This is a genomic window from Paenibacillus sp. J22FR21, from assembly GCF_056269135.1.
In genome coordinates this window covers 115,343-199,277 of sequence record NZ_JBWDNJ010000010.1, presented here as the reverse complement: position 1 = coordinate 199,277, position 83,935 = coordinate 115,343, and the positions used below count along the sequence as shown (strand labels likewise).

Genomic DNA, 83,935 nt, shown 5'->3' with positions numbered 1-83,935 from the left:
CGCTCGACTTGCATGTATTAGGCACGCCGCCAGCGTTCGTCCTGAGCCAGGATCAAACTCTCCATAAAAGTGGTAAGCCCGAAGGCTTGGCCATTTTTAAGAATTCGCTTGGTAGCTCATTCAAAAAACTAGCTTTGCGAAACGTTAATTTCGCGATTTATGACCATTTGACTGGTCGCTCATTGTTCAGTTTTCAAAGAACAAATACTTCGTTTTTCGTGCGCCCATGTCTCAGCGGCGACTTGATTAATATATCACATCCGGTCATTCAATTGCAAGCTTTTTTTTATTTCTTTTTTCTTACTCGCTTGCCAGCATGACGCTGTTTCTTGTTTGCCTCGGAGGCGGTAATAAAGAATTTATCACATGCCCGCATGGTACGTCAAGCATTAGTTAATAAAAAAATCGCGGGCACGCTGCCCGCGATTAATCCTTCTAAGAAACACTGTGATATCGCAGTTCCAACGCTTCTGTATCCCCAAGAAGCGGCATGTAAGCAACCTCTCGGATATACCCGCGCATGACCAGCTTCTGCAGAAGCAGCGACAAATCCATATGCAAGTCCTTTAGGTACGGATGAGTTTGCAGCTCCATCACGCTCCACGGCTCCTCGCGGCTGCCAAGAATGGAGAAGAGCAGTCCGCAGGACGATTTCATTTTGCTCATAACCGAGAACTCGCAAGCCAGCAACACCAGCTGCACCCGCTTCTCAAGCGATTCCGGCGAAATGGTCAGCTCTTCATATAGTTTATAAATGCCTGGGTTGAACCGCCTCATCTGACGCCAAACCGTAAGCTCCGGGTGAACGCCTTCTTCAATAAACGCAATATGCGCCCAATGATGAAGAGCAGTTAGTACGTTGGAGTAAGCATCAAGCAAATTGTTATCCTGCAAATCCTGTTTCGCCTGCAGATAAGAACGAATGAAATGTGAGAACTCCACCAATTCCTTCTGTCCGCGTAAGGATGCCGGGAAAGAAAGCAAGCTTTCCCGGAGGTTAAACAAGTAATTGTCTCGATCCACCAGGATCTCCCCCCGAACAAGCCATTGTATGATGCTGCGGTTCTCGCCGCCCGTTGTCCATTGCTCCAGCATTATAGGTGATACGGTTCGAATTTGCACTCGATCTTCGCCGATGCGTACATGTTCGATACCCCGGTTTGGGTCGTTCTGCGTAGAAACAACCAGTATTAGTAGATCCAATCCGTCAATCATGGGATTGTACGGAACCGGGTTCTCGATAGCTGCCAAACTGATCAGCGCCTCATTATGTTCAAAAATTGTTTTAAAATGTGCCTTTATATGTTCCACGGTCTATCCTCCATATAGCTTCATGCTGTTGTTTAAGCTATAATGATTTCGCAGTTGTTTATACTCTTGTTCGACAATGTACGCAGGTTTTCCTGCCTATGGTCTTAGAAAACCGTACGTAAATGTCAGAAAGGATTTGTGATATGTTCGGTAAATCGAGTAAAATCAATGAATTTCGGCTCTGGGGCCTTATGTTCACGCTGTTTGGAATGGGACTAATGATACTGGGTACTGCCGGGATTGTTTTCTGGGGACAAGCCGGTAAAATATTTGCGGGCATCTTTATGGTCATTGGTATGATCGCTATGCTGGCGAGTGTAGGTGTTTACTTCTGGGCAGGCATGCTGTCGACAAGCGCAGTTATCCTGAATTGCCCGGAATGCGGCAGACATACGAAGATGCTTGGCAAAACAGATCGTTGTATGTATTGCAAGACGAAGCTGACACTGGATCCCAACCAAGCAACTGATTTGGATGATACGGAAGAGAAAGAAGAAATCACGCAGCCCCAAGCCTAGAATACGCGATAATAGAAACGCCCTTCGACTGGTTTTAGCCGGTGAAGGGCGTTTTTGCATTGGCTTTATGGGAGTTTATTTAAGGATTGATGAATAATTGCCCAAATATCATCGGACTGGAACTGGCGCTGCCAAGTCGCAACACCTGCTATTCCATATTTCTTAGCTAGTGCGGTTCTTGCCTTCAAAGAAACTCCATCTTCGATCCATATGCGCTGCAATGCGCCATCAGCCTCGTACTCCACGTAATTCTGTCCGGAATCGGCGTCAAAAGTCGGCTTAAGCTTGCGTTCATTAATAATCGACTTTACGGTTTCCATTCCGAGCGCCTTCGAGCTTACTTTGACCTTACCGGAATCATCTTTCTTCTCCGTCCATAACCGAGCATACAGCGGCATGCCTAACACCACTTTGTCAGCCGGTACCCCGTCTTCTTCGATGATCCGCGAAAGCGACTGCTCTGTCCATGGCAGAGAAGCAACCGAGCCTGATGTAGGGCTGGATGCCCAATGCTCATCGTAGGCCATGATCATCATATAATCGACTACCTTGCCCAGTGCCCCACGATCAAGGAATAAGGACCACATTTCACTGTTCGACTTAGGCGTTACGTCTATGGATACAACGACGTTCTGCTCATGCATGAGCGGTGTCAGCTCCCGAACAAATTGAACCAGGTTTGCTTTGTCTGACGTATTTACGTTTTCAAAATCAAGATTGATCCCTTTAAGCTTGTACATCTGTGCAAAAGCAGCAAGCTGATGAATCATCTGCAGGCGAGTATCGGCCTTCGCTAAGGCAGCCGATGTTCGCTCCGGTTCGAAACCGTTACTGAACACCGCCCAAACTTGCATGCCTCTGTTCTGAGCCCATTTGACATAATGCATATCCGCTTTACTTCTAATGTTACCTTCGCCGTCAAGAAGCTCGAACCACGTCGGTGAAACGACATTTACACCGGGCATCTCGCTGATTTGATCGGAGTCCGGTGCTTTCTCGTAGACAGCTTCCCATGTTAGATTGATTTTGCTGCCGACGGCTTTCCATGCTGTGAAAGGAGCCGGTTCAACATGCTGTTTAATTTGTTCCGTTTCCGTAAGTTTAATATCTTGTTTCTTGGCGTATCCCAGGATACCATCTGTACTCTGGACCGTATACCAGCCTTCCTTCTCTCCCCAAATGCGCACGATATCGGTATTCGCCAGGCGATCTACAATCGGTTCCTTAATGGTTGGTCCGCGTCTAATGACCGCATCGTCTTGTACAACTCCGCGCTGAACCGCATCTCCTGCCCGCATAATCGTAATAATATCGTCCTGCTCATTATATTCAGCATGAAGTCCATAAAGCTCTTCAAGCGGTGTGATCGGCAAGTAGACGGCATCGTCCTTCACCTGCGCGGCGATGCGCAGCGGGTAAGGTTTCTTATTGATCGTGGCGGTTAATGCATTTGTTTTCATCCGCAGCACTTTATTCGCATTGGTTAGAACGATCGATCCGGTCTTGGCTTCATAATAAACTTCTTCCTTAAGTCCCAACTGATCATGAATGAAGTTCAAGGGAAGACTAATGATATCTTGATTAACCAGTGCACCGCCTTCGGCGACTTGTCCATGAAACAGAATCGGGTGCGCTGCACCATATTCCGGTTTAACTTCTGTATTATTAGGCGCCAGACGCTGCCATCCCAACCACATGCCTGCTGCCGCAGCCACTATCCCGCTTGCAAGTACTACCCATTTCAACCAGCCGCCGCCACTTTGTCGTCTAGGCCGCATACGTACGGTTTCCACTTGTGAAGCGCTCCTCTCCAAATTAAGCTAGTCCACTGATGTGCGAACTCTTCAAATAAAAAACGCGCATGATGGTGAGCTGCCTCTCCCCCTGCGCGTTTATTAGTCTTTCAATCATCGCTTGTTAATTGGTGTGCCGCGCGGAGCAATCAGCGCAATACCCATAAATCTCCATTCGATGCCCCTCTACTTTAAAGCCCGTTTCTTTGGAAGCCGCTGCTTCTACATCCGTTAGAGGCGGATAGTCAAAATCAACGATTGTTCCGCATGAACGGCATATGGCGTGATAATGATCGGTTAAGTCGGCATCAAATCTGCTTGAATCATCGCCATAAGTCAATTCGCGAAGCAAGCCCGCATCGACAAACAGCCGGAGATTATTATAAATGGTCGCCACACTCATACTAGGGAAAGATGGCGAAAGTGATTTATAAATTTCATCTGCAGTGGGGTGAGTCATGGAGTGCATGAGAAAGCTTAGGATTGCATGACGCTGCGGGGTCATTCGTACGCCGGTACTTTTTAATTGTTCAAGCGCCTGCTCAACGGTCGCACCCATGCCCAACACGTCCTTTCTGCTTTTGTTAGAACCATTGTACGTGGATACTTTTCATTTTGTCAATGAAAGCGGGAATCATTTTATCATTTGTAACGATTTACCTGAATGCTGCTGTTCGCGTCTATATTGATCCTGTAATTCGCCGTTCCAATGCTGCCACGGATCGTTTTCTTACTGATTGTGAGCGGTAAATCGCTTGTTACTTCGCCAAATGTAGCCGAGCCATTAACCGAATAATTACCATACAGAGGAAGCGATACCTTGATTTCGCCGATTGAACTGTCGATGTCCCAGTCGCCGCCGACTTGAGAGCTCGCAATCTGAATATCACCATTGAGGGTATCCGCTTTAATCGCACCGGTTCCTTCTTTAATGATGATCTCGCCGTTCTTCGTATCCGTATCGATGTCGCCGGTAACTTGCTGCAGGTTGATACTTCCGCTAAGTGTAGAAGCTTCGATTGCGCCGGTTATATAACCTGCTTTGACATCGCCGTTGTATGTGCTGAGCTTCGCATCACCTGTTACCGATGAGGCATCAATGCTGCCATTCTTGGTATCAGCCTTCACCGAACCTGTGAGGCCATGCATTGTAATCGAACCGGTTGTCGCTTTGATGCTTAGTCCTCCGGGTAAGGATAACCCAGTTACATCGACAGAACCGTTCACAATTTGGATGGCGAGTTCGGATTGGATGTAATTGATCTGCGGACTGGTCGAATCTTCCGAATCGGGCTGACCTGCGCCTGTAGATTCGTCGTCTGCTGTCGGGGGCTGGTCAGAAACCTCGGAAGTGTTTGTTTGAGAATCTGTCGACTCAGTGGGTTCTGTTGGGATAAGCTTCCCAAACGCCGACTCGGTGGGCACAGTCACTACTATATTCATACGCGGCACACGATCTCCGTTAGCACCATACGGATGACCTTTTGCTTCGATTTTGAGCTCATCCTCGCCGCTGACCGTGATTTCCGACTTGCCGGCAGTATCATCCGCTTCTGTTTGTTCAGTTGCATCTACCCACATGACAGATTCAACCGTCAGCTCGCTCACATTCCCCTTCTTGACGGTAACTTTGCCATTCGGGTTCACGATTTCGATCCCCCTAGTCTCAGACGTTACCGGGGCATGAATGGTTTCCTTGGCATAACGGAATCCTTTCTCTTCTCCGTAGGCGCTCGTTCCGGTCAAATTCACCTTAAATTCATCCAACCAGCGAAATGGCATCGAAGCGAACTGCGTCACAACAAAAGCGGTAACCGCTATAAGTGCAGCGAGGAAAGTCCCTCCGATATCAAAGGACGGTCGTTTGGAAGCTGTTCGATGCACAATGCTCATGATGACGACTTCAATGCCTAACAGGACAAACGCCGCCGGCCACCATTGTCCGATCAGCTCCATATCATTGCGATCGCGAATTTGGTCCCAGAGCAACAATGCGCCTACCGTAATCATCACCGCCGCAGCAGTGAATCTCCCCAATTTAAACATGACTCTATTCCTCCTCGAGGCAAAACCGATCGCCAGTACAATAAAAGCAATTCCCGGTGCATAGGTGCCTATCGTATCTACAATCGTTTGAAAGACGACAGGCGCTTGGACTAACACCAGCAAGAGAAAGGCCAGTCCAATAACAGCAACACCTTGAATAAACGTACCTATTCCTAAACGAGGCGACTCTTCCATAGCCGGACTCGCAGCTGCTTCACGCTGTTTCGCCGCCTGCTGGAGCGTATCGAATACGCTGTAGAACCAAAAGAAAGGCAGCGCCAATCCTAGAAAGATGATGAGCAGTGCGTATTTCCCTCCGCCTTCATCGGCAAAGCGAATCATTGCAGCGATATCGGTCAGCGTGCCAAGCAGCAGCAGCATGCCTGTTAAATGCCTGCCCAGCGCAAGATGTCCACCGCCCGGTATGAGAAAAGCGAGCAACGACGCAAGCAGTGTACTTCGAGATGATTCCCTCATGAGATGGATGGCACCTCCTGACTGTTGATGATTACAAATATTGTATCATAATTTCCCACAGCAAAAGAGGCATGTCCGCATGATGACGCCGGACATGCCTCTTTTATTGTAGTTATTGATTCAAGCGCGCAAGCAGCAGCTTGTTAACAAGCGCCGGATTCGCTTTGCCCTTCGTTTCTTTCATCACCTGACCGACTAAGAAGCCAATGGCTTTCTCTTTGCCGGCTTTGAAATCTTCGACGGATTGGGGATTGCCGCTGACGATGCGGTCAACCACTTCTGCGATTGCACCTTCGTCGCTAATTTGAACAAGGCCTTGCTCTTCAACGATTTGCTGAGGACGTTTGCCTGTTTCGAGCATTTCTTTGAAGACCGTCTTAGCGATCTTGCTGCTGATCGTGCCTTTCTCCATCAGACCGATCATCTCGCCGAGTCCTTGACCTGTCAGCTTGATATCTTCCAGCTCAAGGCCGCCTGCATTCAAGTAGCCGAGCAAATCACCCATGATCCAGTTGGATACCGCTTTGGCATCCTTCGTAAATTGAAGGCTCTCCTCGAAGAAATCAGCCAGCTTCTTGGAAGCCGTAATGACACCTGCATCGTAGGAAGGGAGACCGAATTCAGTTGTGTAACGAGCTTGGCGTGCATCCGGCAGCTCCGGAATGGATGCCAAGACACGCGCCTTCCACTCTTCGTCGATATGGATCTGCACAAGGTCAGGATCCGGGAAGTAGCGGTAGTCATGTGCTTCTTCTTTGCTGCGCATCGAGAACGTCTTGCCTTGCGCTTCGTCCCAGCGGCGTGTTTCCTGAACAACTTTGCCGCCGCTGTCGAGAATATCCGCTTGGCGCATTTGCTCATACTCAAGACCGCGTTGTACACCACGGAAGGAGTTCATGTTCTTAAGTTCGGCACGTGTGCCAAACTGCTCCTGATCGTAAGGACGCAGACTGACATTGGCATCGCAGCGAAGCGAGCCTTCCTCCATCTTCACATCGGATACATCACAATAGAGCATGATTGCTTTCAATTTCTCGAGGTAAGCTTTCGCTTCTTCCGGCGACCGAAGGTCCGGCTCGGAAACGATCTCGACAAGCGGCGTACCGACACGGTTAAAATCGACCAGCGATCCAAAACCGCCTTCGACGTGCGTCAGCTTGCCTGCATCTTCCTCCAAGTGAAGGCGCGTAATGCCGATGCGTTTGGTTTTGCCGTTCACTTCAATGTCGATCCAGCCATGCTCGCCGACAGGCTTGTCAAATTGCGAGATTTGGTACGCTTTCGGAGAATCCGGGTAGAAATAGTTTTTACGGTCAAATTTGCTGATGTCGGCAATTTGGCAGTTGAGTGCCATCGCTGCTTTCATCGCGAATTCCAGTGCCTGACGGTTCAGTACCGGCAGCACACCAGGGTGTCCGAGACAGATCGGACATGTATGAGTATTCGGCGGGGCGCCGAAGGAGGTGGAGCAGCCGCAGAAGATTTTACTCTTCGTATGGAGCTCAACATGCACTTCCAGCCCGACTACCGTTTCGTAAGTGTTCGGTTCAAACATCGTTTAGCCCTCCTGCTTTATTGGCATCCGAGAATTATAGCTGCGGACGCTGTTTATGATGCTCAGTATGCTGCTCGAAAGCGTGCGCGGCGCGAAGCACCGTGCGCTCATCGAACGCTTTGCCGATAATTTGCAAACCAACAGGCAGGCCATCTGCGAAACCGCAAGGTACGCTGATTGCCGGAATACCAGCAAGACTGACCGGAATGGTGCAAATATCGTTCAAGTACATGGTGAGCGGGTCGCCCACTTGCTCGCCGATACGGAAAGCAGGAGTAGGCGCAGTCGGCCCGATGATCAGGTCAAAGTTCTGGAACACGTTGTCAAAATCTTGTTTGATCAGCGTGCGGACTTTCTGTGCCTTCAAATAATACGCATCATAATAGCCGGAGCTGAGTGCATAGGTCCCGAGCATAATACGGCGCTTCACTTCCGGCCCGAAGCCTTGGCTGCGGGATTTGCGATACAGCTCAATCAAATTATCCGGATTCTCTGCGCGCACGCCATAACGAACGCCGTCAAAGCGTGCCAAGTTCGAGGAAGCTTCCGACGAAGCGAGCAGATAGTAAGTCGCTACTGCGTATTCCGTGTGCGGCAAGGACACTTCTTCCCATGTCGCGCCTAGGCTCTCGAATTGTTTCAGCGCAGCCAGAACCGCTTCTTTGACCTTCGGATCGATACCTTGTCCGAGGTATTCCTTCGGAACGCCAATACGAAGTCCTTTGACATCGCCGTTTAGCGCACCGACATAGTCGGGAATTTCCACGTTAGCTGATGTGGAATCGCCTGCATCGTAGCCTGCAATTGCTTGCAGCACATAGGCTGAATCTTCAACATTCTTCGTAAGTGGACCGATCTGATCGAGTGAAGAAGCGAAGGCCACAAGACCGAAACGTGAAACCAGGCCGTAAGTCGGCTTCAAACCGACAATACCGCAGTACGCCGCCGGTTGACGGATCGAACCGCCGGTATCAGAGCCAAGTGCGAAATAAACTTGTCCTGCCGCAACGGAAGCCGCAGAGCCGCCGCTTGAACCGCCCGGTACATACTCCGTATTCCACGGATTACGTGTCGGATGGAAGCTCGAATTCTCGTTGGACCCGCCCATTGCGAACTCGTCCATATTCAGCTTACCGATCGTAACCGATTGGGCCGCGTTCAGTTTCTTCATTACTGTCGCGTTATAAATCGGATCGTAGTTGCGCAGAAACTGGCTCGCACAAGTCGTTAGCAAGCCTTCCGTCACGATGTTATCCTTAATGCCAGCCGGCAATCCGAACAGCAATCCCTGCTCTCCCCCAGCCGCCAAAGCACCGTCAAGCTCAGCTGCCGCAGCGCGCGCGCCTTCTTCATTCAGCGTCAAGAACGCTTGTATGGAAGCATCGGTAGCTGCAATTCGTGAATACGACGCATCCACCAAATCGCCAACCGACAGCTCTTTCTTCTTTAATTGGTTATGTACTTCCTGTAGGCGTAAGTCAAAGAGTGCCAACAGCCGTTCCTCCCTTCGGTATAAACCCTCACACTATTATTCAAGAACAGCCGGCACTTTGAACTGGCCGTCTTCATCATCCGGCGCATTACGCAGTGCAGTCTCGTTCGTAACCGACTCGCGAATCACGTCGTCACGCATGACATTGTGAACCGGCAGCACATGGCTGGTTGGTTCCACGCCGTCTGTTTGCAGCTCGTCCAGCTTCTCAGCGTATTTAAGAATCGCATTCAGCTGACCGGTAAACTGCTCCTTCTCTTGCTCAGAAAGCTCCAGTCGGGCCAAATTGGCCACATGCTCGACATCTTTGATGGTTATGCTCATTGTCTATGGTCCCGTCCTTTCCATCCATTTTGCACACATTCTACCTATTATAACGTAAGCCTGCATTTAAACTCAATGAGAATGCGAATGCGGATGTGCCTAAGCCGGTGTGGAGCTGCGGTACATTTCCCGAATCATATCTTCGATGTCTGGCTCCTTGACGCTGAGATCGACAACCGAAAGCTTGGCCGATAAACCGCTGATCAGCTCGGACGCGGAGATATCGCTTTTGTGGAACCGATACGTCAGCTTAAGACCCTCTTGTTTGATCAACTCCGCACCTGGATGCTGCAAGGCCGAAGGCTCAGGAAGCTGGCTAAGATCGAGTACGAGCAGCCGATATGGCGCCATACGCAGAATCAGCTCCGACAACGGACCGTCTTCGACTACTTTTCCGTGATTGATGACAATCAGACGCTTGCATAGCTGTTCTACATCGTCCAAATCATGTGTCGTCAAAATAATCGTCGTGCCGCGTTTCATATTCATCTCTTTGATAAACGTTCTGATGTTCTGCTTCGCTTCGACATCGAGCCCAATGGTCGGTTCGTCGAGAAACAGAACGGATGGCGAATGCAGCATCGCCGCCGCCAAGTCGCCTTTCATGCGCTGTCCGAGCGACAGCTGCCTTACAGGTGTATTAATCAATTGATCGATGCCGAGTACATCATGCATCATCGCCAAATTCGTCTTATAGGTATCTTCATCTATGCGGTAAATGCGTTTAAGCAGCTCGAAGGTCTCGCCAAGCCGCAAATCCCAGTAAAGCTGCGTACGCTGCCCGAAGACGACGCCCAGTTGTTTGACGACGGACTTCCGGCTTTCCTGCGGCGAAATGCCGCCTATTCTCACCGAGCCTGAGGTAGGATGAAGAATGCCTGTCAGCATCTTAATGGTCGTCGACTTGCCCGCTCCGTTCGGCCCCAAATAACCAACCATCTCACCTGGCTCAATTCGGAAGCTGATGCCATCCACGCCGCGCACGATCGTTTTCTCCGGCCGGAACAAGCTCTGAATGGAGCCGCTTAGACCGCTTTTCTTCTTAATGACGGTGTATTCTTTGACGACATTCGTAAGTTCAATCATGCGCACGCATCCTCTCTCTCTCTCTGCTGCTGCGACCCGCTACGAGCCGGCACTTTCATATCTCTTCAATCCACTTTGGAAAACGAAATGGCTTAACGTAAAAATAAGAAGTCCGACAACCGGCGTCCAAATCGCCAGTCCGACAGGGAGTGTGAACCCGTCTTCTTGGCCGATGAAATCCGCTGCAGGATAGAAGCTGATAAACCCGATCGGCAAAATGAAGGTCAGAGCCAGCTGAATCAGTCTCGGATATAAGGAAAGCGGGTACATGGTCGTCCGTTCCATCGTAGCCAAGGTCAGTGAAACGAGCGATCCGCTGCGCTTGGTCCAGAACGCCGCCGAACCCATGATCGTACAAATCGAGGCACGGATGAACATCCCGCCGATGACGACGCCAAGCAGCTTGAGCACGTTGATGACATTCCAGTCGAAGCCGATCTGAGCACAGCCGTAGAAGAAAATAAGGAAGCCGGGAATGAGATCGATGAGTCCGATAAAATTCACGTAGTTGATGACAAATTGAAAAAAGACGTTCATTGGGCGAAGCAGCATCCGGTCGAAATCACCCCGGATCACCATATTATCGATATGCCAGGTTTGAATGAAGAAAATAACGGACAAGCCGTGGCTCAGCAGTCCTAATCCGTACAGAAATGCGAGCTGCGGGAAGGTCCAACCTGCCAGCGCTTGAAACTGCTCCACCATCAGCTTCAGCACCCATACTCCGCTGATGTACTGTAAGGGGATCATAAGAAACCAGCTGACCAAAAACAGCGGATATTCCAATTGACGTTGAACGGCTAATTTTGCAAAGAAATAAGCTACGGATGCATGATAACGAATCGCGGTAACCATGACGGATTAACCTCCTTGAATGAGCGTGACACGCTGGGCACGCTGCCACACGGCGTACGCGATAAAAGCGAGCACCGCAATCCAAACCGCTTGAATAACAAGCGCTGTTCCTGCCTGTGCGTATGAGATTTTGCCAATATAAATGGAAAGCGGGGTTTGGTACATGTACTGGAACGGAAGATAACTCGACACGGTCGCCATCCAGCCGGGGAAGAACCAAATCGGAATCAGGCTGCCTGACAGAATACGCACGATTGCATCCTTCACGTTGCCGAGGTTACCTAGCTCCATGACCCAGAAGGAGATCATGCCGACGATAGCACCCATGAGCCAAAGCAGCAGAAAGCTCAGCATAAGGCTTGGGATAAAGAGTAGAAATGCTGTCATGCTTACCGGCAGCGGCGGGGTAAACAGAATCGAAGCCAGCAGAATAAGCGGGATGGCTTGGTTGACGAGCGCGCTTACCGTGGTGCCGAGATCCTCGGCCAGGAACATGCCAAGCAGATGAATGGGCTTAATGAAATCGGTCGCGATATGCCCTTCCCGGACCCGATAGTACATGTCGTTCTGAACATTAACGGATAGAACCGCCCCCATCACAACGGCTAAGATGGCATAGACGATCATTTGATCCTGACTCACGTCTTGTATGGAACCCAAGCCCCGATATGCCGCCTTCCAAAGGAATACGGATGCAAGCAGCATGACAGCATTAGAGGCCATACCGGTGAACACTTCGAATCGATAGGCGATCGTCGTTAAAATTCTCATTTTGAAAAAGTAGTAATAAGCAGACATGCAAGCCCCCCTTTCCAACCCCGTCCAATAATTGGATGTTTTTGTTATATGATAACGTTGCCATTGCGATTTGGGCAATAAGTAAATTATGAAGAGAGATTATCGAGAGGAAATATGGAGAGAAAATATGGAGACTAAATATGAAGACTAAATATGAAGAGAAACTTCATCCTGGGCTAAGGGAGCTTTTACGTTGCCTTCAGCTTTCTTTAAGGTTAGCTGTCCATACTGGGGAATGTAACCAAGTACAACTACATTCAAGGAGGAAGAAATAATGAACAAAACAATGAAAGCTCTCGGTTTAACGGCCGCTATTGCGGTGATGATTCCGCTTAGTGCCTATGCCGCAACAAGCGCTACGACTACAACTACTGACAGTGCAAAGTCGACTACAACGGCTACCAGTACGGCAGTCGTCGGACAAGGGCCGTTTGGTCTTAAAGGCGAAGGAATTAAGGTTCGTCCAGGCGGCTTCTACAGCCAAGAGGTTTTGGATTTGCTCAAGCTGGATATGAAGGCGTTGAAAGAGAAAATCGAAGCCGGTAAAACATTGGCTCAAATTGCAGAGGAACAAGGAGTAACGCGGGATCAGTTGAAGGCAACAATGACAACGGCATACGAGAAACAGCAAGCTGAAGAGAAAAAGGCGTTCACCGACAATCTCGATAAATCGCTTGATTCCACGATGAAAGATAACATCGGCTTCGGAAGAGGCGGTGAACGAGGCGGTAACTTCAAGATGGAGTTCAATAAAGGCATTCGCGCCGAGATAGCTGACTTCAGTGCATCTGCCAAGGTGCTTGGTCTCAGTGATGAGGAATTGAAGACTGCACTGAGCGGCGGTAAGTCCCTTGCTGATCTGGCCCAAGAGAAAGGCATCGACGTTCAGAAGCTGATTGATGCGCAGAAGCAAGTCATTGTGGACAATTTGAATGCCGCTGTGAAAGCCGGCAAACTTACACAGGCTGAGGCTGATAAAGAAATTGCCAATGCGGCAGATATTGCAACACGGATCGTGAATGGAAAAATGGACAGAAAACCACATACCATCAAAATCGACCGTAATGGTGTGAAGCAGGATGCTGGCACCAAGGCAAATACGGGTACATCGGCGGCTGCGTCAGCTGCTGATACGGACGCTTAGGGGTAATATGGTGGTATTGGGATGGCACAGGGTTTACCCCTGTGCCATTTTGTTTGTTTTGGCGCAGGTGGCGCGGGACGCTAGGCGCGGGTGGCGCGAGACGCGTGATGAAGAGATAGAGCTGAAAGTTCCGTAATCGAACGCTCAGTGACTAAACTAGCTGAATATCCCTCTCGCTGTATCGGGAGAGTCGCATAATTGAACTCTCAACCTCGAAATAGGTGAGGTCGAAACTGAGAGGTCCAAAATCGAACGCTCAACTCAAAAACCAAGAAAGTTCGTTACCACATAAGCGGATATACCGCTTATAGAGTAGGAATTAGCTAGTTTGGAGCCTCGATAGCGGATATACCGCTATCAGCATAGAAATTAGTTAGTTCGGCGGTTGAATAGCGGTGGCAGCAGTCTCCCAAACAGGTGTCCGTGAAAATTTGAAAAAGCCTCCTTCCGATGACTCGGATGGAGGCTTTCTCTGATGAATAGCTTGGTTCGCGTTAGATCCAAGCCTTCAGATGGACTTGACGAATAAACTCTTCGCGAGTTTGCGGTTCGCCTTCGACATCTTCTTCTTGCAGTGGTTCTTCCTCGCCGTTCATGATGCGATGAAACAGATCCGCATTATGAGTCGCCAGCGCAAAGTCGATCAGCGCTTCGCGCTCCAAACGGTCGACCTCTTGCTTAATCAGCACTTCCTCCAGCTCGATGTCTGCGGCAGGCACGTAGAAATTCCGGTTCGCTTTGGGAACTCGGATCACATAATCGAACGCGTTATCCGCATTGCGATCATAGGCGATTATATAACCATACTCCCCGACCGGGAGGGTCTGTTCAAATAAGTCCGATATAATAATGATACGTTGGCCAAGCTTATACATTAGCGTCTCACTCCTGTCACCAATAACCATACTCTATGACTCTACTCTATCCTACTAAAATTCAGAAAGGAAGTCCAATAGATGAGAATGGTTATTGATTATTACATTTCCAGTGATGGACGACGACGCAGTGACCAAGCTGCGATTGCCATTATGGCAACCATGACGCCAATCGCGATGCAGACAGCCGACCATAGGCTTCCCTGCCCGCTTGGCGAAGCCGTGAACTGCGCGTAGGCAAGCTTCGGCAGCATGCCCGGGCTTGCCGCGAGCGCGTGCGGGAACACTGAGGCTGTCAGCGCGAGTACGGCCGCAGTGCCGAGCGCGCACGCGGCCGCAGCTGCCCCGCTGCGCAGCAATGCGCTAAACAGCAGCGTGAGCGAGCCTGCGAAGCTTAGCCACAGCAAGAACAGCAGATAGGCATAGAGGCTGCTCCGCCAATCTACGGGTTCGAACAGGGCCGCTGTGTAATACGAGGCGGCGCCGAAGCCGCCTGCGAATGCGAGTGAGACGAGCACCAGCATGGCAGCCCATTTGGCCGAGACGAACGATAGATACGAGATCGGCTTTACTAGAATCATCGCGGTCAAACCGCTCGTGCGTTCCGCGGAAATACTGCCCATAACCGATAAGGCAAGCACCAGCAGTCCCATCGTGTTGAACTGCTGCAGTGTCGCGGCCATTACTTCATTCGCCGAAGGCTGCGGTATTGAAATGACCGCTCCTTCCGGCAGGTTACCGGCGTGCGCAAGTATGTCCGGTAGGAAATAGGTGGAGAGGGGCTGCATCGCACCAAATAAGATATAGACAAGCGGTACCCAAACAAGCTTGTAGCTGCGGATCAGCTCTGTCCATTCTTTAACGAAAAGCACCAGCCAACATTTCATACGTGCTGCACCGCCTTCATAAATAAATCCTCCAGTGTCGTCGATCCGAATTCCAGCTTGGTCACGGGTATTCCTCGATCCAGCAACTGCTGTAGAACGATCCTTCTGGCTTCGTCGATTTGATTTTGTTGTACATGCAGCTTAGCAGCGTTTCCGCCAGGTTGAAGCCCCACAGAATGATAAAGCTGCGACGACGATACCTCCGAAACCAACTGCGACAATGCCGTCCGCGCTTCCTCCGTATTTTCGACTTCAACCAGCATAACCGGCTCTCGATACGCAGCGCGTATATCATCGATTGCCCCGCTGATAACAATGCGCCCGCTCTTCATAATAAGCACGTCGTCACACAGCTCTTCGGCGTCATGGAGCACATGCGTGGAGAACAGAATCGTCGTCTCATGCTTTAACTCCGCAAGCAGCTCCATCACCTCACGGCGCCCAATCGGGTCAAGCGCAGATACCGGCTCGTCCAGAATAAGCAGCTTCGGCCGGTGAATGAGCGCCTGCGCTAAGCCAAGGCGCTGCTTCATCCCGCCGGAATAGCCGGCGATTCGCCGCTTGCCGGCATCGGCAATGCCAACCCGCTCCAGCAATTCCGCGCTGCGGGCAGCTGCTTCCCGTTTCGTCAGGCCGCACAAGCCCGCAGCGTAGCGAAGAAATTCGTCGCCGGTCATCCAGCCGTGAAACGCCGGTGTTTGCGGCAAGTAGCCAATAAGCAGGCGATGATCATCGCCCGGCTTAAGATCTCGGAAGCGGATGCTTCCAGAAGATGGCTGCAGCAGCCCGCTGAGAATGCGGATCGTGGTTGTTTTGCCCGCTCCGTTAGGACCAAGCAGTGCCGTGCAGCGACCTTCCCCAAGCGTGAAACGAATGTCCAGCAGCGCGGATGTTGCTCCGCTGAATGTCTTGCTTAGTCCTTCGACCGTAACAAGCCCCATCATGACGATTGCTTCCTTCCGAAGAGGAAGAACAACACTGCTCCTATGATATTAATGAAAATAATAATGAGCACCCACATCCACTTCGGCCCTCTCGTCTCGTCAGCGCGAGCGCAAACAACAAGTGCCGTTATCATCAAGATTAGCTGCACAATGATTAGCGGCAATATAAGGGAAAGCATCATCGAATTCGAAAAATGATCCATGTTTGTACCTCCTCTTCCTTAAGTATTTCTTCGCTTCGACCAGTTCACCCTAACGATCAGCAGATAGAATATCAGCGGCATCGGACACTGAATCAGCCCCCATATCCCCCAAAACCAAGGATAACGACTCCGTTTCTTCGCATCCTTAAACAGCCAGGACGATTGGCATAGTAAAATAACGACGGCGCCAATTATGACAGCTATTTTCCATCCGACCATTTAGGACGCCGCCCTTCTCTGCCTTTGACCATGAACAGCAACACGAATATGGCCGCAGCCGTAAACGCCAAGATTTGCACAGCTACGAATATCACGATGCTGCTCACCCATAGCAGCAGCAAACCGCTTAGTACACAAGCGCTGACCAGCCAGAATAAGAGCAGCTCCCGCATATAACGACGACCCAGCTCTTTCTTATGCTCACGAACCAGCACCGCTATCGAGTCGACAGATGGAATGTCCGGCTGCATGGAGCGGTCCCATTCTTCCAGATGACCCCCGAGCAGCTGTTGAAAATGCTGCTCATCTTGAAGATCATGGTTGTCACTTTGCTTGCCGCGTTTACTGTCTTTATTCATTCTCGTCAAGCTCCTTCCTTAGCTGTTTGAGTCCGTTATGCAGCCTCGACTTCACCGTACCGACAGGAATGTCGAGCCATGAAGCGATTTCCTCGTAGGCATAGCCGTAATAATATTTGAGCAATATCGGCACCCGGATCTCGTAAGATAACGCGCCAAGCGCATCGAGCGCATGCGGCCATTCCTGCTGCTGCATCGCGGCATGAAACCGGATGGATTGCAGCGCCTGCTCCTGCGTTTGCCACTTCTGTTCTCTCTGCTGCTTGCGCATCTCGTCGATATAACGCCGGGTTGCAATGGAAATCAGCCATGTTGAAAATTTACTTTGCTTCCGAAACGTGCCGATCTTCTCAATCGCCTTCAGCATCGTATCCTGTACCAAATCCTCGGCCATCGCCTTGTTCATCGTTACCTTCAACATGTATCGATACAACAAGGTGTAATGGCTGCGCAGCAGGGTCGACAGCGCAAGGTCATCGCCGCGAACTGCACGTTTCACTAGCTGCGCTTCATCCCCGAGCTGTTCCATCCCGATCATCGTGTTCTCCCCACCCGCTGCTTGAAATAAGCCTCTTTCCTTCATTCTCGCCAATATGACGATCAAGGTTGCTCGATTGTTCACTTGCCTTGCAAAAAAACTTCCGGTTTCCTTCCGCTACATATGGATATGGTATCACGACGCAGGAAAGGCCACCCGCTTGGATGGCCTTTCCTGTATTGTGATACCCTGATTAATTCACTTTAGCCGCAGCAGTATACCGATTCACCGGCACTGGCAAACCGAGATTACCGCGTAAGGTATCTGACTCATATTCCGTCCGATAGATGCCGCGTTCCTGTAGAAGCGGCACGACCGACTCCACGAAATCGCGCAGAGCGTCCGGTGTAGGTGCATATAGGATAAAGCCGTCCGCCGCTTCCTCCTCATGCCAGCGTTGAAGCAAATTCGCGACTTTCTCAGGCGTCCCGATAAACTCACTGCGAGGCGTCGCCGTACGAATCGCCACTTCGCGCAGCGTCAATTTCTGCTCTCGGGCCAATTGCTTGATTTTATCCGTTCCGCTGCGGAAACTGTTCTTACCGAGTTCCCCTAGCTCAGGGAACTGCTCGTCGAGCGGATATTGGGAGAAGTCATGGTGCTCGAAGAACCTTCCAAGATATTCAAGCGCCTTATCAATCGTCACCAAGTTCGCGTATTCCAAATACTTGCGCTCGGCTTCTTCTTCCGTCGCTCCGATGATCGGTCCGACGCCAGGCAGAATCACGATATCATCACGCGAACGGCCCAGCGCAACTGCGCGATCTTTTACATCCTTATAGAACGCCTTCGCTTCGTCAATGTTCTCATGTCCGGTGAATACGGCATCAGCGCTGCTCGCAGCCAATTTCCTGCCGCTCTCGGACGAACCCGCTTGGAAGATCACCGGATGTCCCTGCTTGGAACGCGCGATATTAAGCGGTCCTTGCACGGAGAAATAATCGCCTTTATGATCGAGACGATGCATTTTGGACGGGTCGAAAAACACTCCGGATGCCTTATCCCGGACGAACGCATCGTCTTCCCATGAATCCCACAAGCCGCGTGACACCTGCAAAAATTCTTCGGCAATCTTATACCGTTCATCATGCGTCGGATGCTCGGGTTTCCCGTAGTTTTTGGCCGACCCTTCAAGCGGGGAAGTGACCACGTTCCAGCCCGCGCGGCCTGCACTCAGATGATCGAGGGATCCGAACTGACGGGAAACGGTAAATGGTTCACTGTATGAGGTTGATAATGTACCGACAAGGCCTATCTTGGAAGTGACCGCTGCAAGCGCAGATAGTATCGTAATCGGCTCGAATCGGTTTAGGAAGTGGGGGATCGACTTCTCGTTAATATAGAGACCATCGGCGATGAAGACAAGATCGAATTTCCCCTCTTCGGCTGTTTGAGCTTGTTTTCGGTAAAATTCAAAGTTCACGCTTGCGTCCACGGGTACCTCCGGATGCCGCCAAGCGGATACATTGCCGCCAACTCCGTGAATGATTGCGCCTAGCTTCAACTTTTTATGATTAGCCATAACGGATTCCTCCCTAAGTTTAGGATTGCAATAAAGCTGATTCCTTCAGCCGAAGCCGGTAGCTTTTGACTAAGATATCTCCGTTCCGAAACTCTTTATCGAATGCTCGCTCGAATCCCAACCGTTCGTACAACCGAACCGCGGAATCCATAATGTCTGATGTATGCAGGTAGAGTGTGTCAGCGCCCCAATCCAGAGAAAGCTTAGCGCTTTCGCGGATGAGCTCCGTTGCGATACCGCGTTTGCGAGCTTGCCGCGATACGCCTAACAACCGAATGATCGGACTATGAATTTCTAATCCCGGCGCTCCATATGCGGTCTCCGACGACTCATAAATGAACACACTTCCCATGATTTGTCCATCCAACTCCGCAACAAGCCGCGACTTCGTCGTCGGCGCATCGATTGCCTGCAAAATATTTTCTTTATATTGCTCCCAGCGTGCGCTATCAAGCGTAATTTCATATTGCTGATAGGCATCCAGCAGCACTTGAACTACCGCATCGCGATCGGAAGACCTCGCCTGTCGAATGATAACTTTATTTTGCGCGTCTATTTCTTCCTGTTTAATTCTTGCAATCTGCTTCAGATGGCCCTGTACATGAGTAATGAAAGACTGAACAATGGCAGCAAGCGTTACGCTTTCTCCTTTGAAATTAACCCCCGTCTTGTTCCAATCTTCGATCGTCAAACGGTCAAACAACAATCGGTTGTAGTTCAGAAGGTGGTTATAGAACGTCAAGATATCCGCGGCATTCCCCTCGTTCGTCTTCTGCCCAGCTACCCAGCGGTCCTGACTGAACGCTGGCAATTGCACCGACGAATCGGACAAAATTTCGCGAACACGAAACGAAACCACGATATTGTGGTCAGCCAGATGGCCAAGAACTTCGGTAATGCTCCATTTAGCTTCTGCCGCCTTCCAGCGCAATTGCTCATCGGACAGCCCTTCGATCGCTTGCTGCAGTTGTTCGTACGTATGCAGGTAGTGGTCAATTTGAATGAGATCTTGCAGTTTACTTTGACTCATCGTAGCTCTCCTCCTTTAAGTACACCTATTGAGCTAAGGGCTTTTACCGCTAACGCCTCGAAAAACAAAGCTCCGATTGACAGTGCCCTTTCATCCACATCAAAAGCCGGATGATGCCACTCTTGCGGGCCTGATGTGCCTAAGAAGAAGAAAATACCCGGCACCTCCCGCAAGTAAAAAGCAAAGTCTTCCCCGGCCGGCGACGGCGCAGGCTCCACGACCGTCAAACCAAGCGATTCGGCAATCTCGGCGGCACGTTCAGCCCATATGGAATCGTTCACGACAGCAGGCGGGCCGGTAATCCATTTGACCGTCGCTTTCGTATCGAATGCTGCTCCAACTCCGACGACGACTTGCTCGAATCGCTCTCGCACGCGATCCCGCACTCGCTCATCGAACGTGCGCAGCGTTCCGTCGAACACGGCTTTGTCCGCGATAACGTTCCAAGCCGTTCCGCTGTTCAGACGAGTCACGCTGATAACTGCGCTATCAAGCGCACTTACGTTTCGGCTGACAATAGACTGCAGCGCCGTAATAATATGGGCGGAGGCTACGATGGGATCGAGTCCCGCTTCCGGTACGGCGGCATGGGATCCGCGACCTTCAACCTCGACGACGAACCCGTCCGCCGCTGCCATGATCGGTCCGGCTTTAATGCCGATTGTGCCTACCGGTAAATTCGGCTTGTTGTGCAAGCCAAACACCGCACTCACACCTTCAAGCGCCCCGCTCGCGATGACCTGCGAAGCGCCTTTGGCCTTCTCCTCCGCCGGCTGGAATATCAGCCTCACTGTCCCTTCCAGCTCCTGCTCTCGCTGCTTCAACAAGAGCGCAGTTCCCAGTACGATCGCGGTATGGCAATCATGGCCGCAGGCATGCATGACACCGGGAACTTTAGAAGCGAAGGGCAATCCCGTTTCTTCTTGAATCGGCAATGCATCGATATCCGCGCGGATGGCGATAATCGGCCCTCCACGGTAACCGCCTACCTCAGCGACAAGACCGGTTCTCAGCGGATAATCCGCGATGCGGATGTCCGACTCCGAAAGCCATGTACGAAGGGTCGCTGTCGTAGCGAACTCTTCATGAGAGATCTCGGGATTCTCATGTAAATGACGTCTATAAGCAACCAAGCGCTCTTGGAGCTTGTCGGCTAACGAGATGCTCATCTTCGTATACTCTCCTCGAAAGCTTCCTGCAGCAGCTCGAAATTTCTTACTCGCTTGGTGAAGTCAGGTATGATCGTCGTGAAGATCAGCTCATCCGCATCGTACGTATCACGAAGCTCCGACAACCGTTTTCTAACCGTCTCCTTCGTTCCTCGCGTAATATCCGCTTCGCGGATTTCGGCCGTATACGCCTCGCCGGCTTGCTTAGCAAATTCCTCCGCCTGCTCAAGCGAACCGACATTTACGACCTTGCCGCTTGCCAGCGTAACGCGAACGTTCTTGAAGTGACCGGCGAGCTCAGCAGCCTCTTCTTCGGAATCCGACACGATGACCGACAAGGCAAGGATGGCATAGGGTTCGCCTCCTTTATCTCGATTGAAATGCGTCCGGTAGCTCTCGAAGGCAAGTCGAGCCGTTTCCGGATCGTTGTTGATGAATAACGCGAAAGCGTAGGGATACCCTCTCTCCGCAGCCAGTTTTGCGCTTGAAATACTCGTGCCGAGCAAATAGATGTCAGCGGGCCGGGCCGGCAACGGGTTAGCTTGCAACCCGGCAAGTGGATGGTCATCTCCAAACGAGCCATGGAGCAATTGTTCCAGCTCTGTCAGCTTACTTTCGAGTGTTTCCGGTTCGCTTAAGCCTTTCTGCAGCGCCTTGGTGGAACGAGGCAAGCCGCCCGGCGCGCGTCCGATGCCAAGATCGACCCGTCCCGGCGCCAACGAGGCTAATACATTAAAATTCTCGGCGACTTTGTATGGACTATAATGCTGCAGCATGACTCCGCCTGATCCGACCCGAATCTTGCTCGTTCGAGCGAGCAAATGTGAGATCAATACTTCCGGTGATGCGCCAGCCATCTGCGGGGAATCATGATGCTCCGACACCCAGAAACGTTCATAACCCAGCTTCTCCGCCAATTGAGCCAGCTTGATCGTATTGCCCAGCGCTTCCGCCGGCGTCTGTCCGGGGAAAACGATGCTTTGGTCCAAAATGCCGAATTTCAAAGCCATGTATCTTCCAACTCCATTCGATTAAATTGAATAGGCGCTCTCCGGCGTAATTCTGGCCAGAAATTGTTTCGTCCGCGCTTCCTTAGGCGACTGAAAGATGAGCTTGGGGGGACCTTCCTCGACAATAACGCCTTCGTCCATAAACACGACGTGATTCGCGACATCTTGGGCGAAGCCCATCTCATGAGTAACGATGATCATCGTAATCCCTTCCTTGGCAATTTTGCGGATGACGGCAAGCACTTCGCCAACCAGCTCGGGATCAAGCGCAGAGGTCGGTTCATCGAACAGAATCACGTCTGGATTCAAGGCAAGCGCCCTAGCAATGCCAACGCGCTGCTGCTGTCCTCCGGACAATTGGCTCGGATACGAATCCAGCTTGCCCCTAAGTCCTACCTTCTCCAGCAGTTCTATGCTTCTTAGGCGTGCTTCCTCTCGAGACATGTTCTTTACGATCACGAGCCCCTCCATTACGTTCTCAAGGGCAGTCTTATGCCGAAAAAGATTATAATTCTGAAACACCATGGCGGTTTTCCCACGCAAGGTATGGATATCCTTCTTCAAAGGTTTCCGGCAATTCACCTTAAAGTCGTCGATCGAAATCTCCCCGTCGCTCGGCTTCTCCAAATAATTAATACATCTGAGAAGCGTCGTCTTGCCCGAGCCGCTGGGACCGAGAATAGCAACGACTTGACCTTTCTGAACGGTCAGATCGATTCCTTTCAGCACTTCGTTGCGGCCGAAGGATTTCGAAATATTCGTAAGTTTAATCATGCTACACCTCCGCGGTTATAAGCATTAATGCGCTTCTCCAGCAGCGCAGTTGCCCGCTCAATCAGAATGGTAAGCCCCCAGAAAATAAGCGCCGCTGCAAGATACGCCTCGAAAAACTTCCAATTCGTCGTTGCGATAATATCTGCCTTGGCGTTCACTTCCACAACCGATACGGTAAAAGCGAGCGTGGAGCCATGCAGCATGCCGATCAAGCTGTTCGACAAATTGGGGAGCGCAGCCGCGAAGGCTTGTGGCAATACGATTCGGCGCAGCGCCTGGAAAGTGGTCATCCCGATCGAATGAGCCGCCTCCATTTGACCTTTATTTACTGCGAGAATGCCGGAACGAATGACTTCGGATAAATAAGCGCCTGCGGTGATAGAGAATGAGAGATACGCAAAACCAATCATCGGAATCGAAACCGAGTTGAACGACCAATGGTACTGCTCGGCTAAGCTGTCGACGATCATGGGCAATCCGACGTAAATCAGGAGCAAGTGAGTCAGCATCGGCGTCCCCCGAATAAACGTAACGTAAGCCGTACCGATCTGGCTCAGCACAGGAATGGCGAAGATGCGGGACAGCGCAACAATCAGTCCAATGATAAATCCGCAACCGACGGAGACGACAGTAATATAAATCGTGTTCGGAATAGCCGGAAGCAGCAGCAGAAAGGCTTGCCAGATGAACCCGAAATCCAATGTCATAAGCCTGTGCCTCCTTTACCCCATGCTACTTTCGCATCCAATAACCGATTCAGCCCTTTTTTGCCCATAGGGAGTTTGCTGGTGTTCGTTATGGCCGTTTCATGCTTAAGCAGCCTGCGCTCCGTGAAATAAAACAATTTCTCCAAGAAGAAGCTGATAATGAAATAGATAATGGCCAAAGCAATATAGCTTTCAAACAAATGCCTGGACATCGTGGGCAGCGTCTGCGATCTCCCCGTAAGCTCCATAACGCCGAGTGTAAAAGCGAGCGATGTGTCCTTCAACGTTGCGATAACCAAGTTAGCCAGAATCGGAATCGAGATGGCCAGCGCTTGAGGGAAGACGATTCGAGTGAACGCCTGATAACCGGTCATCCCAACCGCATAAGCCGCTTCGACTTGTCCCCGATCCACGGCGGACACCGCAGCTCGGATTCCTTCTGAAATGTAGGCTCCGCTATGCAGCCCGTAAGCCAGAATGACGAAGTACAATGCCGACACCTTGCTTACGTCTACATGTACGGCTTTCAGTAATTCCGGCAATCCGTAATAGATCAAGAACAGCTGAATGATAATCGGCGTTCCTCGAAAAAAAGAGGCATAGAGCTGGGAAATCCGCTGCAGCAGCGGCACCCGGTAAAGCCGGGGAAGAGCGACGAGAAAACCGACGCCCAGCCCGACCAAGATGGAGCTCGCTACGATAATGAGCGAAATCCGTATAAACGGAAGCAGCTTCCAGAAATACTCGACAACATAGGCGATATCGAATGGAGCACCCATAGACCGACCTCACCCTTTCTTGAATAATGTCTATTTCTCAGATACAGTTGCATCGAATCCAAGCCATTCGTTGCTGATTTTGGATAACGTACCGTCTGCCTTGATTTCCAGAATCGCTCGGTCTACTGCATCTGCAAGCGTCTGCTGCTCCGCATCGTCCTTGCGGAACAAGAACAGAATATCCGCTTCGCTGAGCTCTTTGCCGACGGTTTTCAGCTTGCCTTCCGGATCGATAATCGGTAGCACGAAATCCGCGCCTACGGTAGCTTCCACGCGACCGGAAGTAATCTGGGATAAGGCGTCATTAGCCGCCCCGCTGGAATATACAATGTTCAGCGCATTATCGTGCTCCTTGTTGTAATTCTCCAGAATCGTCGCCTCGGCACTGGTGGCCGTCGTAAATATTTTCTTGCCTTTCAAATCGTCGAGCGATTCAATCGGATCATTGTTGTCTTTGGAAACGATGATTTTATTTTTCCAGTGTGCATAAGACTCTTTGTTAAATAAGTATTTCGCTTCGCGCTCCGGGTTTTTCTCGAATTCATGAGCGGCCAAATCGATTTTCTTCGTTTCCAGGCTGAGTAGAATATTTTTGAATTCCAGTACTTGAATGTCGAACTCGTATTCAGGCAGGCGCTTATCGATTTCTCTGATCAATTCCACGTCATAGCCGGTCAGCTTGCCGCTTTCGTCGATGAATGCAACCTTAGGGAACTGATTGCCTGTTCCGACGACGATCTTCTTCACTTCTTGCGGTGCTTCTGTGTTCGTTGCTGCCGTAGTGTCGGACGAGACATTGGTTATGCCTGCGTTGCTTGTGTTATTATCCTTGGTACCGCAAGCCGACAAGGTAAGAATCAGGATAAAACTTGCTGCCAATACGATCGATTTCTTCATGTTAACCCCTCCGTTTTTAGTGGAACCTTTAAACTTATAATTCCTAGTGGTTAAGTAAGAATTAATGTTGAGATTAACGATATCACCGCCTTCACCCATCGTCTAATAGAGATTTTCAATATGCAGATTAAAAATTCCGATAATTCCTACAAATTTACTTTGTTTATAGGTAATCGAAAGGGCTGACCCCTGTCTTGCGACATCAAGTTCAGCCCTTGTTCCTACTCTTCGAATAGGTGTTTACCAATATCCATGATCTCCGTAAATAATTGCGTATGCTCGCCAAGGCAGGAGATGACGTTCGTCTGCAAAGAGATCCCTTCCGTCTCCGCAACTCGAAGCGGAATCAGCTTTCCTTGGGCTACTTCTCCCCGTACGCTTAGGCCGGGAAGGAATGAGATCCCCGTCTTTCCTATGACTAGCCGCTTAGCCATCTCCGAGTTATCTGTCTGGATCCGAATGTTAGGCGGCTGCTCCAGATGTTCGAATACGCGGTGAATGCGCAGCCAGTCGAGCGCTCCGCATTCGAAGAAGACGAGCGGCTGCAGCGCGATCTCTTCGACGGATAAGTTTGTTCTACCGATGAAAGGATGATCCTCATAGGCATATAGGGAGATTGGATCCTCGTAAAATTTGACAGAATGAAGGGAGGGATGATTAACTTTGCGGACGAAGCCGACGTCGACTTCCTTATTGAGTATTTTGGAGACAATATCGTCCGTGGTGCCGGTCACGAATTTATAGTAGATATTCGGGAATTTGCGCTGAAGCCTCGGCATCAGCTGCGGGATGATGTAGTTGGATACGGAAACCGTGCAGCCGATCCTGAATTCCTCGGGCATTTTCTTTCGGCTCACGTTCAGCTTGCCCTTCTGGTAAGTCAGCAACAGCTGCTGCGCATACGGCAGGAACCGTTTTCCCTCTTCCGTAATTTGCACCTGCTTGCCGTTCCGATCGAACAGCTTGCAATCGAGCTCCCGCTCGAGCGATTGTATGCGTGCCGTAACGGAGGGTTGGGATAAGAATAAGGCTTCGGCGGCTTTATTAAAGCTTCCGCAGTGGATGACGTACACAAACGCTTCGATATTTTCTATGTTGACGGTAACCACCTCCGAATCGACACTGCTGACCAATACATATTTAACCAATAAGATAACTCGGAATTAAGTAATTGTAAAGTGGAATTTTCGTAAAAAAAATACGGCCGTTCCACATATGATGCGGAACAAGCCGTATGGATCGTTATATTGTCATCGCGCCAAAGCCGCCGTCTACGCGAATCAGCGAGCCGGTGACATAACCGGATGCCGCCTCAGAGGCCAGCCAAACGACTGCGCCTTGCAGCTCCTTCGGATCGCCAAAGCGCTTCATCGGCGTATGGCTCATAATGCTTTCCACCCGCTCCGGCGATAGAATGGCGCGGTTCTGCTCCGCCGGGAAGAACCCCGGTACGATACCGTTGACACGAACGCCATGCGGAGCGAATTCACGCGCCAGAAATTGCGTCATGCTGTTCACGGCATGCTTCGAAGCCGAATACGTAAACACGCGGGAGAGCGGCGGTCCCGAGGAGACGGAACTGATCGTAATGATGCTTCCGCCGTGACCGGCGTCGATCATTGATCGGCCGAACACCTGGCAGGCCAGCATCACACTCTTCGCGTTGACGTCCATGATCCGGTCCCATTCTTCTTCCGTAATATCGAAGAATGGCGTCGCGCTGTTCGTGCCTGCCGCATGCAGCAAGATATCCGTTCGACCTTTTGGCGACCAGTCGGTAATCTCACCGAGCACGCGCTCAAGATCCGTCTTCACCGCTGCATCCGCCTCAAACAGCGTCGCTCGGCCGGTTTCCAGCAGAGGTGCAAGCTTCTCTTCCGCTCTCTCCTTGCTGCGGACGACAAGTGCCACATGCGCACCATGGTCAAGCATCGCTTCGGCCATGACGCTGCCGAGCGTGCTTGTGCCGCCAATAATGACCGCCGTACGGCCCGTTAAATCAAACAATGAGCTTCCGATATAGAACGCCTCCGTATGTGCGGCGGCGCACGCTAGGCTTTAGCTTTCGGCAACGAGCTGGAGCATCCGCTTCCGGTATGTCTCCGGACTTGCACCGACCGTGGTTTTGAACAGCCTGCTGAAATGCGGCAGATGGTGAAACCCGACAGCGCGGCACACCTCCGAAACGGACTGCCTGGGCTCGAGCCGAAACATCATTTTGGCCTGATTGATCCGCCGATTATATAAGTATTTGAATACCGTTGTACCGGTAACGTCTTTGAAGAGGTTGGACAGGTAAGGTTTCGTCAAATGAAGCGCACTTGCAATATGATCGAGCGTCACTTCCTCGAGATAATGATCCTCCAAGTAAGAGATGACACGCTGAACATGCTGCTCTTTCTGGGAACGATGCTCCCGCTCGTTAACCGGCTCGCTGCACCAATCCCGAATAAGATGCAGCAGCTCGATGACCCGCATGACAAACCGATTATAAGCCGTTCGCACTCCTGCCTCGTTCGTCCGCTTATACAGCTGATCCATCTCAGCCAGCAGCGTTTCAAGCTCTGCTTGATCCTGGGGACTGAGGGAAATGCGAATATTGCGCAGCTCATCGAACGGCTTCAGCAGCATCGCCGCCGTATCCGCTTGAAGCACTTTATGGATGTAAGCCGGATCCATATGTATAATCGTGCGAATGTAAGGTTTATGCGGTGCCGGGTTCGGACAATGAAGCGTCATTCCGTGCATCAGGATCAAATCACCGGGTTGAAGCGTAATCAGCTTGTCGCCGATCAAATAGTTGCATTCGCCCTCTTGAAAATAATACATTTCATAAAAGGCATGCGAATGAAATTGAGCGCCCGGATACGGTTCATCGTTCCGGTACATCAGCTCGATCGGCTGCTGCCATTGCATCGTGAGCGGCACACAGTTCCCCTCCATTTGAGGCACCTTATCAGGGCGCATCCTAATGAAATGATTTTACCATGTCGCACATCACCATTGTATAGATTCCTTTACAAACGGACGGCTTTATTTTGCGCGAGCATACAGAGCTCCGCCGCCTTAAAAGCATGGGCCTGCGTCATCGCATTCTCCGTCCGGTTCAGGCAGTCCAGAATCAACTCGCCGAAGTATGGGAATCCGACCTGGCCGCCAACCGAGAGATGATGTTCCCCTTCGTGGTTGACCAGAAAGACATGATCGCCGCTCTTGTCGCGCGCCACATCGATATATTTGCGCAGCTCGATATACCCGTCAGTGCCGAGAATAATCGTCCGTCCGTCGCCCCAAGTGCCAAGCCCGTTCGGAGTTAACCAGTCCACGCGAAAATAATTCGTCGCCCCGTTGTCCCCAATAAGCGTTGCATCGCCAAAGTCCTCAAGCTCCGGATAGTCCGGATTGCTATAGTTGGCGACTTTACTGCTCGCAACAGTCGCGTCCTTGCAGCCTGCAAAGTGCAGGAACTGCTCGATCTGATGGCTACCAATATCGCATAGAATGCCGCCGTATTGTTCCTTGCGGAAGAACCAATCCGGACGGGACGGCTTGTTCAGCCGGTGCGGGCCGGTTCCGATCACCTGCACGACACGGCCGATGGCGCCTTCCTCCAGCAACTTGCCGGCATAGATCGCACTTTCGTTGTGCAGCCGTTCGCTGTAGTAGACCATGTACTTGCGTCCCGTCGCCGCCGCTACTTCCCGTGCTTTCGCGAGCTGCTCCAGCGTGGTGAACGGGGTTTTGTCGGTAAAATAATCCTTGCCGTGCTTCATGACCGTGACGCCAAGCGGACCACGATCAGATGGAATGGTGGCAGACGCGACCAACTTGACCTGCGGGTCTTCGAGGATAACCTCCGGCGAGGCGGCAGCCGTCGCTTGCGGGTAGACCTTCAGAAACTGCTCGACCTTCGCCGGATCGCGGTCGTATACCCATTTGAGCGTTGCACCTGCTTCGAGAAGACCGTTCGTCTGACCGTAGATATGGCCGTGATCAAGACCCATGGCGGCGAATACGAACTCGCCGACGCCGACGACCGGTTCCGGTTTCTTGATCGCTACCGGCGCATAGTTCATGCCGTCGCTGCGGTTAAACCCTGACATCGCGCTTCAGCTCCTCTTCCGTTTGATAGGCGAGCTGCTGCAGCGCGCGGTAGCTAATCTCCAGGCTCTCGAACGGATCGCCCGGGCAAACATCCTGCTCGACGACATACCATTCAACGCCCGTTTCGCGGCAAGCTTCGATAATCGCCGGCCAGTTCAGGTTGCCTTCGCCGATTTCGGCGAATACCTGCTGGTCGCCCACGATCGCCATATCCTTGAGATGGACAACCTTCATGTCGGCAACCTTCATGATCCAGCTGACAGGGTCGGCTCCGCCGGCTTGCACCCAGTACGTATCCAGCTCGAAGCTGAATGCACCGCTTGGGCTGTCTTTGGCATCAAGCAGCCAATCCATGCCGGTCTTGCCTTCGAACTTCTCGAATTCGAATTTATGATTGTGATAGATGAGCTCCAGGCCGGCTTCCGCCAGCTTATCGCCGATCTCGTTCATGATGTCCGCAAAGGCCGTGTAGCCCGCTTTGTCATTCCGGTATTCCGGCGGAATAGAGCCGATGCCGACATATTTGCAGCCCCATGCTTGGTGCTCCGCAATAAGCGCGTCAAGGTCGTTCAGCAGACGGTGAGTCGGTACGTGAGTGGCGCAGATGGCCAAGCCATGGCTGTCGCATATGCGTTTCACTTCATCCGGTGCGATTGGACCAATGCCGGATACTTGCACAGCATCGTAGCCGATCGCTTTGACCCGTTTCAGCGCGGCGTCCAGATCCTCGGCTGTCTTGCAGTAGTCACGAAGCGTATAGAGCTGTGCGGCGATTTGCTTCTTATACAATGAGGCCACTCTCCCTTATTTGGATGAATTGGATTGGTTAGAACGTGCCCGTAAGATCAGCCGGTTTGGTTTCTGCTGCAGCCGCCTCAGGCTTCTGAAACGTCGAGCTTGCGATTCGTTTATTCAGCTCCGCCTCATGCAGCGCTTCGTCCAGCGGCAGATCCACCCATCCGTCCAGCCAAGTGGACAAATGCATCGCATTGGAGAGCGTTAAGCCCTTAATTCCTTCTTCACCCGGAGCAACGAGCGGCGTTCCCAGCAGGACGGCATCCGTGAAGTTTTGCAGAATACCTGCATGCTCCGGGCTCGGTCCCGAGCTTGGGATATCGATTTTCCAGCATTCCGGCGAAGCGAATGGTTCCGTGTTGCGGGCGTTGAAAGCCGCTTCTTCTTCGCGCAGACGCCAGAACGTCATTTTATCGTTCTCGATTACGATTTTGCCGCGGCTTCCGGATACTTCAAGACGATTCGTGCCCGGCGCATCCGAAGTGGATGTGATAAATACCGCCGTTGCTCCGTTCTCGTACTCGGCGTAAGCCGTCACGTCGTTCTCGACTTCAATATTCCGATTCTTGCCGAATTGACAGAATGCGCGCATCCGGGTTGGCATCATGCCAGTCGTCCACTGCCACAGATCGAGGTTATGCGGGCATTGGTTGATCAGAACGCCGCCGCCTTCGCCGCCCCATGTAGCACGCCAAGTGCCGGAGTCATAGTAAGCCTGCGTCCGGTACCAGTTGGTAATGATCCAGTTGATGCGACGGACTTCGCCGATCTCGCCGGATTGAATCATTTCGCGCAGCTTCTGATAGAGCGGATTCATCCGCTGGTTGTAGACGATTCCGAAGGTTTTGCCGCTTGCCGCAGCCGCTTCGTTCATCTCCCGCACCTGCTTGGCATAGACGCCTGCAGGCTTCTCGATCAACACATGCATGCCTTTGTTGAAAGCTTGGATCGCTTCCGTAGGATGATCGTAATGCGGTGTAGCCACGACGACGGCGTCAATAAGGCCGGAATCGATCATTGACTCGGCACTCTCAAACACAGCGATTTTATCTCCGAACTTCTCTCTTGCCCAGTCCCGTTTGCTTGCGAAACCGTCGCAGACCGCCGTGAGCACTGCACCTTTGATTGTGCCAGATGTCAAAATGTTTGCGTGGCCTGAGCCCATGTTTCCGATTCCGATAATACCATAGCGAAGCTGTTTCATTCGTTGATCTCCTCCATCCAAGTTTTCATCTGATTGGCGTACGTCTGAAGCATGGTTCGTGTATCGAAGGTGTTGCTGAAATCCTCCACGCCAAACCAGCCGTCGTATCCGACAGCCTTCAGGTCGCGGAGCACTTGCTTCCACGGTACTTGACCGTTGGCGATAGGGCTCCAGTTGCAAGACCATTCTTGCGATTGCAGCGGGTCTGATAATTCCTCGCGTGGTGGCTGCCAGCCTGCATTCTTAACATGAACATGCGCTAAATATGGGCCAAGCAGCTCCATGCCCATCCGATAATTCTCGAACCCTTCATAGACCATATTGCCGGGATCATAGAGCACACCAATGCAATCCGGATCAAAAGGCGATACGAGACGGTGCGCGAGCGAAGCACTTGGCGCAATCGTTACATGATGAGCTTCCACCAGCGCTTTGACACCATAGTGGCGGGACAGCTGCTCTACTACCTTGAGGTACGCGGTCGCTTCCTCGTAGAGCTCGTTATAATTGCGCGTGCGGTTGTAACCGGGCACGCCGACGCGAATCATGGATGCCCCAAAACGCTTAGCAAGCCGCATGACATGCTCTGTGCTTTCAATGTCGCCGCATTGGATATACGGCGTTATGGAGATGGTCTTCATGCCCGATCGGTTCGCCGCCTGTTCGAAACGACGAATCTCTTCCTCATCTGCATGCTGCGAAAGTGTGCAGATATTGTTTCCCCAGAAGGAAGGCGCCTCCTTGCGAAGCTCTGCCGGCGTGTCTTTGCAGCGCCATTCGATGCCGCTGATTCCGGCAGCTGATGCTGCTTCGCATAGCTCTTCCGGCGTAAGGTCCGGTGTCGCAACCGTGAATACAGATAGTTTCAACATATGGCTTGCGGTCAGCTCCTTGTCGTTGAAATCGCTTCCCAAATCCCGTTCAAATACGTTGCGCCAAGCGCACGATCATAGAGTCCATAGCCGGGACGTCCTTGCTCGCCCCAAATCATGCGGCCGTGATCCGGACGAAGCGGACCGGTAAATCCGGTTTCGTGCAGTGCTCCCAGAATCCGCACCATATCGATGGAGCCGTCGGACGAGCGATGCGACGATTCCTGGAAGGAACGCGGACCTGTACGAAGAATGTTTCGTGTATGTGCAAAATGCAGCTTTCCTTGTGAGGCGAAATGGCGAATGATCGCTGTTAAATCGTTATCTTCGTTTGCACCGAGCGAGCCCGAACAGAAGGTAATGCCGTTCGAAGGGCTGTCGACATGCTCAGTCAGACGCTTCAATTGATTGAAATTGCTTACGATACGCGGCAGGCCGAAGATTGGCCAAGGCGGATCATCAGGGTGAATGGCCATTACGACGCCGGCTTCTTCGGCGACCGGAATGATGCGCTCCAAGAAGTAAGCGAGATTGCTCCAGAGCACGTCCTCCGTTACTTCGGCGTAGGCGTCGATAAGCTGTCCCATCTCTTCCTTGGTGTAGCTCTGATCCCAGCCCGGCAGCGACAAGTCACCGTTCACCGGATCCATGCGGGAAATCGTTTCGTCCTCGAACGTCAATGTCGTGGATCCATCCGGCAGCGTATAGGCTAATTGGGAGCGTGTCCAGTCGAAAACGGGCATAAAGTTGTAGCAGATGACCGGAACCCCTGCTTCGCCAAGACGGCGAATCGTTTGACTGTAATTTTCAATAAGTCGGTCACGAGAAGGTCGTCCCAGCTTGATGTCTTCATGTACGGGAACGCTCTCGATTACCGCCAGCCGCAGCCCTGCGGCTTCGATCGTTTCTTTGAGCCGAAGGATGGATTCCACCGGCCAGGCTTCACCGACCGGCACATCGTAAAGTGCCGTTACAATCCCGTAAATCCCAGGAATTTGGCGGATATTCTGCAAGGTGACAGGGTCGTCATTGCCAAACCATCTAAACGTCATTTTCATCGTATAGCACCTCTTGGATTCGGTAGATTCGTCGTTTTCCGTTTATTGACATATCGATTCAGCATTATTGTAGCACAGCAAGGTCCAATAGAAATCGGCTTTACCGATTACCTTAACCACAGTTAAATCTAATAGAGAAGTACCGCATCTGAGTCAAGCTGGCGACAACCGGAAACGCAAAGAAGCTGCCTGCGAGCAACTTAACGTTAACTCGCAAACAGCTTCTTCTTCTATGGTATAAGAATTAACCCTTCAGGCGATCTTGTGAGAGGCCGGCAGCCGGTGTCGGTAATGAGGTAGCTGTTCTCGATTCCGACGACACCGCGTCCCGGGAAGGTGAACTTCGGTTCTACCGCAAGCGTAATGCCCGCTTCGAGCGGATCGCGGAATCCCTTCGCCAACACAGGCCACTCATCGACCTCAAGCCCGATCCCATGACCAAGGAATTTGACCTGATTGATGCCATAGCCCATAAAATGATCAGCAAGTCCTGCGTCAGCAGCTTGCTTCAACGCAGCCGCATAGATGGACTCGCTGGATGTTCCAGGTCGCATCAGCGCTTCCGATTGACGAATGATGAGCTCTGCTTGCGCATACGCCTCCGCTAGGTCATCAGTCAGACTGCCGATTACAGCCGTTCGCGTTTGATCGATGATGTAGCCATCGATACAGCAGCCGATATCGATCAGAATCGGCTCCCCCCGCATGATCGACTTGCGACTCGTGCTTTGCGGAAAAGCAGGTCCAAGGCCGAGGCCCCCTGCCGGACCATCGAACGCGCTTGGAACGGCAGCCGCTGCGCCTGAGCCGAGCATGCCGGTCGTAATTTCCATGTTGTAGCTTCGCGTACGCATCAGTCCGATATGACCGCGAATGCGAATTTCATATTCGATTCGAGCCATCAGCTCAAGCTCGGTAAGGCCTTCCTTGATGATGCCGACAGCAGCTTCCAGCGCTTCTGCGACAACCTGTGCGGCAGACTCGATACGGCCGACTTCCCATGGTGATTTCACCATCCGAACACGCCGCACGAGAGTCGATCCGTCTACTAAGGAGCAATCGTTGCCTCTCCCTGCCAGTACTTCGGCTAACTTGGCGAATGTAGCTGCCGGCAGGACATCCATTTCCGTTGCAATTGTCACTACTTGTGCGCCGCCGCTGCCAAACACGGATGGATGATCCTGCTCTAACTGCGCGCGGAATTGACGCAGCGAGTTCAACGCTTGCACTTGCACCGCCGACTCCTGCAACGCCCGTTCCACACTGCGTCTCACATAGAACACCGCCGCGCCTTCAGCGGGAATAAAGACATATCCGGCCTGCATCGAGCCGGTAAAATAATAGAGATCCACATGCTGCGTGACCAGAAAAGCATGTATACCTGCTGCGGCCATTAGCTGCTGCAGCCTATTGATACGCTCGGCGATTTCGTTCTGCTGTACTTGCATCGTTTCTACCCTTCCACTATTCACCTGCATACGCAACCGCTCCTTGCTCCAAGCTTATTTCCTCCATTACAACAAAAGAACAGCGGCTCCGTCAACTTGACGTCAGCTCCGCTGCTCTCCTGATTGTCCATTCGATTAATAATTGGCCATGCCATCCGATCATCCGAGCAGCTTACTCCTTGCCTTGCTTCGGTAATCCTGTGGACTGATCCGGTATTTATCACTAAACAGCCGCGAGAAATATCTCGGGTTCGCAATCCCGACCATGGTGGAGATTTCGTAAATTTTAAGGTCCGACTGTGCCATCATTGCCTTTGCCTGCTCTAGTCTGTAGTCCTGAAGGAAATCTAAGAAGCTATGTCCCGTTTCGTTGCGAAACAGCGTCCCGAACCAACTGGGGCTCAAGTTAACCTGGCGGGCAACGGTGACCAGATCGATGTCCTCCTGATAGTTGCTGCGGATATACGTGATCGCATCGCGGATTTCTTGGCGGCCGCGATGAATAGGCAACGTCCTGCGATTTAAGCTTTCAATTAGCTGCTTGACGATTATAGAGAGGCCGGTGACATGCTCGCAGTGCTCGATGCCAGCAAGAATCCATTCGCGAACATTGACCGTCCCTTCTTCCGTCTCCACAACGACGTCCTCTCTAAAGCAGCCGCTAAGCTCGAAGCCGGCATGCTTCAGCTGTTCAATACCCGGCTTCGAATAAACGGAAATTTCATCCAGCCACGAATCCAGCAGCGCTCCGATGGAAACCGGATCGCTGTCTACCGTCGCCTTCTTTATGCCCTCATAGAGCATCTTCAGTCTAGCACTAGATGCTGACGTCTCCTCGCCCGGGCTGCTTTCATTAAGGATGACAGTCCCTTTCGGTTCATAGAAAGCCTGATCGAGCAGCTTGCGGCAGGTTACCAGCGCATCCGGCAGTTGTGCCAATTTAAACTTGGGGTCCGTTAGCGATTGGAGCGGCTGTATGCCACGAATCGTGCATTCTTCATAGCCCTGCTTCAAAGTATGCATGGTCCAAGCATTGAAATCTGCGCAATGATTCGTATCGCTTGAAGTGAGCAGGACTGCCCAGAGCGGCTCTGCCAGACGAATGACGAATGACGTGTAAGGTGCCTCATCTTTCTCATAGGCATCTATCAGCTGCGCCGCTTCATACTTGACCTTGCTGGGAAACCGCAGCAGGCAGAGCCTGAATTGTTTGTAGACCGACAATTCGTATTCCATAGTCTCCAAGGATGCCGATGCACCTCCGGAGAGCAGCCGGTCCTGCAGCAGCTGCCTAAGTGTCCAATGCTTCTGCAGGCGCGTTTTGCGAATATCCTCGACCGCCCTATCCAGACAGGCGATGAATTCTGTCTCGCTTAGCAGCAGCTTCGTCAAATAATCAACCGCACCGTTCCTCATGGCGCTTTGCACTTTCTCGAAGTCCTCGAAGCACGTCAACAGGATGACTGCCGGCGGCGACGTCATGCCGCGGATGCGCTTTAATAAGCCAAGACCGTCAAGGATCGGCATGCCAATATCCGCAATCACGATATCAGGCTGCAGTTTCTCAATCATGCGCCAAGCCTGTTCGCCGTTCTCCGCTTCCCCGGCAATAGCATAACCGCGGGCTGCCAAATCGAATGAACGAATGCGCATCCTGGCTAACGGTTCGTCATCGACGATAAGCAGGCGAAACGTAGATTCATTCATTCGCTAACCTCCTGTAATAGGGAGTTTGACGGAGTCAAACTCTCACAGCTTTAGGAGTTCTCCCGCAGCTTTGGGAGTTCTCTCATCTTCCAGCCGTGGCAATAGAATAACGACAGTCGTTCCTTCACCGTATTCGCTGCGGATGGATAACCCATAGCGCTCTCCGAAATGAAGCCGAATCCGCCGATGAACATTCAGCACCCCGATGCCGCGCTCGCTGCCCGGATCCACGTCTTCCCGCAGTGCCTGACGCAGCCATTCCAGTCGTTCCTTCGGAATGCCGACGCCATTGTCGCGCACATAAATCGCGACGGCTCGTTCCTCGACATGAACTGAAACGTCAAGCTCACCTTGCCGCCCTTCCAATGCATGCAGTCCATGGAAGACCGCGTTTTCTACGATTGGCTGCAACACGAGCTTCATGACCGGCATCCTTGCAATCTCCGGCGGCGCCGACCCAATCCGAAACTGGAAGCGGTTACCGTAGCGGACGGATAGGATATGTAAATAATCGCGCGCATAGAGCAGTTCTTCTTCCAACGGCGGTTGTTTGTTGTCCTCTAAGCTATATTGGAGCAATCGACAGAGCACGGCCATCATTTCGTGCAGCTCTCGCTTAGGGCTGACGTCAATCATGATGTCTATCGTATTCAGCGTATTGTACAGGAAATGCGGATTGATCTGCGATAGCAGCACTTGCATGTCAGATTGGCGCTTTGCTTCCTCCGTTCGCTGCAGCCCGATAACAAGATCGGATATTTTGCCGGTCATCTGATTGAACTGATTCGCCAGCTCACCCAGCTCATCTCGCTGCTTCACCTGCACTTTCGCTTCCAGGTCGCCTCTGGCAACCTTGCGAATTCCTTTGGTCAGTGCGAGAATCGGCCTCGTAAACCACCAAGAGACGGTAATATATATGCCCAGAAAACCGATTAGCCCGAACAACAGCAGCGACCAAGCGATCTGCCCGAGCGGCTTGAATCGGTTCTCCAGTTTATTGACGTCGCCGACGACGATGACTTTCCACTTTAGGTTCGTATTCATATACGAGACGGAATGATAGACGCCGGCTTCCTTGAAATAACGGAGCGCCTGAGGCAGCGTCTCCACGTTCTTCTCCTCGACAAGCTTTCTTCTTCCCTGCGTCGATGGGCTTGCCCAGATGTAGTCGATCAATTGATTGTCGCTGCCATAGAGCAGTGTCTGCGTATCGTAGCTGCCGGCGAAGGCCGCGCTCCGATCCAAAAAAGCAGACAAGTCCACGAGAAACGCCAGATAGCCGGAAGTATGGCCCTCTTCATCGAATACCGTCTTTGTCACAAGGCTCGTCGGGCCGTATGCGCCTGTTCGGCCGATATCGGAACGAATCGTATCCGACCATTCGAACACGCCTCGACTCTCTTCCGCCTGCTTCCGCACAAGCTGCTCTTCCTTCTCCGAGAAATTTCCCCAGAAATTTTGCGGATACCCCGTAATAACCCCGTCATTGCGTAGATAAACAATGCCTCGTACAAAATCGGAGCGGATTTGCGCGGCCGTATGCATGGAACTGCTTAGATTATCGCCCGAGCCACCCTCCTGTTTAATCGTCTGCTCCATTTCCAGCATGTTATAGGTAATTTCACTGTTATAGATGGAGATTAGGTGCGTAACCTGACTGGACATGCCGGCAAGTGCTTCGTTCTGCGTTTCCCTGAGGAACCCGAGCGTATAGTCCTTGGCGATTTGAACGACGAAGAACACGAACAACGTGCTTGGTATGAACAAGAGTACAATTAATTTGGCGCGCGAACCAAGCGCGAAGCGAGGATTCAATCTCGATGCACCCTTCCATGGCGGCATGATCCGTGAATAGACAAGTATACTCACGAATGCACGGATGCGCATTCATGAGTATACCGAATACCTTTAGAACCTTATTGTTTCTCTACGCCTAGCTGCGTGGCAGCATCGTCGATGAGCTTCTGTCCGCCTGCTTTCTTCCATTCTTCCACATAAGCGTCCCAATCGTCAAAGGAACGTTTGCCGAGCACGAAGGAAATTTCGTTCTTGTTCTGGAAGTCAGTCAGCTTCTGGCTCGTTGGACCATCGAGCGTCAGGTTCATATCAAAGTTCTTGTAGCGCGGCATGGCGATAACCTGCTGATTCCATTTGCTTCCGGTCACGCCAACCGGCTCATCGTCATAGACTTGCCAGATCAGCGTGTAACCGAAGAACTGCCAATCTGCGAGCGATTGATACTCCGGTTTCGCCTTCGAGAGATGAGAATCCTTGATGAAGAAGACGTTCGTGCCGTCGTCGTTCAGCTTTACGGTGGAGTCATCCGGGAAGATCTCCGGCCCACCGCCCTGCGATACCGCCCAATAATTCTCGTTCGGGTAAATCATCGTATCAAGCATATGGGCAAGGCGCATCAATTTGCCTTGGTCATCCTGCAGCTTCTTGGAGAAAATGAACATGCCTCCCGGATTGCCGCCCGGTCCGTACATGCCGCCTTTACCATCGTTCGATTTCAGTGGATTGAGCGGTTCCCACAGCGTAGCTGCCACTGCATCCTTCTTCTTCGCATCGTACTGCTCCTGCACGATATTCCAACCCGGGTACCAGACGAGACCGATCTGATCGTTCAAGCTGTAAGCTTTGAACGGCTCCCAACCAATCGTATACCAATCCGGCGCGAGCAGCTTGTTGTCGTACAACTTCTTCACAAATCTTAGGAACTGCTTAGTCGTGCCGTCGAGCATCGGATGATTGATCTTGCCGTCCTGATCATTCCAGCTTGGATGGCCGTACATCGTCTTCAGCGCGTCCATCATTGTCCATCCGTTGCCGGCGCCGGCAGCGCCCATCAGCCAGGTATCGGCTTTGCCATTCTTGTTAGGATCCTTCTCGACGACTGCTTTCGCATAAGCGAACAGCTCGTCTTCATTCGTCGGCATGCTCATGCCAAATTCCTTTAGCCAATCCTGGCGGATGAAATAGGCCCAGTTGTCCGGGAAAACGCTGTAACGCGGCACCCCGATTAATTGATCATCCTTCGTGGTCGCCCAGTTCTTGTATTCCTTCGTGACATATTCCATCGCCTGCGGCATGTATGGCAGAACGTCCTTGCCGTCGAGCAGTTGGCCGGCATTATAGAGCGATAATGCGACATCCTTGACCGGCATCATAACCATATCCGGTTCATCCCCGGAAGCAAAGCGCACGCTAACGGAGTTTTTCAGATCATCCGCGTTCATGCTCGTGAATCTCAGCTTCACGTTGAATTGCTTCTCCAAGAATTCCTTCACCTTATCTTCAGGCACCGACTGGTTGAAGGAGCCGGATACCATGATATCTAGGTCGTAGGATTTGCTCATATCGTCGTACGAGTAGTTGGATTTATCTACAGCTTTCGGCACTTTCGGGAACGCGTCTGGGAAATTGAGCTCTGGGAGCGGCGGCTCCGCCTTGCCATTGTTGGCATCTCCGCTGCCATTATCCGCCGCCGCGTTATCGCCGCCTCCATTATCCGTCGCAGCTGCATTGTTATTGGCGGCGACGTTGTTCGTCGAATTGTCTGAGCAAGCGCTCAACATGGTAACGGAAGCCAAAAGTACGGCCAGTACTGAATAGGTCATTTTCTTTCTCATGGCTATTGATCCCCTCTCTGAAACCAATGATATATGTGAAGAAGCGCCTCCGGATGGCTTCTCGACACCTCTGGTAATGCTCAACTTTCCTTACCCTTTGACAGCCCCCATGTACATGCCTTTGACAAAATGCTTTTGCAGGAAAGGATAGACGCATAGAATCGGTACGAGTCCGATGACAACCGTCGCCATCTTGATCGTTTCGGTGCTGACAGCCTGTGTAGATTTCAGCATCCCGTTCATGTTGTCGCCGCTGATGGAGTCCACGGTCAGCATGTTCTTAAGCACCATCTGCAGCGGATAGAGCGACTTGTCATTCAAATAAAGCAGTGCGTCAAACCAGCTATTCCAATGCGCCACGAGATTAAACAGCCCAATGGCAGCCAGCGCCGGTGCCGCAAGCGGGAGCACGATTCGCGTCAAAGTGTTCCATTCCCCCGCTCCGTCGATTTTGGCGGATTCGATGAGCCCATCGGGCAGGTTCTCAATGAAGATCTTGATGACAAGCAGCCCGAAACTGTCTACCATAAGCGGCAGAACCATCGACCAAAGCGAGTTGATGAGCCCCAGCTGTTTGATGACGAGATAGGTTGGAATCATGCCGCCATTCAGTAGAATAGTAGCCAAAACAAAGAATAGAAACAGCTTCCTGCCAGGCAGCGTCCGCTGCGCCAAGACGTATGCCCCGATTGTCGTCAACGCCAATGAAAGCAGCGGCCCGACCGTGCTGCGGAAGACGGAAATCAGGAACGAATGCCACACAACGGAGGAAGCCATTATCCGCTTGTAGGCCTCAAGCGTAGGTTCCTTCGGAATAATGACGAAATAATTGCGTTGAATCATTTCCGCTTTGGTCGTGAACGACATCCCGAGGACGTAGACCAGCGGGAAGATTGCGGTGATCGCCACCAGAATAACGATACTATGAATGATTATCTGATATATCATATCACTTCGCGATTTATAGATCATAAGGCCCCCATTCTACCAGATGCCTCGGCCGGTATATTTTTTGGCGATGAAGTTGCTCGAAATAATGAAGACCATGCCAATGATGGACTGGAAGACGCCGACAGCCGTTCCGATACTGAATTGAAGCCGATTAAGTCCTTCACGATACACCCAGGTCTCGATGACATCTGCGGAATCGAGCACGGCCTTATTATAGAAGAGCAAAATCTGCTCACCGCCCGCAAACAGGATATTGCCGAGGCTGATGCAAAGTACAAAGGTGATCACAGGCAGAATGCTCGGCAGCGTAATCGCCGTGATTCGTTTGATCGGTCCAGCGCCATCGATCGTGGCCGCCTCATACAGCTGTGGATCGACAGTCGTCAGTGCCGCTAGATAAATGATCGTGCTCCAGCCGATTTCCTTCCACAGTGCGGAACCGAGCAGCAGCGGACGGAACCAAGTTTCCGATAGAAAGAACTCGAATCTGGTATAGCCCATCCATGCCAGTACATTGTTAACGAAGCCGGAGCCCGTGGAGAAGAATGCAAACACGATCCCATAAACGATAACCCACGAGAAGAAATGCGGGATGTACACTGCGCTTTGCAGCCATTTCTTCATCCTGTTCGAGGCGAGATCATGGAACATGATGGCCAGAATAATAGGCGGGAAGAAGCCGACCAAGATGCGGAGCAAGCTGATTTCGACCGTATTCCGCAGCACATTGACGATTTCGGGATCCTCGAACATAATGCGAAAATTATCGAAACCGACCCATTCGCTGCTGAAGACGCCCGTACCCAGCTGAAGATCCTTGAACGCAACGATCCATGCCAGCACTATGGGCCAATACCTGAAAATAACGTAATACGCGATGACGGGCAGAAACATCAGATAGAGCGCGCGATGATCCACAATCCGTTGCCATAGGCCGCGTTTCGAAGGAGCCTGAGCCCTGCCGGGATGCGTAGCTGCGACTGACTTAAGGCCTGGTTTTGCCAATTTTGCTTCCTCCTTCTCACTTTCCGAAGCGTTGCCGGTTTGATAAACACAGTATAGCAAACGCTTACAACAGAAAGGTACACTGTGAAACTGAAAAGGTGCACAAATCCACTGAGTTTTCGACTGCGTTTGCCGCACAACACAAAAAGAACAGCGGCCCCGTCAACTTGACGTCAGCTCCGCTGCTCCTTTGATCATCCACTCTATTGGTTCCATTACCGTAAATACGCGGGGATATACAATCTTGGCGATCAGAATGACGCCGGGGCGGTGCAGTGTTACCTCATAGTCGTAGGTATCATTGCGATACGTATATGGGAACGCCGCAGAGTCCCAGTTGATTACCTGGAAATCAACGACCTCCACTCGCTCCTTCAAATAGGAGCCGGGCAAAGGCTGCCCGCTCTCATCCAGCTGCAGATTGCGCTGCAAATAAATTCCGGCAGCCTTGCTTGCCTCAAGCTCATCAATATGCAGCCTGCCCTCTGCCAGCGCAGCTTCATCCACCTGCTGTGCCGCTGCATGTGCGGCGCGATTAATCGCATGTTTGCCCTGAAACAGCGCTGTAATCGCCAGCTCCTCATCGGTTTGAAGCGCGTGCAGCAGCATCCATACGACCATCATCAGCATGACAAGCACCAGCTTATACATACGGCAGCTTCCTCTCCCCGGAATGGTTATGGGACATATTCACTCATCTTCATCCCAGAGGCTCGCAGCTTCGTATTTGCCGGTGGCGGTGCCAGCCCAATTAGCCGGTCGATGGCAAGCAAACCTTCGATGGGATAGCTCGCTGTCAGTGACAAGGATGTTCCCCTTAGCAGCGGCTGGGCGGCGTCGGTCGCTGAGGCGCCGCTCCCTGAGCTGACCACGAATTCGACTGAACTGGGGAGGAGCCCATATCTGGCTAGTCGAAGTTTGGAGGCCTGCAGCATGGCGGCATCAATGTAGCCATGGTCGCCGTTAGCGCCAATTTCCAACATGTAATCGACTTCCTGCTGAAGAACGGCCTGCCGGACAATCAGCACATGCTTATAAATCGGAGAAAACATAAACCAACACATCATAGCTGACAGGAGGATAAATACAAGCAAACTTTTCACGGGCTCATCCTCCGAATACCATCACTCATATGTCTCCCAGACCGCTCCAGTTGAGACTTTGTCCCTTGTTCACCACCCGTTACGCCATTGTAAAGCATGACTGCAACGATGATGAGCAGCAGCGTCATCAATAACGAGCGCATGCCACAACCTCCTTAAGGAAGGGGAATCGTACTGATTTTCGTATTTGCCGCATTGCCTTGTGTTTCGATTTGATCCTTCGTTCCGGTTGTATCTTTGCCTACAATCGCATTAAACAACAGGACAACAACAATCAGCATCATGACGGTTATCAGAATATTCCGCATGCCCTCACCTCCTTTATAGCCTCAATTTGTTAATTTAGGGAGCTAAACAGCTTCTGCCCTTCTCGGACCCATGGGTATATAAAAATCTGAAAGGTATACATGATCGGAAGCCCTGCTATGGCAAATAACAAGTAGGATGTCGATTCCTTGCGACTGTCCTTAGCCAATTCCAGCTTCTCCTTGTAATCTTGGATTCGCTCTCGCAGCAGCTCATAATACTGGTCGCTCTCATGGAGCCGCAGGGAATCGATCGTCTCAACGAAGCTCAGCCCCTCCTCGGTTCCAAGTTTCAGCTTAAGCCGCCTTAATGCCCCTTCTGCATCGTGATACCACTCGCCAAGCAGCATCTGCAGCTCGCTTCGCATGGTGCGCGTGTAAGGCAAACAGCGCATCAGCTTCGTATGAATATGAAGCGATGAACCTGCCAGATAAAGCAATTGATTGCTGACGACATAAATCTCCTTGGTCATCCGCTCTGCTCTCGTCTTCCGAATCGCTTCCAGCCAAGGAATATCCCAGAGCAAGAACACGATCACGATAGACAGAAGTAGCGGCGCGCTTATACGCGGCAAAGCATTCCATTCCACATATGTGAAACCGTACGCTGCAGCCGACCAGATCGGGATAAGCAGAAAGAAGAGACGGCGAAGCAGCACATACAGCGCCGCATCACCTGTATAGCCGCATCCGGCGAGTAGTCGTTCTCGCTCCTTGAATAAGCTGCTTTCGCGACTGATTCTCGCAAATGAAAGCCATTGATCGCTGACCGTCTTCTTCCGCCAATGCTGCATGAATACATGCACATAACGCGGCTTCTTAAACGTCAGAAGCTTCATTAGTGAGGCGAAGAGCAGGAATAATGCTGCATATTGTCCGCCAAGCGCTGCCCACATGACCACTTTCGCAATAGAGTCACTCATAGTTGACTATGAACCTCCTTTACATTTTCTTGCGAGATAACCATAACCCCATGACGAATGAGCCAAATATCATCATCCCTGCATTCAGCAATAAATCTCGTCCTGCCGGATCGACAATATAATATTGGTATGCATTCTCAGGATTATAATGAAAGTTGATACCGATGAAGAGAAGGAGAAACAAGATCGGCGAGAAGTTCGCGATACGAATCTCGAGCAGCTTATTGCGCTCCTGCTGGTTGGCTCTGCGCGCCTTGCGCATATCGGTAATCAAGTCCTTTAAGTTGGCAGCGATCGGATGTCCCTCTGCCAGCCCTGCACGGACGATATTCACAAAATAATCAGCCCACACATGTCCAAGCGATGCCGCAAAAATTCGCAAACTGGCTTCATCATCGCCTCGGACGGATACATTCCTGTACAGCTGCTCGAATACGGCCTGCATAGGCCCAAGAAGCCGCTTCTCTTCAACCGTTCGCTGAAGCGCCGCTTTAATCTGCCGTCCCCCGCTGACAAGGCAGCACTGGTAGAACAGCTCCACTGCCGGCAGGAAGTCGATTCGCGTCTTCATCTGGCGGTGTACCAGCATCGTCCGAAGCAGCATATACGGTGCCGTGACCATCACACCGCCAAGCATGGATGCTCCTTTGGCGCTTTGGAAAAACAGTGCCCCGAAGGATATACCGATCAACAGAAGAAGTAAGCTTGTCACGGTAAATGAGACAGGACGCCAGCTCAGCTGCAAGGATTCAAGCAGCTCAGATAGATGGCGATACGAACGATCGAAGCGCTGCAGAAAACGTATAAACCGTTCATGAACACCACGATCGCGTCGATAATTCAGGCGACCGATGACTTGCTGCCGATGCAGCCATATGCCAATTAATCCTCGAACAGCAACAAATACAGCACCGAAGAGCGCAAAGAGGAATGTAAGCAGCCCCAGCTTGACGATCATTTGGGCTCAGCTCCCGCCATGCGCCTGAAATCCGGCAGCCATACGGAGCCCCAATGCTCCACAGACGCCGACGTCAACCTAACCTGCGCCGCCGCAGACGGGCCCTGAGGGTACCGCCAATCGCCAAGATTCTCATCGAATACAGCCCAATCTCTGACAAACACTACTCCGTCAGCCCATCCCATTTCCGCCAATCGGACCAGCCGGCGTCGTCCTGCAGCAATACGCATTTCAATTCCGATCTGAGTCACATACTCAGCAATCCGTTTCGTCAGCCGCTCCGGGTTCATCCCCCGGCCATCAAGCATACACATATCCGCAATCGCTTCGGGCACATCCTCCAGCATATTGGCATGAAGCGTCGTCATGCTGCCTGCATGTCCTCTCGTACACGCTCGCACATAGATGTTGGCATCCTCATCCCGAATTTCGGCATGGATAATCCGCTGTGGCGACTGACGCAGAGCCAGCTTGAAGGCCTGCGAGGAGCGATGCATCGCATCTTCCTCATCTGCTTCATATTCAATCACATTCTTCGTTGGGAAATCCCGCATCAGCATCAGCTCGTGCCTGCCCTCAATGGTTACAATCCTCTCCTCGTCCGGCAACTCACCGATCAGCGCCTTGATGAGATTCGTCTTGCCGGAGTTCGTTGGGCCAATGACAACAAGGTTGAATCTTGCTTCCAGAATGGCCAGCAGCATCAGTCGAAGCCGCTCATTAATCGTTCCTAATTCCTCTCGCCCAAGCTGTTCCAGTTGAAATCGTCTGACGGTATAGAATCGCAATGTCAGGGTAGGCTGCGCCGTGAACCCATGGCCGGTCATCGTGACCCTTGTACCGTCTCGAAGCATCACTTCAGCCCATCTCTTGCGCGGATTGATGCGATCATTATTGTAGAGCACTAAGTTCTGCTGAATCCGCTCAACCTCGCGAAGCGAATCAAAGGCATAGTGGGACGGCGTACTCCGTCCGTCTCGCACTTCGAATATCCTCGTACCCACGACCTGAATTTCCTCCAGTCCTTCCCGTTTCTGCAGCACCAGCTCCAGCACACTCATCCCGATCACTTCGGCGAACAGCGCCTCTGCAAGCGTCGAATACGGATGCTGATACCCGGGCAGCTCATGAATCCGCTGCCGAAGCAGACGATCTGCAATAACCGCGAGGATTCGCTCCCGATCGTTCGTATAGCCAAGCACCGCTCGATTCAAGCTCTCGTTGTATTCACGCCGCTCTTCCTCTGTCTCGCCGCGTGGCAACGCCAAGTAGGCACGCACGTCTTCCGATAACCGGTTAAAGTCCCGCTGCGCATCATGCTCCGTTACCGGGACAGCAGCATCAGCTACCGACTCAACCGCCAGCAGCTTCGCCGAGAAGGCCGATGGCGAGAAGCGTCCGTCGCCTTTCATTAGGAGCTGACTCCGCCGCGATGGGTTAGCAGCTTCTTATACCAAGGCTGTACCGTCATCCTCATTTGCCGTTTCAAGCCGTAATGCTCAATGAGTTTACTTGAAGGCTCCTTCATGACCGCCTTCCCTCTCTCGTCATTAAGCAGCCACTCGTCGAGTGTTCCGCTATCAAGCTGTGATAACAGCGGCTCCGATAACGTCAGCTCACCTAGAAAAGCAACTCCGAGCTCTTTACAAATATCCTTCACATGAAATCCTCCTCTGCCCCAGGGCTGATGTATTATAATCGCTTCATAATCGTGAGGAGCAACGCCGTACATAGCGGAAAGCTGCTTGATCCAGCGCTGTCCGTCCTCCTGAAAGTGAGACAACGCACTTGTCGTTACGATAATCCGTTTATGTGCCTTACGAAGCGCACATAGCGTTGCTGCATTATCCCAATACGCACCGACATCCGCAATCACGATGCTGAAAGTCTGTTCTGCGACAGCGAGCAAATGCTCTACTTCTTCGATGGTAAAAAACTCAGCCTGATCTCGCATAATGTTGCCGAACAGCACATGCAGATCAGCTGCTCCTCGGCAGCGATGCATGGAACGAAGCAGTTTATCAGGCTGCAAAGAACCGGTAAGCAGCTCAGGTCGTAACGAATCCAGTGTTGCACTAGGCTTATCTACACCTAGGAAACGATGCGCTTTCGCACTCTTGAGATTCAGGCATAGATACCCAACGGACCTCCCGCTCTCCTCTGCAATTCGGCAGGCCGAAGCGAAAGCAGCAGCAGTAGTACCGATATTAGGTGTCGTACCGAGAAAGGTGATGATCGGATTGGATGTCGCGGCACCGGCTACGGCTACGGCAAAATCATTCATCGCAATCCACCTTCGGCTGCCGCAATAGCCAGCGATTCGGACGAGTACGCAATAACCACTTTGCTCTTGCCGCCTTTACAGATCGAATCGAGCTTTAGCCACTGCGCCTCCGTCAGATTCAGATTGACGGCATCAATCATGCCGTTCGCATCACGTCTGGCCGCATACATGCCTTCTTTGTCCGAGTTGGCTAACGACATCAAGTTCGAATTGCTTGTACTGTCAATTTCGAGATTACCCGATGTTTTCACCGAGGCAACCGTCACCGATTCAGCAAACAACCTGGCAGATGCCACAGACTCTCCCGATAAATAAAGCATCACTTTGTCTCCGGCGCGAATGCCATTCGAGACGGAGAGGACGTAGTCGCGCGGGATTTGAAAGGTGGCTTGCTCTCGACTTGGCAGCAACCGAAACTTGTCCACCTTCCAGCTAAGCAAAGGCTCATTAGCTCCCAGAGGTACAATCACCTCCATGCCGTCCATCTCTTCCTCACGCAGGAACATCTCCGGAACATAGGATGCTTTGGCAATCTGCTTCACGCCCAGCATCTCCGTTGTCAGCCGCTCACCGGCATCTACGAAGCGAACCGGCACGATGACATTCACCGTCTCTTGAAATTTCACCTGACGCAGCTGCAGAACATATACTCCGTAGACAAGTAAACCTGACAAGAGGGCTGCCGAAACGGTAACCCCTATATGACGCTTTCGATTCATGGCGATTCCTTTCCGCAGCTCTTAAAATAGCGAGAAACAAAAAAAGAACGCAAGCAGGGGCATGGAGCCCAAGCTTGCGTTCTTCGCATAGCGGTCGCTAAATATTCTGCTACTATAATATTGAACTTATAATAACAGACCCAATAATCACTGTCTAGCATAAATTGTCATTTTCTCAAAAATTGTTATCTTTTAATTTTCTCAATCACAACCGATGCCTTATTTACCTTCAGCGATTTACGATACTCGATCAGCCCAATTCTGCACCCTGGTCCGATGACCACGTTGGTTCCCCTTACAACATCGGCAGTCGTATGCTCCAAGTAAATATTCTCGCCTTCGATCAGCTCACTGTTAAGTTCCATCGAATGCGGCTTTGTAAACCACTGCTTCATTCCGCCCCACTTGCTCTGCCGAACATTGATCCGTCCGCCGCCAATTTCCTTGGCATGACAAGGACCCCATGGACGAATCTCCACCACATTCGCATTTAATAAGCCGTGAATATGGAACCCGCCTCGAACGTCAAAATATTCAGCCTCGCATTCCCCATGAACGGCCAGCTGTCCCCGAACCTTCAGCGACTTGCTGCGAATGCTGCCTGTCGTATCCATCTCGCCAAGCACATGCATCTGAGCGCCATAAACATCGCCTCGAACGGTCGTTTCCCCCACCTGGCGATAAAGTCCGACTTTCAAATCGCCTGATACGGTCAAGTTCCCCATGCTATGAAGGGATTCACTCTCTATCGAACCGAGCACTTGCCCTTCACCGAGCACGCGTATACTCTCATAATAACCGCCGGAGGTTGAGCCTGTTCCGGTAATCCGTACTTTTCTTCTGGTCCCCGTCATCATCTGCATCTCCACCTCGCCCCTTATCCGAAAATCCGCTCTCGCGAGCGAACAACCGCATCCGGATGGACAATGAGCTCCGACTCGAACTCGACGCGGTCAATAACACAACCTGCACCAATCTTCACTTGGCGACCGCGCACTAGTGCTGCCGTAGTTTCGACCAAATGGATGTCATCGCCTTCAATGCGATTTGCACGAAGTTGAGTTTGCCAAGTTGCCGGTAGAATCGATTGCATCAGTCGTTTAAGTGTCCCGCTGCTTGTAATCATCACGCTGATTTGCTTGGCGCGAATGACTTCCGCTCGTACCGGGCCATCCATGTAAATATGCAGACGGTCCGCATCCAGCACCCCGTCCACGGTCAACGCACCTCTTACATCGCATCCATGTGTCCTGCAATCGCCTTGAATTTTCACAAAACCATTCGCTTGCAAGTACTCGCTATCCACATGACCGCGAATCGTAGCCTGACCCTCGATCTTAGTCATAACCGCCTTCACCGAGCCATCCACGGTCAACTTGCCGGACGCTTCGAAGCTCTCTTCTACACGAATGCTGCCCTTCACCTTAGCCAAGCCGTTCATCTTAAAGGAGTAGCAGTCCAAGCTTCCGTCTACTTTGCTGACACCTTCGAGCTCAACGCGGTGAAAGTCCCCTCCGCCAGTCGTACCCACGCCTGCAATTGCAAAATCCGGTCGATTCATTGTCGTCATTCTCATGACCCCTCCATCCATTCCATATGTTACTTTCATTATGGATTGAAACGACGCTTCCAAACAGCGGCGCAGGATGGAACATGAGCTACGTCCGAAGACTGATATCATTTCTATGTTAATAGACAAAAAAAACAGAGCCATCCGGCCCTGCTGTCGTGTATTGCTCTTCAGTTCAAAAATCGATTAGACCGACACTGATTTGAAGCGCCTCGTCTACCTTACGCATCGTCTCATCATCCAGATGAGTGATCTTGTCGGTCAGACGCTGCTTATCAATCGTGCGGATCTGCTCCAGAAGCAGAACGGAATCACGGTCAAATCCATGCAACGCCGCATCAATCTCCACATGTGTCGGCAGCTTAGCCTTCTGGATCTGGGCTGTAATGGCTGCAACAATGACGGTTGGACTGAAGCGATTGCCAATATCATTTTGAATTACCAGAACAGGACGAACGCCCCCCTGTTCAGAACCGACAACAGGTGACAAGTCCGCAAAAAACACATCGCCGCGTTTAACGATCAAGCTTTACACCCCGCTTACGAGTCGGCCGAGCGTATCGCCGGCATCTTCCTCCGCTTGAAAAGCTTCCGACGCCATCACTAGGTTGATTTTTGCCATTTCCAGATAGCCTCGCTGCATCGAATCGCGAATCTGTCGTTTCTTCCGCTCGATCAAATACAATTTCATAGCCTGACGAATGAATTCGCTTCGGTTCGAGTTTTCTTTGGCGACGATTCCGTCGACTTCCTCCAGCAAATGATCCGGTAAACTGATCATAATCCTTTTGGTATTTTGCAAATTGGCCACCGAACTCGCACCCCCAAAACATTTCCAGCAAAAAACAGTAACAGTATGTCATTGTTTGGTCCGTATTATACACCTTCATATGTATGCAGACCGTATATCAAGTATGCTGCACGCGAAGATAAACGCTTTAGACCGACAACAAAGAACATCTTAACAACATTATTCGAGATAAGACGATAAAATCCTTTAAATCCATTGAAAATCCTTAGCAGGTAATTCATTCCTCCTGCATTCCGTTTACAGGAGGGGATTCGTCACAGCAACAACTTGCTGCCCTCGCATATATACGCGCGGTACACGCGCTGCGACCATACAGATGACTTCATAATTAATCGTACCGAGCTTCTCTTCCAGTTCCTCGACAGAGATTAACTCGTCGCCCTGCCTGCCAATGAGCACGACTTCCTCACCGACCTGAACCGGACCTTGAGCGGCTTCAGCACCATCCAGCGCGATCATGCATTGGTCCATGCAAATCGTGCCGAGTACCGGCACACGCTGACCACGAAGCAGCACTTCTGCCTTACCTGTCAGCATGCGGCTAAAACCATCCGCATAACCAACCGGGAGCGTTCCGATTCTCTCGTCGCCTTTTGTCACATAACGAGAGCCGTAGCTGATCCCCCAGCCCTCCGGCACATCCTTGACCATGACGACAGCCGTCTTGAGTGTCATGACAGGTTCAAGAGCAATCCGCTGCTTATTCACATATGCCGATGGATAAAGACCGTACATGCTAATACCAAGGCGCAGCATGCCGCAGCCCATCTCCGGAGTATCAATTCCGGCTGCACTGTTAGCAGCATGAATGATCGGAATATGAAGATCTGCTGCCTTAAGCTGTTTGACGAACGTAGAAAACCGCTCATATTGCAGCTGCGTATAGCCTTTATCCGCTTCATCCGCTTGCGCATAATGAGTGAACAAGCCTTCAACCTCAATGCCTGGCTGCTCCATCGCGCGCGAAATAAACGCCAATGCATCATCACTTGCAAGCAGGCCTAATCGGCCCATACCCGTATCGATCTTCACATGAACAGAGAGTTTCTTGTCGGTTGCCGGCAAGTCTGCCGCAGCTTTCAATATTTCATCACTAAAAAGCGCAATAGCGATATCCGCATCCCGCGCAGCAGCTAAGCCTTGCGGCGGTACATAGCCAAGCACCAGAATGTTCGTCTTAATACCGGCCTGCCGGAGCTGGAGAGCTTCATCAAGAAAAGCGACACCGAGAAAATCAACGCCGCAGCGTTCGGCTTCCCGAGCCGTTTCGACGGCACCATGGCCGTAAGCATTCGCTTTCACCGATGCCATAAGCAGCATGCCTTCAGGCATTGCCTTCCGAAAAGTCTGCAAATTATGAGAAAGCGCATCTAAAGATATCTCTGCCCGAGTGGGGCGATAATAAGCGTTCACATCCAACTTGCTCCACCTTCATTTCCAAAAAGTAAACGCCCGCCTTGGTGAGGGCAGGCGTTTATCTTATTAACCCGTAACCTATATGTTAAACGTTTTTGCTTCCTGATGTCAATGAATTGGAAGGTTTAACAGGCTCGATTCCGGCTGGAAAATGTTTATTGTACACACTATTTACTCATCTCGCCTTGTACGGATTGCGCGACTTTGATCATTTCATTTTGCGGCAGATTACCGGTTGTGATTCTGAATTCTGTGCCGTCGTATGTCCATGTCAGCGTACGCTGTTCGTCTTCGGTGCCGCTTATGGAGCCGTACGTGAAGCCCAGATCGATCAGATCACCTTTCATTGCGGATACCGCGACATCCTTCGGCTGCGTTTGAATCAAGGTGTAGTCGAAGCTGCCTGCGTAACGGATCAGGATGCCCGCATTGCCGCCGAACACGATATCCTGCTGGTCTTTCTCCGATACACCATCTGGGAGATAAGACGGCTCCATCGCTGTGAATGCATGATTGATCGGTCCGAGCGTACCTTGTGAGCCGTCATCGGACTCTTCGTTGCTTGTTCCGTTATTGTCCGGATTCGCCGCTGCATCGGAATCGACCGAATTGTTCGTATTTGCATCTGTATTCGCGTCGGTTTCAGCATTTACATTCGTATTGCTTTGATCGGAATCCGGCTCAGCTGTTGTCGGTTTGTCGGCTGCTGCGCCCATGTTCGTCTGAGTATCGAATACACTCTTCTCGAGCTTCGAACCGAATTCGAACGAATCGAACTTAACGGAAACCATCACCGCTGCATTGGCATCGCTGACTTCCACTTTGTTAGGGGCATAGTCGGATTTGTTCAGCCAGATTTTCTGCCGTGCAAGCGATCCGTTCTGATAATTAGCCATGACATCAAATACATAAGCATCATTGTCCACTGCAAATTGGCGCGAGTTGTCGAGCAGAATGCTTTGGACCAGCGTTTGATACAGGTACACTTGCCCTTGGTTAGCCGGCCAATCGCTTTGGAAACGGAACACTTTATTCAGGCGCGGCGTCAAGACAAAAACGCCCTCATCGTTGCGCAACACGATTTGCGTGATGTCCTTCTTCGCGTTCGTCAAAGCGATGCGATAGTATTGCGGCTTCTGATAAGAAACATCCACCTGATACTCCAGCGGCTGCTGGCCCGTAAACAGCGTCATCGTGCCTTTGCCATGATAGCTGCCCAAGTTAGTAAGTGTTTTGTCCAATTCCTTGACAACCGATTCCGCGTCCTTAGTCCCGCAGCCTGCGAGCACCGCCGTAAGGCAAAGCAAAATAGCTGCGATTAAACTGAATCGACGACGCATGAGATCCACCCCTCATCACAATTTTTAAACGTATCCGGAGTTGCGCTTGACAAAAAGCCGTTTACGCTTGACTTGTACTATGTCTATGAGAGGACTTGGACAATTATGCAGACTAGCATGACAAGCTTGCAGGATCGATCTCGACATAAGAAAAGAAGAGCCCGGATAGGCTCCACCTGTTCCGTTTTACAATTTCTTCAAGCCGCTATCATATTAGCTTAATAATTCTCTTCTATGCTGTTCAGAGATATGGCCATGCCAGTATGTATAATAGAGGAGAGATGGGAATGAAAGCTGTAACAAAGAAATGGGTTGCCGTAGCAGGCGCTGCTTGCATCGTGATGGGCAGTACGCAAATTGTACAAGCTGCCGACACCGCATTCAAAGCACTTGCCGTTCAAATCAAGCTATTTGCAGGCGATTCCGAAGTGAAGTTGGATAAAGATGCAGTCACGATCAATGGCAGCTTATATGTGCCGGTGAGAGCGATGGGCGAGGCACTTGGACAAGAAGTGGCTTGGGACAGCACAAGCAAGAAAGTGACTTTGCGCGCGTATCCTTATGTTGCCGGCAAGTACACGTGGACAACTCCTCCGAGCCTTGGACTCGGTTTGAAGGAAGGCGGCTTCTCCGGTCTGACTCATTTGCCGGGCGATCCGGACAATGTCTTCTATACGCTTGCTGATCGTGGACCAAACGGACAAATTACGATCGACAAAACGGTTAACCGCACATTCCCGGCGCAGGATTATGTGCCTCGTTTCTATAAAATCAAGCTAGAGGGCAGCTCCGTGAACATCCTTGAGACGAACAAGCTGCTTCTTCCGGAAGGTACAAAGGGCGTCGTTTCGGGAAGTCGTTTCACGACTGGTCTTAGCAACATCGCGTCCGACGAGAAATCATACGACAATACGGGCAAGACTTTGCTGCCGCTTGATCCGGATGGACTGGATCTTGAAGGCATCGCATACAACAAGGCAGATGACACGTTCTGGATGTCCGATGAGTACCGCCCTTCGCTCATTCAATTGAAACGTGACGGTACGATTATCAGCCGTTATGTTCCGGTAGGCGATAAAGCGAAGCTTGCAAACGCGCAAATTCCGGTAGTTGAAGCGATTCCGGCTGTCTATGCCAAACGCATCGTTAACCGCGGTTTCGAAGGCGTAACGATCAGCCCTGATGGCAAATTCCTCTACGCTTCCATTCAAAGCCCGATGGCTGTGCCGGATAAAGCGACAGGTGAAGCCTCACGCAATCTGCGCATTCTGAAGATGGATCTGGCGACGAAGAAGCTTGTAGGCGAATATGTGTATATGGCGGAGGATGCAAAATCATTCGTGAACGTTTCGCAGAAGGACGTTGTCATCTCCGATCTTCAAGCGTTATCGAGCGATGTCCTGCTCGTTGATGAGCGGGATAAGAACGAAGGCGCGGCAGCGCAAATCAAACGCGTGTACCGCATTGACCTTGCGAAAGCCACTAACATCCTTAACAACGCCGCTGTGAGCGGAAACGTTGAAGGTACATCGGATTGGAAAGCGCTGAACGTAACAACTGCGCCGAAAGAGCTGGTTGTGGATCTGACGGCGCTTGACTATCCGTTCGAGAAATTCGAAGGTTTGACCGTACTGAACAAGAACACGCTGGTTATCGCCAATGACAACGACTTCGGCGTTGGCGAATACGATGCTAACGGCGTTCTCAAGTTAACAGACAAGCAAACTCAAGTGTGGGTAATTAAAGTAAAAGAGATGTGGTAATACGCAAGGGCTGTCCCGGTCATCTTTCGATGACTAGGGCAGCCCTTGTTTTAGTTTGATATGGAAATGCCGTGCTTCGAGGGCTTATCATCATCATCCGTGGCAATATGGTCGGTTCAATGGCTGAGAATCGGTTTTCACGACTTTCAGTTTCTTTTTTCGCCTCGGTTTGGACTCCGAGAGACAGGTTTTCCTACTCTCACTCACGTTAAAATATGGTGCAACCAAAAAAGCCTCCATAATAGAGGCTTCTGGCTGTCTTCGAAAGTCGCTCCCGAAGTCTAACGGTTGCCAGAGCGCTTAATCTCCCCTTTTTCGGCGTCCCACAATTTTAACGGTTGCCAGAGAGGCTATTTCGCGATTTAGGTATGGATTCCAGCTGAAAAAGGACAAATAAGGCCTCTGGCAACCGTTAGAGAAAATAGAAAGCAAAAAAAGACCAAATAAGCGCTATTTCAACCGTTAGAATTCAGCGCCTCCCGCCTCGGCGGGGGATTGTATCTTTCGCCCCGCCGAGGCGGGAGGCGGGGTAATTGAGAGGGAGGCTGGCAGGGTTCTCGATGGGTTTCTCGGTAGTGGCTCGGTGGGCCTCGATGGGTTTCTCGGTAGTGGCTCGGTGGGGGCTCGATGGGTTTCTCGGTAGTGGCTCGATGAGGCTCAATGGGTTTCTCGGTAGTGGCTCGGTGCGAGCTCAATGGGTTTCTCGGTAGTGGGCTCGATGAGGGCTCAATGGGTTTCTCGGTAGTGGCTCGGTGCGAGCTCAATGGGGTTCTCGGTAGTGGGCTCGGTAGTGGCTCGATGGGTTTCTCGGTAGTGGCTCGATGAGGGCTCAATAGGGTTCTCGGTAGTGGGGTTCTCGGTGGGGTTCTCGGCAGGTTCTCGACAAAAAAGAAGCCCCCATAATGGAGGCTTCTTCTCTGGATCTTCACATTAGTTAGCGGCGGACTCAACCGGCGCGGACTCTGGCAAATGCGAGACCACGACTTGATAGATGGTCACTTTGTTGCCGACGATTGGACCTGCTGTTGCTTCCGCAGCCGGCTGGCCGTGGCCTTGACCATGCGCTTGACCCTGACCATGCGCTTGACCGTGACCATGTGCTTGACCGCCGTGTCCTTGTCCTTGTCCTTGTCCTTGTCCTTGACCATGAGGGGAACCTTGCGCTCCCTCGCGGCGTGTATGTGCATGACGGAAAGAATCGCTGTTCGCCCAAGCTTGGAAATCTTCTTCCTTCTCCCAAGTTGTGCATACACGAATCTCTTCTGTTTCTTCCGAAACGACCGCATGCAGAACATCCATCCGGACAAATCCAGGGAATGTATGTACGCTCTTAGGCGTCTTGAAGCGTTCCAATACCGCCTCTGCAAAGCCGGCACGAACCTCAATTCGATTTTCTACTACAATCATCGTCTTAGTCCCCTTCTCATCGATATTCAAGAGCGACTTCAAATACGAGACAACCTCTTTCGCTTGCTCGCCGCCGATCATCGCATGCTGCAGCAGCGTTATGCCGTGCGGTCCACGCGCATGAATCGATTCCGGATACCGGGTAAGTGTCGATTGGATCACTTCCAGGTCACCAAGCATAGCGGCAGCAAATAAGTCAATTCGTGCACCTTTGGACAACAGCCACTCTGCAATGTCACGGCGTCCAACATGAGATGCCGCTCCGAGCGCTGTCTCCCAGTCATCGCCGCCCCAGTTCATGGATGCGTGCAATAAAGCAGGCTCTTGCGCAAGCAGGGTTTGAACCTTATTCAAATCCGCGTGTGCTGCGCCTACGAATTCCCGTACCAATTCGGTGCTCAATGCTGCTTTAGCCAATCGAATCTCCTCCTCATTATAACTCTAATTTATGCTGTCGCTTCATGAGGCTGTTTGTTTACAATACCGCTTGGCAAATAAACCGGAACACCATCATCGTAATAAACTTTTGCTTCGATGCCGAACACTTCGCGGAAGAACTCCACGCGGAATACTTCGCCAGGCGTCCCTTGCTTCACGATCGACCCGCTCTTCATCGCCACAATCCGGTCGCAGAAACGAGCCGCTTGATTCAAATCATGCAGGACCATCACAACCGTGATGCCTTGATCCTGATTCAAGCTGCGGATCAGCTCCATCAATTCCAATTGATGCGCGATATCCAAATACGTCGTCGGTTCATCCAACAGCAGCACCCGCGGCGTCTGTGCCATACACATGGCAAGCCATGCACGCTGACGCTCTCCGCCTGATAATTCCAACAGGGAACGATGCTGCAGCCTCGTCATGCTGGTAACCTGCAGTGCCCAATCGACCACTTCCTCATGTGAGCCTCTGCATTCTTCATACCATTTCAAATGAGGATTACGCCCTCTGCGAACCAAGTCACGCACCGTAATATCTAAGGCAGCTTCCTGAGTTTGCGCAAGCATCGTCATCGTTCTCGCAACGGATTTGTTATCCATGCCTGCAAGATCCCGGCCCTCCAGTTCAATCTTACCTGATTGAGGAGCAGCAAGTCTTGCCAGCATGCGCAGAACAGTCGATTTGCCCGAGCCGTTAGGACCGACGATACCGAGCCATTCACCGGCAGCGACTTTAAGATTGAAGCCGTTCACGATCGGAGCAGAACGCTCATAGCCATACTTTAATTGATCGGCAGCTATTGCAGGATTCATCGTTTGACCCCTTTCCTAAGCAAATAGAGGAAGAAAGGCGCACCGAGAAGCGCAAGTAAAATACCTACTGGGAACTCAATCGGATCAAACCAGCTTCGTGCAGCGGTATCCGCGGCCATGACTAACGTTCCCCCGCCCATTGCTGAAATAGGCAGCAGAATTCGATAATCATTGCCGACTAACAGCCGGACGATATGCGGGACAACAAGACCGACGAAGCCGACCATCCCAACGATGCTGATCGAAGCGCCTGCCAGGAAGGTAGATAGCAAAATAATAAGCAATCTTCCGATTTCCACTCGGCTTCCAAGCAGCTTAGCGGCATCGTCACCAAGGACGAGCAGGTTAGCTGTCTTAATCAAGAAGATCGAAGCGATGATGCCAATAACGGCATAGGGCAGCAGCGTTTGAAAGTGCGGCCAGCTCCGTCCGTTCAAGCTGCCCGACATCCATGGCAGAACGGATTGAACCTTCTCACTATTCAAAATCATCAGCGCCGTCATCGCCGCGCCGAGCAGCGAATTGACCGCAACTCCAGCCAAAATCAATCGAAGCGGAGAAGCGCCGCCTTTCCACGAGAGGGCATACACAACCGCTGCTGCAGCAAGTGCACCAAGGAAAGCCGCAATGGGCAAATAGGCGATCTTCTCGGGGAACAAAATCATAATAACAACAGCCGCAAGCCCGCCGCCGGAGGAAACGCCGATAATGCCGGGATCAGCAAGCGGATTACGGAATACACCTTGCAAGAAGGTGCCTGAGATCGCCAGGCAGATGCCTGCCAGCATGCCGGTCAATACACGCGGAAGCCTGAGATTCCAAACAATTTGTCTCGATTCCGAGTCGGAGGCGTGAAGCAATGAGCTCCACACCTCGCGCGCCGGAATCGGAATTGAGCCTGACATCAAGCCATACAACCCTGCAAGCAGCAGCAGGACAAGACTAATAATTAGTACACTGCCTCTGCGAATACTTCTCGAGGTCCGCACCTCTTGCGCTCTTTGTCCGGTTACGATTGTCGCCATCGGATTAATCCACCGTTAGAAGCAATTTGTTGATGGTTTCGATCGCTTGCGGCGCTCTGATGCCTGGGTTTGCCGCGAACAGATCAGATGGCAGCACTTCAAACTTGTCATTCTTCACGGCAGGCAAGCTCTTCCAAGCCGCATTGGATTCGAATTCTTTCTTGAAGCTTGCTTTGACATCTGCAGCATCGCCATGCGTAATGAATAGAATAATGTCCGGATTCGCAGCTACGATCCGCTCAAGGCTCAGCTCCGCGTATTGCGGCATGCCATCCATTCCTTTGAACGAAGAAGCCACGTTCTTACCACCTGCAAGCTCCAAGAAGTTGCCAGGGTAGCTTGTAGGAAGCGCAATAACGAAACTTCCCGGTGCGCCGTAAACGATCAGTGTTTTCGGAGCTGTAGCCGGTTTCTTCAAACCTGCAACATCGCTGTTCATCTTCGCAATCAACTGTGCGGCTTTCGTTTCTTGACCAAGAATGCGGCCATAGAGTTTAATCGAAGCTTGAATTTCGGTAAAGGAGTTGTGCGAGTTGAACATCACTTGTGCGCCAAGCTTCTCAATCGTCGCTTGTTGTGTCTTCAGTGCAGGGCTTGCAATGACGAGATCCGGTTTCAATGTCGCCAGTATCTCGAAATTAAGACCGTGAGAGCTTCCCACTTCCGGAACGGACGTCGCTTCAGAAGGGAATACTTTGCCGATTGCAGTGGAACGGCCGACAACTTTGCTGCCAAGCGCATAAATGATTTCGGTATCGGAGGAAGACAGCGTTACGATGCGGCTTGGTTTCTTCTTCAGGGTAAACGTACCTGTGCTTGTCGTCACTGTCATCGTGCTGTTGATCGCAACGGAATTGAAGTTCTTATTGTATGTAACCCATTTGCCGAATGCCTCAGAGATCAGGCGAAGCGGAACATAAGTTTTACCGTCTGAAATCACAGGTGCCGACTCCAGCGCTTTAAAGTCACCGTTTATGTATGCAGAGGTAGAACCAACTGTCAGTTTAACCGTAACGCCGCCTTGTACAGCGGAAACTGCTTTATTCTTCGCATCCCATGTTGCACGACCGCCAAGCGCATTAACGAGGCTGCTGTATGGTACAAGCGTTCTGCCGTTAATCACTTTAGGAGCGGCATCGAGCGAAACGGATTTCCCATCAAGAGTAACGTTGATAGATGAACTTGCTGCTTGTGCTGCTTGTGCTGCTTGACCTGACCCTGCAGCTAAAGGAGCTGCAAGCACCGATGTAGCTAATAATGAACGAGTTAAAACTTTGGAAAACAACATGACCACTCTCCCGATAATTAATAATGATAATCACTCTCAATCAACACAAACAATAATAGTCGATAATGATTCTCATTGTCAATTATAATTTTTAATCTATTATTACTAATCTCGAAGATGCCTGCAGTTCGTATTTCCCCTTCTACTATAAGGTGCATTTTCATAGAAACTGCACTGGATTCGCTTCAGAAAGAGGGCATTCGAGCCTATGTTTATCCTTCAAGCAAGCCATATTCCTCCGTCCGACTTTACCTCGCACTTTTCTAGCATTTGGACGTAAAAAGAACCTGCTTCTACCCAATTCCATACAGAAATCAAATAGTTTTTACCCATTTGTTTTAACACTTTCCATGTATCTTTAGTATCAAAGAAGAACCTAATCCTATGAAACAGGAGTGAACCATGTGAAATTGTCCATACGCGTAAAACTAATGTCTAGCTTTCTTGCCATTCTTGCACTGTTGACCGGGATCGGGGTACTTGCTATTGTACAAATGGGATCGCTTCAGAAATCCAGTTCCATCGTTCAAACCAACTGGTTGCCGAGTTTAAATAATATCGGAGTCATTAAGGATGACTTCATGGAAGCACGCGTTAATGTCAATAAAATCAACTTGGAAAGCGATCCAGCCCAAATCGCGATTATTGAACAAACGATTAACGAAAGCATGGGCAAAGCATTACAAGAACTTAAGGCGTATGAGCATCTTCTTATCTCCGATGAGGAAACGGAAATTTTCAATTCACTTCTTGCTAATATGCAAGCTTACTCAGAAGGGCTAGCTCCTGTTATCCAAGCGAGAAAAGAAAATAAACCTGAACAAGGGTATGCACTTCTCAATGATTTGTCTTCACAGCGTAAAAAGGTACAAGATGACTTCAACCGCTGGATTGTGTTCAATAATGACGGCGTTAAAGCGGAAGTAGACGGTGCTGCGCAAACGAATAAAGTCGGCAAATCACTGATCATTGGCTTTGGTATTTTCGCCATAGCTGTCGGTATTGGGCTTGCACTTCTGATTTCCGAGTCGATGGTGAAGTCAATCCGCTCCATTCTGAACGTAGCGACCAAAGCGGCGAAAGGAGATTTGCGTGATCAAGCTGTATCGAAGAGCAAGGACGAGCTGGGCACGCTTGCCACTGCGTTCAACGATATGATGGATAATTTGCGCAAGCTTATCAGCCACACCGTAACTTCAGCACAGAGTGTTGCCGCGGCATCCGAGGAAATCTCCGCTACGACGGAAGAGATAGCTAAAGGAAGCACCGAGCAAGCAGAATCAGCTCAGGTGATTAGCGAGCTTGTACGTGAAATGTCGATTGCCGTTAACGATGTTGCGAATAAAGCCTCTGTTGTAGCCGAGCTGTCGGATAAAACAAAACGCGGTGCAGAGGATGGCAGCGATACGGTTAGTGCATCGGTGCAAAGTATGGAGAAGCTCTCCTCTCAAATGCAATTGCTGGAGAAAGACTCACAGAAGATTGGTCAAATTATTCAGGTTATCGACGAAATTTCCGAACAAACGAATTTGCTTGCCCTTAATGCAGCCATTGAAGCGGCACGTGCCGGTGACCAAGGACGCGGGTTTGCCGTTGTAGCCGATGAAGTTCGCAAGCTGGCAGAGCGCAGCAGCGAAGCTACACAGCAAATTGCCGAGATCATCAAAGGCATGCAGCATAATACCGATCAAAGCTTAAGAGCTATGGAGCATGCAACCCTGCAAACCTCCAAAACCGGACAAACCTTCGAGAGCATCGTACGCATGGTAAGCGAAACTGCCGACCAAGTGACTGAAATTGCAGCAGCAAGCGAAGAGCAAGCCGCGCAGTCCGAAGAAGTCATGCGCGCAGTAGAAACCATTGCAGCAGCAAGCGAAGAATCCGCTGCGGCAGCCGAAGAAACAGCAAGCTCGTCGCAGACGCTTGCGCATCTGTCGGAAGAACTCAACAAGAACATCAATTTCTTCAAAGTTTAAACATATTAAGAAGCGGTACGGTTCGGGGCTTGTTCTAGCCCTTGGCCGTACCGCTTTTTTGTGAATCCATGCCTGTTTCCCGTTGCCAGCCCAGCAATCGCCGAACAGGATTTTCGCGTAAACGAACTGAAACCGAATAGGCTTATTATTGGTGCCAATATAAATTTTTCAAAATCTAACGAACCCCTCAGAGGAAGCGGGAAACGCTAACGAACCATGGAGGTCTTATTTGCCTCATAATAGCTCCAAAAAACGCTAACGAACCGCGAAGGCCTTATTTCACGATTTAGTTGTGATTTGGAGCCGGTTTGCCAAATTAAGACCCCTACGGTTCGTTAGAAATAATAGGCAGCTATTTTCGCATCACTAGCGCCTCTATGGTTCGTTAGAATAATTAGGCAGCTATTCTCACGGCATTACTAGAGTACATTTACGCGTAGTCACGGCAATATAGTAAAGAGGCCGGCTGCATCTCGCAGCCGGCCTTCTTAATTTAATGGCGATGCATGAAATTGATAATCGCCTGCACGGCTTCTGCGCGAGTTGCGGTGCTAAGCGGTGAGAATTGCTGAGCTCCGGTTCCTTGCATCAGGCCGGAAGCTACAGCTTGATTCACGTCTTCCTTCGCCCACGAAGCAATTTGCTCCACGTCCGTGAATGGCTGTGCTTCGGCTGCCGAAGGCGTGCCAGCAGCTTGTTTCTTACCGCCGAAAGCCAGCATTCGGTTCATCAGAACCGCCATTTCCTGACGGCTGATTGTCGCTAGTGGAGCAAACAATGCGGCGCTTCTGCCTTGAATCAATCCATGCTCGTAGGCAGCCTTTACAGCATCCGCATACCAGCTATCTGCAGCAACATCTGTGAAGACCTGTTTCGCATCTTCACCTGCCGAAAGCTGCAGAGCATTCACCATCAGCTGAACGAATTCCGCACGGCTGATCGCTTGCGTCGGTACGAAGCTGTCGTCGCTTACACCTTTCACAAGATGATGTGCCGCAGCCTCTGTAACTGCTGCAAAAGCCCAGTGTGTTGAAGGTAAATCTTTAAACGTCTTCTTATACGTCATAACCGCATAAGTGCTGAAATGAGTGAGCGGTGCAGAGATACTGCCTGCTCGCTCATCGACCTGTCCGCCTACATACTCCCAAGCGCCAGATATAGGGTTGTAGTAGTAAATTCCCATGAGCTCCGGATGTCCGGCTGCTCCAACGTCAAACGGGATGGTAAGTATAACAGGCTTCTCAAACTTCGTCAGCTTATGCTGCTTCCCGTCCTTCGTTACGATAGCAAGCTCCAGTTGATAGACTTTACCTTCTAGCTGGTACCCTGCTTGCAGGGGAGCTCCCTCTCCCGTACCCTGATTCTCCTTAGCAGCCAGTTGAAGAGATATCTTCGCATCTCCCCGTACGTTCGGTTCAACCAGCGCAAGTAATGCTTGCAGCACTTCCGGAGCGATTTCCGCCTTCACTCCTTGAGCGTCTACAACAAGGATGTTGTCCCCAATAGTACTCGCCAGGGCCGCTGGGATAAGCAATTCATTCTTACCGCCTTGCAGCGTAACCGAAACCTTGCCATCCTTGATGCCGCTCTTCACATCAGCCTCACTGATATTCTGCTGGTTCTGCAGCAGCTGGTCCGGTACATAAACGTAACCCGATCCGCTCCCATCACCGTCATCCGGATCTTCAGGATCCACCGCGCCTTGATAGACGCCAATCGAATCCACATAAAGCGTACCATCGCCTACCGGTCCATCCCCTTGATTAATGTACAGCGAGAACTCTGCGAGTGAACCAAGATCAATAATGCCATTGCCCTTGGTATTCCATGGTGCATGCCGGAATTCGGAGAACGGAAGTTTCAGGACACCTGCCTCCGTGCCGGATAGAACGCGGTAAGCCTCCCACGCTTCGCCGTCCGGTTCAATAAATTGAATGGTTAGCTTGCGGCCCGATCCATCCGGTGTCAGCCAGAAGGAGACACCATCATAGCCTGCCCATGACATGCCACTCAGGTTCTTGGTCATACCTGCGAAGTTCGTAGCTTCCGTCAGCGTGTACGTATAACGAAGGCCGTATTTGCCGGCTTCCTTATGTTCGCTGTCCGGCGTCAGTGTAACAGGTCCACCCCACGTATTGCTCGTGTAGGCTTTCTGCGCAATGAGCTCGCCTCCGCCATAATAGTCAAAGTTGTCGATAATCGGCACATTGCCAAGCTTCAGATCATCGACATAGAGCACATGACTGCCTGCCGAGCCCGCACCCTTATTGACGAAGATCGAGTATTCCGTCAATGCCGACAAGGAGAGCAATCCATCTCCGCTCGACCACGGATTACGTGCGAAGCCGCTTAACGGCACTTCATATACGGCGCCTTCCGTTCCGGCAGGCGTAAGCTGCGCTTCCCAATAGTCGCCATCTGCATCCTTCAACTGCAGCGTGACACCGTTCTGCGAGCCATCCGATTGGAGCCACAGGGAAAGGGCGTTGCCGCCGGATGTCAGATTCATGCCGCCAAGCAATTTGGTCACGCCGGCATAACCTTTCTCATCTGTCAGCGTGTAGGCCAGCTTAAGGCCGTATTCCCCTTCAGACTTATGCGCCGTATCCAAACTTACAACGATCTCATCGCCGTCGCTTTTACTCACATAAGCGGCAGATGTCAGACTATCCGAGCCCTGGTAATATTCAAAGCCATCCATATGACCGACTTTAGCCACTTGAATGGAATCGAAATACAGCGTTCCTTCACCCGCGCCACTTCCGCCTTTCTCCACATAAAGAGAGAATTCTGCAATGGAACCCAAGTCGATCACGCCATTAACAGGCGCATTCCAACCGGGTCTGGCAAAGGCATGGAACGGAATTTGCACGAGTCTTGCCTCATCGCCGGACACGCGCAGTTTCGCTTCCCAATACTCGCCGCTTGTTTCTTTAAACTGTACGGTAATCCCGCGGTTCTGGCCGTCCGGCTTATACCACAGCTCGATGCCATTGTTACCGCTCCAATCGATGCCGTCCATATTCTTCGAGATGCCTGCATACCCCTTCGCATCGGTAAGGGCATAAACCAGCTTCAGTCCATAATCGCCGCCAGCCTTCACATCCGAAGAGAGCGACAGAGTAAGAGGATCCCCGCCGGAATTCGGCGCATAGGCTGCTTGAAGACGAGAATCATCGCCTTCATACGATTCGAAGGTATCAATGGTCGGAAGCCGGTACAATTTAATGCTGTCAAAATAAACCACATACTCCGCCGGTGCACCGTCTACGTAAAGCCCAAAGGAGGCTACTTTACCGGCATCAATCACGCCATTGCCTTGTGATGCATGACTATCCTTCCACCACTGCGGAATGTAGAACTTGCTGAACGGGACCTGCACGAGAACCGGGTCTGTACCGGAGATCCGCAGGTCCGTCTTCCACACCTCGCCTGCCGTATCAAGGCCCTCCGTTAATTGCAGCGTAACGCCCATATCGACTCCGCCGGGCTGAACCCAGAATTGCATGCCGCTGTTACCGGACCAGTCGGCGTTGTCCAGCGCCATCTCGAGGCCGCCCCAGCCCTGGCTCATCGAGGTCTCCAGCTTCAAGCCGTAATCGCCCTCGTTCTTATGCGATCCATCCAGCGTTAGCGTAATCGGCGAACCGGACTCGTTCACCGCATAGGCACTGCGAAGTGCAGTACTCGAGCCACTATAGCCGTCAAAGCCGTCAATCAGCTGGCTCTTCGACAGCTCAGGCGGTGCTTCAAGCTGCTCGTCGCCTACGCCGATTGCAATTCTGCTCACTTGCGGGTTCCAGGTCTGATCCGCTTGGCTTAACGGGAATTGAACCTTCAGATATCGCGTTCCCGCAGGCAGCTTATACGCCGTATACTCAGTGCGCGTCCACCAGCCGTCCCCGCCTTTGCTGGCTTTCACGGCCGTGCCGTACTCCGTGAAGCTGACGCCGTCAGCAGACGTGAAGAATTTGAAATCCCCCACGAGATAGGCACTTGGATCCTGCCTTGCATACGTAAGCAGCTTAAAGTAATTCATGTCGCCGCTCGTCTTGTACTGGAAGAACTCTTCCGTATCGGAGCTACGGGTAAGTCGTTTGTTATCGCCGCCAAAATACGCATCCGGGTTGTCGGTGCTGAAGCTAAGGTTGATGCTGCGGTCATTCATTTTGACAAAATTGTTCATATCATCGATCAGCACGCCGTTAGCCAACTCCGGACGTTGAATAGAATCCGGGAAGGTCAGCGCGCTGCCGTCCGTGCTGTACTCAATTTCTACTTCTCCAAGCTGAGAGGCGCTGTAGTCGCTTGGGAATACGAGCTTCACAAACTTGGCCGCCGCGGGCAGGCTGCCCGAATACTGTACTTGATGCCACGGGCCGCCATTATCAACCGCTGCAGCATCAAGCGCCTCATAAGACTCGCCATCTGCGGAGGTGAAGATACTGTAAGCCGCAGAAGCCAGCTTCTCAGGGTCGATGTAGGCAGTCGCCTCAACCTGCAGCCCCGTTACTCCTGAAGCAGATGTCGGCAGCGCATACACAATATATTGCTCCTGCGAGGTTTCCAGCTGCTTGAACCGTGAAGGGTCGCCGCCGAATCGAACGGGATTCTTCGCTTCGAATTCCAAGTCGGTCGAGTAATCATACAGATGCGAGAAATTACGCATGACGTCCTTGATGACATGCTTAGCGGCAACCGGTCCTACCACAGCCGAATAATCGGATGAGCCGGACGCGTTATTCGCTTTCAATCGGTAGTAATACGACGTGCCGCTTACGGCTGACGTATCATGGAACAGCTGTGTCTCTCCCTCGACCGCATCGGAAACACCATTCCCGACAACGCTCCAAGATCCATCCACCGAACCCGCATCCACATCCGAACGTTCAACGGTATACGAGCTGGCACCGACAGATCCGAGCCATGAGATCGTGGACACCTCATCGATCGGCAGCAGCTGCGGCGTATCCGGAATCGGCAGCGGAGGGATCTCGTTAATGCCGCGAATATGATAGGCATGCTTGCTCAGTGCCCGAAGCAAATTCGTTTCGTCGAAACCATCGCCGGAAGGGAAGCCCGGCCAGCGGTATGCGCCGTAGAAGACGCCATCCTTCACGCTTTCTGTATGCGGGTAGAAACCGCCGTCGCGGTTATGCATGCGCATGCTCCAGATCATGGCGCCGCTTGCACCGCTTTCCTCCACGATGCTTAAGAACTCATCCACCTGCGCCGTCGGCTTGAAGCCGAACTCGCCAATGATGAATGCTTTCTTGCCGCGTGCCTTGCCCATATCCAAATTGGCCTGCGCGCCATAATCGGAGTAATGGTCCGGGTAATAGTGATTGGAGACGATGTCGATATTAGGATCGTTCAACGAAGCATCGTCAATGCCATATTTTCCGTCGATAACCAAGTGTTTGGCATCTAGGCTCTTGATATATGCCGCGATATCGCTGGTCCATGCTTGTGTCGAAGGCACCAGCTCGTTACCTGTCTCCCAGCCCAGAATAGCGTGATCATCCTTGTAAGCTACACCTGTGTAGCTGTTCACTCTGTTCAGCACATAAGCAATGACCGACTTGAAATCCGCAACCAGCTGCGGATCGCTCCAGAAGGCCGCTTCGCTCTTGCCGCGGAAAGCCGCATACTCCTTTATGCCGCCTTGCCACTGATACTGATCGACGAAAGGAAGAATAATGCGCACGCCGTACTGATTGGCGAGCTGCAGCATTTTATCCAGCGCCTTGAACACCTCTTCGTTAAACTGCAGCGGACCGCCCGGCGTGGCAGGTCCCATAACAGCCCGCTCCTCAGTCGTGTCATCCGCTTTCTTCACAGACAGTACATAAGGCCGCGTTACATTCCCGCCCATTTGCACAAGTGCTCGGAACGCATCCTCCTGCTCCCATGCAGTCGGAACCCGCCAATGAATGTCTTCGATCATGCTGAGCGTCGGCACGTTGGCCGAAATAAACCGGAACGTCGTCTCGCCGTCCTTCAATGTATCGCCATCACGCGTAATAAAATCCTCAAAAACAGATGCAGCCGCAGGCAACTCTTCCGCCTGAACCGGCCGCGGAGCCGAAAAAACCGATAAAAAAGATGACACCGTGAGAGCCAGGGTCATCAGGATAGGTATATAACGTTTGAACAAGATTGTTACCTCCCGAACATGGAATGTGTGGAGAAGCCAAACTTATTTGACCGAACCGCTTACAATACCAGAGAAAATATAACGCTGCAGAAACAAATACATGATCACAGTAGGAATTAAGATAATCACGACAGCCGCGCTGATCAAATTCCACTGAGCGCTGTTCACCCCGGCGAACTTCATAAGCGACGTCGAAACGACGCCCAGCTTCTGCGCCGGCATGTACAGATACGGGATGTACATATCGTTATAGATGGAAATGGTCTTAATAATTGTGACCGTCGCCGTTGCCGGAATGAGCAACGGGAAGATAACCGAGCGGAAAATCCGCACCAAGCTCGCGCCTTCCATCATCGCACTTTCGTCGAGATCAAACGGAATACTGCGAATGAATTGCAGGAAGATATAAATCTGCACCACGTCTGTGCCCAGATAAAGCAGCACCGGCGCCATATGCGAATTGAACAGTCCAAGCTCCTTGACGATCGAGAACGTAGCGACCTGTGTCGTCACCGAAGGAATTAGCGTAGCGAGCACGTAGCCGCCGAGCAAATATTTCTTCAGCTTAAATTGGAAGCGACCGAGCGCGTAGGCTGCCATCGTGCCAATGATGATATTTCCTATCAACGCCAGTACAAGGATGATGCTCGTATTCCAGAAGGCGCGGCCCATATGGCCGATTCTCATCACCGTTTCGAAGTTTTCCAGGTTAAAGAAGCTGCGCGGCATCTCGAATACGGACGACGTGTTATATTCCTCCGTTCCCTTGAAGGCGTTCAGAATCACGACATAAGGGGGGAAGAGAACGAGAAAAGCAGCCAACGTCAGCAGCAAATAGTGCATGGCAAGAAAGGGATTGTTGCGTTTAAAGATCGACATGGTGTTCCATCATCCCTTCTCTTCCCGAAGAATAAATTTACGCTGAATCGTAATGACAACAATGACAATCAGCAGCAGCACGACGCCCATTGCCGAGGCAAGACCGTAGTTGCTGTAGTGAAAAGCCGTATCCACCGTCTTCGTCACAAAGGTATCGCTGGCTCCCGCCGGTCCGCCCTTGGTCATAATAAACGGCAAATCAAACACTTCAAGCGCACCTGTTACGGTAAGCAGCATGGAGAGCTCAACAATCTTGAGAATACTCGGCCATGTGATGTAGATGAAGGACTGCCGTTCATTCGCTCCGTCGATCAGCGCTGCCTCGTACAGATCATCCGGAATCGACTGCAATGCGCCCAAGTAAATGACCATATTAAACCCGAGATACTTCCACATCGAGATGAACGCAAGCGAGATATTGACCGTATGCTTGTTGCCCAACCAGCTTGTAATGAGACTGTCGAGTCCAAGCGCAGTCAGCAGCCCGTTCAGCGAGCCGTCCTGAGAGTCGTACACGTAGGAGAACATATACGCAATGGCCACGCTGTTCATGATGTAAGGCAGGAAGATGAGCACACGGTAGATATTGCGGCCGCGCAGCTTCTTATTGAGCACGACGGCGAAATAGAGGGCAAGGATATTTTGAATAATGCCGCCGAAGAAGTAATACAGGTTGTGGGAGAACACGCTGAAAATTTCACTGTTGCGGAAGATCTCCCTGTAGTTGTCTAAGCCAACCCACCCCTTCGCCGCACTATAGCCATCCCAAGAGGTTAAGCTTAAATAGAGCAGCATCACGCCCGGATACAAGGAGAAGAGGACCAATAGGGTGACAGGCAGCAGCAGAAAGGTGAATAACACGATGATCTTCTGCTTCTTGTAAATGGAGGAATACATGCAAAGCCCCTTCCCGGTTCAATAGAAACAAGCAATAGAAACGGGGCATGACATGAACCGTTCACGTCATGCCCCTCTCTCCAAAAGTTATTTCGATGCTACTGCGGCGCGTGCTTCTTTCCAGCGCTTGTTGTAGTCGGCGAATACTTTGGACACATCGTCTGCCATGATGACATCTTGTGCAAAGCCGCTTGTATCGAACTGCATTTTGTTGCCGATGCTGACATACTCGTCACTCTCTGCTACCATCTCAACCACTTGCGGCTTAAAGGACATGAATTCTGCCAACTGTGGCAGCTTGGATTCTTTATCCTTCAATACCGGAATGAATCCGCCGAAATCATCATAACCGGATTCCTCGACAAGCCATTTCAAGAAGGCTTTGGCTGTTTCCACATTGCCACTGTTCTTGCTGACTGCGTATGCGTAGTCCGGGCTCAGAAGTGCTTTGGCTTCGCCGCTGTTGTCGATTGGAAGCGGGAAGAAACCGACATCCTCAGACTTCGCGCCATTATCGATGACTTGATTAATAACCCAGTTGCCAAGGAGGTACATCGCGGTTGTGCCGGAAGCAACGTCTTTCTTCGAGCCTTCCCAGTTCGTGGACATCAGATCTTTCTCAACATAGCCTTTATCTACGATGGTTTTAATGATGTTCATCGCTTTCCAGTGCGGGCCATCTACAGGGAATGGCTCGTCTTGACCGGCCATCGTATTGTGCAGACCCGGGTCATTGGCGAACAAGAACGCTTCTTGATCCCAGCCCATGAGCGGCCATTTGTCCTTGAAGTTCGTGGAGAGTGCGACGATACCGGCTGCTTTGAGCTTCTCGCATGCAGCGTAGAACTCATCCAATGTTTTTGGAACAGCGGTAATGCCTGCTTTCTCAAAGGCTTTCTTGTTATAGGTAACGCCCATTGCCGAGCTGCCGGAAACGATCCCGTAAGTAGAACCATCCTGCGTGTAATTATCTTTAAAATAAATGCGGTCGTTCAGTCCCAAATCATCCAGCGGAGCGAAGAATTCCGGCAAATTCGCTTTCGTTACCGTCTTCGGAACGAGAATGACATCAGGCAGCTCATTGGATGCCAGACGCACCTTCATCGATTCCTCGTAGTCCTTGATCGCTTCGAACTCCACCGTTGCTTCCGGGTACTTCTCTTTGAACCGTTTGGCGTATTCCTTCAGCTCGGTTTCTACTAAATCCGTACGGTTCGTCGCGAATACGATCTTGCCTTTAATCGCATTCTCCGCAGCCGGTTCAGCTTCGTTCGTTGCAGCCTCGTTCGTTGTTGTATTGGTTGTGCTCTCTGTCGCTGCTGCTTCTTTATTCCCCTCGTCGTTGTTGCCGTTTGACGAACAGCCTGCAAGCGCTGCCCCGAATACTACCGTCGACAACACCAGTGATGCCCACTTCTTCATTTCCTTCTTCCCCCTCATCCGTACTGGAGCGTTTTGTTATCGTTTACATTTTGAATTATGGAGGAATTTGAGAACGCTTTCTATGCAGCCGTTTTGTATTTATTGTCTTCTTTTTGGGTCCGTATCGACGATTAGCTGCCGCTCGTCTGATTCCTATATTTCTGCGGCGTGACGCCGACCGTTTTCTTAAACAGCTTGTTAAAGTAGATGCCGTCCGCATATCCTACGAGCTCGCCGATCTGATAGGCCTTGAGGTCGAGCCTGTCCTTCAGATACTCTTTGGCCTTAGCCATGCGCACCGCAGTGATATATTCCGTAATGGTCTGATTCGTCTCCCGCTTAAACAGGAAGCTGAGGTAGCTCGCGTTCAAGAAGACCGTCTCCGAGAGTGCAGTCAGCTCGATTTCCTCCCGGTAATGCTCCTGAATCCACAGCTTTACCGTCTCGATGACGCGCTTGCTGCTTGCATTGCGGGTCGGCTCCAGCGCTTTCACCACTTGATCGACGATGGCAATTAACCATTCCTTCAAATCTCGCATCGCAAAATGAGAGCCAACCGTCCGGTGAAAATCAAACGTCGCCCCCTGCAGCTCATAGAGCGCATCCAAGAAGCCGTCGATCTTGGTCGTGAGCGTATAGAAGAGATGGCCGGCCATATGCATAATCTCGTCATAGCCGGCTTTTCCCCGCTCCGCTTCAGCAAAGAATAACGGGATGACTTGCTTGATCGTATGGGAATCTAGCATCTCGCAGGCCGTCTTGAATTGTTCATCGAGCGCCGGCATGTTGAATTTCCATAGCTCTGCTTTCGCGGGCAGATCCTTCAAATTCATCGCGAACGTCTCGCGTTCCTTGTAGAATTGATGCCTGCTCGCGGCGAGCGCTTCTACGTAAGCACCATGCCATGTGCCGCCTTGGCCTTGCGGCAGCACGCTTTCCCCGATGGCAATAAATCCGCCGCTGCGGTTGTGCATATAGTCCATCATCCGAAGGCTGATAGCACGCAAGCTCCGCTCAGGCTGCTTGCTGTCCTCCTGAACGAAAAGCAGTACCGCGATGAGGTTGTTCTCCATCACGACGACATGATGGAACATGCCTTTGCTCTCGTCGAGGTAGTGAAGCAGGCTCTCATGAGCGAGCCTATTAGAGGTGCGAAATACCATCACGGCGCCTCTGCCGGATTGCAGCTCGACCAAGCCCGGCTCGAATTGCTCGGCGGCTCCTCCGCTTTGCAGCAGCTTTCTTAGCTGATCTTCCAGCTCTTGACCCTTCTGCTGCTTCGCGGCTGCAGCCAGCTGCTCCTCGCTCTCGCGCCGCTCCGACAGCCGCCGGTCTACCGTTAGCAGCAGCTGTGACAGCTCCTGCATATCTACCGGCTTAATCATATAATCATCCACGCCGAACTGAATGGCTTTGCGCGCATATTCAAAGTCATTGTAGCCGCTCAGAATCAGGCACCGAATGCCGGGCAGCTTCTCCTTCACAAGCTCGATGAACCGCAGCCCGTCCATGTAAGGCATCTTAATATCCGTAATGATGAGGTCCACCTGCAGATCCGGTGCGCCGATCGCGGCCAGCGCTTCGGCTCCGTCCTCGTAGCTGCCGACAATGCGGTAATCGCTCGAGAACCTCGTAATCATTTTCTCAAGACCGAGTCTTATAATTTCTTCATCGTCTACGATGGCGATGTTAAGCATCGTTATACTCCCCCAGTAATCTGATCTATGCTAAGCGCGGAAGACGGATAAGGCAGTGACAGCGTGACAATGGTGCCTTCGCCGACACGGCTGTCGATGGCAACGCCATAGGCATTCCCGTAGCGCAGCTTGATTCGCTCGTTCACATTCTTAAGGCCGATGCCGGATTTCATGTCCGTTTGCTCCGTCTGCCCGTTCAAATACTGCTGCAAATGCTGGAGCGTATGCGGATTGATGCCATTGCCCTCGTCTTGGATGTGAATATGCAGCAGCTCTCTCTCCAGCGTCGCGTAGACGCGGATATGCACCTTCGCTTTCTTCCCTTCCACGCCATGCAGAATCGCATTCTCCACAATCGGCTGGAACGTCAGCTTCAGCATGTGATAGCTCAGCACCTCAGGAGGCAAATCCGCCTCCCATTGGAATTGGTTCTTGAAGCGATATTTGAGCAGATCGAGATAGTTGCCCAGATGCTGGAGCTCCTCCTGCACCGTCACCATTTCTTTGCCTCGGTTAATGCTGTACTGCATGAGCTTGCCAAGAATGAAGGTCATATCGGCCACATCGTTATCGTCGTTCAGGATCGCCTTCATGCGAATGGTCTCCAGCGTGTTATAGATAAAGTGCGGATTGATTTGGCTTTGCAGCGCTTCAAGCTCGGCTTCGTTCTTGCGGCTCTGGATGACGTAAATCTCGTCGATCAGATCTTTGATCCGCCTCAGCATGCGGTTGAACTGGATGCCAAGCACGCCGATCTCGTCCTTATTCTTGACCTTGAAGCTGATATCGAGGTTACCTTGCTGAACAGCTCCCATCAGATTCGACAGCTTGCGGAGCGGATGCGTAAGTCGGAATGAAATCACAATCGAGACGATGAGTGCGACGATCATGATGATGATCGTTAAGCCTGTAGTGAGGTTGCGCGTAATCTTAGCGTCCTTGTGCAGATGCTTGACCGGAATGTAGACAATTGTGCGCCAACCGGTTATCTGGGACTCATTGTAGGTCGCAATGTAGCTTTCGCCGTCAATCGTCGTCTCCACGCTGCCCTGCGTGCCCTTAATGTCTGCGAGCAGCTGCGGGTCGGAGAGCGGCTTGCCGATGGACTTCTTCAGACTGTCATAAATAACCTGATGCGCGTTGTCGATAATGAGCGTTCTGCCTTTGGTGATGGAGTCCATTTGCTTGACCGTATCTTCGATAATGCTCAGCTTCGTATCGACGACGATCGTGCCGATGGACTTATAGGAGCTGACGTCGCGGATATCCCGAATAACCGAGAATACGTAGTAGGGGGTATGACCCGGAATCGATATTTCCTGCGTACTCAGAATGACCGGATTGCCTTTGCTTTGAGCGGCCAGCTTCGTCCATTTCGGGAATTGTTCCTTGAGGTCGGAGCGGACTGAATCCGTTTTCATTCTGTAAAAGACGTTGCCGTAGAGATCCAGAATATAGGTGGAGCTCATATCCTTGTTCATATTGTTCATCAAGCCGATGTAGAAATCGATCTTCTTCTGCTTCGACAAATCGAGGCTCGGCGAGACGAGAAACTGCTGCAGCTCGGAGGAGAACAGCGGGATCTTCGTAATCATCATCATGTTGGAAATGTTCTCTTCGAGCTTGCTCTGGAAGTTGTAAATCGCTTCGTTCATGTATTTCGTCGTATTGTCATTGATCGAGCTGACATAGTTCTGGTAAGAGATGTAGCTGATCGCAATGATGGGACTGATAATGAGAAAGAGAAACACTGCCGTCAGCTTCTTCTGCATACTGTTGTGCACCATAAAAAAAGACCATAACCGTCTAATCGAACCGCGCATGAGCCATCCTCGCCATCATCCTATTTTCAGTTCATCGTACATCACCTCTCTTGTCCTAGCAATGCAAATAATAGAAATGCAAGGGTGACGGGACGATGGAAAACCCGCTCCTTCACTAGGAAGGACGCGGGTTTTCTAGTGTTTACGGACGTTCTATATGTTGCGCCGGTACTGGCCTCCGACCTCATAGAGCGCGTGTGTAATTTGTCCGAGACTCGCCACTTTGACGGTTTCCATCAGCTCCTCGAACAGATTGCCGCCGCTAATTGCGATTTGCTTCAGCCGCTGCAGTGCCTCAGGTGCAGCCTGTTTGTGCTGCTCATGGAAGCCGCGTAAACCCGTTATCTGCTGCTCCTTCTCTTCCGAGGTCGCCCGCGCTACCTGCAGCTCCGCTACATGCTCCTTAGGCTGTGGATTCAGAAATGTATTCACGCCGATGATGGGGAGTTCGCCGCTATGCTTCTTCATCTCGTACACGTACGATTCATCTTGGATCTTCCCCCGCTGATACTGGGATTCCATCGCCCCAAGCACGCCGCCTCGCACATGCAGCCGCTCGAATTCCAGCAGCACCGCTTCCTCTACCAAATCCGTCAGCTGCTCGATCAGATACGAGCCTTGCAGCAAATTCTCGCACCGCATCAGCCCGAGCTCCTTGTTAATGATGAGCTGAATCGCCATCGCCCGGCGGACAGCTTCTTCGGAAGGTGTCGTGACCGCTTCGTCATACGAGTTCGTGTGCAGCGAATTGCAATTGTCCATAATCGCCATTAGTGCTTGGAGCGACGTGCGGATATCGTTAAAGTCCACCTCCTGCGCATGGAGTGAGCGGCCTGAGGTTTGGATATGATACTTCAGCTTCTGGCTGCGCTCGTCGGCACCATATCGGTCCCGAAGCACTACCGCCCAGATTCGCCGCGCTACTCTTCCGATGACCGAATACTCGGCATCCAAGCCGTTGCTGAAGAAGAACGACAGATTCGGAGCAAACGCATTGATCGGCATCCCCCTGCTGAGGTAATACTCGACATAGGTAAATCCGTTTGCCAGCGTGAACGCAAGCTGCGTAATAGGGTTTGCCCCCGCCTCCGCGATATGGTAGCCGGAGATGGATACGGAATAATAATTACGTACCTCGTGATCGATAAAATACTGCTGGATATCCCCCATCATTCTGAGCGCAAACGGCATGGAGAAGAGGCATGTATTCTGCCCCTGGTCTTCTTTGAGAATATCTGCTTGCACCGTGCCGCGAACGGTGCGGAGCGTTTGCTTGCGGGTGTCCGCAGATTCCTCCGGGGTGAGAGCGCCGCCGGGCTTGCTTGCAGCCTCTTCCAGCTGTTGCTGCTCGATGGCGATATTCATAAACATCGCCAGCAGCATAGGCGCCGGCCCGTTAATCGTCATCGAGACGGATGTAGCCGGATGACACAGTTGGAACCCGGCGTACAGCTTGCGCATATCGTCGAGTGTGCAGACACTGACGCCGCTCTCGCCGATTTTGCCGTAGATATCGGGTCTGTACGCCGGGTCTTCCCCGTACAAGGTTACGGAATCGAATGCCGTGCTGAGCCGTTTGGCCTGCTCCCCTTTCGAGAGGTAATGGAATCTGCGGTTCGTCCGTTCCGGCGTACCTTCTCCGGCGAACTGACGCTTCGGGTCTTCCCCCTCGCGCTTGAACGGGAATACGCCTGCCGTGTACGGAAACTCGCCGGGGCGGTTCTCTTGGTATGCCCAGTGGATGAGCTGGCCCCAATCCTCATAGGACGGAAGCACAACGCGCGGAATATCCAGACCGGACAAGCTTCTGGTATACAGCTCGTTTGTGATCGTTTGGCCGCGAATGGTCGTGGTAAGCGTCTGGGTACGGTACGCCTCAGCCAGTGTGGGCCACTGCTTCAGAATGGCTCGCGATGCTTCGTTCAGCTTGCTTAAGTACTTATCGCGGAGCCACTCAAGCGAAGGCAGGGCAGACTTGTCGCCTTCTGACCTTGCTGCCTCAAGCGTTCCTTCGATGCGGTAGCACATTCGCGCGGCCGCGGCTTGCTCCTCGGTTAGCTGCTTGTAGCGGCGGACGGTTTGCACAATTTCACTCAAATAGCCGCTTCGTTCATCCGGGATGATCGTTTGCTTCTGCGATGGCTGGCCGGGCTGGCCGACTTTGCCGGCTGCGGTGACGTCGGACGCCGCAGCCCCCCCATTGGCATCCAACCCATTGGCTGCATCTACCTTGCCTGCCGCGCCGACACCAACCGAACCCGCATCAGCCCCCGCTTCGCCGCTTCGCTCACTCAGCTTCTGCATGATGGCCGCGAATAACCGGCTCATGCCCGCATCATTGAATTGACTCGCATTCGTGCCGTACACCGGCATGTCCTGCCAATTCCGGTCAAACTGCTGCCGGCTGCGCTGGACCTGCTTCTTCACCTCTCGCAGCGCGTCCTCGGAGCCGCGGCGATCGAACTTATTAATGACGATCAGATCGCCGTAATCGATCATTTCGATCTTCTCCAGCTGGCTCGGCGCGCCGAATTCACTCGTCATGACATAGACCGATAGATCCGCCACCGCCGTAATTTGGTTATCCGCCTGGCCAATACCGCTCGTCTCCACGACGATCAGATCATAGCCTGCGGCTTTCGCTGTTACGATCGCGTCCGCGATAGCTGCGGACAGCTCCGATCTTGATCCGCGGGTGGCGAAGCTCCGCATAAACACGCGGTCCGAATACACCGCGTTCATCCGAATGCGGTCGCCAAGCAGCGCGCCGCCGGTCTTCTGTTTGGTTGGATCAACCGACAATACGGCTATCGTCTTGAGAGAGTCATGCTGCAGATAACGATGCACGAACTCGTCGGTCAGGGAGCTTTTGCCCGCGCCGCCGGTGCCGGTAATGCCCAGAACAGGCGCGTCCCCGGCTGCCAATGAAACGTCCGCGAACAGCTCTCCGAGTCGCGAAGCTTCTGTCGCAGCGGCTGCTACCCGCTGCTCTGCCAATGTCATAAAGCGCGCAGTTATGCGGTCACTTCCAGCCCCAAGCGCCGCACACTCGTCAACGAAATCAGCCACAGTGGAATAGTCGCAAGCCTCCAGCATGACGTTAATCATGCCTTGCAGACCAAGACGCCTTCCGTCATCCGGAGAGAAGATGCGCGTTACTCCGTAGCGATGAAGCTCTTCCGCTTCCGCCGGCAGAATTACGCCCCCGCCTCCCCCGAATATGCGAATATGGCCGGCCCCCGATTCCCTGAGCAGCTCCACCATATATTTAAAGAATGCCACATGTCCGCCCTGATACGAGGAAAGCGCGATTCCCTGAACATCCTCTTGAATAGCTGCTTTTATGATCTCGCGTACGGATCGATTATGTCCCAGATGGATGACCTCTGCGCCGCTCGCCTGCAATATTCGTCGCATGATGGTGATGGATGCGTCATGCCCGTCAAACAATGCGGATGCTGTAACGAACCGAACCTGGTGTACCGGCACATACCGACTAATCCCTTCGTTCATACCGATCGCCTCCGAATGCTAGCGTTATCTGTTATCTTTATGCGATTAAGCGTATCCTTATATCCAAAAAGAGCTGGTCTCTCAAGGTCAAAATACCTTGAGGGACCAGCCCCTTCTTCATCATTTGTATAAACTTGTTTCGTATTTGTAACGGTTGTGACAGTGGCTATTTTGCATAAAATGCCCACTTTTATTCTCCAACGGTTGCCGTAGAGCTTATATGGAAATTTCCGAGCCGAAACCAACGCTAATACTGGAAATAACCTCTGTCACAACCGTTAGCGCTTTATAAGTCGTCTTTGACCTAAAATAAGTAAGCTGACAACCGTTACAAAGCATAAGCAACGGTTACTGCGAGGGAGTTTCCAAGGAAGAACCGCCGAATTCCCTTATCGCTGATTCAGCTAGGATTCCTTATTCGCATCCGATACACGGTATGCGCCGTATATGGCCAAATCGTCTTCACCCAGATGCTCGGGGATCTCAACATTGGGGGTACCTAGCGCTTCATGGATTCGCATCCATAGGAGCGTTCGTTCATAACGCTGATGGATGCTGCCGAACCGATGGTTCTCTAAGAGTGCCTTCGCTTCGGCCAGCGACCCACGAGCGGCTAACATCGCCGCCTTGCGCTCCACCAGCCCGTCGTCTTGCAGCGAATCCACCTGCTTGAACCAGCGCTCCCGTTCCTCCAGCGTGGAATGCCCGATGGCCTCGAGCGTCATATCCCGCTCAATGAACAGCTGCGGGTGCAGCTTCCATGCCGCGGACTCCATGCAGTCATACGCGACTCTTGACGCTTCATAGTCCTGCTTCACGACGCGCAGCAGTCTTCCGAGCAACGCGTAGGCACAGTCCAGTTGCAGCGTTTGCAGCAGCTCAATTGCTCCGTCCATCTCTTCGCGCGAAGCCAACCATACCGCGCGGTAATAGACCCAGAGCGATCGGTTCACTTCTTCCACTTCTTGCATTGCTGCCCAGTGCAGCGCCTCGCCCAGCTGCTCCATTCCGGAAGGAGGCCAACAGCCGCTCTCCGGTTCAGGCGGTGCATAACACATCTCGCCTAAGCCCCCGCTCTCATCGTAAGCGGACAACAACGCAAGCCAAGGAAGCATCGTCTCACGCTTCACCCAATCGAATACCGGCACTTGGCTAAGCTCCACGAGCTGTGGAGTCGGAAGCGTAATCGCTCGAATGTCCAGCGGCGCCGTACTTGGAATCCAATATTCCACATGCGTATGCCTCGCACCCGGCTGCAGCTTGGTATTGTCCGCCTGCTCCAGCAACGGCCCCGCTTGAATCTCGACATAGCTCTCTTGTCGCTGCGCAGTCTGATGCGCCCAAGCTTCGTGTCGGCCGGTGCCGTACAACCAAAGCTTCATCCCAGGCGTAACAGCCGGGTCAGCAACATGATAGAGCCCACTTCCCAGACTCGGCGTGTACATCCCGAATGCCGTGCAGTCGGATGTCTTCCAGAAGAACCCCTGCATCCGATCGAAATCCGCTAAACGATACTCGCGCTCCCCGCTCCACTCCAGCTCTTCAAGCACATCCGCATGCCGAAGCACATGTCCTGCAGGGAAATGAAACTGTGAATCGTCGCGAGCCGGCAGCGCGGCATTGGACCAAGACATCCATGCATGCGCCTGCGAAGTCGGATTTACGAAGGTCGTACGTTGGGTCAGGAACCGGTCCCGATCCCCTAGCGAATACTCCACCGTCCAATGCATCCCGTAGCGCGCTTCTCGCTCGCCGCACCAGACATACAGCCGATCGCCGATTTGCTCGGCATCAGCATGCACCGCTTCGATCTGCACAGGTGTATGCGCAATCGGAAAGCTCACTTCTATGCCGCCGCTGATAAATGCCATTCGCGGCAGGATGCGCACCGGCCGCACCGAGCCTGGATGGAACAGAATCTCCTTGCTGCTTGCTTTATCGAGGATGGAATGGATCTTGCCGCCTAGATCGGGACAGACCGTTACCTTCAGCCAGTCATTCTCGATCGCGATCATCCGCAGCTTGCGGAGCACCGGCCGCTCCGCTGTCTCACTAAAACTCACATACGGATAGATGCCTTCCTCATCGCAGATGGTTGGAACAGGACCGCAAGGCTGTGACTCGTGAACGAGCATCGGCTCCCGCCACTCGATTCGCTTCAGCATGAGAACTCCCCTTGCTTGCAGACACGAATCCACTGATTCACGCGCTGACGCATGCGCAGCAGCCAAGCGCTGCCTTTCTCATAATCTCTAAACGTAAGAGGCCCCGCCATTTCCTCTTCCAGCAATGCAACCACAGCTTCTTTGCCAATGCAGCTCTCCAGCAATTGAAGCGCTCGAATATCTTGGAATGCTTCGCGCAGCACTTCAAGCCGGATGGACGTGATCGGACCGTCCTTGCCCGGATAAACCAAGAACGCATCCCCCGAAGGGAAAGCATGATCAGCATCCGTCACCGTGAACGGATCGATAGCTCGGCGTGAACGCTGGGAATACCAGTGATTGTAGCCCCAGTGCAGAAACCCTTGAATATTGTGCTTATACAGCTGAACGCCGATAATTCGGTTGCGAGCCGATGGCATATTGAAGAAGCGGTTCGATTCGTTATGCTTGTACTCGCAGCAGCAATAATAGGCCCAGAGCGGGTCCGCCTCTCCGGCAATGTAAGTGTGAATATGCTCGGTGGATACAACGGGATGCGTCAGCAGCCCTTTCTCATAGAACTCATATTCGGATAAGGCATCGATGATCGGAAACTCGCCATCAAACAACGAGCGGACAAGCGTGCTTGCCTTCGTATACGACTCCAGATCATGGAGCGTCGGCTCATCGGACAAGTGGAAATAACAGCTTTGCTCCAGACCATGCAAGCGAATGAACTGCACCAGTTCCGGAATGAACTGCGTCAGGAATTGGTTGTATTCCTCTCCGGCGGCATCGGATTCCCAACCGAAAATTTGCACATTCTCACCCTCGACCTCAGCCATGATCTTCGGCGCATGCTTCGCTCCCCATTGCGTGAATAAGTGGGAAAACTCGAACCGCTGGATCCCATTGCGACGGCATAGCTCTACCCATCTCTCCAGCAACGAGAAATCAAACTGATAACCACGCTCTTGCCCATGACCGATGCGTTTCACGCCAATCAGCTGGACAGTCGGGCGATATTTGCCGAAATCCAGCTCAAGCGGCGGCGAGAACAACGGCGTCAGGATCAAGTTCATGCCATATTCAGCATAATGTGCGACATAAGTCTCGATGATGCTCCAATGTGCTTCCGAGAAGATGCCGACTTTGTACTGGGTGGCAAGACAATCGAAATAGAACCATTCCGTATGGAGAAGACGCTGCTCCGGAAGTTCAGCGTTAATAACCTGAAGCCGGAAAGACTCCAAACCAAGCTCCACGCCGGATTCGTCCGTGAATCGAATTGCGATGGAATGGTCGCCAGGCGTGACATCGCCGGCGTTTCCGAGCTTTACGGTCACCCAAACGGAGCGCCACTGCTTCGGAAGCGCATGTACAGTGCCGTCCTCCAGCGGATTAAGCGGATCCGGGTATAATCCCGGCGTAGTCCGCAGCAGATAATCGTCAGGGTCGTTATAGTTGGTCAGCTCAGAGGGTGCCAGGCCGACGCTTCTAATTGAGATAGCATCCGCCAAATCCGGTGATTCGGCAGATACCCGAATGTTCTTCATTAAGTAAGCAGCGCGGTACGCAACCTGGAAGGAATAATATTCGCCAAGCAGCGCTGAGCCTTCTTGAAAGGCGGACTCCAGCAGCTCTTCGTCGGCAAACACCTTCACAAGGGAATGAACGCATTTCGTCTCAAAAGTCTGTGACATCTTATCTCTCCTCCGACAGTGCCTGCAGCAGTTTGCGGTGCACATGCTCGAAGTGCTCCGGATCCTCATTGGCTTCATTGAAGCTGATTAAACAGCTATGCGTCAGTTCATCTGCAAGCGCCTTATCCTTCTTCGCAAGCTGCCTCAGCAGCTCATAATCCTCAATACCTGCACGCATCGCCTCTAAACGCACGCTTCCGATCGGACCATTCGTCCCCGGGAATGTGATATGCGTATCCCCCGGCGGGAAGCATAGATCCGTCTGCTCGTAGGGATCCTTGTCGTCATCGCAATGATTAAGCCCCCAATGCAGGAACCCTTCCAAATCATATTTATAATTGCCCCAATGCAAATACCTCGTCCGCAGCAAAGGCATGTCCCACAGGCGATTCATCGAAGAGCCCCCGGGGAAGCAGCAGGTATAGAACCACAGCTTATCGCCAAGTGATCTCAGCTTCTCGAACTGTTCGCGATGCTCCAAGTAGTAAATATTCTTCGGTACCAGAATGTCGACTGAACCGGCCAAATCATACGTTTCTACCGCTTCGAGCAGCGGAATGCCCGGCATAAATTTACGAACGATACCCGATAGAATGCGATATTCCTCCACGCTCGTTCCGATCGGTTCGTCCGCTACATGCTGCACCAGCTTGCTCAGCCAGCCATTCTGCTCGAGGAACGTCCGCCAAGCAGGCAGAAATTGCGACAGATACGCATAACCTTCCGTCGATATCGCTTTAAGCGCTTCTCCGCCGTTCCATGTATTCCAAATATGGAACTCCGAGCCCCAGAAATCCTTGCGTCCGGCAACCAGGCCGCCTTCAATAAACGTAAAGCCAAGGCTAAAGTAAAGCCGAATAAGCCGCTCAGCCCGTTCAAAATTAAACGAGTAGGCGTCTTCACCGACAAGGCTCACCTGAACCGCATCCATCGGCACCCAGAAATGCGTTTGCCGAGCACGGCGCATCAATCTGCCGTATTTCTCAATCATCGCCCAATGCCCTTCCGACCACAGTTCTACGTTGTAGCGTTTGGCCATATTCGGCAGGCTGAACCAGTTGGTAACCGCCAGCGTCTCCTCTTCTGGCACCACCGCTTGATACACCTCAATTTCGACCGGAATAAGGCAAGTTTCTTCGCCTATTCTAACGGCCAGCTCACCTGTGTAAGTACCTGCTCCGGCATCCGTCGGAATCTCCCAGCAAAGGTAAAGCGCTTCCGTAGTAGCGCGGCTTACGACACCGTCCTTTAACGGATTCATAGCTTCGTACACGCGAAAAGGCGCCTGACGCGTCGTATATCCTTCCGCGGATTCGCCTTCATTCACGCAATGGCTAACCGGACCCGTATTCTTTTCCACAAAAATATCCATTAACTGAAAGACCTCGGGCTGGCGCAAAAACACGCTGCCCGTCGAACGTACGAACTCACAGTGAATCTCGGCATTTGGCGCAACGTCGTTAAACAG

General features: G+C 51.7%; 72 protein-coding genes, 1 rRNA gene and 1 pseudogene (1 of these 74 only partly in view). 4 read left to right on the top strand and 70 right to left on the bottom strand.

Annotated features, from left to right (window positions below):
* Positions 1 to 68, bottom strand: a 16S ribosomal RNA gene (locus tag AC0YNS_RS27830); the annotation flags it as partial.
* A gap of 367 nt (positions 69 to 435) precedes the next feature.
* Positions 436 to 1,311 (bottom strand): nucleotidyltransferase-like protein, encoded by an 876-nt coding sequence (locus AC0YNS_RS27825; RefSeq protein WP_475784184.1) that lies wholly within the window; start codon positions 1,309 to 1,311, stop codon positions 436 to 438.
* 143 nt (positions 1,312 to 1,454) lie between these two features.
* Here AC0YNS_RS27825 and AC0YNS_RS27820 point away from each other — a divergent pair, with 143 nt between their 5' ends.
* Positions 1,455 to 1,829, top strand: a complete 375-nt coding sequence (locus tag AC0YNS_RS27820; protein WP_475784183.1) for a YgzB family protein — start codon at positions 1,455 to 1,457, stop codon at positions 1,827 to 1,829.
* A 65-nt stretch (positions 1,830 to 1,894) separates the two neighbouring features.
* Here the strand turns inward: AC0YNS_RS27820 and AC0YNS_RS27815 are convergent, their stop codons facing one another.
* From AC0YNS_RS27815 to AC0YNS_RS27775, 9 genes are all read right to left on the bottom strand, one after another.
* A complete protein-coding gene (locus AC0YNS_RS27815; RefSeq protein ID WP_475784182.1) occupies positions 1,895 to 3,622 on the bottom strand; it encodes a glycosyl hydrolase family 18 protein in 1,728 nt (575 codons plus the stop codon).
* A 124-nt stretch (positions 3,623 to 3,746) separates the two neighbouring features.
* Positions 3,747 to 4,181 (bottom strand): Fur family transcriptional regulator, encoded by a 435-nt coding sequence (locus AC0YNS_RS27810; protein WP_090983210.1) that lies wholly within the window; start codon positions 4,179 to 4,181, stop codon positions 3,747 to 3,749.
* Between the two features lie 83 nt (positions 4,182 to 4,264).
* On the bottom strand, positions 4,265 to 6,145 hold the full coding sequence (locus AC0YNS_RS27805; RefSeq protein WP_475784181.1) for a DUF4097 family beta strand repeat-containing protein: 1,881 nt from the start codon (positions 6,143 to 6,145) through the stop codon (positions 4,265 to 4,267).
* A 112-nt stretch (positions 6,146 to 6,257) separates the two neighbouring features.
* Entirely contained in the window at positions 6,258 to 7,700 is a 1,443-nt protein-coding gene (gene gatB / locus AC0YNS_RS27800; protein WP_090983214.1) for an Asp-tRNA(Asn)/Glu-tRNA(Gln) amidotransferase subunit GatB, read from the bottom strand.
* Between the two features lie 34 nt (positions 7,701 to 7,734).
* Positions 7,735 to 9,192: an Asp-tRNA(Asn)/Glu-tRNA(Gln) amidotransferase subunit GatA gene (gene gatA, locus AC0YNS_RS27795; protein WP_475784180.1), complete on the bottom strand. Its 1,458-nt coding sequence runs from the start codon at positions 9,190 to 9,192 to the stop codon at positions 7,735 to 7,737.
* Between the two features lie 36 nt (positions 9,193 to 9,228).
* Positions 9,229 to 9,516: an Asp-tRNA(Asn)/Glu-tRNA(Gln) amidotransferase subunit GatC gene (gene gatC / locus AC0YNS_RS27790; protein ID WP_091223885.1), complete on the bottom strand. Its 288-nt coding sequence runs from the start codon at positions 9,514 to 9,516 to the stop codon at positions 9,229 to 9,231.
* 99 nt (positions 9,517 to 9,615) lie between these two features.
* Positions 9,616 to 10,602, bottom strand: a complete 987-nt coding sequence (locus tag AC0YNS_RS27785; protein ID WP_475784179.1) for an ABC transporter ATP-binding protein — start codon at positions 10,600 to 10,602, stop codon at positions 9,616 to 9,618.
* Between the two features lie 39 nt (positions 10,603 to 10,641).
* The gene (locus tag AC0YNS_RS27780; protein WP_475784178.1) at positions 10,642 to 11,457 is read right to left on the bottom strand and encodes an ABC transporter permease; all 816 of its coding nucleotides are present in this window, start codon (positions 11,455 to 11,457) and stop codon (positions 10,642 to 10,644) included.
* Positions 11,458 to 11,463: 6 nt separating this feature from the next.
* Positions 11,464 to 12,255: an ABC transporter permease gene (locus AC0YNS_RS27775; RefSeq protein ID WP_475784177.1), complete on the bottom strand. Its 792-nt coding sequence runs from the start codon at positions 12,253 to 12,255 to the stop codon at positions 11,464 to 11,466.
* A 274-nt stretch (positions 12,256 to 12,529) separates the two neighbouring features.
* On the opposite strand from AC0YNS_RS27775, the gene AC0YNS_RS27770 reads away from it, so the two are divergent.
* On the top strand, positions 12,530 to 13,399 hold the full coding sequence (locus AC0YNS_RS27770; RefSeq protein ID WP_475784176.1) for a hypothetical protein: 870 nt from the start codon (positions 12,530 to 12,532) through the stop codon (positions 13,397 to 13,399).
* 494 nt (positions 13,400 to 13,893) lie between these two features.
* On the opposite strand, the gene AC0YNS_RS27765 is transcribed toward AC0YNS_RS27770, so the two are convergent.
* The 44 genes from AC0YNS_RS27765 to AC0YNS_RS27550 form a co-directional block, all read right to left on the bottom strand.
* Positions 13,894 to 14,274: an ATPase gene (locus tag AC0YNS_RS27765; protein ID WP_475784175.1), complete on the bottom strand. Its 381-nt coding sequence runs from the start codon at positions 14,272 to 14,274 to the stop codon at positions 13,894 to 13,896.
* Between the two features lie 101 nt (positions 14,275 to 14,375).
* Positions 14,376 to 15,161 (bottom strand): ABC transporter permease, encoded by a 786-nt coding sequence (locus tag AC0YNS_RS27760; RefSeq protein WP_475784174.1) that lies wholly within the window; start codon positions 15,159 to 15,161, stop codon positions 14,376 to 14,378.
* Complete coding sequence (locus tag AC0YNS_RS27755; protein ID WP_475784173.1) at positions 15,158 to 16,105, bottom strand: ABC transporter ATP-binding protein; 948 nt, start codon at positions 16,103 to 16,105, stop codon at positions 15,158 to 15,160. Before AC0YNS_RS27755 ends, AC0YNS_RS27760 begins: the two co-directional genes overlap by 4 nt.
* On the bottom strand, positions 16,102 to 16,308 hold the full coding sequence (locus tag AC0YNS_RS27750; RefSeq protein WP_475784172.1) for a PLDc N-terminal domain-containing protein: 207 nt from the start codon (positions 16,306 to 16,308) through the stop codon (positions 16,102 to 16,104). The genes AC0YNS_RS27755 and AC0YNS_RS27750 overlap by 4 nt, the downstream gene beginning before the upstream one ends.
* Before the next feature lie 18 nt (positions 16,309 to 16,326).
* Positions 16,327 to 16,527 carry a sigmaY antisigma factor component gene (locus tag AC0YNS_RS27745; RefSeq protein WP_475784171.1) on the bottom strand — a complete coding sequence of 67 codons (201 nt, stop codon included), beginning with the start codon at positions 16,525 to 16,527 and terminating at the stop codon, positions 16,327 to 16,329.
* Positions 16,509 to 16,886 (bottom strand): YxlC family protein, encoded by a 378-nt coding sequence (locus AC0YNS_RS27740; protein WP_475784170.1) that lies wholly within the window; start codon positions 16,884 to 16,886, stop codon positions 16,509 to 16,511. Before AC0YNS_RS27740 ends, AC0YNS_RS27745 begins: the two co-directional genes overlap by 19 nt.
* Entirely contained in the window at positions 16,879 to 17,424 is a 546-nt protein-coding gene (sigY, locus tag AC0YNS_RS27735; protein WP_475784169.1) for an RNA polymerase sigma factor SigY, read from the bottom strand. Before sigY ends, AC0YNS_RS27740 begins: the two co-directional genes overlap by 8 nt.
* 193 nt (positions 17,425 to 17,617) lie before the next feature.
* The gene (locus AC0YNS_RS27730; protein ID WP_475784168.1) at positions 17,618 to 18,946 is read right to left on the bottom strand and encodes an LLM class flavin-dependent oxidoreductase; all 1,329 of its coding nucleotides are present in this window, start codon (positions 18,944 to 18,946) and stop codon (positions 17,618 to 17,620) included.
* A 19-nt stretch (positions 18,947 to 18,965) separates the two neighbouring features.
* On the bottom strand, positions 18,966 to 19,976 hold the full coding sequence (locus AC0YNS_RS27725; RefSeq protein WP_475784167.1) for a GNAT family N-acetyltransferase: 1,011 nt from the start codon (positions 19,974 to 19,976) through the stop codon (positions 18,966 to 18,968).
* Positions 19,973 to 21,145, bottom strand: a complete 1,173-nt coding sequence (locus AC0YNS_RS27720; RefSeq protein WP_475784166.1) for an amidohydrolase — start codon at positions 21,143 to 21,145, stop codon at positions 19,973 to 19,975. Before AC0YNS_RS27720 ends, AC0YNS_RS27725 begins: the two co-directional genes overlap by 4 nt.
* Positions 21,142 to 22,155: an LLM class flavin-dependent oxidoreductase gene (locus AC0YNS_RS27715; protein ID WP_475784165.1), complete on the bottom strand. Its 1,014-nt coding sequence runs from the start codon at positions 22,153 to 22,155 to the stop codon at positions 21,142 to 21,144. The genes AC0YNS_RS27720 and AC0YNS_RS27715 overlap by 4 nt, the downstream gene beginning before the upstream one ends.
* 21 nt (positions 22,156 to 22,176) lie before the next feature.
* On the bottom strand, positions 22,177 to 22,929 hold the full coding sequence (locus AC0YNS_RS27710) for an amino acid ABC transporter ATP-binding protein (protein ID WP_475784164.1): 753 nt from the start codon (positions 22,927 to 22,929) through the stop codon (positions 22,177 to 22,179).
* On the bottom strand, positions 22,926 to 23,636 hold the full coding sequence (locus AC0YNS_RS27705; protein WP_475784163.1) for an amino acid ABC transporter permease: 711 nt from the start codon (positions 23,634 to 23,636) through the stop codon (positions 22,926 to 22,928). Before AC0YNS_RS27705 ends, AC0YNS_RS27710 begins: the two co-directional genes overlap by 4 nt.
* Entirely contained in the window at positions 23,633 to 24,415 is a 783-nt protein-coding gene (locus AC0YNS_RS27700; protein ID WP_475784162.1) for an amino acid ABC transporter permease, read from the bottom strand. The genes AC0YNS_RS27705 and AC0YNS_RS27700 overlap by 4 nt, the downstream gene beginning before the upstream one ends.
* 30 nt (positions 24,416 to 24,445) lie before the next feature.
* On the bottom strand, positions 24,446 to 25,312 hold the full coding sequence (locus AC0YNS_RS27695) for a transporter substrate-binding domain-containing protein (protein ID WP_475784161.1): 867 nt from the start codon (positions 25,310 to 25,312) through the stop codon (positions 24,446 to 24,448).
* A gap of 221 nt (positions 25,313 to 25,533) precedes the next feature.
* Entirely contained in the window at positions 25,534 to 26,460 is a 927-nt protein-coding gene (locus tag AC0YNS_RS27690) for a LysR family transcriptional regulator (protein WP_475784160.1), read from the bottom strand.
* A gap of 94 nt (positions 26,461 to 26,554) precedes the next feature.
* Positions 26,555 to 27,331: an SDR family oxidoreductase gene (locus AC0YNS_RS27685; RefSeq protein WP_475784190.1), complete on the bottom strand. Its 777-nt coding sequence runs from the start codon at positions 27,329 to 27,331 to the stop codon at positions 26,555 to 26,557.
* 39 nt (positions 27,332 to 27,370) lie between these two features.
* The gene (locus AC0YNS_RS27680) at positions 27,371 to 28,240 is read right to left on the bottom strand and encodes a helix-turn-helix domain-containing protein (protein WP_475784159.1); all 870 of its coding nucleotides are present in this window, start codon (positions 28,238 to 28,240) and stop codon (positions 27,371 to 27,373) included.
* Between the two features lie 89 nt (positions 28,241 to 28,329).
* Entirely contained in the window at positions 28,330 to 29,415 is a 1,086-nt protein-coding gene (locus AC0YNS_RS27675; protein ID WP_475784158.1) for a Gfo/Idh/MocA family protein, read from the bottom strand.
* Positions 29,402 to 30,205, bottom strand: coding sequence for a sugar phosphate isomerase/epimerase family protein (locus tag AC0YNS_RS27670; RefSeq protein ID WP_475784157.1), 804 nt, complete (start codon positions 30,203 to 30,205; stop codon positions 29,402 to 29,404). Before AC0YNS_RS27670 ends, AC0YNS_RS27675 begins: the two co-directional genes overlap by 14 nt.
* Before the next feature lie 37 nt (positions 30,206 to 30,242).
* The gene (locus AC0YNS_RS27665) at positions 30,243 to 31,415 is read right to left on the bottom strand and encodes a Gfo/Idh/MocA family protein (RefSeq protein WP_475784156.1); all 1,173 of its coding nucleotides are present in this window, start codon (positions 31,413 to 31,415) and stop codon (positions 30,243 to 30,245) included.
* Positions 31,412 to 32,284, bottom strand: a complete 873-nt coding sequence (locus tag AC0YNS_RS27660) for a sugar phosphate isomerase/epimerase family protein (RefSeq protein WP_475784189.1) — start codon at positions 32,282 to 32,284, stop codon at positions 31,412 to 31,414. Before AC0YNS_RS27660 ends, AC0YNS_RS27665 begins: the two co-directional genes overlap by 4 nt.
* A 14-nt stretch (positions 32,285 to 32,298) precedes the next feature.
* A complete protein-coding gene (gene uxuA, locus AC0YNS_RS27655; protein ID WP_475784155.1) occupies positions 32,299 to 33,345 on the bottom strand; it encodes a mannonate dehydratase in 1,047 nt (348 codons plus the stop codon).
* Positions 33,346 to 33,575: 230 nt separating this feature from the next.
* A complete protein-coding gene (locus AC0YNS_RS27650; protein ID WP_475784154.1) occupies positions 33,576 to 34,823 on the bottom strand; it encodes a M24 family metallopeptidase in 1,248 nt (415 codons plus the stop codon).
* Between the two features lie 129 nt (positions 34,824 to 34,952).
* Entirely contained in the window at positions 34,953 to 36,500 is a 1,548-nt protein-coding gene (locus AC0YNS_RS27645) for a response regulator transcription factor (RefSeq protein WP_475784153.1), read from the bottom strand.
* A 42-nt stretch (positions 36,501 to 36,542) separates the two neighbouring features.
* Positions 36,543 to 38,315: a sensor histidine kinase gene (locus AC0YNS_RS27640; protein WP_475784152.1), complete on the bottom strand. Its 1,773-nt coding sequence runs from the start codon at positions 38,313 to 38,315 to the stop codon at positions 36,543 to 36,545.
* 101 nt (positions 38,316 to 38,416) lie between these two features.
* Positions 38,417 to 40,132 carry a type 2 periplasmic-binding domain-containing protein gene (locus tag AC0YNS_RS27635; protein WP_475784151.1) on the bottom strand — a complete coding sequence of 572 codons (1,716 nt, stop codon included), beginning with the start codon at positions 40,130 to 40,132 and terminating at the stop codon, positions 38,417 to 38,419.
* Between the two features lie 90 nt (positions 40,133 to 40,222).
* Positions 40,223 to 41,104 carry a carbohydrate ABC transporter permease gene (locus AC0YNS_RS27630; RefSeq protein ID WP_475784150.1) on the bottom strand — a complete coding sequence of 294 codons (882 nt, stop codon included), beginning with the start codon at positions 41,102 to 41,104 and terminating at the stop codon, positions 40,223 to 40,225.
* A gap of 12 nt (positions 41,105 to 41,116) precedes the next feature.
* Complete coding sequence (locus tag AC0YNS_RS27625; protein WP_475784149.1) at positions 41,117 to 42,088, bottom strand: ABC transporter permease; 972 nt, start codon at positions 42,086 to 42,088, stop codon at positions 41,117 to 41,119.
* Positions 42,089 to 42,250: 162 nt separating this feature from the next.
* A complete protein-coding gene (locus AC0YNS_RS27620; protein ID WP_475784148.1) occupies positions 42,251 to 42,739 on the bottom strand; it encodes a hypothetical protein in 489 nt (162 codons plus the stop codon).
* 26 nt (positions 42,740 to 42,765) lie between these two features.
* Positions 42,766 to 43,191 carry a hypothetical protein gene (locus AC0YNS_RS27615; RefSeq protein ID WP_475784147.1) on the bottom strand — a complete coding sequence of 142 codons (426 nt, stop codon included), beginning with the start codon at positions 43,189 to 43,191 and terminating at the stop codon, positions 42,766 to 42,768.
* Positions 43,188 to 43,334 carry a hypothetical protein gene (locus tag AC0YNS_RS27610; protein WP_475784146.1) on the bottom strand — a complete coding sequence of 49 codons (147 nt, stop codon included), beginning with the start codon at positions 43,332 to 43,334 and terminating at the stop codon, positions 43,188 to 43,190. Before AC0YNS_RS27610 ends, AC0YNS_RS27615 begins: the two co-directional genes overlap by 4 nt.
* 12 nt (positions 43,335 to 43,346) lie before the next feature.
* Positions 43,347 to 43,499, bottom strand: coding sequence for a hypothetical protein (locus AC0YNS_RS27605; protein WP_475784145.1), 153 nt, complete (start codon positions 43,497 to 43,499; stop codon positions 43,347 to 43,349).
* A gap of 29 nt (positions 43,500 to 43,528) precedes the next feature.
* Entirely contained in the window at positions 43,529 to 44,419 is an 891-nt protein-coding gene (locus tag AC0YNS_RS27600) for a hypothetical protein (protein ID WP_475784144.1), read from the bottom strand.
* Between the two features lie 19 nt (positions 44,420 to 44,438).
* A complete protein-coding gene (locus tag AC0YNS_RS27595) occupies positions 44,439 to 45,377 on the bottom strand; it encodes a type II secretion system F family protein (RefSeq protein ID WP_475784143.1) in 939 nt (312 codons plus the stop codon).
* Positions 45,374 to 46,789, bottom strand: a complete 1,416-nt coding sequence (locus AC0YNS_RS27590; RefSeq protein ID WP_475784142.1) for an ATPase, T2SS/T4P/T4SS family — start codon at positions 46,787 to 46,789, stop codon at positions 45,374 to 45,376. Before AC0YNS_RS27590 ends, AC0YNS_RS27595 begins: the two co-directional genes overlap by 4 nt.
* A complete protein-coding gene (locus AC0YNS_RS27585; protein ID WP_475784141.1) occupies positions 46,789 to 47,661 on the bottom strand; it encodes a CpaE/TadZ family protein in 873 nt (290 codons plus the stop codon). The genes AC0YNS_RS27590 and AC0YNS_RS27585 overlap by 1 nt, the downstream gene beginning before the upstream one ends.
* Positions 47,658 to 48,380, bottom strand: coding sequence for a CpaB family protein (locus tag AC0YNS_RS27580; protein ID WP_475784140.1), 723 nt, complete (start codon positions 48,378 to 48,380; stop codon positions 47,658 to 47,660). Before AC0YNS_RS27580 ends, AC0YNS_RS27585 begins: the two co-directional genes overlap by 4 nt.
* A 185-nt stretch (positions 48,381 to 48,565) precedes the next feature.
* Positions 48,566 to 49,243: a hypothetical protein gene (locus AC0YNS_RS27575; protein ID WP_475784139.1), complete on the bottom strand. Its 678-nt coding sequence runs from the start codon at positions 49,241 to 49,243 to the stop codon at positions 48,566 to 48,568.
* A 14-nt stretch (positions 49,244 to 49,257) separates the two neighbouring features.
* Positions 49,258 to 49,950 carry a hypothetical protein gene (locus AC0YNS_RS27570; protein WP_475784138.1) on the bottom strand — a complete coding sequence of 231 codons (693 nt, stop codon included), beginning with the start codon at positions 49,948 to 49,950 and terminating at the stop codon, positions 49,258 to 49,260.
* A gap of 175 nt (positions 49,951 to 50,125) precedes the next feature.
* Positions 50,126 to 50,476, bottom strand: a complete 351-nt coding sequence (locus AC0YNS_RS27565; RefSeq protein WP_090581240.1) for a type II toxin-antitoxin system PemK/MazF family toxin — start codon at positions 50,474 to 50,476, stop codon at positions 50,126 to 50,128.
* A 3-nt stretch (positions 50,477 to 50,479) separates the two neighbouring features.
* Complete coding sequence (locus AC0YNS_RS27560; RefSeq protein ID WP_090644307.1) at positions 50,480 to 50,761, bottom strand: CopG family ribbon-helix-helix protein; 282 nt, start codon at positions 50,759 to 50,761, stop codon at positions 50,480 to 50,482.
* Between the two features lie 237 nt (positions 50,762 to 50,998).
* Positions 50,999 to 52,174 carry an alanine racemase gene (alr, locus tag AC0YNS_RS27555; RefSeq protein WP_475784188.1) on the bottom strand — a complete coding sequence of 392 codons (1,176 nt, stop codon included), beginning with the start codon at positions 52,172 to 52,174 and terminating at the stop codon, positions 50,999 to 51,001.
* Between the two features lie 170 nt (positions 52,175 to 52,344).
* Entirely contained in the window at positions 52,345 to 53,517 is a 1,173-nt protein-coding gene (locus AC0YNS_RS27550) for a DUF4367 domain-containing protein (RefSeq protein WP_475784137.1), read from the bottom strand.
* A 287-nt stretch (positions 53,518 to 53,804) separates the two neighbouring features.
* Here AC0YNS_RS27550 and AC0YNS_RS27545 point away from each other — a divergent pair, with 287 nt between their 5' ends.
* The gene (locus AC0YNS_RS27545) at positions 53,805 to 55,280 is read left to right on the top strand and encodes an esterase-like activity of phytase family protein (RefSeq protein ID WP_475784136.1); all 1,476 of its coding nucleotides are present in this window, start codon (positions 53,805 to 53,807) and stop codon (positions 55,278 to 55,280) included.
* A 930-nt stretch (positions 55,281 to 56,210) separates the two neighbouring features.
* Here AC0YNS_RS27545 and AC0YNS_RS27540 read toward each other — a convergent pair.
* From AC0YNS_RS27540 to AC0YNS_RS27520, 5 genes and pseudogenes are all read right to left on the bottom strand, one after another.
* Positions 56,211 to 56,687, bottom strand: a complete 477-nt coding sequence (locus tag AC0YNS_RS27540) for an antibiotic biosynthesis monooxygenase (RefSeq protein WP_475784187.1) — start codon at positions 56,685 to 56,687, stop codon at positions 56,211 to 56,213.
* Positions 56,688 to 56,717: 30 nt separating this feature from the next.
* Positions 56,718 to 57,104, bottom strand: a pseudogene (locus AC0YNS_RS27535) (ankyrin repeat domain-containing protein); the annotation flags it as partial.
* Positions 57,105 to 57,133: 29 nt separating this feature from the next.
* On the bottom strand, positions 57,134 to 57,943 hold the full coding sequence (locus tag AC0YNS_RS27530) for an ABC transporter ATP-binding protein (protein ID WP_475784135.1): 810 nt from the start codon (positions 57,941 to 57,943) through the stop codon (positions 57,134 to 57,136).
* Complete coding sequence (locus AC0YNS_RS27525) at positions 57,940 to 58,968, bottom strand: FecCD family ABC transporter permease (protein WP_475784134.1); 1,029 nt, start codon at positions 58,966 to 58,968, stop codon at positions 57,940 to 57,942. Before AC0YNS_RS27525 ends, AC0YNS_RS27530 begins: the two co-directional genes overlap by 4 nt.
* Before the next feature lie 4 nt (positions 58,969 to 58,972).
* Positions 58,973 to 60,256 carry an ABC transporter substrate-binding protein gene (locus tag AC0YNS_RS27520; RefSeq protein ID WP_475784133.1) on the bottom strand — a complete coding sequence of 428 codons (1,284 nt, stop codon included), beginning with the start codon at positions 60,254 to 60,256 and terminating at the stop codon, positions 58,973 to 58,975.
* 404 nt (positions 60,257 to 60,660) lie between these two features.
* On the opposite strand from AC0YNS_RS27520, the gene AC0YNS_RS27515 reads away from it, so the two are divergent.
* Complete coding sequence (locus tag AC0YNS_RS27515) at positions 60,661 to 62,232, top strand: methyl-accepting chemotaxis protein (RefSeq protein WP_475784132.1); 1,572 nt, start codon at positions 60,661 to 60,663, stop codon at positions 62,230 to 62,232.
* A gap of 493 nt (positions 62,233 to 62,725) precedes the next feature.
* Here AC0YNS_RS27515 and AC0YNS_RS27510 read toward each other — a convergent pair whose 3' ends face one another.
* From AC0YNS_RS27510 to AC0YNS_RS27465, 10 genes are all read right to left on the bottom strand, one after another.
* A complete protein-coding gene (locus tag AC0YNS_RS27510) occupies positions 62,726 to 68,389 on the bottom strand; it encodes a carbohydrate binding domain-containing protein (protein WP_475784131.1) in 5,664 nt (1,887 codons plus the stop codon).
* Positions 68,390 to 68,431: 42 nt separating this feature from the next.
* Positions 68,432 to 69,268, bottom strand: a complete 837-nt coding sequence (locus AC0YNS_RS27505; RefSeq protein ID WP_475784130.1) for a carbohydrate ABC transporter permease — start codon at positions 69,266 to 69,268, stop codon at positions 68,432 to 68,434.
* 9 nt (positions 69,269 to 69,277) lie between these two features.
* Positions 69,278 to 70,165 (bottom strand): carbohydrate ABC transporter permease, encoded by an 888-nt coding sequence (locus tag AC0YNS_RS27500; RefSeq protein ID WP_090983285.1) that lies wholly within the window; start codon positions 70,163 to 70,165, stop codon positions 69,278 to 69,280.
* A gap of 87 nt (positions 70,166 to 70,252) precedes the next feature.
* Positions 70,253 to 71,587, bottom strand: coding sequence for an ABC transporter substrate-binding protein (locus AC0YNS_RS27495; RefSeq protein ID WP_475784129.1), 1,335 nt, complete (start codon positions 71,585 to 71,587; stop codon positions 70,253 to 70,255).
* A gap of 131 nt (positions 71,588 to 71,718) precedes the next feature.
* Positions 71,719 to 73,284, bottom strand: a complete 1,566-nt coding sequence (locus AC0YNS_RS27490) for a response regulator (protein ID WP_475784128.1) — start codon at positions 73,282 to 73,284, stop codon at positions 71,719 to 71,721.
* A 2-nt stretch (positions 73,285 to 73,286) separates the two neighbouring features.
* Positions 73,287 to 75,056 (bottom strand): cache domain-containing sensor histidine kinase, encoded by a 1,770-nt coding sequence (locus AC0YNS_RS27485; protein WP_475784127.1) that lies wholly within the window; start codon positions 75,054 to 75,056, stop codon positions 73,287 to 73,289.
* Positions 75,057 to 75,260: 204 nt separating this feature from the next.
* Positions 75,261 to 78,620 carry a methylmalonyl-CoA mutase family protein gene (locus tag AC0YNS_RS27480; RefSeq protein ID WP_475784126.1) on the bottom strand — a complete coding sequence of 1,120 codons (3,360 nt, stop codon included), beginning with the start codon at positions 78,618 to 78,620 and terminating at the stop codon, positions 75,261 to 75,263.
* A gap of 404 nt (positions 78,621 to 79,024) precedes the next feature.
* Positions 79,025 to 80,785, bottom strand: a complete 1,761-nt coding sequence (locus tag AC0YNS_RS27475; RefSeq protein ID WP_475784125.1) for a DUF5107 domain-containing protein — start codon at positions 80,783 to 80,785, stop codon at positions 79,025 to 79,027.
* Positions 80,779 to 82,467 carry a DUF4091 domain-containing protein gene (locus AC0YNS_RS27470; RefSeq protein WP_475784124.1) on the bottom strand — a complete coding sequence of 563 codons (1,689 nt, stop codon included), beginning with the start codon at positions 82,465 to 82,467 and terminating at the stop codon, positions 80,779 to 80,781. The genes AC0YNS_RS27475 and AC0YNS_RS27470 overlap by 7 nt, the downstream gene beginning before the upstream one ends.
* Before the next feature lies 1 nt (position 82,468).
* Positions 82,469 to 83,935, bottom strand: the 3' portion of a protein-coding gene (locus AC0YNS_RS27465) for a DUF4091 domain-containing protein (protein WP_475784123.1). It continues 120 nt past the right edge of the window; only the last 1,467 of its 1,587 coding nucleotides appear in the window; its start codon lies off the right edge, out of view — the gene reads right to left on this strand; its stop codon occupies positions 82,469 to 82,471.

What these genes read in the sequence shown, in the direction of transcription:
- AC0YNS_RS27820 (WP_475784183.1), top strand. Translation starts at nt 1,455, where the DNA reads ATGTTCGGTAAATCGAGTAAAATCAATGAATTTCGGCTCTGGGGCCTT.
- AC0YNS_RS27810 (WP_090983210.1), bottom strand. Translation starts at nt 4,181, where the DNA reads ATGGGTGCGACCGTTGAGCAGGCGCTTGAACAATTAAAAAGTACCGGC.
- AC0YNS_RS27805 (WP_475784181.1), bottom strand. Translation starts at nt 6,145, where the DNA reads ATGAGGGAATCATCTCGAAGTACACTGCTTGCGTCGTTGCTCGCTTTT.
- gatB (WP_090983214.1), bottom strand. Translation starts at nt 7,700, where the DNA reads ATGTTTGAACCGAACACTTACGAAACGGTAGTCGGGCTGGAAGTGCAT.
- gatC (WP_091223885.1), bottom strand. Translation starts at nt 9,516, where the DNA reads ATGAGCATAACCATCAAAGATGTCGAGCATGTGGCCAATTTGGCCCGA.
- AC0YNS_RS27785 (WP_475784179.1), bottom strand. Translation starts at nt 10,602, where the DNA reads ATGATTGAACTTACGAATGTCGTCAAAGAATACACCGTCATTAAGAAG.
- AC0YNS_RS27780 (WP_475784178.1), bottom strand. Translation starts at nt 11,457, where the DNA reads ATGGTTACCGCGATTCGTTATCATGCATCCGTAGCTTATTTCTTTGCA.
- AC0YNS_RS27775 (WP_475784177.1), bottom strand. Translation starts at nt 12,255, where the DNA reads ATGTCTGCTTATTACTACTTTTTCAAAATGAGAATTTTAACGACGATC.
- AC0YNS_RS27770 (WP_475784176.1), top strand. Translation starts at nt 12,530, where the DNA reads ATGAACAAAACAATGAAAGCTCTCGGTTTAACGGCCGCTATTGCGGTG.
- AC0YNS_RS27765 (WP_475784175.1), bottom strand. Translation starts at nt 14,274, where the DNA reads ATGTATAAGCTTGGCCAACGTATCATTATTATATCGGACTTATTTGAA.
- AC0YNS_RS27760 (WP_475784174.1), bottom strand. Translation starts at nt 15,161, where the DNA reads ATGAAATGTTGGCTGGTGCTTTTCGTTAAAGAATGGACAGAGCTGATC.
- AC0YNS_RS27755 (WP_475784173.1), bottom strand. Translation starts at nt 16,105, where the DNA reads ATGATGGGGCTTGTTACGGTCGAAGGACTAAGCAAGACATTCAGCGGA.
- AC0YNS_RS27750 (WP_475784172.1), bottom strand. Translation starts at nt 16,308, where the DNA reads ATGGATCATTTTTCGAATTCGATGATGCTTTCCCTTATATTGCCGCTA.
- AC0YNS_RS27745 (WP_475784171.1), bottom strand. Translation starts at nt 16,527, where the DNA reads ATGGTCGGATGGAAAATAGCTGTCATAATTGGCGCCGTCGTTATTTTA.
- AC0YNS_RS27740 (WP_475784170.1), bottom strand. Translation starts at nt 16,886, where the DNA reads ATGAATAAAGACAGTAAACGCGGCAAGCAAAGTGACAACCATGATCTT.
- sigY (WP_475784169.1), bottom strand. Translation starts at nt 17,424, where the DNA reads ATGATCGGGATGGAACAGCTCGGGGATGAAGCGCAGCTAGTGAAACGT.
- AC0YNS_RS27730 (WP_475784168.1), bottom strand. Translation starts at nt 18,946, where the DNA reads ATGGCTAATCATAAAAAGTTGAAGCTAGGCGCAATCATTCACGGAGTT.
- AC0YNS_RS27725 (WP_475784167.1), bottom strand. Translation starts at nt 19,976, where the DNA reads ATGAGTCAAAGTAAACTGCAAGATCTCATTCAAATTGACCACTACCTG.
- AC0YNS_RS27720 (WP_475784166.1), bottom strand. Translation starts at nt 21,145, where the DNA reads ATGAGCATCTCGTTAGCCGACAAGCTCCAAGAGCGCTTGGTTGCTTAT.
- AC0YNS_RS27715 (WP_475784165.1), bottom strand. Translation starts at nt 22,155, where the DNA reads ATGGCTTTGAAATTCGGCATTTTGGACCAAAGCATCGTTTTCCCCGGA.
- AC0YNS_RS27710 (WP_475784164.1), bottom strand. Translation starts at nt 22,929, where the DNA reads ATGATTAAACTTACGAATATTTCGAAATCCTTCGGCCGCAACGAAGTG.
- AC0YNS_RS27705 (WP_475784163.1), bottom strand. Translation starts at nt 23,636, where the DNA reads ATGACATTGGATTTCGGGTTCATCTGGCAAGCCTTTCTGCTGCTGCTT.
- AC0YNS_RS27700 (WP_475784162.1), bottom strand. Translation starts at nt 24,415, where the DNA reads ATGGGTGCTCCATTCGATATCGCCTATGTTGTCGAGTATTTCTGGAAG.
- AC0YNS_RS27695 (WP_475784161.1), bottom strand. Translation starts at nt 25,312, where the DNA reads ATGAAGAAATCGATCGTATTGGCAGCAAGTTTTATCCTGATTCTTACC.
- AC0YNS_RS27675 (WP_475784158.1), bottom strand. Translation starts at nt 29,415, where the DNA reads ATGTCAGGGTTTAACCGCAGCGACGGCATGAACTATGCGCCGGTAGCG.
- AC0YNS_RS27665 (WP_475784156.1), bottom strand. Translation starts at nt 31,415, where the DNA reads ATGAAACAGCTTCGCTATGGTATTATCGGAATCGGAAACATGGGCTCA.
- uxuA (WP_475784155.1), bottom strand. Translation starts at nt 33,345, where the DNA reads ATGAAAATGACGTTTAGATGGTTTGGCAATGACGACCCTGTCACCTTG.
- AC0YNS_RS27650 (WP_475784154.1), bottom strand. Translation starts at nt 34,823, where the DNA reads ATGCAGGTGAATAGTGGAAGGGTAGAAACGATGCAAGTACAGCAGAAC.
- AC0YNS_RS27645 (WP_475784153.1), bottom strand. Translation starts at nt 36,500, where the DNA reads ATGAATGAATCTACGTTTCGCCTGCTTATCGTCGATGACGAACCGTTA.
- AC0YNS_RS27635 (WP_475784151.1), bottom strand. Translation starts at nt 40,132, where the DNA reads ATGAGAAAGAAAATGACCTATTCAGTACTGGCCGTACTTTTGGCTTCC.
- AC0YNS_RS27630 (WP_475784150.1), bottom strand. Translation starts at nt 41,104, where the DNA reads ATGATCTATAAATCGCGAAGTGATATGATATATCAGATAATCATTCAT.
- AC0YNS_RS27620 (WP_475784148.1), bottom strand. Translation starts at nt 42,739, where the DNA reads ATGTATAAGCTGGTGCTTGTCATGCTGATGATGGTCGTATGGATGCTG.
- AC0YNS_RS27610 (WP_475784146.1), bottom strand. Translation starts at nt 43,334, where the DNA reads ATGCGCTCGTTATTGATGACGCTGCTGCTCATCATCGTTGCAGTCATG.
- AC0YNS_RS27605 (WP_475784145.1), bottom strand. Translation starts at nt 43,499, where the DNA reads ATGCGGAATATTCTGATAACCGTCATGATGCTGATTGTTGTTGTCCTG.
- AC0YNS_RS27600 (WP_475784144.1), bottom strand. Translation starts at nt 44,419, where the DNA reads ATGAGTGACTCTATTGCGAAAGTGGTCATGTGGGCAGCGCTTGGCGGA.
- AC0YNS_RS27595 (WP_475784143.1), bottom strand. Translation starts at nt 45,377, where the DNA reads ATGATCGTCAAGCTGGGGCTGCTTACATTCCTCTTTGCGCTCTTCGGT.
- AC0YNS_RS27590 (WP_475784142.1), bottom strand. Translation starts at nt 46,789, where the DNA reads ATGAAAGGCGACGGACGCTTCTCGCCATCGGCCTTCTCGGCGAAGCTG.
- AC0YNS_RS27585 (WP_475784141.1), bottom strand. Translation starts at nt 47,661, where the DNA reads ATGAATGATTTTGCCGTAGCCGTAGCCGGTGCCGCGACATCCAATCCG.
- AC0YNS_RS27580 (WP_475784140.1), bottom strand. Translation starts at nt 48,380, where the DNA reads ATGAATCGAAAGCGTCATATAGGGGTTACCGTTTCGGCAGCCCTCTTG.
- AC0YNS_RS27575 (WP_475784139.1), bottom strand. Translation starts at nt 49,243, where the DNA reads ATGCAGATGATGACGGGGACCAGAAGAAAAGTACGGATTACCGGAACA.
- AC0YNS_RS27570 (WP_475784138.1), bottom strand. Translation starts at nt 49,950, where the DNA reads ATGACGACAATGAATCGACCGGATTTTGCAATTGCAGGCGTGGGTACG.
- AC0YNS_RS27550 (WP_475784137.1), bottom strand. Translation starts at nt 53,517, where the DNA reads ATGCGTCGTCGATTCAGTTTAATCGCAGCTATTTTGCTTTGCCTTACG.
- AC0YNS_RS27545 (WP_475784136.1), top strand. Translation starts at nt 53,805, where the DNA reads ATGAAAGCTGTAACAAAGAAATGGGTTGCCGTAGCAGGCGCTGCTTGC.
- AC0YNS_RS27540 (WP_475784187.1), bottom strand. Translation starts at nt 56,687, where the DNA reads ATGATTGTAGTAGAAAATCGAATTGAGGTTCGTGCCGGCTTTGCAGAG.
- AC0YNS_RS27530 (WP_475784135.1), bottom strand. Translation starts at nt 57,943, where the DNA reads ATGAATCCTGCAATAGCTGCCGATCAATTAAAGTATGGCTATGAGCGT.
- AC0YNS_RS27525 (WP_475784134.1), bottom strand. Translation starts at nt 58,968, where the DNA reads ATGGCGACAATCGTAACCGGACAAAGAGCGCAAGAGGTGCGGACCTCG.
- AC0YNS_RS27520 (WP_475784133.1), bottom strand. Translation starts at nt 60,256, where the DNA reads ATGTTGTTTTCCAAAGTTTTAACTCGTTCATTATTAGCTACATCGGTG.
- AC0YNS_RS27505 (WP_475784130.1), bottom strand. Translation starts at nt 69,268, where the DNA reads ATGTCGATCTTTAAACGCAACAATCCCTTTCTTGCCATGCACTATTTG.
- AC0YNS_RS27500 (WP_090983285.1), bottom strand. Translation starts at nt 70,165, where the DNA reads ATGTATTCCTCCATTTACAAGAAGCAGAAGATCATCGTGTTATTCACC.
- AC0YNS_RS27495 (WP_475784129.1), bottom strand. Translation starts at nt 71,587, where the DNA reads ATGAAGAAGTGGGCATCACTGGTGTTGTCGACGGTAGTATTCGGGGCA.
- AC0YNS_RS27490 (WP_475784128.1), bottom strand. Translation starts at nt 73,284, where the DNA reads ATGCTTAACATCGCCATCGTAGACGATGAAGAAATTATAAGACTCGGT.
- AC0YNS_RS27485 (WP_475784127.1), bottom strand. Translation starts at nt 75,056, where the DNA reads ATGCAGAAGAAGCTGACGGCAGTGTTTCTCTTTCTCATTATCAGTCCC.
- AC0YNS_RS27480 (WP_475784126.1), bottom strand. Translation starts at nt 78,620, where the DNA reads ATGAACGAAGGGATTAGTCGGTATGTGCCGGTACACCAGGTTCGGTTC.
- AC0YNS_RS27475 (WP_475784125.1), bottom strand. Translation starts at nt 80,785, where the DNA reads ATGCTGAAGCGAATCGAGTGGCGGGAGCCGATGCTCGTTCACGAGTCA.
- AC0YNS_RS27470 (WP_475784124.1), bottom strand. Translation starts at nt 82,467, where the DNA reads ATGTCACAGACTTTTGAGACGAAATGCGTTCATTCCCTTGTGAAGGTG.